This is a genomic window from Streptomyces changchenzhani, from assembly GCF_039766235.1.
GTDB lineage: Bacteria > Actinomycetota > Actinomycetes > Streptomycetales > Streptomycetaceae > Streptomyces.
Map to the genome: position 1 here is coordinate 286,106 of NZ_JBDHNH010000007.1, position 113,496 is coordinate 399,601.

General features: G+C 69.6%; 105 protein-coding genes and 1 pseudogene (2 of these 106 only partly in view). 58 read left to right on the forward strand and 48 right to left on the reverse strand.

Annotation, left to right across the window (positions count from 1 at the left end):
- From ABCR94_RS23075 to kilB, 7 genes are all read right to left on the reverse strand, one after another.
- A protein-coding gene (locus ABCR94_RS23075) for a class I SAM-dependent DNA methyltransferase (RefSeq protein WP_347121759.1) crosses the window boundary here: on the reverse strand, nt 1–1,696 show its 5' end (the start). Its footprint begins 3,395 nt before the window's first position; only the first 1,696 of its 5,091 coding nucleotides appear in the window; the start codon lies at nt 1,694–1,696; the stop codon falls past the left edge of the window.
- Nucleotides 1,697–1,709: 13 nt separating this feature from the next.
- A complete protein-coding gene (locus ABCR94_RS23080) occupies nt 1,710–4,520 on the reverse strand; it encodes a DEAD/DEAH box helicase (protein ID WP_347121761.1) in 2,811 nt (936 codons plus the stop codon).
- A 129-nt stretch (nt 4,521–4,649) separates the two neighbouring features.
- Nucleotides 4,650–5,801, reverse strand: coding sequence for a serine/threonine-protein kinase (locus ABCR94_RS23085; protein ID WP_347121762.1), 1,152 nt, complete (start codon nt 5,799–5,801; stop codon nt 4,650–4,652).
- A gap of 142 nt (nt 5,802–5,943) precedes the next feature.
- Nucleotides 5,944–8,352, reverse strand: a complete 2,409-nt coding sequence (locus ABCR94_RS23090; RefSeq protein ID WP_347121764.1) for a helicase C-terminal domain-containing protein — start codon at nt 8,350–8,352, stop codon at nt 5,944–5,946.
- 206 nt (nt 8,353–8,558) lie between these two features.
- Complete coding sequence (locus ABCR94_RS23095; RefSeq protein ID WP_347121765.1) at nt 8,559–9,092, reverse strand: HAD domain-containing protein; 534 nt, start codon at nt 9,090–9,092, stop codon at nt 8,559–8,561.
- Between the two features lie 70 nt (nt 9,093–9,162).
- Entirely contained in the window at nt 9,163–9,879 is a 717-nt protein-coding gene (locus ABCR94_RS23100) for a DUF2293 domain-containing protein (protein ID WP_347121767.1), read from the reverse strand.
- Between the two features lies 1 nt (nt 9,880).
- Nucleotides 9,881–10,339: a plasmid transfer protein KilB gene (gene kilB / locus ABCR94_RS23105; protein WP_347121769.1), complete on the reverse strand. Its 459-nt coding sequence runs from the start codon at nt 10,337–10,339 to the stop codon at nt 9,881–9,883.
- Between the two features lie 66 nt (nt 10,340–10,405).
- Between kilB and ABCR94_RS23110 the strand changes: the two genes are divergently transcribed.
- Complete coding sequence (locus ABCR94_RS23110; protein ID WP_347121770.1) at nt 10,406–11,137, forward strand: DUF7873 family protein; 732 nt, start codon at nt 10,406–10,408, stop codon at nt 11,135–11,137.
- A 431-nt stretch (nt 11,138–11,568) separates the two neighbouring features.
- Here the strand turns inward: ABCR94_RS23110 and ABCR94_RS23115 are convergent, their stop codons facing one another.
- Entirely contained in the window at nt 11,569–12,225 is a 657-nt protein-coding gene (locus tag ABCR94_RS23115) for a cysteine peptidase family C39 domain-containing protein (RefSeq protein ID WP_347122029.1), read from the reverse strand.
- A 214-nt stretch (nt 12,226–12,439) separates the two neighbouring features.
- On the opposite strand from ABCR94_RS23115, the gene ABCR94_RS23120 reads away from it, so the two are divergent.
- The 3 genes from ABCR94_RS23120 to ABCR94_RS23130 all read left to right on the forward strand — a co-directional run bounded on the left by ABCR94_RS23120 (nt 12,440) and on the right by ABCR94_RS23130 (nt 14,262).
- Nucleotides 12,440–12,937, forward strand: coding sequence for a cupin domain-containing protein (locus ABCR94_RS23120; protein WP_347121771.1), 498 nt, complete (start codon nt 12,440–12,442; stop codon nt 12,935–12,937).
- 193 nt (nt 12,938–13,130) lie between these two features.
- Complete coding sequence (locus ABCR94_RS23125) at nt 13,131–13,586, forward strand: hypothetical protein (RefSeq protein ID WP_347121773.1); 456 nt, start codon at nt 13,131–13,133, stop codon at nt 13,584–13,586.
- A 34-nt stretch (nt 13,587–13,620) separates the two neighbouring features.
- A complete protein-coding gene (locus tag ABCR94_RS23130; protein ID WP_347121775.1) occupies nt 13,621–14,262 on the forward strand; it encodes a nucleoside/nucleotide kinase family protein in 642 nt (213 codons plus the stop codon).
- A 379-nt stretch (nt 14,263–14,641) separates the two neighbouring features.
- Here the strand turns inward: ABCR94_RS23130 and ABCR94_RS23135 are convergent, their stop codons facing one another.
- The 4 genes from ABCR94_RS23135 to ABCR94_RS23150 all read right to left on the reverse strand — a co-directional run bounded on the left by ABCR94_RS23135 (nt 14,642) and on the right by ABCR94_RS23150 (nt 18,759).
- Nucleotides 14,642–15,604, reverse strand: coding sequence for a carbohydrate kinase family protein (locus ABCR94_RS23135; RefSeq protein WP_347122031.1), 963 nt, complete (start codon nt 15,602–15,604; stop codon nt 14,642–14,644).
- Nucleotides 15,605–15,759: 155 nt separating this feature from the next.
- Nucleotides 15,760–16,677: a pseudouridine-5'-phosphate glycosidase gene (locus ABCR94_RS23140; protein WP_347121776.1), complete on the reverse strand. Its 918-nt coding sequence runs from the start codon at nt 16,675–16,677 to the stop codon at nt 15,760–15,762.
- A gap of 120 nt (nt 16,678–16,797) precedes the next feature.
- Nucleotides 16,798–18,255, reverse strand: a complete 1,458-nt coding sequence (locus ABCR94_RS23145; RefSeq protein ID WP_347121778.1) for a WGR domain-containing protein — start codon at nt 18,253–18,255, stop codon at nt 16,798–16,800.
- Nucleotides 18,256–18,477: 222 nt separating this feature from the next.
- Entirely contained in the window at nt 18,478–18,759 is a 282-nt protein-coding gene (locus tag ABCR94_RS23150; protein WP_347121779.1) for a GlsB/YeaQ/YmgE family stress response membrane protein, read from the reverse strand.
- A 104-nt stretch (nt 18,760–18,863) separates the two neighbouring features.
- Here ABCR94_RS23150 and ABCR94_RS23155 point away from each other — a divergent pair, with 104 nt between their 5' ends.
- Entirely contained in the window at nt 18,864–19,226 is a 363-nt protein-coding gene (locus tag ABCR94_RS23155) for a cupin domain-containing protein (protein WP_347121781.1), read from the forward strand.
- Between the two features lie 2 nt (nt 19,227–19,228).
- Here ABCR94_RS23155 and ABCR94_RS23160 read toward each other — a convergent pair whose 3' ends face one another.
- The 3 genes from ABCR94_RS23160 to ABCR94_RS23170 form a co-directional block, all read right to left on the reverse strand.
- Entirely contained in the window at nt 19,229–20,488 is a 1,260-nt protein-coding gene (locus ABCR94_RS23160; protein WP_347122033.1) for an MFS transporter, read from the reverse strand.
- Nucleotides 20,489–20,659: 171 nt separating this feature from the next.
- Nucleotides 20,660–21,223, reverse strand: coding sequence for a methylated-DNA--[protein]-cysteine S-methyltransferase (locus ABCR94_RS23165; RefSeq protein WP_347121782.1), 564 nt, complete (start codon nt 21,221–21,223; stop codon nt 20,660–20,662).
- A 95-nt stretch (nt 21,224–21,318) separates the two neighbouring features.
- Entirely contained in the window at nt 21,319–22,200 is an 882-nt protein-coding gene (locus tag ABCR94_RS23170) for a glycerophosphodiester phosphodiesterase (RefSeq protein WP_347121784.1), read from the reverse strand.
- 253 nt (nt 22,201–22,453) lie between these two features.
- Here ABCR94_RS23170 and ABCR94_RS23175 point away from each other — a divergent pair, with 253 nt between their 5' ends.
- From ABCR94_RS23175 to ABCR94_RS23195, 5 genes are all read left to right on the forward strand, one after another.
- A complete protein-coding gene (locus ABCR94_RS23175; protein WP_347121785.1) occupies nt 22,454–23,254 on the forward strand; it encodes an MHYT domain-containing protein in 801 nt (266 codons plus the stop codon).
- 49 nt (nt 23,255–23,303) lie between these two features.
- Nucleotides 23,304–25,433: an excinuclease ABC subunit UvrB gene (gene uvrB, locus ABCR94_RS23180; RefSeq protein WP_347121787.1), complete on the forward strand. Its 2,130-nt coding sequence runs from the start codon at nt 23,304–23,306 to the stop codon at nt 25,431–25,433.
- Between the two features lie 223 nt (nt 25,434–25,656).
- Nucleotides 25,657–26,235: a TerD family protein gene (locus ABCR94_RS23185; RefSeq protein ID WP_347121789.1), complete on the forward strand. Its 579-nt coding sequence runs from the start codon at nt 25,657–25,659 to the stop codon at nt 26,233–26,235.
- Nucleotides 26,236–26,402: 167 nt separating this feature from the next.
- The gene (locus ABCR94_RS23190; RefSeq protein WP_347121791.1) at nt 26,403–28,412 is read left to right on the forward strand and encodes a TerD family protein; all 2,010 of its coding nucleotides are present in this window, start codon (nt 26,403–26,405) and stop codon (nt 28,410–28,412) included.
- Between the two features lie 240 nt (nt 28,413–28,652).
- The gene (locus tag ABCR94_RS23195) at nt 28,653–29,651 is read left to right on the forward strand and encodes a TerC family protein (RefSeq protein WP_347121793.1); all 999 of its coding nucleotides are present in this window, start codon (nt 28,653–28,655) and stop codon (nt 29,649–29,651) included.
- An 85-nt stretch (nt 29,652–29,736) separates the two neighbouring features.
- Here the strand turns inward: ABCR94_RS23195 and ABCR94_RS23200 are convergent, their stop codons facing one another.
- Nucleotides 29,737–30,393, reverse strand: coding sequence for an MBL fold metallo-hydrolase (locus ABCR94_RS23200; RefSeq protein WP_347121795.1), 657 nt, complete (start codon nt 30,391–30,393; stop codon nt 29,737–29,739).
- Nucleotides 30,394–30,402: 9 nt separating this feature from the next.
- Complete coding sequence (locus ABCR94_RS23205) at nt 30,403–31,089, reverse strand: maleylpyruvate isomerase family mycothiol-dependent enzyme (protein ID WP_347121796.1); 687 nt, start codon at nt 31,087–31,089, stop codon at nt 30,403–30,405.
- A gap of 211 nt (nt 31,090–31,300) precedes the next feature.
- Here ABCR94_RS23205 and uvrA point away from each other — a divergent pair, with 211 nt between their 5' ends.
- Nucleotides 31,301–34,303, forward strand: a complete 3,003-nt coding sequence (gene uvrA, locus ABCR94_RS23210) for an excinuclease ABC subunit UvrA (protein WP_347121797.1) — start codon at nt 31,301–31,303, stop codon at nt 34,301–34,303.
- Nucleotides 34,304–34,622: 319 nt separating this feature from the next.
- Here uvrA and ABCR94_RS23215 read toward each other — a convergent pair.
- A pseudogene (locus tag ABCR94_RS23215) lies at nt 34,623–34,895 on the reverse strand (PfkB family carbohydrate kinase); the annotation flags it as partial.
- Between the two features lie 141 nt (nt 34,896–35,036).
- Between ABCR94_RS23215 and ABCR94_RS23220 the strand changes: the two are divergent.
- From ABCR94_RS23220 to ABCR94_RS23285, 14 genes are all read left to right on the forward strand, one after another.
- Nucleotides 35,037–35,486, forward strand: a complete 450-nt coding sequence (locus ABCR94_RS23220) for a Rieske (2Fe-2S) protein (RefSeq protein WP_347121799.1) — start codon at nt 35,037–35,039, stop codon at nt 35,484–35,486.
- A 325-nt stretch (nt 35,487–35,811) separates the two neighbouring features.
- The gene (gene uvrC, locus ABCR94_RS23225; RefSeq protein ID WP_347121801.1) at nt 35,812–37,899 is read left to right on the forward strand and encodes an excinuclease ABC subunit UvrC; all 2,088 of its coding nucleotides are present in this window, start codon (nt 35,812–35,814) and stop codon (nt 37,897–37,899) included.
- Between the two features lie 14 nt (nt 37,900–37,913).
- The gene (gene rapZ, locus ABCR94_RS23230) at nt 37,914–38,849 is read left to right on the forward strand and encodes an RNase adapter RapZ (protein ID WP_347121803.1); all 936 of its coding nucleotides are present in this window, start codon (nt 37,914–37,916) and stop codon (nt 38,847–38,849) included.
- Nucleotides 38,850–39,151: 302 nt separating this feature from the next.
- Nucleotides 39,152–40,183, forward strand: a complete 1,032-nt coding sequence (locus ABCR94_RS23235) for a gluconeogenesis factor YvcK family protein (protein ID WP_521977655.1) — start codon at nt 39,152–39,154, stop codon at nt 40,181–40,183.
- Entirely contained in the window at nt 40,174–41,163 is a 990-nt protein-coding gene (gene whiA / locus ABCR94_RS23240) for a DNA-binding protein WhiA (protein ID WP_347121804.1), read from the forward strand. The genes ABCR94_RS23235 and whiA overlap by 10 nt, the downstream gene beginning before the upstream one ends.
- 163 nt (nt 41,164–41,326) lie before the next feature.
- A complete protein-coding gene (locus ABCR94_RS23245) occupies nt 41,327–44,293 on the forward strand; it encodes a M14 family metallopeptidase (protein ID WP_347121806.1) in 2,967 nt (988 codons plus the stop codon).
- A gap of 197 nt (nt 44,294–44,490) precedes the next feature.
- Entirely contained in the window at nt 44,491–45,495 is a 1,005-nt protein-coding gene (gene gap / locus ABCR94_RS23250; RefSeq protein ID WP_347121808.1) for a type I glyceraldehyde-3-phosphate dehydrogenase, read from the forward strand.
- 107 nt (nt 45,496–45,602) lie between these two features.
- Nucleotides 45,603–46,814, forward strand: coding sequence for a phosphoglycerate kinase (locus ABCR94_RS23255; RefSeq protein WP_347121810.1), 1,212 nt, complete (start codon nt 45,603–45,605; stop codon nt 46,812–46,814).
- Between the two features lie 6 nt (nt 46,815–46,820).
- Nucleotides 46,821–47,600, forward strand: a complete 780-nt coding sequence (gene tpiA, locus ABCR94_RS23260; protein ID WP_347121812.1) for a triose-phosphate isomerase — start codon at nt 46,821–46,823, stop codon at nt 47,598–47,600.
- A 142-nt stretch (nt 47,601–47,742) separates the two neighbouring features.
- Nucleotides 47,743–47,973: a preprotein translocase subunit SecG gene (secG, locus tag ABCR94_RS23265; RefSeq protein WP_283516792.1), complete on the forward strand. Its 231-nt coding sequence runs from the start codon at nt 47,743–47,745 to the stop codon at nt 47,971–47,973.
- Between the two features lie 177 nt (nt 47,974–48,150).
- Nucleotides 48,151–48,486 (forward strand): RNA polymerase-binding protein RbpA, encoded by a 336-nt coding sequence (locus ABCR94_RS23270; RefSeq protein WP_073790820.1) that lies wholly within the window; start codon nt 48,151–48,153, stop codon nt 48,484–48,486.
- Between the two features lie 165 nt (nt 48,487–48,651).
- On the forward strand, nt 48,652–50,334 hold the full coding sequence (gene pgi, locus ABCR94_RS23275; RefSeq protein WP_347122037.1) for a glucose-6-phosphate isomerase: 1,683 nt from the start codon (nt 48,652–48,654) through the stop codon (nt 50,332–50,334).
- Nucleotides 50,335–50,339: 5 nt separating this feature from the next.
- Nucleotides 50,340–50,834, forward strand: coding sequence for a PH domain-containing protein (locus ABCR94_RS23280; protein ID WP_521977657.1), 495 nt, complete (start codon nt 50,340–50,342; stop codon nt 50,832–50,834).
- 35 nt (nt 50,835–50,869) lie between these two features.
- Nucleotides 50,870–52,378, forward strand: coding sequence for a PH domain-containing protein (locus ABCR94_RS23285; RefSeq protein ID WP_347122039.1), 1,509 nt, complete (start codon nt 50,870–50,872; stop codon nt 52,376–52,378).
- Between the two features lie 296 nt (nt 52,379–52,674).
- Here the strand turns inward: ABCR94_RS23285 and pgl are convergent, their stop codons facing one another.
- From pgl to tkt, 5 genes are read right to left on the reverse strand one after another with little or no spacing between them, the layout of a single operon-like run.
- Nucleotides 52,675–53,460, reverse strand: a complete 786-nt coding sequence (pgl, locus tag ABCR94_RS23290; RefSeq protein WP_347121816.1) for a 6-phosphogluconolactonase — start codon at nt 53,458–53,460, stop codon at nt 52,675–52,677.
- On the reverse strand, nt 53,457–54,500 hold the full coding sequence (opcA, locus tag ABCR94_RS23295) for a glucose-6-phosphate dehydrogenase assembly protein OpcA (protein WP_347121818.1): 1,044 nt from the start codon (nt 54,498–54,500) through the stop codon (nt 53,457–53,459). The genes pgl and opcA overlap by 4 nt, the downstream gene beginning before the upstream one ends.
- Complete coding sequence (zwf, locus tag ABCR94_RS23300) at nt 54,497–56,029, reverse strand: glucose-6-phosphate dehydrogenase (protein ID WP_347121820.1); 1,533 nt, start codon at nt 56,027–56,029, stop codon at nt 54,497–54,499. The genes opcA and zwf overlap by 4 nt, the downstream gene beginning before the upstream one ends.
- Before the next feature lie 5 nt (nt 56,030–56,034).
- Nucleotides 56,035–57,153, reverse strand: coding sequence for a transaldolase (gene tal, locus ABCR94_RS23305; protein WP_347121822.1), 1,119 nt, complete (start codon nt 57,151–57,153; stop codon nt 56,035–56,037).
- Nucleotides 57,154–57,187: 34 nt separating this feature from the next.
- Nucleotides 57,188–59,293 (reverse strand): transketolase, encoded by a 2,106-nt coding sequence (tkt, locus tag ABCR94_RS23310; RefSeq protein WP_347121823.1) that lies wholly within the window; start codon nt 59,291–59,293, stop codon nt 57,188–57,190.
- 344 nt (nt 59,294–59,637) lie between these two features.
- On the opposite strand from tkt, the gene ABCR94_RS23315 reads away from it, so the two are divergent.
- The 3 genes from ABCR94_RS23315 to ABCR94_RS23325 all read left to right on the forward strand — a co-directional run bounded on the left by ABCR94_RS23315 (nt 59,638) and on the right by ABCR94_RS23325 (nt 62,198).
- Nucleotides 59,638–60,591, forward strand: a complete 954-nt coding sequence (locus tag ABCR94_RS23315) for a heme o synthase (protein WP_347121825.1) — start codon at nt 59,638–59,640, stop codon at nt 60,589–60,591.
- A gap of 72 nt (nt 60,592–60,663) precedes the next feature.
- Nucleotides 60,664–60,996, forward strand: coding sequence for a hypothetical protein (locus tag ABCR94_RS23320; RefSeq protein ID WP_347121827.1), 333 nt, complete (start codon nt 60,664–60,666; stop codon nt 60,994–60,996).
- Nucleotides 60,997–61,061: 65 nt separating this feature from the next.
- The gene (locus ABCR94_RS23325; RefSeq protein ID WP_347121828.1) at nt 61,062–62,198 is read left to right on the forward strand and encodes an amidohydrolase family protein; all 1,137 of its coding nucleotides are present in this window, start codon (nt 61,062–61,064) and stop codon (nt 62,196–62,198) included.
- Here ABCR94_RS23325 and ABCR94_RS23330 read toward each other — a convergent pair.
- The 3 genes from ABCR94_RS23330 to ABCR94_RS23340 form a co-directional block, all read right to left on the reverse strand.
- Nucleotides 62,175–63,146: a COX15/CtaA family protein gene (locus ABCR94_RS23330; RefSeq protein ID WP_347121830.1), complete on the reverse strand. Its 972-nt coding sequence runs from the start codon at nt 63,144–63,146 to the stop codon at nt 62,175–62,177. The two genes, ABCR94_RS23325 and ABCR94_RS23330, sit on opposite strands and share 24 nt — an antisense overlap.
- 169 nt (nt 63,147–63,315) lie before the next feature.
- Nucleotides 63,316–64,083, reverse strand: a complete 768-nt coding sequence (locus ABCR94_RS23335; protein ID WP_347121831.1) for an ABC transporter permease — start codon at nt 64,081–64,083, stop codon at nt 63,316–63,318.
- Entirely contained in the window at nt 64,080–65,006 is a 927-nt protein-coding gene (locus ABCR94_RS23340) for an ABC transporter ATP-binding protein (protein WP_347121832.1), read from the reverse strand. Before ABCR94_RS23340 ends, ABCR94_RS23335 begins: the two co-directional genes overlap by 4 nt.
- 145 nt (nt 65,007–65,151) lie before the next feature.
- Between ABCR94_RS23340 and ABCR94_RS23345 the strand changes: the two genes are divergently transcribed.
- The 8 genes from ABCR94_RS23345 to ABCR94_RS23380 all read left to right on the forward strand — a co-directional run bounded on the left by ABCR94_RS23345 (nt 65,152) and on the right by ABCR94_RS23380 (nt 71,749).
- Complete coding sequence (locus tag ABCR94_RS23345; RefSeq protein ID WP_347121833.1) at nt 65,152–65,910, forward strand: helix-turn-helix transcriptional regulator; 759 nt, start codon at nt 65,152–65,154, stop codon at nt 65,908–65,910.
- Nucleotides 65,907–67,328 carry a Fe-S cluster assembly protein SufB gene (gene sufB, locus ABCR94_RS23350; RefSeq protein WP_347121834.1) on the forward strand — a complete coding sequence of 474 codons (1,422 nt, stop codon included), beginning with the start codon at nt 65,907–65,909 and terminating at the stop codon, nt 67,326–67,328. The genes ABCR94_RS23345 and sufB overlap by 4 nt, the downstream gene beginning before the upstream one ends.
- Nucleotides 67,329–67,396: 68 nt before the next feature.
- The gene (gene sufD, locus ABCR94_RS23355; RefSeq protein ID WP_347121836.1) at nt 67,397–68,575 is read left to right on the forward strand and encodes a Fe-S cluster assembly protein SufD; all 1,179 of its coding nucleotides are present in this window, start codon (nt 67,397–67,399) and stop codon (nt 68,573–68,575) included.
- Nucleotides 68,575–68,892, forward strand: a complete 318-nt coding sequence (locus tag ABCR94_RS23360) for a bifunctional 3-phenylpropionate/cinnamic acid dioxygenase ferredoxin subunit (RefSeq protein ID WP_347121837.1) — start codon at nt 68,575–68,577, stop codon at nt 68,890–68,892. Before sufD ends, ABCR94_RS23360 begins: the two co-directional genes overlap by 1 nt.
- Nucleotides 68,893–68,899: 7 nt before the next feature.
- Nucleotides 68,900–69,664 (forward strand): Fe-S cluster assembly ATPase SufC, encoded by a 765-nt coding sequence (gene sufC / locus ABCR94_RS23365; protein ID WP_347121839.1) that lies wholly within the window; start codon nt 68,900–68,902, stop codon nt 69,662–69,664.
- A complete protein-coding gene (locus ABCR94_RS23370) occupies nt 69,661–70,917 on the forward strand; it encodes a cysteine desulfurase (protein ID WP_347121840.1) in 1,257 nt (418 codons plus the stop codon). The genes sufC and ABCR94_RS23370 overlap by 4 nt, the downstream gene beginning before the upstream one ends.
- Before the next feature lie 11 nt (nt 70,918–70,928).
- Nucleotides 70,929–71,393, forward strand: a complete 465-nt coding sequence (sufU, locus tag ABCR94_RS23375) for a Fe-S cluster assembly sulfur transfer protein SufU (protein ID WP_347121841.1) — start codon at nt 70,929–70,931, stop codon at nt 71,391–71,393.
- On the forward strand, nt 71,390–71,749 hold the full coding sequence (locus tag ABCR94_RS23380) for a metal-sulfur cluster assembly factor (RefSeq protein WP_347121843.1): 360 nt from the start codon (nt 71,390–71,392) through the stop codon (nt 71,747–71,749). The genes sufU and ABCR94_RS23380 overlap by 4 nt, the downstream gene beginning before the upstream one ends.
- A gap of 112 nt (nt 71,750–71,861) precedes the next feature.
- Here ABCR94_RS23380 and ABCR94_RS23385 read toward each other — a convergent pair whose 3' ends face one another.
- On the reverse strand, nt 71,862–73,043 hold the full coding sequence (locus ABCR94_RS23385; RefSeq protein ID WP_347121844.1) for a DUF7847 domain-containing protein: 1,182 nt from the start codon (nt 73,041–73,043) through the stop codon (nt 71,862–71,864).
- 159 nt (nt 73,044–73,202) lie between these two features.
- Here ABCR94_RS23385 and ABCR94_RS23390 point away from each other — a divergent pair, with 159 nt between their 5' ends.
- From ABCR94_RS23390 to dapD, 4 genes are all read left to right on the forward strand, one after another.
- Entirely contained in the window at nt 73,203–74,498 is a 1,296-nt protein-coding gene (locus tag ABCR94_RS23390) for a hypothetical protein (RefSeq protein WP_347121845.1), read from the forward strand.
- A gap of 87 nt (nt 74,499–74,585) precedes the next feature.
- Complete coding sequence (locus ABCR94_RS23395) at nt 74,586–74,906, forward strand: DMT family transporter (protein WP_347121847.1); 321 nt, start codon at nt 74,586–74,588, stop codon at nt 74,904–74,906.
- Entirely contained in the window at nt 74,906–75,487 is a 582-nt protein-coding gene (locus ABCR94_RS23400; RefSeq protein WP_347121848.1) for a TetR/AcrR family transcriptional regulator, read from the forward strand. The genes ABCR94_RS23395 and ABCR94_RS23400 overlap by 1 nt, the downstream gene beginning before the upstream one ends.
- A gap of 9 nt (nt 75,488–75,496) precedes the next feature.
- Nucleotides 75,497–76,486: a 2,3,4,5-tetrahydropyridine-2,6-dicarboxylate N-succinyltransferase gene (dapD, locus tag ABCR94_RS23405; RefSeq protein WP_347121850.1), complete on the forward strand. Its 990-nt coding sequence runs from the start codon at nt 75,497–75,499 to the stop codon at nt 76,484–76,486.
- Nucleotides 76,487–76,687: 201 nt separating this feature from the next.
- On the opposite strand, the gene ABCR94_RS23410 is transcribed toward dapD, so the two are convergent.
- Nucleotides 76,688–77,866, reverse strand: coding sequence for a helix-turn-helix domain-containing protein (locus ABCR94_RS23410; RefSeq protein ID WP_347121851.1), 1,179 nt, complete (start codon nt 77,864–77,866; stop codon nt 76,688–76,690).
- A 182-nt stretch (nt 77,867–78,048) separates the two neighbouring features.
- On the opposite strand from ABCR94_RS23410, the gene ABCR94_RS23415 reads away from it, so the two are divergent.
- From ABCR94_RS23415 to ABCR94_RS23425, 3 genes are all read left to right on the forward strand, one after another.
- Complete coding sequence (locus ABCR94_RS23415; protein ID WP_347121853.1) at nt 78,049–78,186, forward strand: hypothetical protein; 138 nt, start codon at nt 78,049–78,051, stop codon at nt 78,184–78,186.
- Between the two features lie 173 nt (nt 78,187–78,359).
- Nucleotides 78,360–79,370, forward strand: a complete 1,011-nt coding sequence (locus tag ABCR94_RS23420) for a methyltransferase domain-containing protein (protein ID WP_347121855.1) — start codon at nt 78,360–78,362, stop codon at nt 79,368–79,370.
- A 198-nt stretch (nt 79,371–79,568) separates the two neighbouring features.
- Nucleotides 79,569–80,009, forward strand: coding sequence for an ATP-binding protein (locus ABCR94_RS23425; protein ID WP_347121857.1), 441 nt, complete (start codon nt 79,569–79,571; stop codon nt 80,007–80,009).
- Nucleotides 80,010–80,108: 99 nt separating this feature from the next.
- On the opposite strand, the gene dapA is transcribed toward ABCR94_RS23425, so the two are convergent.
- Nucleotides 80,109–81,002 carry a 4-hydroxy-tetrahydrodipicolinate synthase gene (gene dapA / locus ABCR94_RS23430; protein WP_347121858.1) on the reverse strand — a complete coding sequence of 298 codons (894 nt, stop codon included), beginning with the start codon at nt 81,000–81,002 and terminating at the stop codon, nt 80,109–80,111.
- 316 nt (nt 81,003–81,318) lie between these two features.
- Here dapA and ABCR94_RS23435 point away from each other — a divergent pair, with 316 nt between their 5' ends.
- Nucleotides 81,319–82,026, forward strand: coding sequence for an antibiotic biosynthesis monooxygenase (locus tag ABCR94_RS23435; protein ID WP_347121859.1), 708 nt, complete (start codon nt 81,319–81,321; stop codon nt 82,024–82,026).
- Between the two features lie 16 nt (nt 82,027–82,042).
- Here ABCR94_RS23435 and ABCR94_RS23440 read toward each other — a convergent pair whose 3' ends face one another.
- Nucleotides 82,043–83,887 (reverse strand): DUF8508 domain-containing protein, encoded by a 1,845-nt coding sequence (locus ABCR94_RS23440; protein ID WP_347121860.1) that lies wholly within the window; start codon nt 83,885–83,887, stop codon nt 82,043–82,045.
- Between the two features lie 204 nt (nt 83,888–84,091).
- Between ABCR94_RS23440 and ABCR94_RS23445 the strand changes: the two genes are divergently transcribed.
- A complete protein-coding gene (locus ABCR94_RS23445; RefSeq protein ID WP_347121861.1) occupies nt 84,092–85,591 on the forward strand; it encodes a hypothetical protein in 1,500 nt (499 codons plus the stop codon).
- Nucleotides 85,592–85,754: 163 nt separating this feature from the next.
- Here ABCR94_RS23445 and ABCR94_RS23450 read toward each other — a convergent pair whose 3' ends face one another.
- The 5 genes from ABCR94_RS23450 to ABCR94_RS23470 all read right to left on the reverse strand — a co-directional run bounded on the left by ABCR94_RS23450 (nt 85,755) and on the right by ABCR94_RS23470 (nt 89,815).
- Nucleotides 85,755–86,201, reverse strand: coding sequence for a hypothetical protein (locus ABCR94_RS23450; RefSeq protein ID WP_347121863.1), 447 nt, complete (start codon nt 86,199–86,201; stop codon nt 85,755–85,757).
- Between the two features lie 15 nt (nt 86,202–86,216).
- Nucleotides 86,217–87,371 carry a chymotrypsin family serine protease gene (locus tag ABCR94_RS23455; RefSeq protein ID WP_347121864.1) on the reverse strand — a complete coding sequence of 385 codons (1,155 nt, stop codon included), beginning with the start codon at nt 87,369–87,371 and terminating at the stop codon, nt 86,217–86,219.
- 33 nt (nt 87,372–87,404) lie between these two features.
- On the reverse strand, nt 87,405–87,644 hold the full coding sequence (locus ABCR94_RS23460) for a hypothetical protein (RefSeq protein WP_347121866.1): 240 nt from the start codon (nt 87,642–87,644) through the stop codon (nt 87,405–87,407).
- 222 nt (nt 87,645–87,866) lie between these two features.
- On the reverse strand, nt 87,867–88,652 hold the full coding sequence (locus tag ABCR94_RS23465; RefSeq protein WP_347121868.1) for an SDR family NAD(P)-dependent oxidoreductase: 786 nt from the start codon (nt 88,650–88,652) through the stop codon (nt 87,867–87,869).
- Nucleotides 88,653–88,921: 269 nt separating this feature from the next.
- Complete coding sequence (locus tag ABCR94_RS23470; RefSeq protein ID WP_347121869.1) at nt 88,922–89,815, reverse strand: serine/threonine-protein kinase; 894 nt, start codon at nt 89,813–89,815, stop codon at nt 88,922–88,924.
- A gap of 548 nt (nt 89,816–90,363) precedes the next feature.
- On the opposite strand from ABCR94_RS23470, the gene ABCR94_RS23475 reads away from it, so the two are divergent.
- Entirely contained in the window at nt 90,364–90,591 is a 228-nt protein-coding gene (locus tag ABCR94_RS23475) for a hypothetical protein (RefSeq protein WP_283516675.1), read from the forward strand.
- Between the two features lie 19 nt (nt 90,592–90,610).
- Here the strand turns inward: ABCR94_RS23475 and ABCR94_RS23480 are convergent, their stop codons facing one another.
- The 3 genes from ABCR94_RS23480 to ABCR94_RS23490 form a co-directional block, all read right to left on the reverse strand.
- On the reverse strand, nt 90,611–91,837 hold the full coding sequence (locus tag ABCR94_RS23480; RefSeq protein WP_347121871.1) for a TerD family protein: 1,227 nt from the start codon (nt 91,835–91,837) through the stop codon (nt 90,611–90,613).
- Between the two features lie 58 nt (nt 91,838–91,895).
- Nucleotides 91,896–92,114 (reverse strand): hypothetical protein, encoded by a 219-nt coding sequence (locus tag ABCR94_RS23485; RefSeq protein ID WP_347121872.1) that lies wholly within the window; start codon nt 92,112–92,114, stop codon nt 91,896–91,898.
- A 177-nt stretch (nt 92,115–92,291) separates the two neighbouring features.
- Nucleotides 92,292–93,101, reverse strand: coding sequence for an NAD-dependent epimerase/dehydratase family protein (locus ABCR94_RS23490; protein WP_347121874.1), 810 nt, complete (start codon nt 93,099–93,101; stop codon nt 92,292–92,294).
- A gap of 260 nt (nt 93,102–93,361) precedes the next feature.
- On the opposite strand from ABCR94_RS23490, the gene ABCR94_RS23495 reads away from it, so the two are divergent.
- From ABCR94_RS23495 to ABCR94_RS23520, 6 genes are all read left to right on the forward strand, one after another.
- Complete coding sequence (locus tag ABCR94_RS23495; protein WP_347121875.1) at nt 93,362–94,297, forward strand: 5-dehydro-4-deoxyglucarate dehydratase; 936 nt, start codon at nt 93,362–93,364, stop codon at nt 94,295–94,297.
- The gene (locus ABCR94_RS23500) at nt 94,294–95,460 is read left to right on the forward strand and encodes a hypothetical protein (RefSeq protein WP_347121877.1); all 1,167 of its coding nucleotides are present in this window, start codon (nt 94,294–94,296) and stop codon (nt 95,458–95,460) included. Before ABCR94_RS23495 ends, ABCR94_RS23500 begins: the two co-directional genes overlap by 4 nt.
- A 206-nt stretch (nt 95,461–95,666) precedes the next feature.
- Nucleotides 95,667–96,257 (forward strand): TIGR03086 family metal-binding protein, encoded by a 591-nt coding sequence (locus ABCR94_RS23505; protein ID WP_347121879.1) that lies wholly within the window; start codon nt 95,667–95,669, stop codon nt 96,255–96,257.
- A gap of 36 nt (nt 96,258–96,293) precedes the next feature.
- Nucleotides 96,294–96,875 carry a TetR/AcrR family transcriptional regulator gene (locus ABCR94_RS23510; RefSeq protein WP_347121880.1) on the forward strand — a complete coding sequence of 194 codons (582 nt, stop codon included), beginning with the start codon at nt 96,294–96,296 and terminating at the stop codon, nt 96,873–96,875.
- A gap of 96 nt (nt 96,876–96,971) precedes the next feature.
- Nucleotides 96,972–98,207 (forward strand): Cmx/CmrA family chloramphenicol efflux MFS transporter, encoded by a 1,236-nt coding sequence (locus tag ABCR94_RS23515; protein WP_347121882.1) that lies wholly within the window; start codon nt 96,972–96,974, stop codon nt 98,205–98,207.
- A gap of 259 nt (nt 98,208–98,466) precedes the next feature.
- Entirely contained in the window at nt 98,467–99,798 is a 1,332-nt protein-coding gene (locus tag ABCR94_RS23520; protein WP_347121883.1) for a serine protease, read from the forward strand.
- A gap of 63 nt (nt 99,799–99,861) precedes the next feature.
- On the opposite strand, the gene ABCR94_RS23525 is transcribed toward ABCR94_RS23520, so the two are convergent.
- The 6 genes from ABCR94_RS23525 to ABCR94_RS23550 form a co-directional block, all read right to left on the reverse strand.
- Complete coding sequence (locus ABCR94_RS23525; protein WP_347121884.1) at nt 99,862–101,322, reverse strand: peptidoglycan D,D-transpeptidase FtsI family protein; 1,461 nt, start codon at nt 101,320–101,322, stop codon at nt 99,862–99,864.
- 84 nt (nt 101,323–101,406) lie between these two features.
- The gene (locus ABCR94_RS23530) at nt 101,407–102,054 is read right to left on the reverse strand and encodes a response regulator transcription factor (protein WP_347122041.1); all 648 of its coding nucleotides are present in this window, start codon (nt 102,052–102,054) and stop codon (nt 101,407–101,409) included.
- Nucleotides 102,055–102,113: 59 nt separating this feature from the next.
- Nucleotides 102,114–103,394, reverse strand: coding sequence for a sensor histidine kinase (locus ABCR94_RS23535; RefSeq protein WP_347121886.1), 1,281 nt, complete (start codon nt 103,392–103,394; stop codon nt 102,114–102,116).
- Nucleotides 103,391–104,401, reverse strand: coding sequence for a hypothetical protein (locus ABCR94_RS23540; RefSeq protein ID WP_347121887.1), 1,011 nt, complete (start codon nt 104,399–104,401; stop codon nt 103,391–103,393). Before ABCR94_RS23540 ends, ABCR94_RS23535 begins: the two co-directional genes overlap by 4 nt.
- Before the next feature lie 111 nt (nt 104,402–104,512).
- The gene (locus tag ABCR94_RS23545; protein ID WP_347121889.1) at nt 104,513–104,983 is read right to left on the reverse strand and encodes a GNAT family N-acetyltransferase; all 471 of its coding nucleotides are present in this window, start codon (nt 104,981–104,983) and stop codon (nt 104,513–104,515) included.
- 6 nt (nt 104,984–104,989) lie between these two features.
- A complete protein-coding gene (locus tag ABCR94_RS23550) occupies nt 104,990–105,760 on the reverse strand; it encodes an IclR family transcriptional regulator (RefSeq protein ID WP_347121891.1) in 771 nt (256 codons plus the stop codon).
- Between the two features lie 144 nt (nt 105,761–105,904).
- Between ABCR94_RS23550 and ABCR94_RS23555 the strand changes: the two genes are divergently transcribed.
- From ABCR94_RS23555 to ABCR94_RS23580, 6 genes are all read left to right on the forward strand, one after another.
- Nucleotides 105,905–107,452, forward strand: coding sequence for an aldehyde dehydrogenase (NADP(+)) (locus ABCR94_RS23555; RefSeq protein ID WP_347121893.1), 1,548 nt, complete (start codon nt 105,905–105,907; stop codon nt 107,450–107,452).
- Between the two features lie 41 nt (nt 107,453–107,493).
- Nucleotides 107,494–107,757, forward strand: a complete 264-nt coding sequence (locus ABCR94_RS23560; protein WP_347121894.1) for a type II toxin-antitoxin system Phd/YefM family antitoxin — start codon at nt 107,494–107,496, stop codon at nt 107,755–107,757.
- Nucleotides 107,754–108,005, forward strand: a complete 252-nt coding sequence (locus ABCR94_RS23565) for a type II toxin-antitoxin system RelE family toxin (RefSeq protein WP_347121896.1) — start codon at nt 107,754–107,756, stop codon at nt 108,003–108,005. Before ABCR94_RS23560 ends, ABCR94_RS23565 begins: the two co-directional genes overlap by 4 nt.
- Nucleotides 108,006–108,208: 203 nt before the next feature.
- Nucleotides 108,209–108,715, forward strand: coding sequence for a GNAT family N-acetyltransferase (locus ABCR94_RS23570; protein WP_347121898.1), 507 nt, complete (start codon nt 108,209–108,211; stop codon nt 108,713–108,715).
- Nucleotides 108,716–108,769: 54 nt separating this feature from the next.
- Nucleotides 108,770–109,495, forward strand: coding sequence for a DsbA family oxidoreductase (locus tag ABCR94_RS23575; protein WP_347121900.1), 726 nt, complete (start codon nt 108,770–108,772; stop codon nt 109,493–109,495).
- Between the two features lie 69 nt (nt 109,496–109,564).
- Nucleotides 109,565–110,632 carry an aminotransferase class V-fold PLP-dependent enzyme gene (locus ABCR94_RS23580; protein ID WP_347121901.1) on the forward strand — a complete coding sequence of 356 codons (1,068 nt, stop codon included), beginning with the start codon at nt 109,565–109,567 and terminating at the stop codon, nt 110,630–110,632.
- A gap of 134 nt (nt 110,633–110,766) precedes the next feature.
- Here the strand turns inward: ABCR94_RS23580 and thpD are convergent, their stop codons facing one another.
- The 4 genes in view from thpD to ectA are tightly spaced (at most 57 nt apart) and all read right to left on the reverse strand, a layout consistent with a single transcriptional unit that may run on beyond the window.
- Nucleotides 110,767–111,684, reverse strand: a complete 918-nt coding sequence (gene thpD / locus ABCR94_RS23585) for an ectoine hydroxylase (RefSeq protein ID WP_347121903.1) — start codon at nt 111,682–111,684, stop codon at nt 110,767–110,769.
- A 5-nt stretch (nt 111,685–111,689) separates the two neighbouring features.
- Nucleotides 111,690–112,088 carry an ectoine synthase gene (locus ABCR94_RS23590; RefSeq protein ID WP_347121905.1) on the reverse strand — a complete coding sequence of 133 codons (399 nt, stop codon included), beginning with the start codon at nt 112,086–112,088 and terminating at the stop codon, nt 111,690–111,692.
- A 57-nt stretch (nt 112,089–112,145) separates the two neighbouring features.
- The gene (ectB, locus tag ABCR94_RS23595; protein ID WP_347121906.1) at nt 112,146–113,414 is read right to left on the reverse strand and encodes a diaminobutyrate--2-oxoglutarate transaminase; all 1,269 of its coding nucleotides are present in this window, start codon (nt 113,412–113,414) and stop codon (nt 112,146–112,148) included.
- 26 nt (nt 113,415–113,440) lie between these two features.
- Nucleotides 113,441–113,496, reverse strand: partial view of a diaminobutyrate acetyltransferase gene (gene ectA, locus ABCR94_RS23600; protein WP_347121908.1) — the end only. It continues 478 nt past the right edge of the window; 56 of the gene's 534 nt are visible here — the last part of the coding sequence; the start codon falls outside the window, past its right edge — the gene reads right to left on this strand; its stop codon occupies nt 113,441–113,443.

The window sequence follows — 113,496 nt, forward strand, 5'->3', positions numbered from 1 at the left end:
CGAACGCACCCGGGCGATAGCGGACCCGTACATCGTCGCCGGTGTCCTCGTCGCGGTGGTGGACGAAGACCTTGTCCTCGTACTCCCCGATCTTGGAGGCCGGGACCAGCCACGAACCGTCCTTCGGGTCGCCGTTCTTCGCGACCTCGTACAGTTCTTCGTCCGCGATGGAGCCCGAGTACGACATCAGGCCCTCGTACACCGCGCCCAGCTGGTTGATGCCGAGCTGCGCGTATGAGATGAAGCCGCCGCGCTCGCCCTTCCTGCCCTTGGTGAGCATCAGCAGACGCAACACCTTGTAGAGGGTGGCGTTGCGCAGACGCGTGTCCAGGTAGCGGGGAGCGTCAGAGGCGTCCTCGTCATGACGGGGGTCGCGGACCGACTCCTTGCCGATGAGGCGGATGGATTCCGGCTCGAAGAGCTTCGAGTGGAGGGGTTCGAAGCGGAGGCCGATGTCCTCCGAGACGTCCGAGACCTCGGAAACAGCGGCGGCCGCGGACGCGCCGTGCGTTCGGCGCGGGCGGTAACCCTCCTGGACTTTCCCGAAGAGCAGGTCCAGGGACTCGTAGAGATACATTCCCTCGCGGGACTTCTCGCCCACCAGGTCCCGTTCCGCGACCAGCTCACCGAGGCGGCCCAGGCCGTACCCCTGGTGGTACTCCGGGTAGTCGGACGGGAGGATGCCCAGCTCCGGGCGGGCTTCCGCGTACAGCAGGAACAGGATGCGGTACAGGTAACGCAAGGACTCGCGCGTCAACTGCTCTGCCAGGTCCGGGAGTTCCCTGACATCGGTCAGTTGGACGCCCGACGCGCGGATGCGCTCCAGGACCTCGTTCGCGATCAGCTCGATCGACAGGCGCAGCCCGTCCCGCAGGTCCGACGACACCCCCACCGCGTGCTTCGTGGACTTGTCGACCAGGCCGGCCAGCGGGTTCTCGCCGCCCTCCTCCGGCGTACGAAGGGAGTCCGCGCCGAAGAGTGCCGCCAGGGTGTCGAGCTCCTGGCCGTCCTTGGTGTTGTTGCGCTCCAGCGCCGCGTCCAGGGAGGCTGCAAGGTACCGGCCCTCGCCCCATGCCGCGCGGTCCGCCAGCACGATGACGCCACCGGTCAGGAGGAGTACGTAGCGCGGCGCGTCCTGCGTCGCGAACAGGAACGAGGCCAGTTTGGAGCCGGTGAGCAGCGTGTTCTGGGCGTCGAGGCGGACCGGGTGGAGCAGACGGCCCGGGCCCTCGGGGTCCAGGGCCGCGTCCGGTTCGGCGGCCCAGCCGCAGTCCAGGGCCACCAGGCCCGGCTCGGCGTGGGCGACCTGGACCTCGTACGTGTGGTCCGCGCGTTCCACCGTCAGAGTCCGGGGCTTGGCGTCGTAGCCCAGGGCGCGCAGTGCGGAGGCGTTCAGACCGGCAGCCGCCTCGCGCCACGCCGGGGAGTCGTACGCCATGGCGTCGTCGAGAGCCGCTTCCGCGAAGAACGCCCGCGACTTGAAGTACTCGCGGCGCAGCACGCGCAGGCCCAGGCGCGGGGTGACGGGGAGGGCGTCCTCGGGCCGCTCCTCCTCGCGGGCGGCGGCCTCACGAGCGGCCTCCTCGCGGTCCTTCCAGGTGGCCAGAAGCCCGGACTTGAGGTCCTTGGGGAAGACCTCGGCCAGGTAGTGCGCGGAGAAGTAGTCACCGCGGTTGACCAGGGAGTCGTACGTCATGGTCGTGAATCTCCTAGACGCGGGCGGCGGCAGAATTGAGGACGGCCAGGACCCGGAGCATGGGGCGGCCCGTGGTCAGCAGGGAGTCGGCGAGGTCGGCGAGCTTCGCCCTGGTCTGCTCACCGGCGAGCGTCGGCTGTTCCCACTGGCTCAGGCGCTGCTTGTACTGCTCGATGGGTTCGATGAGGGCCTTGTCCCAGTCGGCGCTGCGCTCGGACAGGAACGTCTCCGCTGCCTCCAGGGCGGCCGGAATGCCGGCCTGCAGGCTGTTCAGGTTGTGGCGCCGCAAGGGGTTGGCCATCGTCGGGCCGACGCCTGCCCGGCGCAGTATGGCGACCATGTCGTCCGTGGCCTTGTCGCCTGTCACCGCCATCCACTTGACGACTGTCGGGCGGCCGACCGCGTTCGAGTAGATGCCCTGGATGAGATACGTCGGCGCCGGGACGTCGGCGGTGATGACCGGGGCCTCCTGGCGGCCGAGCCGTACGAGCACCTTGTCGGTCAGCCACTCCACCACCGGGTGGAGGTCGGTGAGCAGCGAGATCTCCGGCCAGCTGGACGTGGAGGACTCCCGGGCCCGTACGAGGGAGAGGTTGGCCAGCTTGCGGTTGAGGGTCACCAGCAGCCGCTCGCCGAGCCGTTGTTCGCGCCGGTAGTCCGGCGGCAGGGCCTTCATGCGGTGGATCAGATCCGGCGGGGGCTTGAAGGAGATGAGGCCTGTCTTGGTGTCGTGGTCCATGTCCAGCTGCTTCTGCGCGTCCGGGTAGACCTCCCGTACCGCCTCGTCGACGAACTCACGCGTGCCGGTGAAGAGGCGCGGTACGTCCGCCGCCGCCGTCGACTCCGCGGCTGCCTCTTCGCCGACCGAGCCGAAGAAATCCGCCAGGAAGTCGTCCGTGCCGCCCGCCTCCTCGGCGGTCTGCTGCAAGGACTCATCGACGGTACGGCCCCTCAGCAAGTCCTGGATCAGGGACTTCTCTTCGGCCTCGGCGCGGTAAAGGCCGGACACGGCCTCCGCGGTGCCCAGGTTGCGGTGGGCCTCGTCCTCACGCTCCAGCAGCCGCTCCGCGACCGTGCGGTCGTCCTTCGCGCCCTCGGCCCCGCTTGTGAGGATCAAGGCGCGGAACTGCGGGGGGTGAGCCTGCCCGTAACGGTCAATACGGCCATTTCGCTGCTCGATACGGATCAGCGACCACGGCACGTCGTAGTGGACGAGCTGGTGGCACTGGCGGTGCAGGTTGACGCCCTCGGACGCCACGTCGCCCGTGAACAACATGCGTACGGGAGCGTCCGCGAGGCCGAAGTCCTCTACGCACTGCATCTGCTGCTCGTCCGAGAGGCCGCCGTGCATGACGCGTGCGGCCTCCTGGAGCGCCTTGCCCTTGAAACCGAGGGCGACGGGGACGGCGGCACGCAGCCACTCCAGGGTCTGGACGCGCTCCGAGAAGACGACGACCCGCGTCTCGCTGCGCGGGCCGACCCCGATCGCCTTCAACTGGTGTACCAGTGCGGCGAACTTGGCCGATTCGGATTCGGACATGTCCGCCGTCAGTTCCCTGAGGCGGTGCAGGGCGGCGAGCTCGGCGGCCGTGGCGGTCGGCGCGTCCTTCTTCGTCAGGGTCTTGATGCGCGCTTCGACGGTCGCCTTGAGTGCGACATGCGAGGAGAGGAAGGATTTCAGCAGCGTGTAGGGGAAGAGCGGCACATCGCTCACCGACTTGCCCTCACCCGGCAGCCACACCTGCGCCAGTTCCTCGAAGACCTTCTCCTCGGCCGGTGTCGCCGCACAGTGCACCGACTCGGACGGGCCGCGGTCCGCCCACTGGCCCTTCATCTGGTCGCGGACCTCGGGGCTGACCTTCGTGCGGCGGATGAAGAGGTGCTCGATGTCCTTCGCCTCGTACCGCTCGGGATCGCGGATCGCTGCCGGGTCGAGCAGTGCGATGAGCTCGGCGAAGGACCGGGCGTTGCCGTTGTGCGGGGTCGCGCTGGCCAGGATGAGGGCGTCGGTGCGCGGGGCGAGGAGCTGGGCGAGCTGGTTGCGGAGCGAGCCGCGGTTGATGAGGTTGTGGGACTCGTCGATGACGACCGCGTCCCAGGCGATGCGCTCCAGGTGGTGCTTGTACTGGTCGGTGTTCTTGAGGGTGTCGATGGAGACGATGACCCGCTTGAAGTACGTGAAGGGGTTGCGGCCCGCCGGGATCTCGCGCTGCACCTTTTCGATGCCCGCCGAGTCGAGGCGGATCAGCGGGATCGCGAATCGGGTCCACAGCTCGTGCTGGAACTGCTCCAGTACATGCTGTGGGGTGACGACGAGGATGCGCTCGCCGCGGCCTCGGCGGATCAACTCGGCCAGCGTCAGGCCGATTTCCAGCGTCTTGCCCAGCCCGACGACATCGGCGATCAGCATGCGCGGGCGGAGATTCTTGCCGGAGAGTGCGAGCTGGGCCGGGCGCTGTTGATAGGGAAGGGGGTCGAGCAGGAAGCTGTCGGCCAGGGCCAGGCCGCGCTCTGACTGCGGGAGCGGCGTCTTGCGCAGGACGGCTTCCAGGAAGAGGCGGCTGCGACGGAAGTTCGGGGAGTCGTCGTCGATCAGTGTTGTCTTGCGGGGATCCATCAGCTCGACATCGTCCAGCTCGGTGAAGAAGACCGACTCCTGGTCGCGAACGAACTCGGAGATGCCGACCACCTCGATGCGGTCGCCGTCGTCCGTGGTGCGGGTGACGTTCTTGACCAGCCACTCCTCGTCGCGTACGACGATCTGCGCACCCGGCGGGTACGTGGACTCCTGCGCGAACTGCTGCGCCGGCTGCTGGTCGGTCACCCGATGTACCTCCTGCTGACTACTGAAAATGGATCAATGGATCAATGGATCAATGGGTCGCTGTGGATAATTTTGGCAGGGTTTGCCCTGGTCGAGAGGTAGTCGAGAGGTAAAGGTCCCGGGGGCGGGTTAGAAGGGTGCGCTCTGTGCGTACGCCTCACGCAGCTGCCCCGCAACCCTGCGCGCGGCGGCGGAGCGGATGGCGGGCCTAGGGGCGGCGGGCCTGGGCGTGGCGTCCCGTACGGGCAGCGCCGGTGCTGGGGCGTGCTCCTTCACCGTGGGGGTGTACGTGTACGTGGCCGTGGCCGGGAGTGGGGCGGTGGGCGCCTCGGAGGCGGCGGGCTTCGGAACGACCACGGTGGGGGCGAGTGGCGCGGGGCCGGGGGCCGGCGGGGCAGCATCCTCGGCGGCGATGAGGCGCGTCAGGCGTCGCCGGGCTTGGGCGACCGCGAGACCGTGGCCCTTGATGATCGCGACGCACTGTTGGACCACGCCGGCCAGTGTGGGGCGGTCCGCGGCCGACTGCGCCAGCATCGCTGCCAGCAGCGGCAGCAACTCATCCGGGGCACCGGAGAGATCGGGCTGCGTATCCGGGTCGGTGATCCCGTGGAAGACGGCGTGGATGCTGTCGGCCGGGTACGGATAGTGGTTGGTCGCGGCGTACAGCAGCACCGCGCCGAGCGCGTAGACGTCCACGGCGGGGGAGAGAGGTTTGACGCCGGTTGCCTGCTCCGGGGACATACAGGCAGGGGTGCCGACCACCATGTTCGGGGCGGTCAGTGAGGCACTCGACTCCGCGAAGACCGCGAGCCCGAAATCGATGATCTTCGGCCCATTGGGGCCGAGCAGGATGTTCGCCGGCTTGAGGTCCCTGTGCAACAGCCCTTGCTTGTGCACACCGGACAATGCCTCGGCGAGCGTCGCACCCAGGGATGCGGTGAGTTCGGCAGAAAGTGTGCCGTGCATGTCGACCTGGCGTCGCAGTTCCGGTCCTTCGACGTACTCGGTGGCGAGCCAGGGCCGCTCCGCCTCTGTGTCAGCGTCCATGAACGCGGCTATCCGAGGGCCCCACACCGTTTTGAGAACCTCGATCTCTTGCGCGAATCGCTGGCGGGTCTCGGAGTCCACCACCGACGGCTTGATCACCTTGACTGCTGCGGCCTCACCGGCGGGGGACTCGCCGAGGTAGACCTGGCCCATCCCGCCGTGCCCGATCCGGCCGGTCAACCGGAACCCGCCGAGCTCGGTCGGGTCCTCTGGACTCAGCGGCGTAGCGTTCACTTGGCTCCTGGCTCTGGGGCTGGTCGGTGGCCGTGCACTCGCCTCCAAGGCTATCGATGCCGCTGTCCCCCTGTGGTCGCACTGGCGACAGGGCCCGGCCCCCCTCGCCCTCGCCCGATTCCAGCGGTTGCCTGCCTCCGAGTCACTGCGCCGGCATGACCGCCTGGATGCGGGAGAGCGTGAAGACGCGGTCGTCCTCGCGCAGGTGGCAGTAGGCGTAGAGATACGGCGGGTCGAATTCCAGCTCGCTTACGGTGCGGATGGTGTGGCTGCCGGACTGGGCGACGTACTCGATCGTGAGGGGCTCCTGCTCGTGGATGGCGTGAGCGAGTTGGCGCCTGTCCGTGAGGGAGAGATCCTTCGCGTAGTGATCGAGGATCTCCTCCGTGTCGGTCGCGAAGGGCACACCGTTGTACGGATCCGGGTACGGCTCGCGGTCCGGGGCGGCCAGCAGGGTGCTCGCCAGCTTGAGTGGATCGGGTGGGGTGGAGTGGGGTGTGGTGGTGGTCGTGCGGCGGGGGTGTGGGAGCGGGAGGTGGGTGGCGCGGAGGTGTGGTGGCTTCTCGATGCGGACCGTGCCGTCGGCGGCCTCGGCCACCGGGGCGTAGCCCTCGGCGCGCAGTGCTTCGAGCGTCTTCGCCGGCGAGGTGCGGGACAGCAGGACGGTCGGGGCGAGTTGGCGCAGGCCCAGCTTCGAGAGTGTGCGGTGCGCGGCGATCTCGGCCAGCAGGGGTGGTTCCGTGCTGTGGATGACGCAGGCGGCGGAGGCCAGGCGGATTCGGCCGTGGCGGCGGGCTGTGTCGGTGATCAGGTACGACAGGGGCTGGGGGAGCGGGTTTTCTGCCACGGCGGTGAGGGCGGACTCGATGTCGTCGGCGGTTCGGCCTGCGTCCAGGGCGCGGCGCATCGAGGCAGGGGAGAACCGCCATACGGATGCTGTGCCACGCGCCTCCCGATTCGCCAATGTGTCGAGGAGCGTGGCCAGTTGAGCCGTCGGGGTGCCTGATACGACTGCGGTGAGGTCCGCGCCGATATGAGCCGTCGCGGTCGCCGAGGGGAGAAGACGCGTGGCGCAGGTGCGTACGGCCGAGGTGTCGTCCGACAGCAGTGCCTCGCCGAGCGGTGAGAGCGCACCGCGTGCGAGCACCCCGAGCAGCTCCGCCTCTCGGATGAGTGTGCTGAACGGGGTTGTGTCTTGCGGGAGTTGGTGCGTGAGTGGCCGGTGCCAGGTGATCAGCTCGCCGAGCGCGGCGGACTTCTGTACGCCCTGGCCGGAGGGGAGCCCGGCCGCCGCCGTGAGCAGGCCGTGACGGGCCTGCCGGCAGGAGGCGCACGATGGTGGGCGGTCCAGCGCGGGCAGGGCCTTGCCGTCCTCGTCGCGGGCGCTGGAGGGGGTGAGGCCCAGCATCCACCAGGCGTGGAGGAGTAGCGTCAGCCGCTCGGCCGGTTCCTGCTCGGACCAGGCGTCGTACGCCACGGTGACCGGGGTCCGGTCACCGTCGTGGGCCAGCAGCCCGGCTGCGTACGCGCACTCCAGTGCGAGGCGTACCACTGGCTCCTCGCACTGTGTCACCTTGCCGATACGAGCCAGCTCACGGGCGCCGACTCCGCCGGACTTCAGCCGGGCCGGGGGGCGTCCCGCGCACTCGGCGAGCAGCGTGGCGGCCTGCCCGGCAAAGGCGGTGGCAGCTGCGGTTGCCTCCCGCCCGACCTCGGCCGCGGTGAGCTCTGCGAGCGCCGGCTCGGGCGGGGCCGGGGCAAAGGGGGCGTGCCAGCCGGGGCCGCGCAGAGCCAGGGACACCTCGGCGGGCATCCGGGCAGGCTCGTACCCGTACCCGGGCTTGACCAGCAGGGCCCGGTCCAGAGCCCAGCGCTCGGCGGTGTCCGGTCGCGGGGATCCGTGCATGGTCGGCGCCGGTGGCTCCTGTGTGGGATCGGCGTGCTGCTCCAACAGGCGGCGGGCGCGCGCGGGTGCGGCGGCGAGCAGCGTTGCGAGCCGGTTCGCGTCGCTGTGGTGCTCCAGCAGGGCCGCGAGCCGCTGCGGCTTGGTGCCCGGCGGGTTGATGTTCAGGGTGGTCAGGATCGTGCGCAGTTCCTCGGAGGTTCTGTTCGTCAGTAGCTCGGCGAGTCCGGGATGCAGTCCGAGCGGTGACTCCCACGCGGTGCGCAGGGGCGTCACCATGCGCAGATCGCCCTGGCTGTCCCGCCACACCAGGGCAAGGTCTGTCAACTGTCGTAATGCAGAGTCGAGTTCGGGAGTCAGTGCGTCTGATGTTGCGTCGAGAAGTTCGGCGAGCTCCGTGCGGGACACGGGAGGAGGGAGCACGGCCAGCGCCTCGGCTGTCTGGAGAGCGGGCAGCGTCAGGCGCGGGAGCGCCAGCGCCACCGAGGCGGGGCGCTGCAGCCGGTCGGCGAGCTCGCCCAGCGTGCGCGGTTCGGGAGAGCGTACGGCGTCGGGGCGTGAGGCGAGTACGAGGCGGAGGCGGTTCGGGGTGAGAGTGCGCAGCCATGCTGTCAGCGGTGAGCCGTGGGACGTGTTGATGGAAATCACCTGACCGTGATGCGTCGCCCGACGTGCTGTGCGGGCGGGGCGAGTTGGCAGGAATCACGGTATCGGACCCGAGGGGGCCCCAGGATCGTGGCGGCTGATCGGCCCGAGGGCCCCAGGATCGTGTCGACTGGGTGGCTGGTGAAGTCGTCGTACCCCGCCCTGGTAGGGAAGTTCGACGGGTCGGGTCGCGCTCAAGGCCGGCATGGTCAGAGGTGTTCGGCCCAGCGCGTCAGCGTGGCGAAGTCCGCCTTCCGCAGGCCGTTTCGCGGATGGATGCGCAGCAGCAGCGCCGGAGCGTCATGGTGGGCTGCGACATACGCCGTGTCCAGGTCCGTGATCATGTCGTCCACCCAGACGAACGGGCGTCCCGCCGCCCACTTCAGGAGTGGGCGGGTCTTCCAGTACAGCCCGTCCGGGTCCTTCGCGAACAGCTCCGGCCACTCGATCACCGGGAGGGCGTCAGGCAGACCGATGACCGGGGCGATCATGTGATTCGCCTCGTGCATCCACGTGGTGGCCCAGACCAGCTCGTACGGGAGCGCCGAGAGGCGCGCCCCGTGTCCGGGGTGCAGGTAGATGCGCAGGCCGCGGCGGTGGGCGCGGGAGCCGGGGGTCTGGCGGGACAGCCAGTTGGCCGGGTGGAGGCGGTGGGTGGTGTAGCCGCGCAGACGGGGGAAGCGGGCGAAGTACGGGTTCAGCGGGCCGTCCACGTCCAGGAGCAGCAGGGGGCGATCTTTCATGACGGACATGCAGGAGAACTGCCCATTGTGGAGGCTGATCACGTGCCGATGAGGGGCTGTTCAGAGTTGGTCACACGTTGTGCCGGTCGGCGGATCCAGGGCTACGGCGGGGAGGGTTAGGCCGCCGCCAGGCGACCAGCACCGCCTCGATCGCCCTCGCCACTCGCCCCCGCGCCTCGTTGCGTCGTACGCCGCTCATCAGCAGCACGTCGTACGCCGTGTCGTCGTGCCGTACGGCCGCCCGCACCGCGGCCGTCACCGCGCCCTCGTCCAGTGAGCGGCCCGCCGCGCTGCGGCCCACCCGGCCGCTGCCCCGGAGCGAGGTGTGCGCGGCGACCGCCGCGGCACGGTCCTGCGGGCAGGACGGGAACAGGCGCAGGATCTCCGCGGTCAGGGCGGCGGTGAAGCGGACGTCCTCGGTCGCGCGGCGTGCCGCGTCCCGTTCGCGGCGGCGGGCGCGGGCGTCGGCGTCCGCCAGGCAGGCGGCCTCCGCCCGGAGCAGTGCCTGCTCCTCGACGAGGATGCCCTGGCGTTCGTAACGCGTACGACGGCTGTTGTGGCGCAGGACGACCGCCCACAGCGAACTGGCCTCCCTGGCCCGGCGCGTGAGGGCCGCGTTGCCGCGCGGGAGGTAGCTGAGGTGGCCGAGATCCGCGCAGTCCAGGCAGTACGGGGCGTTGTACTCCAGGACGAGGAGAAGAGGGAGCGGGCCGTCGTGGCACTCGGCGCAGTGCAGCCGGGGTTCGCGTGGCTGGATGACGACGACCGGTGGTTCGGCGCCAGCCATGTCAGCGCACCCCTGGCGCCGCCGCCTCGATGAACGCGCGCACCGCGTCGCGCGCCTCCTCCGAGCGCATCGCGCGCTCCGGCTCGTCCGTCGCGTCGTGCATGGAGTTCGTGGCCTCGAATGCCGAGGACGCCAGCCGTACGGCCACACCGTCGTCGCACACCAACTGGACGCGGAACAGCGCCTGGTGTGCGGAGGAACGTAATCGGTACGACTCCATGCGGCTCGTTTCCGCCTTCTCGCTGCCGGGCGCCTCCGACTTTCGGTGCCAGCGGTCGTTCTGGCCGCGGCGGTAGTCGACGACCGCTCCCGCGAACGCGCTGTACGCGGAGATCCGCTCCTGGCGGAGTTGCTCGACGCGGGCGAGAGTGGCGCCGCGCTCCGCTGTCTGACGTTGGAAGAAGTGCGTCGCCAGCGAACCGAGAAGAGTGCCTATGACTGCGATGAGTGCTGTCTCCACAGTGCTTACTCCCATTGAGTGCTTAATCGTTCGGAAGATGCGGGCGATCTTGCTAACGTCATGGCCGTGGCGAAACTTAATCAGATCATCGCGGTGGAGAAAGGCGTCAAGTCCAAGGCGCAGCAGGACCTGACGGCGGCCCATCATGGGCTCCAGAAGCCGGCGCTGCTCGCGGGCATCTCGCGTACGTACCAGCCGAAGGACGAAGAGGGCGAGCAGCTTCCGCCCGAGTCCACGCGGGTCCAGGTCAAGGCCGAGGATGTGCTGCGCGAAACCGCGAAGACGCTGACGAGGCTCTTCGATGTGACCGCCACCAAGGACTGGGCCAACTGCGAGGCCCGCGCCGATGTGACCGTCGACGGGCGGGTGCTCGTGAGCGCGGTCCCGGTGTCCTATCTCCTGTTTCTGGAGAAGCAGTTGACGGACATCTATGCCTTCGTGCGGAAGCTTCCCCTGCTCGACGCCTCCGAGGCGTGGGCGCTCGATCCGTCGACCGACGACTGGAAGACGGATGCGGTACGAACCCTTCGTACGAAGAAGGTGCCGCGCAACCACGTGAAGGCCGAGGCGACCGAGAAGCACCCGGCGCAGGTCGAGGTGTACTACGAGGACATCCCGGTCGGGTACTGGACGACCGTCAAGTTCTCCGGTGCGCTGACGGCCCGGCGCGTGAACGACGTGCTGGAGCGCGTGGAGAAGCTCCAGCAGGCCGTGAAGTTCGCCCGCGAGGAGGCGAACGGCGCCGAGGTCACCGACCAGCGGGTGGGCGATGCCGTCTTCGGCTACCTGTTCGGGTAGCCTCATCAACTCCCCGACCGCCATTGCGCGGTTGGGGTGCGCGAAGAGCGCAAGCTGAAACTGAAGTTCGTCGTGACTGCGCGGTACCGGCTTCGGGCCGCGTTCAATCTCAGACTCTTGCTCCAGACTCAGCATTCGCCGCCGATCGCCGTACCAACCGGGCCCGGGCCCATGCGCGTCGAGTTGCCGGTTCAATTCCGGCCCGCGGAGCTTCGATCCGCGGTGGTCCAAAGGCAGGACGCGGCGACATTACGACTGATCCGGTCCCTTCAACGGGCGGCGCATCAACCAGGTGGCATCAACAGGGCTCGGGGGCCGGCTACGCCCCCGGGCCCGCCTCCTTTCCCCACTGCCGTTCCCTGCTGCCGTCCCGTGCTGTCGTCCCGTGCTGTCGTTCCCTGCTGTCACGCCGGCGCGCTTCGTCCGTGCGTTCAGGCAGTGCGCTTCGCCGCTCCGGCGAAGGAGACTCCTCGGCCCGCGAAGAAGCGCTCGAAGGTGGCGAGAGGGAGATCCGCCGCCCGTGAATGAGGGGTCGTGCCCGAAGGGTTGTGGAGGTGGACGCCCTCTCCGTCCGGCGTACGGGCTGTGATCAGCACCAGATGGCCGCCCCGGCCGGGCGCGGGGCGGTCCGGGTTGCGGATTTCGTAGTGGACCGATGCCATCACCGTCCGGCCCTCGTCCAGTAGTTCAAGGATCTCCGCCGGGGCGAGACGGCGGTGGACGGTGGTCGGCAGCGCGTGCGCCTCTTCGGCGTACGTCGCGAGCGGGGCGTAGATCATGCCGTGGATCGCCCCATCCGCGTCCTCCGTGTACGCCCCGTACTTCAGCGCGCCGTCCCGCAGCTCGAAGAGCGAGGGGGCGGGAGTCGGCGACACCCTGCCGAGCGCCATCCGCAGGCACGTCATGCCGCACAGATGCCCGCACCACCGGCCGTAGTCCTCGACCGTCGCCGCGCCCGAGGACTCCCACGCCGGGTCGGCAGCCGGGTCCAGGCCGTCGTACACGATCTGCTCGATCAGGTGCGGGGAGGCGAACTGGGTGTGGATGGAGGTGTTGCAGGTAGTGCAGGTGTTGCAAGTGGAGTACATGGGGCCTGTGCGGCTGGTGAGGTGGTTGGGGCTGGTGAGATCGGCCATTCGCGGGTATCCACTCAGAAACGGTCGATACGACTGATCGCCGCATCCGGATCGTCAGGGTACGGTGAGGCGATTTTGGCGACAATGGGAGCAGCAAACGGTAGCCGCGGCAGCAGGGGGCGTGAACCGGGATCCCTTGCCCGCGCCGGGAGTTGAGGGGATTCCGATGAGGTTCACGGAACTTGTGGGACAGGGCGGGCGGCAGGGACCGATGCGCAAGGCCATGGTCCTGATCGGGGGCGTGGCCGCGCTCGGCATGGTGCCGTCAGCCGCGCTCGCGACACCCGGCAGCGGAGTGACCGGCACGGTCCTGGCCACCGGCACCTCCGCCGAGACGCTGAAGGTGAAGACCAAGGGGCCCGTCGATGTGGTCGTACGTACGATCACCATCGCGCCGGGCGGATCCACCGGCTGGCACCATCACACCGGGCAGCTGATCGCCGTCGTACAGCAGGGCACGCTCACCCGGACGCTCCAGAACTGCTCCGTGGAGAGGACCACCGCGGGTCAGTCCTTCATCGAGCCCTCCGGCGCCAAGCACCGGCACATCGGCCGCAACCTGGGGAGCACTCCGGTCGTGCTGTACGTGACCTACATGCTGCCCGCCGGCAGTCCGCTCTCCGTCGACTCGGACGCACCGGGCTGCGCGGCGGGGAAGAAGTAGAGCGGGGCTTGCGGGGCTTGCGGGAGCGGGACGCGCGGGCAGGTTAAGCGCGGGGAGTGGTGCGCGCGGGCGGTCGGGTGAGGCGGGCGGTCGGGTGAGGCGGGTGGAGGCGGGTGGAGGGGGGAGGTGGTCGGGCGGATGAGGTGGGTGGCGAGGTCCAGCGGTTTTGGGGGCTCCGGCTAGGGTCGGCTCCATGACTTCCGATCTCTGGGCCGCACTACCCGCCTCCGTACGCGAGCACGTCGACGAACTCGTCGTCCAGGGGCGATCGGTCCAGGCCGTCTTCGCCATCCGCTCCTCCGGGGTCGAACCCAGGCCCGGTCTTCGCGGCTGCCAGGCCCTGGTCGCCGAGCGGAGCGCCGCGCTCGCGGACCGCATCGGACCCCCGTCGCTGCGCGACGTGGACACGCTCGCAACCGAGGCCGCCGCACTGCCGGGACCCGTGGTGGCCGTCGAGGCGGACTGGCACAGTGACGACCAGGGGTGGTTCGTGCGGCTGTTCGCGGTCATGGCCGACCCGGCGGACACGCACTGCCTGGCGCACGTCCGGCACGACCTGGGGACCGAGCAGGCGGACGTGACGGCGGCCGGGCAGGAGCTCGCACAGCGGTTCGGGGTGCCGTTCCGCTTCGTGGGAGCGCCTGAATGACCGCGTTGTCCCGGGCGGCTCGGATGGTGTAGCCGTGCGGGTCGAAGCGATCACCTGGGAACGTCTGACCGACGCTCTCGCCGACCACCTCGCCGCACTGAAACCGGCGGACGGCGGCCCTTGGCTCAAGGCCGCCGTCGACGGCGCGCCCGCCGCCCGCACGGCGGAGACGGCCGAGCACCTTGCCGAGGCCCTGCGGCTGCGCGGCCACACCGTCCTCGTGGTCGATACGGAAAGCTTCCTGCGGCCCGCCTCGCTGCGTTTCGAGTACGGCAAGCAGAACCCGGACGCCTACTACAGCGGTTGGTTCGACACCGGCGCCCTGTGGCGCGAGGTCTTCGGCCCGCTCGAACCGGACGGCAGCGGGCGAGTCCTTCCCGATCTCTGGGACCCCGCCACCGACCGGGCGACGCGCAGTCCGTACGTACAGCTGCCGCCCGGCGGTGTGCTGTTGCTGCACGGACCGCTGCTCCTCGGGCACTGGTTCCCGTTCGACCTCACCGTGCACGTACGGCTGTCGCCCGGCGCACTCGTGCGGCGCAGCGGCGAGAGCGAACGCTGGACCCTGCCGGCCTTCGCCCGCTACGAGGAGGAAGTGGCCCCCTCGCAAGCGGCCGACGTCCTCGTCCGGGCCGACGACCCACGCCATCCCGCCTGGACGGGCCTCGACCGGTAGACGCACCAGTTGCACCCGGCCAACACACCGGTCACAGAAGGCTGTTCCCGCCTGCCTACTTGTTCGTGACCGGGTGATACCGCACGTTCACTGCGGCCGAGGGGTCGTCGCCGTTGACGGCGGCCTTCAGCCCGATCCGGACCGCCTCGGCCACATCGCAGGTCAGGAAGGTCACGCCCTCGGTGGGCGGCGCGTCTTCGGGGTGGTGCGTGAGGATGAATACCGGTCCGTCCCATGCGTCGACTTCGTTCGGTTCGACCGTGGTCAGGTCGCGGGTCGCGGGGCGTGAGTTGTGAGTCGTAGGCCGTAGGCGTGGGCCAACCTCCCGGCCGGGTACAACTAGCCGCAGTATCCGCAACGCAGGCCCGGCCGCCGTCGTTCAGCCGGACCCGGGCGGGTCGGTGTTCTCTCGGAAGGGTGGCCGTCCGCCGATCACTGTCACCGCGTGTGCCCCAGCCCGGCAGCCTGCCGCTGCGGCCATTTCGTCTCCCTTCGAGCCGCCCGCACCGCCGAGACGTGCGGCCAGAAACGCACCGGTGAACGCGTCGCCCGCGCCCGTCGAGTCCGCCGCCCTCGCCGGGACGGGCGGGATACGGGCCGTGACACCTCCGAACGACGCGAGCAGCGCCCCATCGGCGCCGAGGGTAACGGCCACGAGCGGGAAGTACCGGCTCAACTTCGCCGCCGCGTCGTGCGGTTCCGGTAGACCGGTGAGCAGGCAGGCCTCGTCGGCATTGGGCAGCAGTACGTCCGCCCCCGCCACCGCGTCCAGGAACCGGTCCACTCCCAGGCCGGAGATGAAGCCCACCGACGCCGGGTCCACACTCACCGTCACCCCGCGTTCCCGAGCCGCCCGCAGGGCCAGGCGAGCCGTCGCCCGGCTCGTGTCGGAGAAGAACAGATACCCGGAAAGGTGGAGATGGGTGATGCCGTCGAGAAGGGACGGGGACCAGTCGGCGGGGGAGAGGCGAAGGGCCGCGCCGTTGTCGGAGAGGAACGTGCGCTCGGCGGTGGCGTCGACGAGAGAGATGACGGTGCCGGTTGGCGCCTCGGCGTCGAGGACAAGATGGGGTCGCACGCCCGCGCGCCGGAGCCGCTCCTGGTGCCAGGCCGCCGAGTCCGTGCCGACCCGCGCGAGGATCCGTACGTACGCGAGGCCCGAATACGCAGCCCAGCACGCTGCGTTGGCGCCGGCTCCGCCCGGCAGGGTCCTGATCTCGGCCGCCGTGTCGGTCGCGGGCGCAAGAGGTCCGCGATGGCGAGCCACGACGTCGGTCACCACATCGCCAACCACCAACAGCCCGCGTTCCGCACCCGCGCCCTCCGCACCCGCGCCCTCCATTCCATGGATCTCCGCGCCGTCGCTCTCCGCACGGCGCCTCTCCATGCCGCCGCCCTCCATGCTGCTGCCCTCAAGGTCGCCTCCCTCAGGGCCGTCGCTGTCCTCGCAGCCGTACTCCGCTCCGCGTCCTTTCATGTGGGGGATCTCTACGCCGCTCACGCCGGTGACCACACGGCCGCGATCTCCGCCGCCAGTCGCACATTGCTCCGCACCGCCGCCAAGTTGGCCTCCAGCGAAGCTCCTTCGGTGTGCCGAGCCAGGTAGTCCAGCAGGAATGGGGTGACGGCCTGCCCAGCGATCCCGCGCTGACCGCACTCGGTCAGCGCGTCAGCCAGGACCCGGTCGTGCAGTGCCGGATCCAGTTGCTCGGACTCCGCCACGGGGTTGGCGACAAGCAGCGCGGCTTCCGGGCCGCCGAGTGCGTCCTGGGCCCGCATCACCGCCACCACCTCGCCGGGCGTACGCACCGTCCAGTCCACCGGCTCGCCCGAACTGCTCAGATAGAAGCCCGGAAAGTACTCCGTGCCGTATCCGAGGATGCCGACCCCGAGCGTCTCCAGCCGCTGCAACGTCGCCGGAACATCGAGGATGGACTTCACCCCCGCGCACACCACCGTGATCCGCGTCCGCGCGAGGAGTCCCAGATCCGCCGACTCGTCCTGGGTAGTGGTCCATTCGCGGTGCACGCCCCCGAGCCCGCCCGTCGCGAAGACCCGCAGACCTGCGCGTGCGGCCAGCAACGCCGTCGCCGACACGGTCGTCGCCCCGCTCGCGCCCGCCGCAACGGCCGGCGCGAGATCGCGGTGTCCCAGCTTGCGCACCGAGTCGTCGTTCGCCACCCGCTCCAGCTGGGCCTTGTCCAGCCCGATACGTGCCTTGCCGTCGAGGACGGCAATGGTGGCAGGAACAGCGCCTGCGGTACGTACCACCTCCTCCAGCTCTTCCGCGACGCGCAGATTGCGCGGGCGCGGCAGTCCGTGCGCGATGATCGTCGATTCCAGGGCGACCACGGGACGACGCTGCTCCAGCGCCTCCCGTACTTCCTCGGACAGCAGCAGCGTGGTGTCAGGCATGCTCCATCCTTGGCACACGCGTACGGCCCGCAAACCTCGCCACTAGAGCCTCGGCAGGCTCCCATCGGCTAACACGTCCCAAAATGAGGCGAGTTGACGATGGGCGGTGGTCCGACCGCCCTACACCAGGCGCCTTATCTCGCCCCGCACCCGGTAGAAGCCGCCCTGCGACGTGTGTAGCGCGTCGACGACGTATCGGGTGCCGAGCTGACGCATGGAGCGGGGGAACTGGACGTTCCAGGACGGCTCGTAACCCTCGGACACGACGTGGACCCGCATCCGGCCCCCCTCCTGGACGCATTCGACGACCACCCCGGCCCCCGGCGCGGGCACCACGCTGACCGTCGCGATGGACGCCGTCGGCATATAAGTGGGCAGCGCTGCCGCCTGCTTGATGTCCATGGCGACCGGCACCGAGCCGGACTGGGCGGCGGAGATCGCAGCCTCACTTGCGTCGATGCAGGCCAGCGAGCCGTCGGTGGTCACTATGTAGAGCTTCTCGTCGCGGTACTGCATGGACAGGGCCGAACCACCGCCCGTACCGAGCTTCCACAGCCGGGTCCCGTCCGCATCGAAGCAGTAGACGGAGGAGGACGAGTCGCCCGCGAAGACATAGCGGCCGCCGGGGGAGGTGGCGCAGGAGTACACCGACGAGTCGCACTGGTACCTGGCCTCGATACGACCTGAGGCCTTGGACAGCCGCTCGACGACCCGCCGACCGGTGCCCGCGTACACCGCGGCGTCCTCCTGCCAGCCGAACAGCACGTTCCCCGTAGTGGCTGTGTGCCACAACTCGCCGCTGCCGTCGGTCGCGTAGGCCGTCACTCCGCGCGTGTGCCCGTGGTAGACGGCTTCCTCGTCCGCCCGCACCATCCAGGCGCTGCCGCCCGTCGAGCGGCGCGACCACTGGAACTCGTCCTCGTGGTCGATCACGGTAAGTCCGCCGTTGCGGTCCGCGACATTCAGGACGCCCTCGTGGATGTCCAGCCAGAAGATGTCGACGTCTTCCGCGATCTCGTACGCCGCGAACGGCAGCTTCGACGACAGGTCGTACACCCTGCCGTCGTCACAGCCCGCGTAGATCCAGAAATCGTCCGCGACCAGGCACTTCACCCCGTCGGGCAGCTGATACCTGGCCAGCACCTCGCCGTCGTGACCCAGGGTGTAAACATCGCCGTTCTGATTGCCCACCCAACAACGGTCCTCCTCGATGTGGATTCCGAGGGCAGTGGCGCCGGTGCGGAACCGCCACAGCACCGGGGCCGTCGCGCGGGCCGTGGACGGCGCCGAAGCGACCTGGCGGCGCGACACGGCGCGGGCCGCCCGCTGCCCCTGTATCGCGGGCGCGTACCCCTTGCGCACCTTCTCGCCGACCTTCTTCGCCGCTGCGGCCTTCGCCTTCTCCGCGCTCGGGAACGTCGATGTCTGGTACTGGCCGTCCGCACCGATCCTTCCGTAACGCACCGACACCGTCAGCCCGTCAACGGTCACTTCATAGAACTTGTGCGCCCCGCCGTCGTCCTGCGACAGCTCCAGATACGTTGTCTCCCGCGCAACCCGCGTCCGAGCAGCAGACATGGCACACCCCTCCACAAGGACCGGCCGGTGCAGCCGATCTCGACTGATTCCAAGGTAGAGCCAGCCACTGACAATTGGTCTTGGAGCCAGCCGGAGCCGGTCGAGCCGTGTGTGCGGCGGCCGGGCAGGATGCCGCAACTGCTCACGATCCAAGGAGTGTTGGGCGCGCTGGAGGGGGAGGAGGGAGGCACGCAGGGCGCTGCGGCTCCCGCAGGGGCTTCTCTAACGGTGGTGGGTGCGCCTACTGCCCGACTTCGCCCGGTCCAGTACGGCCACACCGATCGCCGCGAGGCCGATCTGGATCAGCCACTCGACCCAGTCGACACCGTCCGTGTCGGACACGTCGAAGCCCTGGGCGATCGCCGTGCCGAGCAGCGCGGCCGCGATCCCCACCAGAATCGTCCACAGGACGCCGACATGCTGACGGCCGGGCAGGACGAGCCGGCCCAGGATTCCGATGATGACGCCGATCACGATCGCGCTGAAGATGCCCGAGATCTCCATGCTTCTCTCCTCGCAGAGGGGGTGTGCCGGGCCGAGTGCCCCGTATCGCGCGATGTACGCCTCGCTGCTGAGCGCCCGGCAGCGTCCGGCTAAGGTGTCGCGCCATGACGACAATCGATCAAGCTCCCGCATCCTTCACCGTGCACATCCCGGACGCCGAACTGGAGCCCGAACCGCTCGCCCCGGAGCAGATCGTCTCCGGCGAACCGGCGGTGACGGGCAAGTTGCTGTGGGAGTCCCCCGATGGCAAGCAGCTTCGCGGCATCTGGCAGATCACGCCCGGCGTGGTCACCGACATCGAGGCCAACGAGCTCTTCGTGGTGGTCAGCGGGCGCGCCACCGTGCAGGTGGAGGGCGGCGCGACCCTGGAGATCGGCCCGGGTGACGCATGTGTGCTGCGCGAGGGCGACCGTACGACGTGGACCGTGCACGAGACGCTGCGTAAGGCCTACCACATCAGTCTTTGACCTCAGTCTTTGACCTCAGTCTCGACCTCGGTCGTGACGGGACTCCTCGTCGAGCGGCGGGCGGCGAGCAGAGCGAGCGTGGCCATCGGCAGGAGCAGACAGGCGCCGATCGCGTTGAGCCAGCCGTAGCCCGCCTGCGAGACGATGAGGCCCGCGGCCGCGCCACCGATGCCCGCTGCCGTGTTCATCGTCAGGTCCGACAGTCCCTGGACCGCGGCGCGGGCCTGCTGCGGAACCGAGTCGGTGAGCAGTGCGGATCCCGAGACCAGGCCCGCGGACCAGCCGAGACCCAGCACGAACAGACCTGCGGCGGTCTGCGCGTGGCTCGGGCCCGCGGTGCCGGCCAGCAGCGCGGCGAAGCAGAGCAGCCCGGCCGCGAGGCCGATGACCGCGAGGCGGCCGACCCGGTCGGACAGCCAGCCCATGACCGGCGAGAACGCGTACATACCGGCGATGTGACCGCTGATGACGAGACCGACCAGTTCGAGTCCGGCCCCGTGGTGCCCCAGGTGCACGGGGGTCATCACCATGATCGAAACCATGACGGTGTGTGTGACGGCCACGGTCACCAGGGCGAGCCGGGCCTGCGGGGAGGCCTTGACCGCCGCGATGCCCGCGCGCAGCGAGCGGCCCTGTGCGGACTGGGACTCCGGCGGGGCCAGGGCCCGCGCGGTGAGGAGGGGGTCGGGGCGCAGCAGCACCGCGACCACCAGGCCCGTGATCAGGAAGATGCCGGCAGCCCACAGGAACGGCCCCGCCGTCTGCGGGATGGACGTTCCGGCGAAGCCGCGGCCCGCGGGGGCCGCGATGTTGGGGCCGAGGACGGCGCCGATCGTCGTCGCCCAGACGACCGTCGAGATCGCGCGGGCGCGCCGGTCCGGCGGGGCCAGGTCGGCGGCGGCGAACCGGGCCTGGAGGTTGGCCGAGGACGCGGCGCCGAAGCCCGCCATGCCGAGCAGCAGCAGTGGGAAGTTCTCGATGACGGCGGCGAGCACCACGAGCCCCGCGCCCAGTGCCCCGATCAGATAGGCCAGGACGAGCCCCGGACGCCGGCCGCGTGAGGTCATCAGGGCGGCCAGCGGTATGGAAAGCAGTGCCGTACCGGCCACGGAGGCGGTCGGCGCCAGCCCGGACAGAGCCTCGGTGCCGCTGATCTCCGTTGCCAGGACGGGGGCGAGCGCGATACCGATGGGGACGCCGAGGCCGCCCAGGATCTGGCTCACGATGAGCACGGCGGTGGTACGCCGCTGGAGCGTCCGCACAGCCTCGGGCCCGAGCGCGGCCGCTGCCGTGCCCGCCTTGCCGGCGGGGTCGCCGGTCGCCTTGTCGGTCGTAGTCACCGCCGAAGTGTGCCAGTCCCGTACGTACGCACGAAACTGGATATGGCCCGGCACTCGGAACAGAGATTTCTTCAGGTCGGAACGGAGATTTCCTCAGAACAGCGGGCGGGGCAGTACCCCTTCCAGAGCCAGCAGCACCCGCTTGGTCTCCAGGCCGCCCCCGAACCCGCCGAGACCGCCGTCGCTCTCCACCACACGGTGGCAGGGCACCACCACCGGCAGCGGGTTCGACCCCATCGCCGCTCCCACGGCCTGCGCCGCGCCAGGCTGTTCCACGCGCCTTGCCAGCTCTCCATAGCCGACCACCGCGCCGTACGGAACGCCGGTCGCCAGCTCCCTGAGAACCTGCCGGTTGAACCCAGAGGTCAGCGACCAGTCCAACGGCAGATCGAAGTCGCGCAGCTCGCCCGCGAAGTAGGCAGCGAGCTGCCGTATGGGCTCGGCCAGCCGGGCGGAGCCGGGTGCCTCGGCCACCTCGGCGCCCAGCTGTGCCCGCAACTGCGCGAGAGCCTTCCGTTGTACGGCGGGATCGGCGTGGAAGACCACGCTCACCAGTCCCTCGCCGGTGGCGGCGAGCAGCAGCGACCCGATGTCGGTGTCGCCGCTGCCGATCACGGCCCACTCCACGAACTGCCCGTCCTGCTCGTCGCTGCTCATGCGAACCACCGTACGACCGGGCACTGACATTGATACTCATAGCTGGGTTCCGGTGGCCGTGGACGGCGGGCCGTCCGCGACGAACAGGCAGACCGCTACGAACAGACCGCTTCCTGTACGACGTCCGGGGTGTTCGTGATGATCCCGTCGACACCGAAGTCGCGTACCCGTACCGCGCCCGCCGCGTCGTTTACCGTCCAGGTGTTGACCCGCAGTTTCCTGCCGTGCACGCCCTTCAGCTTGTGCACCGCGGTGACATAGTCGGCCGTGAGCGAGGTGTGCGTCGGATTGATCTGGTCCGTGAACGCCGCGTACTCGGGCAGGTCGGCGACGGCCGGTGTGCCCAGGAAGCCGGTCGTCAGGTCGGGCCGCTGCCGGTGCACCTCCTTGACGCTGTCGGCGCCGAAACCTTGAATGACCAGGCTGTGCTTGACGTGCCGGCGGTCCAGCCATCCTTCCTGGCGCAGTACGCGCAGGGTGTCCCTCTCGATGCCCGGGTAGAGCGCGGGCACCTTGATCTCCAGGAGCAGCTTCTGGTGGTTGCGGTCGACCCTGTTGAGGTACTGCTTGAGTGTCGGCACGCGCGCGCCCGCGTACGCGTGGCCGAACCAACTGCCCGCATCCAGCTTGGCGATCTCCGCCGCGGTGAAGTCCTTGATCTTCCACGGTGCCCGCCCCGGGAAGAGCTGCTCGACATCGGTGGTCCGCGCGAGGCTGTCGTCGTGGACGACCACCAACTCGCCGTCCCTGGTGCGCTGTACGTCGTTCTCCACCCAGTCGATGCCCAACCGGTCGGCCGCGTCGACCGCCGCCAGGGTGTTCTCCGGCGCGTACGCCGATGCGCCCCGGTGGGCGATGACTGCGGGGGCATCGTGCTGACCGGCCGGAGCGGTGGCCTGAGCGGCGGAGCCGGGCAGCAGCAGCGCGGTGGCACTCAGGAGCGCGACTGCCGAGGCCGGGACGGTGCGTGCGTACACAAGGACTCCTCGCGTCGAGTGATCACGGACGGTTAGAGAGTGACAGCAACCGGCCAACGAGCGACAGGCGAAGGATGGCCACGAAGTGAAGAATCTGCCTGGGCCGTGTCACGTGTCAGTGTCTGTGTCGATAAAATGCTGCAAAAACATGTTCGGATCACACGGATCGGCCTACTCTCGCCCCCAACCAGGGCCTCCGCACCACTCATCGGGCCTCTCTCCCAGCGGGCACGGTCGAAGGGGCGGTAAGGGCATGCAGGGCACTGTCGACGGATTCAGCTACGGTTTGATCACCCCTGTGACGGCGTACATCATGGCGTGTCTCGGTGGCGCTCTGGGGCTGCGCTGCACGGCGAGGTCGTTGATGAACGAACGCAGCTGGAAGGCGGGCTGGCTCGCCCTCGGGGCGACCGCCATAGGGTCGGGCATCTGGACCATGCACTTCATCGCGATGATGGGTTTCTCCGTCAAGGAGACCCCGCTGAACTACGACCCCTCCCTGACTTTCGCCAGCCTCGGCGTCGCCATCGTCATGGTCGGTGTCGGCATCTTCATCGTCGGATACCGCGGCGTCACGCCCATGGCCCTGGTCACCGGCGGCACGATCACCGGCCTGGGCATCGCCTCCATGCACTACCTCGGTATGGCCGGAATACGACTGCGCGGTCAGCTCCAGTACGAGACCTTCACCGTCGCGCTCTCCGTGGTGATCGCGGTCGTGGCCGCGACCGCCGCCCTGTGGGCGGCCGTATCGATCCGTGGCATTCTGTCCAGCCTGGGCGCCAGCCTCGTCATGGGCATAGCCGTGAGTGGCATGCACTACACGGGCATGGCCGCGCTCAGCGTTCACCTGCACGGAGTGGCGAGCGCCCCCGGCGGAGAGTCGCCCGCCATGCTCCTCGCGCCGATGCTGATCGGCCCCGTGGTCTTCCTGTTCATTGCGGGCGTAGTGGTGATGTTCGATCCGCTGCTGGTCATGGGCCAGCCGGACTGGCGGAGCCCGCGCAGGGCAGAGGCCCCGGGACCGGCCCTGCGGCCCACGCAGCGCCGGTGACCCGGGCGATCGCCACGTGAGTGTCAGTGGCGAGTCGTACGGTTGGTGCATGCGGCCCGTTTCCAAGATCGAACGTACGGTGGCGCCCTTCGAGGTCGTCAGTTCCTACCAGCCCAGCGGTGACCAGCCGGCGGCCATCGCCGAGCTGGAGCGGCGCATTCGTGCAGGTGAGAAGGATGTCGTCCTGCTCGGTGCGACAGGCACCGGCAAGTCGGCGACCACTGCCTGGATGATCGAGAAGCTCCAGCGCCCCACGCTCGTCATGGCGCCGAACAAGACCCTCGCCGCCCAGCTGGCGAACGAGTTCCGCGAGCTCCTGCCCAATAACGCCGTCGAGTACTTCGTCTCGTACTACGACTACTACCAGCCCGAGGCGTACGTCCCGCAGTCGGACACCTACATCGAGAAGGACTCCTCGGTCAATGAGGAGGTCGAGCGCCTGCGCCACTCCGCGACGAACTCGCTGCTGACCCGGCGCGACGTCATCGTGGTCGCCTCCGTCTCCTGCATCTACGGCCTCGGCACCCCCCAGGAATACGTGGACCGCATGGTGCCGCTGAAGGTCGGCGAGGAGATCGACCGGGACCAGCTGCTGCGCCGCTTCGTCGAGATCCAGTACACCCGCAACGACGTGGCCTTCGCGCGCGGCACTTTCCGGGTCCGCGGCGACACCATCGAGATCTTCCCGGTGTACGAGGAGCTGGCCGTCCGCATCGAGATGTTCGGCGACGAGATCGAGGCGCTCTCCACGCTCCACCCGCTCACCGGCGAGATCATCAGCGAGGACCGGGCGGTGTACGTCTTCCCGGCCAGCCACTACGTCGCCGGGCCCGAGCGCATGGAGAAGGCGGTCAGGGGCATCGAGAAGGAGCTGGAGGAGCGGCTCGCCGAGATGGAGAAGCAGGGCAAGATGCTGGAGGCCCAGCGACTGCGTATGCGCACCACCTACGACCTTGAGATGATGCGCCAGATCGGCAGTTGCTCGGGCATCGAGAACTATTCGATGCACATGGACGACCGCGACCCCGGCACCGCCCCGCACACCCTCATCGACTATTTCCCCGAAGACTTCCTGCTGGTCATCGACGAGTCGCATGTCACCGTGCCGCAGATCGGCGCGATGTACGAGGGCGACGCGTCCCGTAAGCGGACCCTGGTCGAGCACGGCTTCCGGCTGCCGTCCGCGATGGACAACCGGCCGCTGAAGTGGGAGGAGTTCCAAAAGCGCGTCGGCCAGGCGGTCTACCTCTCCGCGACCCCCGGTGCGTACGAGCTCTCCCGCTCCGACGGATTCGTGGAGCAGGTCATCCGGCCCACCGGCCTCATCGACCCCCAGGTGATCGTCAAGCCCACCGAGGGGCAGATCGACGACCTGGTGCACGAGATCAGGAAGCGCGCCGAGAAGGACGAGCGGGTCCTCGTCACCACGCTGACCAAGAAGATGTCCGAGGACCTCACCGAGTACTTCCTCGAACTGGGCATCCAGGTGCGCTACCTCCACAGTGATGTCGACACACTGCGCCGCATCGAGCTGCTGCGCGAGCTGCGGTCCGGCGAGTACGACGTTCTGGTCGGCATCAACCTGCTGCGTGAGGGTCTCGACCTCCCCGAGGTGTCGTTGGTGGCCATCCTCGACGCGGACAAGCAGGGCTTCCTGCGCTCAGGCACCTCCCTGATCCAGACCATCGGCCGCGCGGCGCGCAATGTCTCCGGCGAGGTCCACATGTACGCGGACAGGATCACCCCGGCGATGGAGAAGGCCATCGACGAGACCAACCGGCGCCGTGAGAAGCAGGTCGCGTACAACACCAAGCACGGGATCGATCCGCAGCCGCTGCGGAAGAAGATCAACGACATCGTCGCCACGATCGCGCGTGAGCAGGTCGACACCGAGCAGCTCCTCGGCTCCGGTTACCGGCAGGTGAAGGACGGCAAGGGCGCCAAGGCGCCGGTGCCCGCGCTCGGCGGCAAGGCGGCCAAGGCCGGTGCCGCGGGCAAGAAGGGTGAGGTCCTCACCGACCGCCCGGCTGCCGAACTGGCCCAGCTCATCGAGGAGATGACCGAGCGGATGCGCGGTGCGGCGGCCGAGCTGCAGTTCGAGGTCGCCGCGAGGCTGCGCGACGAGGTGGGCGAGCTCAAGAGGGAGCTGCGTCAGATGCGGGAGGCGGGGCAGGCCTGACGGCTGCGACCGGGCCCGGTGGAGCGGGGCGGGCCCGACGGCCGCAACGTCCGGACAGGGGCTGACGGGCCGGTATCCGACAGGTCCGCACAGGGCCGCACCTGGTGTGTTGCAAGACCGACACAAAATGCACCGAGGCTGTGGCTCGGTCGGCGTGACTGCGTAGGGTGCTGGTCAGCCGCACACACGGGCGGTGCAGGGCTTTGGGGAGAGGGGACAGCGCGTGACGGTCAACATGACCAAGGGCCAGGCCATCAGCCTGCAGAAGAGCGACGGGGCAACCCTGACCGCGGTGCGGATGGGGCTCGGCTGGCAGGCGGCGCCGCGTCGCGGCCTGTTCGGCTCTCGCACGCGGGAAGTCGACCTCGATGCCTCGGCGGTGCTGTTCGCGGACAAGCAGCCGGTGGACGTGGTCTTCTTCCGTCACCTCGTCAGCGACGACGGCTCGGTGAAGCACACCGGCGACAACCTGGTCGGCGGCGCCGGTCAGGGCGGCGACGACGAGGCGATCCTCGTGGACCTCCAGCGTGTTCCGGTGCACATCGACCAGATCGTCTTCACGGTGAACTCCTTCACCGGCCAGACGTTCCAGGAAGTGCAGAACGCGTTCTGTCGCATCGTCGATGAGACCAACGGCCAGGAAATGGCCCGCTACACGCTCGACGGCGGAGGCCAGTACACCGCCCAGATCATGGCGAAGGTGCACCGGGCGGGCGCGGGTTGGCAGATGACGGCCATTGGCAACCCGGCCAACGGCCGGACCTTCCAGGACCTGATGCCGTCGATCCTGCCGCACCTCTGAGCAGGGTCGTTCTCGGCACGCGCAGCTCCCGGAGGGCATGATGCCGCCGGGAGCTGCGCCAATTGCACTACGCGCACTGCTCGTTGCATCACATGCATCACATGCACCACCCGGCGCCGCTTGGCACCGACCGATCCAATTCGACTTCGACGTGGGGGAGACAGGCGATGACGGCCGAGCTGGTCCGGGGACAGAACCACCCATTGCCCCAGGCCCGTTTGGAGATCCGGGTGTCGGCCGACAAGCCGGTCGTGGCCGGTGCCACGCTCGGCGACGAGCAGGGCACCGTGCGCGGAACGGAGTGGGTCGCCCACCCCGGATCGCCCCATCTCCCCGGGCTCGAAGTCTCCAAGCAGGCCGCGGCCGACCACCGGCTGGCCGTCGACCTCGGGGCCCTGCCCGAGGCCGTGCACCGGGTGAGCGTCCTGCTCGCCCTCCCCCTGGGCGTCGGCGGCCCGAGCAGCTTCGGCGCGCTCGCCGCCCCCTTCGTCGCCGTCACCGGGCTCGACGGCTCCGAGGTCGCCAGCTACACGGTCACCGGCCTGGACAGCGAGTCGGCGGTCGTCGCCCTGGAGCTCTACCGCCGTCAGGGTGCCTGGAAAGTGCGCGCGATCGGCCAGGGGTACGCGGGCGGCCTCGCCGAGATGCTCGGTGACCAGGGCCTGCCACAGGCAGGCGAACTCGCCGCCGCCATCCAGGAGGCCGTGAGCAGCGGCCTGGCCCGTTCCGTGCAGGCACCCCCGCCCCGCTCCCAGGACGACGACCGGGCGCGGCACACCGCATCCCGGACGAGGAGCCGCCACGAGCAGGCAGGCAGCGGCGCCCCGGCCGACGCGACACCCGCCGCCACTCCCACGCCCGCATCACCCGAGCCCCCGCGCGGCTCCGTGACCGGCGCCCCGTCCGCCGCGGTTCCCGGCGGCCCCGAGACCGGCGCACCGCAGGCCTCCGGCGGCCCCATCGACTACGCGCACCCCCGCCGTCAGAACACCGCGCCACCGCCGCCGCCCCCCACCGCGCCGCCCGCCACGCCGGGGCAGCCCGCGCAGCCCGTCGCGGGCGACGCAACCGGCTGGTCCATGGAGGAGCGGCTGTACAACCAGGTGTGGGGCATGTTCGAGGACCTGGCCCGCACCACCGCGGCGTATCGCAGCGCCGTCGACTTCGCCGAGTCGAGGATGGACCAGGAGCTCGACAAGGTGCTCTCCGACCCGCGCAGCCGGATCGGGAGCGCCGGCGAAGCCGCCCGCCAGGCGGCCCGCACCAAGCACGACAACCTCGTCGAGCAGGCCCGCGTGGTGCTGGAGCGCGACCTGGTGCAGCTCGTCGCCGAGGCCGAAGTCGTCGAGCCCGCCCTGCCCCCGGCCTTCGCCTCCTGGCACAACCCCACCTGGCACGGCTACCGGGTCCCCATGGAGATCCCGATGGCGCTGCGCCTCGGCGATCTCCAGCTGCCCGAGCGCCCGGACCTGCGCATCCCGATGCTGGTACGGCTGCCGCTGGAGCGCGGCCTGTGGATCGACAGTGGCCGCTCCGGTTCCGAGGCCGCGCTGATGATGGACTCCCACCAGCTGCGCAGGGCCGCGATGGACACCGCTGTCGCGCACGCCGCACGGCTGTTGGCGGCCTACCCCGCGGGGGAGTTCACCGTCCATGTCATCGACCCGGCGGGCTCGGGCGCGCTCGCGCTGACCCCGCTGACCGGGTCCGGGGTGCTCGACGCACCGCCCGCGGCCGGCGCGCAGGGCGTCAGCGCGGTGCTGGCCAAGCTCACCCAGCGCGTGGACCTGGTGCAGATGGCAGTGCGGGGCCGCGCCGCCGACGCACTCCCGCCCGACCTGGACACGGCCGAGCAGCTGCTGATCGTCAACGACTTCCCGCACGGCTTCGACGACCGCGCCGTCACCCAGCTGAGGTACCTGGCCGACGAGGGCCCGGCCGTCGGCGTGCACCTGATGATGGTCGCCGACCGCGAGGACGCGAGTGAGTACGGGCCGGTGCTCGACCCGCTCTGGCGGTCTCTGCTGCGGGTCACCCCGGTGCCCGACGATCACCTGATCGACCCGTGGGTCGGCCATGTGTGGACGTACGAGCCGATGCTGCCGCCGGCCGGCAGCCAGATTCTGCAGGAGGTTCTCGCCCGGGTGGCGGCGGCGAGGCGCTCACTGCGCGGCTGACCACCCTGCGCTTGACCTGCTCTTTTGGGGCACGTTTACCATCCTCTTTACCTTCTCTTGGGTATTCATGTACTCTTCGAGCAGCGGAGGGGAGTACTCCCGGCTGCGACGTACCCGTCAATACGGACCGCCATCGGTCCCGGGGCGTCGGCCCGTAGCGCGTGAACAGCGCTCGGGTGGAAGAGACCTCCGGCAGCGACGACGCTGATTGAGTTGCCGTAGCTATCTGCCGGAGGCGCAGTGGACGTTTCATTGAGCATGTGGATCCTGACCATTCTCGGTCTGGCCGCCCTGATCGCTGTCGACTTCCTCATCGGGCGCAAGCCCCATGACGTGTCGATGAAGGAAGCCGGAATCTGGACGGTCGTCTGGATCGTCCTGGCCATCCTCTTCGGCCTCGGCCTGCTGGTGTTCGGCACCACCCAGGCATCCGGAGAGTTCTTCGCCGGCTTCATCACCGAGAAATCGCTCAGCGTGGACAACCTCTTTGTCTTCGTCCTGATCATGGCGAAGTTCTCGGTGCCGTCCCACCTCCAGCAGCGTGTGCTGCTCATCGGCGTGCTGATCGCGCTGGTGCTGCGTGCGATCTTCATCGCCGCCGGCGCCGCGGTCATCGCCAACTTCTCGTGGATCTTCTACATCTTCGGTGCGTTCCTGATCTACACCGCCTGGAAGCTCATCCAGGAAGCGCGCTCCGGCGACGAGGAGGACGAGTTCGAGGAGAACCGTCTCCTCAAGTCCATCGAGAACCGCTTCGGTGTGGCCGACAGCTATCACGGCACCAAGCTCTTCATCCAGAAGAACGGCAAGCGCATCATGACGCCGCTGATGGTCGTCATGCTGGCCATCGGCACCACCGATGTGCTGTTCGCGCTGGACTCGATCCCCGCGATCTTCGGTCTCACCCAGGACCCGTACATCGTCTTCACCGCCAACGCCTTCGCCCTCATGGGACTGCGTCAGCTGTACTTCCTCATCGGTGGCCTGCTCAAGAAGCTGGTCCACCTGAGTTACGGCCTGTCGGTCATCCTGGGCTTCATCGGCGTCAAGCTGGTGCTGCACGCTCTGCACGAGAACGGGGTGGACGTCCCCGTGATCTCGATTCCCTTCTCCCTGACGGTCATCTGCGGCGTGCTGATCATCACCACGATCACCAGCCTGATCGCCAACAAGAAGACCGAGCAGCGCGAAGCGGCCGAGGCGGCCGCGGCCGGCGACAAGGAAAGCATCGAGTCCTGACCCGGCACGCATGACCACCCCGCACACATGACTGGGGCGCGTACGCACCATGCGTACGGGCCCCAGTCATGCGTGCGGTCGCGGTCTACCAGCCGCGCTTGCGCCATTCCGGCAGCTGCGGGCGCTCGGCGCCGAGCGTGGTGTCGTCGCCGTGGCCCGGGTAGACCCAGGTCTCGTCCGGCAGCCTGCCGAAGAGCTTCTGCTCCACGTCGTCGAGCAGGCTGGTGAAGGCGGCCGCGTCCTGCCGGGTGTTGCCCACGCCGCCCGGGAAGAGACAGTCCCCGGTGAAGGCGTGCGGATGCCCGTGCGGGTCGTCGTACACGAGGGCGATGCTGCCGGGAGTGTGGCCGACCAGCCGGTGTGCGGTGAGCTCGACGCGGCCGACCCGGATCGTGTCGCCGTCCTCGACCGCGACATCGGTCGGGACGGGGATGCCCTCCGCGTCGTACCGGCCGGCGTATGTGCGCGCCCCGGTCGCCGCGACGACCTCGGCCAACGCCTGCCAGTGGTCGCCGTGCTGGTGGGTGGTGACGACGGACGCGATGCCGTCGTCACCGATCAGCCGGAGCAGGATGTCCGGCTCGGCCGCCGCGTCGATCAGCAGCTGCTCGCCGGTGGCGCGGCAGCGCAGCAGGTAGGAGTTGTTGTTCATCGCGCCGACCGCGACCTTCGAGATCATCAGGTCCGCGAGTTCGTGCACGTCCGCAGGACCGCCGACCTTGACCGTTCCGCTGTACGTCATGGGCTCAGCCTATAGCGGGGGCAGTGCGGGCAGCAGGGCCCCCGAGGTGTCGAGCGCGGCACCGTCGCGGCGGCCCGCGAGCCACCCCAGCAGGTCGGGAGCCGCTCCCGCGACGGGCACAGGGTCACCCTGAGCGCGGCCCGTGTGCCACTGCCGCCCGTCGGCCGCGGTCAGCAGTACCGCGGGCACCTCCGCGTTCCCGGCGAAACGCGCGGCAAGGAACGCGATTTCGCGCCCGGTGAACTCCTCCGGCAGATCCTCCAACTCGTAGCCGATGCCGAGGTCGACGTGGTGCAGCTCGATCTCGATCAGCCGGCGGAACGGGATGCGGGACGCGTCGTCGGTCACGCCATTGCGCAGGGCGACCGTGCGGGTCCAGTCGGCGGGGGCGGCGCCCGCCTCCTGGAAGCGGGCCGCGCTGTCGCGCACATCCTGAAGCTGTACGGACAGGGGGCGGGGCGCGCCACGCTCGATGTCGGCGTCGCGGGTCTCTGCGCTCGCGTACATGGGGCGGCCGGCCAGCACATTGATCAGGGCGTCCGCGTTACGGGCGACATGGGCCAGCACATGGCCGCGTGTCCAGCCGGGAAGCTGTGACGGTTGCGTCACTCCGGCGGTGTCCAGCTTGCCGGCCGCGGTGAGGAGCCGGTCGGTCGCTTCGCGTACAGAAGCCAGGTCGCGCACATGATCGTTCATGACGCCGACCATAGCTCCGCCACTCGATCGGGTGAAGCTGTTTGGTGACGGCCACAATTCGAATGCACGTGCTATAAGCTCGTCAGAGCCATCAGGCATCCTTGAAGTCGTTGCTCCTTAAGACATCGCTAAGACACCGCTGTGGCGACCCCCATAGTCTGGGATTGGGGGGCTCAGCCCCCTGCTTCTCTCAAGAAAGGTGCGGACCGGCGTGGCCGACCGTCTCATCGTCCGTGGCGCGCGCGAGCACAATCTCAAGAACGTCTCGCTCGACCTCCCCCGTGACTCCCTCATCGTGTTCACCGGGCTCTCCGGGTCGGGCAAGTCCTCCCTCGCGTTCGACACGATCTTCGCCGAGGGGCAGCGCCGCTACGTCGAGTCGCTCTCCTCCTACGCCCGGCAGTTCCTGGGCCAGATGGACAAGCCCGATGTGGACTTCATCGAGGGTCTGTCGCCCGCGGTCTCCATCGACCAGAAGTCGACCTCGCGGAACCCGCGCTCGACGGTCGGCACCATCACCGAGGTCTACGACTACCTCCGGCTGCTCTTCGCCCGTATCGGCAAGCCGCACTGCCCCGAGTGCGGCCGCCCCATCACGCGTCAGTCGCCGCAGGCCATTGTCGACAAGGTGCTTGAGCTGCCCGAGGGCAGCCGCTTCCAGGTGCTCTCCCCGCTGGTGCGCGAGCGCAAGGGCGAGTTCGTCGACCTCTTCGCCGACCTCCAGACCAAGGGGTACAGCCGGGCGCGGGTGGACGGCGAGACGATCCAGCTCTCCGAGCCGCCCACGCTCAAGAAGCAGGAGAAGCACACCATCGAGGTGGTCATCGACCGCCTGACGGTGAAGGACAGCGCCAAGCGCAGGCTCACCGACTCGGTGGAGACTGCGCTCGGGCTGGCCGGCGGCATGGTCATCCTCGACTTCGTCGACCTCCCGGCGGACGACCCCGAGCGTGAGCGGATGTACTCCGAGCACCTCTACTGCACGTACGACGACCTGTCCTTCGAAGAGCTTGAGCCCCGCTCCTTCTCCTTCAACTCGCCCTTCGGCGCCTGCCCCGACTGCACCGGCATCGGCACGCGCATGGAGGTCGACCCGGAGCTGATCGTCCCCGACGAGGACAAGTCCCTCGACGAGGGTGCGATCAATCCGTGGTCGCACGGACACACCAAGGACTACTTCGCGCGGCTCGTCGGAGCGCTCGCCGACGCGCTCGGCTTCCGTACGGACATCCCCTGGGCGGGGCTGCCGCAACGCGCCAAGAAGGCCCTGCTGCACGGCCACAAGACGCAGATCGAGGTCCGCTACCGCAACAGGTACGGGCGCGAGCGGGCGTATACCACCGCCTTCGAGGGCGCGGTGCCGTTCGTCAAGCGGCGGCACTCGGAGGCCGAGAGCGACAGCAGCCGGGAGCGCTTCGAGGGCTATATGCGCGAGGTGCACTGCCCGACCTGCAACGGCACGCGACTGAAGCCGCTCGTCCTCGCGGTCACGGTCATGGAGAAGTCCATTGCCGCGGTCGCCGCGATGTCGATCAGCGAGTGCGCGGACTTCCTGGGCCGGCTGAAGCTGAACGCCCGCGACAAGACGATCGCCGAGCGGGTCCTCAAGGAGGTCAACGAGCGGCTGAAGTTCCTGGTCGACGTGGGCCTGGACTACCTGTCGCTGAACCGCGCCGCGGGCACACTGTCCGGCGGCGAGGCGCAGCGCATCCGGCTCGCCACCCAGATCGGCTCCGGCCTGGTCGGCGTGCTGTACGTCCTGGACGAGCCGTCCATCGGCCTGCACCAGCGCGACAACCACCGGCTCATCGAGACGCTGGTGCGGCTGCGGGACATGGGCAACACCCTGATCGTCGTCGAGCACGACGAGGACACCATCAAGGTGGCCGACTGGGTGGTCGACATCGGCCCGGGAGCGGGCGAGCACGGCGGCAAGGTCGTGCACAGCGGCTCCCTCAAGGAGCTCCTCGACAACGAGGAGTCCATCACCGGCCAGTACCTGTCGGGCAAGAGGTCCATCGCCACGCCGGACATCCGCCGCCCGGTGGACCCCGCACGGCAGCTCACCGTCCACGGCGCCCGTGAGAACAACCTGCACGACATCGACGTGTCCTTCCCGCTCGGTGTGTTCACGGCGGTCACGGGTGTCTCGGGCTCGGGCAAGTCGACGCTGGTCAACGACATCCTCTACACCCACCTGGCCCGCGAGCTGAACGGCGCCCGCACGGTGCCCGGCCGCCACACGCGCGTGGACGGCGACGACCTCGTCGACAAGGTGGTCCACGTCGACCAGTCGCCGATCGGCCGCACCCCCCGGTCGAACCCGGCGACGTACACCGGCGTCTTCGACCATGTCCGCAAGCTGTTCGCGGAGACGATGGAGGCGAAGGTCCGCGGGTATCTGCCGGGCCGGTTCTCCTTCAACGTCAAGGGTGGTCGCTGTGAGAACTGCTCGGGCGACGGCACGATCAAGATCGAGATGAACTTCCTGCCGGACGTGTATGTCCCGTGCGAGGTCTGCCACGGGGCGCGCTACAACCGGGAGACCCTGGAGGTCCACTTCAAGGGCAAGTCCATCGCGGAGGTGCTGGACATGCCGATCGAGGAGGGCCTGGACTTCTTCGAGGCCGTCCCGACGATCTCCCGTCACCTCAGGACGCTCAACGAGGTCGGCCTCGGGTACGTCCGGCTGGGACAGTCGGCGCCCACGCTGTCGGGCGGTGAGGCGCAGCGCGTCAAGCTGGCATCCGAGCTGCAGAAGCGCTCCAGCGGGCGGACTGTGTACGTCCTGGACGAGCCGACCACCGGTCTGCACTTCGAGGACATCAGCAAGCTCATCAAGGTGCTGTCCGGCCTGGTCGACAAGGGCAATACGGTGATCGTCATCGAGCACAACCTCGACGTCATCAAGACGGCCGACTGGGTCATCGACATGGGCCCGGAGGGTGGCAACGGCGGCGGTCTGGTCATCGCCGAGGGGACACCGGAGCAGGTCGCTTCCGAACCGGCCAGCCACACGGGCAAGTTCCTGCGGGAGACCCTGGGCGACCGGGTCAGCGACGCGGCTCCCGCGAAGCGGATGGCGCTCGTGCGGAAGGCTGCTGCCAAGAAGGCGGTGGCGGCGGCTCCCGCGAAGAAGCCGGCGGTCACGGTGAAGACTGCTGCGGCGAAGACGGCCGTTGCGAAGAAGGCGGGCCGCGCGAAGAAGGCGTGACGGTGGGGTTGAGGGAGCGGCGGTGCGGGGTCGGCGGGTGCGGGTTGCCTGCGGCGCTGTTCCCCTACCCGCCCCTTCCCAGAACCGGGGCTCCGCCCCAGACCCCGGTCCTCAAACGCCGGACGGGCTGGAGTGGTCCAGGGTTTCAGCCCGTCGGGGACCCATGCCCTAAGTCAATGGGGGAGTTTGAGGACACGCCCGCCTTGGGGAAGTAGGCGTCTCAGCCCGGCAGTTCCTTCGCGTACGGCGGCTGCGCTCCCCGGCGGGAGCAGATGATCGCGGCTGCTCGCGCCGCGAAGCTCAGGGTGTCGGTCCAGGCGTCCTCGCCCAGCGTCGCCAGCGCCGGCGTGGTCGGCTCGGGTCCGCGCTGGACGAGCGCGGTGTCCACCCCGGCCGTCCGCAGTCCGTCGACAAGAGCCTCGCCGAAGCCGTCCGTCGAGATCCGGGAGCAGAAACCGGTACGCGCGCCGAGCCGGCCCGGCGCGACAGCGGTGTTGTACGGTCCGCCGCCGAGCCATGGCAGCAGAGGCGCCAGCGCACCCGCCTCCGTCGGCACCGGATCGATCAGGGACTCTCCGGCGACGATGATCACGCGCCAACGTAACCCGTCACCGCTCGGTACGGCAGCACCTGAGAGGGCGTGTGAGGCCTGTGCCCGGCCCGCGCGAGGGGCTCCCGATCTTCGCCGGTATCGTCGGTTCTGTCACCGATGCCTCTGACCAGTGGAGACCGCATGCTCGGCCAGCCCGCACCCCGTCGCACCGTGCTGAAGGGCGTCGCTCTCGCCGGCGCGGCCGGCCTGGGCGTGGCGGCCTGCTCCACCGAATCGAAGCTCGGGCACGCCGAGCCGCTGCCGACCGCGCCCGTGCACCTCGGCGCGGTTGACGAGGTTCCGGTCGGGGGTGCCAAGCTCTACCGCGAGCAGCGCATCCTCGTGAGCTGCCCGGCCAAGGGCGAGTTCAAGGCGTTCAGCGGCCAGTGCACGCACGCGGGCTGCGCGTTGGAGAAGATCGAGAAGGGCGCGGGTATCTGCCCCTGCCACGGCAGCCGTTTCGATGTGACCACCGGCAAGGTGCTGAAGGGCCCGGCGACCGTGCCGCTGTCCGTGATCCCGGTCAAGGTCGAGGGTGGCAAGCTCGTCGCGGGACCGGACGCGAGCCCCGGCGCGAGTCCGTCAGCCTGACGCCTTACGGCCGAGCCTCTGATGGCGCCGAGCATTCCGGTACCCCGGCCGCCTGACCGTGCCGCGGCTGAGCGGCACCGGACCGCGTCCGGACAGCTCCGCCGACCACTGACCGCCCGACCACCGCCCTACCACTGGCCGCCCGACCACTGGCCGCCCGACCGCGGACCGCCCGACCGCGGATCGGTCGGCGGATTCGGCAAGGGCCGCAGGTCGGGCAGCAGCCCTGGCACCGGATCGCATGGTGGGGGCGGGAAGCATCGAGTCCTCCCGCCCCCGGCCGGAGACAGCCGCACTGTCACTGGCCGCAAGTAGGGTGTCTGACATGGCCGACCCCTCCAGCTACCGCCCCAAGCCGGGACAGATCCCCGACTCGCCGGGGGTCTACAAATTCCGCGACGAGCACCGCCGGGTGATCTACGTCGGGAAGGCGAAGAGCCTGCGCCCGCGCCTCTCCTCGTACTTCCAGGACCTGGCGAATCTCCACCCGCGCACGCGCACGATGGTCACCACGGCCGCCTCCGTCGAGTGGACCGTCGTCTCCACCGAGGTCGAGGCGCTCCAGCTGGAGTACTCCTGGATCAAGGAGTACGACCCCCGGTTCAACGTCAAGTACCGCGACGACAAGAGCTATCCGTCGCTCGCCGTGACCCTGGGCGAGGAGTTCCCCAGGGTCCAGGTCATGCGCGGCCCCAAGAAGAAGGGCGTGCGTTACTTCGGTCCGTACGGACACGCGTGGGCCATCCGCGAGACCGTCGACCTGATGCTGCGTGTGTTTCCCGTACGCACCTGCTCGGCCGGAGTCTTCAAGAACGCCGCCAGGACCGGTCGCCCCTGTCTCCTCGGCTACATCGGCAAGTGCTCCGCGCCCTGCGTGGGCCGTGTCACCCCCGAGGAGCACCGCGAACTGGCCGACGAGTTCTGCGACTTCATGGCCGGCCGCACCGGCGCCTACCTGCGCCGCCTCGAACAGCAGATGCACGAGGCCGCCGAGGCGATGGAGTACGAGAAGGCGGGCCGCCTGCGCGACGACATAGAGGCACTGCGCCGCGCTCTGGAGAAGAACGCGGTGGTGTTCAACGACGCCACCGACGCCGACCTGATCGCCGTCGCCGAGGACGAGCTCGAAGCGGCGGTCCAGATCTTCCATGTGCGCGGCGGCCGGGTCCGCGGCCAGCGCGGCTGGGTCACCGACAAGGTCGAGGCCGTCGACACGGCAGGCCTCGTAGAGCACGCCCTTCAGCAGCTGTACGGCGAGGAGAAGGGCGATGCCGTCCCGAAGGAGGTGCTCGTCCCCGCCCTCCCGGAGGACGCCCCTGCCGTCTCGCAGTGGCTCGCCGAGCGCCGTGGGTCCAATGTGTCGCTGCGCATCCCGCAGCGCGGCGACAAGAAGGACCTGATGGCGACGGTCCAGCGCAACGCGCAGCAGACCCTCGTCCTGCACAAGACCAAGCGCGCCTCCGACCTGACGACCCGCTCCCGCGCCCTGGAGGAGATCGCGGAAGCGCTCGGTCTGGACTCCGCGCCGCTGCGCATCGAGTGCTTCGACATCTCCCACCTCCAGGGCGACGACGTGGTGGCCTCCATGGTCGTCTTCGAGGACGGTCTGCCCCGCAAGAGCGAGTACCGCCGCTTCCAGATCAAGACCTTCGAGGGCCAGGACGACGTCCGCTCCATGCACGAAGTGCTCACCCGGCGCTTCCGGCGCTATCTCCAGGAGAAGGAGAAGACGGGGGAGTGGACCGAGGCCGAGACCGGGGCGCCCCTCGATACGGCGGCCGAGACCTCCCACGAGGTGGCGGCGGACGCGGAGGACGACGGCAGGCCCAAGCGCTTCGCCTACCCGCCCCAGCTCGTCGTCGTCGACGGCGGGCAGCCGCAGGTGGCCGCCGCCCGGCGTGCTCTCGACGAGCTCGGCATCGACGACGTCGCGATCTGCGGCCTCGCCAAGCGCCTCGAAGAGGTCTGGCTGCCCGGCGAGGACGACCCGGTGGTGCTGCCCCGCAGCAGCGAGGGCCTCTACCTCCTCCAGCGGGTCCGTGACACCGCCCACGACTTCGCCATCCGCTACCAGCGGACCAAGCGCGCCAAGCGCTTCAAGGCCGGACCGCTGGACGCGGTCCCCGGCCTCGGCGACACGCGCAAGCAGGCACTGATCAAGCACTTCGGTTCGGTCAAGAAGCTGCGGTCCGCGACAATCGAGCAGATCTGCGAGGTCCCGGGGATAGGCCGCAAGACGGCCGAGACTGTCGCCGTGGTCCTCGCGCAGGCGGCTCCGGCCGCGCCTGCCGTGAATATGGCGACAGGAGAGATCATTGAAGACGACGAGGGTACTGCGGCGGCCGCACCCGCGGTCTCCCCGCCGGAGCGGGGACAGCAGGAACGCCCACCGGAACGGGGACAGCAGGAATGAGTGGGGGTAGCGAAATGACTGAGAACGACGGAGACGGAGCACAGGTGAGCACGGGCACGCCGCGGGAGACCGTGGAAGCAGCCGATCCACCCATCCCCGAGCTGGTGATCATCTCGGGCATGTCCGGGGCGGGCCGCAGCACCGCGGCGAAGTGCCTGGAAGACCTCGGCTGGTTCGTCGTCGACAACCTGCCGCCCGCCCTGATCCCCACCATGGTGGAGCTCGGTGCCCGCTCGCAGGGCAATGTGGCCCGCATCGCCGTGGTCGTGGACGTCCGTGGCCGGCGCTTCTTCGACAACCTCCGCGAATCCCTCGCCGACCTGGACGCCAAGCAGGTCACCCGGCGCGTGGTCTTCCTGGAGTCCTCCGACGACGCGCTGGTACGCCGCTTCGAGTCGGTACGCCGCCCGCACCCGCTGCAGGGCGACGGCCGGATCACCGACGGCATCGCGGCCGAGCGCGACCTGCTGCGCGAGCTGCGCGGCGACGCCGACCTGGTGATCGACACCTCCAGCCTCAACGTCCACGAGCTGCGCGCCAAGATGGATGCCCAGTTCGCGGGCGACGACGAGCCGAATCTGCGCGCCACGGTCATGTCGTTCGGTTACAAGTACGGCCTGCCGGTCGACGCCGACCTCGTCGTCGACTGCCGCTTCCTGCCCAACCCGCACTGGGTCCCGGAGCTGCGCCCCTTCACCGGGCTCAACGAGGAGGTCTCGGCGTACGTCTTCAACCAGCCGGGCGCCAAGGAGTTCCTCGACCAGTACACCGAGCTGCTCCAGCTGATCGCCGCGGGCTACTGCCGTGAGGGCAAGCGCTATGTGACCATCGCGGTGGGCTGTACGGGCGGCAAGCACCGCAGCGTCGCCATGTCGGAGAAGCTGGCGGCGCGCCTCTCCGCCGAAGGCGTCGAGACCGTCCTCGTACACCGGGACATGGGGCGCGAGTGAAGCTGCACCGGCCGGGCAGAGGCGGCGCAGGGACGCCGGGACTGCCTGCGGCCGCGCCCCGGGTGCCCGACCGCACTGTGCCCGCCCAGGCCCAGGCCGAGCCGCGGGCCCAGACGGACCCGCAGGCCCGGTCCCAGGCGGACCCGCAGGCCGAGCCGCAGCCCCAGACGGACCCCCAGCCCCAGCTCCGGCCCCCTGCCCGGGACCGGCTCCAGGACGGCACGCCCGCCACCGCCAAGGCGGGCACCTCGTCCCCCAGCCCGCCCCCGGACACCCCGGCGCCGTCCGTCCGCAACCTCCGGCTGCGGCGGCTGCGGCGACACACCCCGGAGCACGGCGAATCCGCCGCGCGCAGCAGCCGCAAGCGCGGCGCCCACCCCAAGGTCGTCGCCCTCGGCGGCGGCATGGGACTGTCCGCTTCGCTCACCGCGCTGCGCCGGATCACCGGCGACCTGACCGCCGTGGTCACCGTCGCCGACGACGGCGGCTCCAGCGGGCGCCTGCGCGACGAGCTCGGCGTCCTGCCCCCCGGCGACCTCCGCAAGGCGCTCGCCGCGCTGTGCGGCGACGACGACTGGGGCCAGACCTGGTCGCGCGTCATCCAGCACCGCTTCTCCAGCCGCGGCGACCTGCACGACCACGCCGTCGGCAATCTGCTGATCGTCGCCCTGTGGGAGCAGCTCGGCGACCACGTCCAGGCCCTTGACCTGGTCGGCAAGCTCCTCGGAGCACACGGCCGGGTTCTGCCCATGTCCGCAGTGCCGCTGGAGCTCCAGGCGCTCGTACGCGGCCATGACCCGCTGCGCCCCGACGCGGTCGATACGGTCCGCGGCCAGGCGACGGTGGCCCTGACCCCCGGCGAGGTGCAGTCCGTCCACCTGGTGCCGCACGACCCGCCCGCCGTCCCCGAGGCCGTCGCCGCGGTCCTCGACGCCGACTGGGTGGTGCTTGGCCCCGGGTCCTGGTTCTCGTCCGTGATTCCGCATCTTCTGGTGCCCGAACTGCTCGACGCTCTGGTCGAGACGAAGGCCCGCCGCGTCCTCTCGCTCAACCTCGCGCCGCAACCCGGAGAAACCGATGGCTTCTCTCCGCAGCGTCATTTGGAGGTTTTGGGACGACACGCCCCTAAACTCGCCTTGGACGTGGTGCTGGCCGACGAGGCTGCCGTGCCCGACCGCGATTCCCTGGCCGAAGCCGCAAGACGGTTCGGCGCCGCGGTCGAGCTGGCGCCGGTCGCCGCGCCCGACGGCTCCCCGACCCACGACCCGGAGCTGTTGGCCGCCGCGTACGACCGTATTTTTCGGATGCATGGAAGGATCGGCCCATGGCGATGACGGCAGCGGTGAAGGACGAAATTTCCCGGCTTCCCGTCACCCGGACCTGCTGCAGGAAGGCAGAGGTCTCGGCGATTCTTCGGTTCGCTGGCGGCCTGCACCTGGTGAGCGGCCGCATTGTGATCGAGGCGGAGCTGGACGTGAGTTTCGCGGCCCGCAGAATCAAAAAGGACATTCTTGAGATTTTCGGACACCATTCCGAGTTGGTGGTGATGGCCCCCAGCGGGCTGCGCCGCGGTTCGCGTTACCTCGTTCGAGTGGTTGCGGGCGGTGATCAGCTGGCTCGCCAGACCGGCTTGGTGGACGGCCGCGGCCGTCCCATCCGCGGACTGCCCCCACAGGTCGTCTCCGGCGCCACGTGTGACGCCGAGGCCGCCTGGCGCGGTGCGTTCCTCGCGCACGGTTCGCTCACCGAGCCGGGCCGCTCGTCCTCGCTGGAGGTGACCTGCCCGGGACCGGAGGCCGCCCTCGCCCTGGTCGGCGCCGCCCGCAGGCTCTCCATCGGGGCCAAGGCGCGCGAGGTGCGCGGAGTGGACCGCGTCGTCGTACGTGACGGGGACGCGATCGGCGCCCTGCTGACCCGGCTCGGCGCGCACGACTCGGTGCTGGCCTGGGAGGAGCGGCGGATGCGCCGCGAGGTCCGCGCCACCGCGAACCGGCTCGCCAACTTCGACGACGCCAACCTGCGCCGCTCCGCGCGGGCCGCGGTCGCCGCGGGCGCCCGGGTGGGGCGCGCGCTGGAGATCCTCGGCGATGAGGTGCCCGAGCACCTCGCCGCCGCGGGCCGGCTTCGCATGGACCACAAGCAGGCCTCCTTGGAGGAGCTGGGCGCGCTGGCCGATCCGGTGCTGACGAAGGACGCGGTCGCGGGCCGGATCCGTCGACTGCTGGCGATGGCCGACAAGCGGGCCCAGGACCTGGGCATTCCCGGTACGGAGTCCACGCTCACCGAGGAGATGGCGGACGGTCTCGTCGGCTGAGGCCGGACCGGCAACCCCGTAACGCTCAACCCACCGCTGCCGGCGTCCCCTCGGGGCGCCGGCAGCGGCATGTACTGCCACCCTGCGCCCTATTGACATGACCATGAACTGTCATGAGCCTGGCGTCTGTCCACTTAGTGGCAGACAACAGCAAGGGGGGCACATGAGACGCAGAGCGAGATCGATCCTCGCAGCGGGCGCATTGCTGATAGGCGGCATGGCGGCGGCACCCGCCGCGCAGGCCGAGGGGGCGGGCGCCGCGAAGGCGAGCACCGCGGACGCGGGCGCCGACGCGGTGAAGGTGTTCAACGCCGATGTCACCAAGGAACAGATACCGCTGGTCCTCGCGGCCGGCCAGGACGCCCATGAACTGGGCGAGCAGGTGCCGGACAAGGGCACCACGAAGGTCGAGCTCTTCCTGACCGACGCGCAGGCGCGTGACCTGGGGAAAAAGGGCGTCAAGGTCACGGAGCGCAAGGTCTCGGCCAAGAACGAGGCCCGGCTGCGGGCAGCGGGCGACGGGGTCTACCGTCCGTACAGCGGCCAGGGCAATCTCCAGGAAGAGATCGTGAAGACCGGGCAGGCGAACCCGGGCATCACCAAGGTCGTCTCCATCGGCAAAACCATCAAGGGCCAGGACATCCTCGCGCTCAAGCTCTCCAAGGGCGCGAAGAAGACCAAGGACGGCGCGAAGCCCTCCGTGCTCTACATGTCCAACCAGCACGCCCGTGAGTGGATCACCCCGGAGATGACCCGGCGGCTGATGCACCACTACGTCGACAGCTACGGCAAGGACCCACGGATCACGAAGATCGTGGACTCCACCGAGGTGTGGTTCGTGCTCTCCGCCAACCCGGACGGCTACGACTTCACCCACCAGGCCGGCGGTGAGCGCCTGTGGCGCAAGAACCTCCGTGACATCAACGGCGACGGCGCCATCACCACCGGCGACGGCGTCGACCTCAACCGGAACTTCTCCTACAAGTGGGGCTACGACAACGAGGGTTCCTCGCCGCGCCCCGTGAGTGAGACCTACCGCGGCACGGGTCCGGCCTCCGAGCCCGAGACCCAGGCCATCGACCGCTTCCAGAAGCGCATCGGCTTCGAGTACGGCATCAACTACCACTCCGCCGCCGAGCTGATCCTGTACGGCGTGGGCTGGCAGGTCGCCACCCCGACCCCCGACGACGTCCTCTACCGGGCGCTCGCCGGCACCCCGGAGAACTCCGCGGTCCCCGGCTACTACCCGCAGGTCTCCTCGGAGCTCTACACCACCAACGGTGAGGCCGACGGACACGCGGCGAACATCAACGGGACGATGATGTTCACCCCGGAGATGACCACCTGCCAGACGGCGTCGAACATCGACCCGAACGACCAGTGGCGGCCCGAGGACTGCCAGTCCGGCTTCAACTTCCCCGACGACGAGAAGCTGATCCAGGCGGAGTTCGCCAAGAACATCCCCTTCGCGCTCTCCGTCGCTGAGACGGCCTCCCACCCCGACCAGCCCTCCTCCGCGGTCGGCATGGCGGCCCCCGACTTCACCGTCGACGCCTTCAGCACCTCCTATGCGCGCTGGGACGACCAGGAAGTGGCCGTCACCGCCCGCAAGTCCGTACGCGACAAGGAACTGAAGTACCGCGTCAACGGCGGCCGTACGCACGACCAGGCGCTCAGGGCCTGGAAGGGCGGCGAGACGTACGGCGGCGAGGACAACCTCTACTTCGACGAGTACCGGGCGAAGGTCCAGGACGGCGACGTCGGCGACAAGGTCGAGGTCTGGTTCACCGGACGTACCAAGGCGGGCAAGCCCACCTCCAGTGAGCACTTCACCTACACACTGGCCGCGCGGCCCAAGGCCGAGACGCTGGTGATCGCCGAAGAGGGCGCAGCCGCCAAGGAGACCCAGAAGTACGTCGACGCGCTCAAGGCCAATGGCCGCAGCGCCGCCGTCTGGGACGTCGCCACACAGGGCGCCCCGCACGCACTGGGCGTCCTCAGCCACTTCTCCACCGCGGTCCACTACACCGGCGCCCAGGCCCCCGGCGGGCCCACGCAGCTGGCGGTCCGCGCCTTCCTCAACGAGGGCGGCAAGCTGATCGAGGCCGGTGAGCTGGCCGGCGGCAACGCCCAGGTCGGCCGCGCCGCGACCAACGACTTCAGCCAGTACTACCTCGGTGCGTACGGACGCACCTCGTCGCCCGGCGCCACCGGCTTCGCCGGAGCGGGCGGCCTGGCCGGCTTCACCGGACCGCTGGCCGGCACGGCGACCAATCCGCTGAACGCGGCGGGTGCGTACACCGTCACCTCCGACACCCTGCCCACCGGGGAGTTCCCGCAGTTCAAGAGCGCGCAGGCGGGCAAGTACACCGGGGTCACCAACCCGTACGCCCCCTACGAGGGCCAGTGGATGGCGGCCGCCACGCACGAGGACGGCGACTGGCGCAGGCTCGCCCGCACCGTCGACCTCACCGGGGTCGCCGCGGCCGACAAGCCCGCGCTGAAATTCGCGCTCAACTGGAACACCGAGGACGGCTACGACCACGCGGTCCTGGAGGCCCACACCGCGGGCGCCGAGGACTGGACCACGCTCCCGGAGGCCGGCGGCGCCACCTCGTCCACCGTTCCCGCGGAGTGCGAGGCCGGCTTCTTCATCAACGGCCACCCGTTCCTGCGCCACTACCTGACCCTGGACGCGGGCGGCTGCACGGCCACCGGCACCAGCGGCGCGTGGAACAGCTTCACCGGTGCGGCCAACGGCTGGCAGCAGGTCTCCTTCGACCTCAGCGCCTACGCGGGCAAGAAGGTCGAGCTGTCGCTGGGCTACATCACCGACCCGGGCAGCGGCGGCCGCGGCGTCTTCGCGGACAACGCCAAGCTGTTCGTGGGCGGCGCGGAGAAGGAGTCCGAGGGCTTCGAGACCTCGCTCGGCGCCTGGACGGTCCCCGGAGGCCCCGAGGGAAGTCCGGTTGTCGAGGGTGACTGGGTCCGCTCCCAGACGCTCTTCCAGTCCTACAGCGCCGTCACGACGCGTGACACCGTGCTGCTGGGCTTCGGCCTTGAGCACGTGCCGGCCGCCGCAGACCGCGCGGCACTGCTCGGAAAGGCGCTGCGCTCGCTGCGGAGCTGACTCCGAGTGACGAGGGCGCAAGCCCGTCGAAGGGCGGCGGCCCGTACTTCTACTGGGGAGTACGGGCCGCTGCGCGCCGTCCGGGACCACTCGATGTCACCCCGGCCTCCATGGAGAGGTAGGGTCGGAACCGGTCGGGGACATCCCATACATCTCGCCGGCGTCGAAACCCGGCGTACCAACGAGGAGATCGGTTCGTGACGATCCGCGTAGGCATCAACGGCTTCGGCCGCATCGGGCGCAACTACTTCCGGGCGCTGCTGGAGCAGGGTGCGGACATCGAGATCGTGGCAGTCAACGACCTGGGTGACACTGCGACAACTGCACACCTTCTGAAGTACGACACCATCATGGGCCGCCTCAAGGCCGAGGTGTCGCACACGGCGGACACCATCACCGTCGACGGCCACACCGTGAAGGTGCTGTCCGAGCGCAACCCGGCGGACATTCCGTGGGGCAAGCTCGGCGTCGACATCGTGATCGAGTCGACTGGCATCTTCACCAAGAAGGCGGACGCTGAGAAGCACATCGCCGGTGGCGCCAAGAAGGTCCTCATCTCGGCTCCGGCCAAGGACGAGGACATCACCATCGTGATGGGCGTCAACCAGGAAAAGTACGACGCGGCCAACCACCACGTCATCTCCAACGCCTCCTGCACCACCAACTGTGTGGCGCCGATGGCCAAGGTTCTCGACGAGAACTTCGGCATCGTCAAGGGCCTGATGACGACGGTGCACGCGTACACCAACGACCAGCGCATCCTGGACTTCCCGCACTCCGACCTTCGTCGGGCGCGCGCTGCCGCGGAGAACATCATTCCGACCACCACGGGTGCCGCCAAGGCCACCGCGCTGGTCCTCCCGCAGCTCAAGGGCAAGCTGGACGGCATCGCCATGCGCGTCCCGGTCCCGACCGGTTCGGTCACCGACCTGGTCATCACGCTGGAGCGCGACGTCACCCGCGACGAGGTCAACGCCGCGTTCCAGAAGGCCTCCCAGGGTGACCTCAAGGGCCAGCTGGTCTACACCGAGGACCCGATCGTGTCCTCGGACATCGTCGGCGACCCGGCCTCCTGCACCTTCGACTCTCTGCTGACCATGGCCGAGGGCAACCAGGTGAAGATCATCGGCTGGTACGACAACGAGTGGGGCTACTCCAACCGCCTCGTCGACCTCACGGTCTTCGTCGGCAACCAGCTCTGATCCGTACGGCAGGCACCTCGATGTGAGCACAGGGCCCGGGCGGCGCAATGAGGCGCTGCCCGGGCCCTGTCACGTGTTTTGTCTCCCAAGGAGTCCAGGAACAACAGATGAAGACCATCGACGAACTTCTCGCCGAAGGGGTCGCGGGCAAGCGGGTATTTGTCCGCGCCGACCTCAATGTGCCGCTCGACGGCACCACCATCACCGACGACGGCCGCATCCGGGCAGTCCAGCCGACGATCGAGAAGCTGGCCGCCGCGGGCGCCAAGGTTGTTGTCGCCTCGCACCTGGGCCGCCCCAAGGGCGTCCCGGACCCGGCCTTCTCGCTGGCCCCCGTCGCCGCACGCCTCGGTGAACTTCTCGCCACCGACGTCGCGTTCGCGACCGACACGATCGGCGAGTCCGCCACTGCCGTGGTCGCGGGCCTGGCCGACGGCCAGGTCGCCGTCATCGAGAACCTCCGCTTCAACGCCGGCGAGACCTCGAAGGACGACGCCGAGCGCGGCGCCTTCGCCGACCGGCTCGCCGAGCTCGCCGACGTATACGTTGGCGACGGTTTCGGCGCCGTGCACCGCAAGCACGCCTCCGTCGTCGACCTCCCGGCCCGTCTCCCGCACGCCGCGGGCGGTCTCATCGCCACCGAGGTCGGCGTACTGAAGAAGCTGACCGACGACGTCGAGCGCCCGTACGTCGTGGTCCTCGGCGGCGCCAAGGTCTCCGACAAGCTCGGCGTGATCGACCACCTGCTGGAGCGCGCCGACCGGATCCTCATCGGCGGCGGCATGATGTTCACCTTCCTCAAGGCCCAGGGCCACGAGGTCGGCACCTCGCTGCTCCAGGCGGACCAGGTCCCGAAAGTCCAGGAGTACCTGGAGCGCGCCAAGGCCAAGGGTGTGGAGTTCGTGCTGCCCGTCGACGTACTGGTCGCGCCCGCGTTCCCGGACCTCAAGACCAAGGCCCCGGCTCACCCGGCGACGGTCGCGGCGGACGCCATGCCGGCCGGTCAGATGGGCCTGGACATCGGCCCGGAGACCAGCAGGCTGTACGCATCGAAGCTCGCAGACGCGGCCACCGTCTTCTGGAACGGTCCGATGGGCGTCTTCGAGCACCCCGACTACGCCGACGGCACCAGGGCGCTCACCCAGGCCCTCATCGACAGCCCCGCCTTCACGGTGGTCGGCGGCGGCGACTCCGCCGCGGCCGTCCGCATCCTGGGCTTTGACGAAAACGCATTCGGCCACATCTCGACCGGTGGCGGCGCAAGCCTCGAATACCTCGAGGGCAAGACGCTTCCCGGCCTCGCCGCACTGGAGGACTGATCCCATATGAGCAGCACCCGCACCCCGCTGATGGCTGGCAACTGGAAGATGAACCTCAACCACCTTGAGGCCATCGCCCACGTCCAGAAGCTGTCTTTCGCGCTGGCCGACAAGGACTACGACGCCGTGGAGGTCGCGGTCCTGCCGCCCTTCACCGACCTGCGGTCCGTACAGACCCTGGTCGACGGCGACAAGCTCAAGATCAAGTACGGCGCCCAGGACATCTCGGCGCACGAGTCCGGTGCGTACACCGGTGAGATCTCGGGCCTCATGCTCGCCAAGTTCAGGTGTGCGTACGTCACGGTCGGGCACTCCGAGCGCCGCCAGTACCACGCGGAGACCGACGAGATCTGCAACGCCAAGGTGAAGGCCGCGTACAAGCACGACCTGACGCCCATCCTGTGCATCGGTGAGGGCCTGGACGTCCGCAAGGCCGGCAATCAGGTCGCGTACACGCTCGCCCAGCTCGACGGCGGACTGAAGGACATCCCGGCCGAGCAGGCCGAGTCCATCGTGATCGCGTACGAGCCGGTGTGGGCGATCGGCACCGGCGAGGTCGCCACCCCCGAGGACGCGCAGGAGGTCTGCGGAGCGATCCGCGGCCGGCTCGCTGAGCTGTACTCGCAGGAGCTGGCAGACAAGGTCCGTATCCAGTACGGCGGCTCGGTCAAGTCCGGGAACGTCGCCGCGATCATGGCGCAGCCGGATGTCGACGGTGCCCTGGTGGGCGGTGCGGCACTGGATGTCGACGAGTTCGTCAAGATCGTGCGGTTCCGTGACCAGTAGGGTGACCAGTGAGTAGGCCTTAGGGCCGATCCGTCGTAGTCTTGCGGGGGCCGGGGGCTGTGCAGACAGCCGTCCGGCCCCTGTCGTCGTATGTGAGTCCCGTCCGTTTGCGAAGTCCGAGGAAGTTGGTCCAGCCGTGGTTATGGGGTTCTCGATCGCCCTGATCGTCTTCAGCCTGCTGATGATGATGCTGGTTCTGATGCACAAGGGGAAAGGCGGCGGTCTCTCCGACATGTTCGGTGGCGGCATGCAGTCGTCCGTCGGAGGGTCCTCGGTCGCCGAGCGCAACCTCGACCGGATCACCGTGGTCATCGGTCTGTTGTGGTTCGCGTGCATTGTCGTTCTTGCATTGCTGATGAAGCTGGACAGCTGACCCGTCCTCCGATAAGGAGGCAGGGTGCGGCCTATCATGGGTCCAGCGTCTCCACGTGTCCTGGAGTGCGGATGTAACTCCAGTAGCGGGATGCGCGTTGGGCCCTCGATAGACCGGGGCGCAGCAGCCGAGCTGTTGACGACGCTTCGCAGCACCATCACGCAGGGAGTTACGACCGTGGCAAGTGGCAACGCGATCCGGGGAAGCCGGGTCGGAGCGGGGCCGATGGGTGAGGCTGAGCGCGGCGAGTCCGCGCCCCGTCTCCGCATCTCCTTCTGGTGCTCGAACGGGCACGAGACGCAGCCGAGCTTCGCCAGCGACGCGCAGGTCCCGGACAACTGGGACTGCCCGCGCTGCGGATTCCCGGCCGGCCAGGACCGCGACAATCCGCCGGCCCCACCACGCACCGAGCCGTACAAAACGCATCTCGCGTATGTACGGGAGCGGCGCAGCGACGCGGACGGCGAGGCGATCCTCGCCGAAGCGCTCGCGAAACTACGCGGCGAAATCTAGGAATTGTGTGGTCCGGCCGGATGCCCTCGGGTGTCCGGCCGGACCGCTTTGTCGGCCACCGCGTGCCACTGAGTGCTTCCGCATGCCGTCTGCCGCTCTGATCAATTAGGTTGGAGAGGCAGGCGGCATGGACGCAGGTACGAGAAGAATGGGCTGATGTCCGAGATGAACGCAGAGAGCCGCACCAGGCTGAACCGGACGACCGAGTGGACCGCTCTGGGCAAGCATCGTGAGCAGCTGGGCCGGACACATCTGCGCGAGCTGTTCGCGGACGATCCGCAGCGGGGCACCGGGTACACCCTCACGGTCGGCGATCTCCATCTCGACTACTCCAAGCACCTGGTGACCGACGAGACCCTGGGACTGCTGCGCGAGCTGGCCGCCGCCACCGGTGTCGCCGAACTGCGCGACGCCATGTTCCGCGGCGAGCGGATCAACATCACCGAGGACCGGGCGGTGCTGCACACCGCGCTGCGCGCCCCGCGGGACGCGTCGGTCGAAGCCGACGGCGAGAACGTCGTACCGGCCGTGCACGCCGTGCTCGACAAGATGGCGGGCTTCTCCGAGCGGGTCAGGTCGGGGGAGTGGACCGGTCACACCGGCAAGCGCATCAAGAACGTCGTGAACATCGGCATCGGCGGCTCCGACCTCGGACCGGCCATGGCGTACGAGGCGCTGCGCTCCTTCACCGACCGCGGCCTCACGGTCCGTTTCGTGTCCAACGTCGACGGGGCCGATCTGCACGAGGCCGTGCGGGACTTGGACCCGGCCGAGACGCTGTTCATCATCGCGTCCAAGACGTTCACCACGATCGAGACCATCACCAACGCCACGTCCGCGCGCGACTGGCTGCTGACGAACCTCCGCGCCGGTGACGAGAGTGCCGGTGGCGAGAGTGCCGGTGACGGAGCCGTCGCCAAGCACTTCGTGGCGCTGTCCACGAACGCCGAGAAGGTCGCCGACTTCGGCATCGACACGGCCAATATGTTCGAGTTCTGGGACTGGGTCGGCGGGCGCTACTCGTTCGACTCGGCCATCGGCCTGTCGCTGATGATCGCCATCGGCCCCGACCGCTTCCGCGAGATGCTCGCCGGTTTCCACCTCGTCGACGAGCACTTCCGCACCGCGCCCGCCGAGGAGAACGCGCCGCTGCTGCTGGGCCTGCTCGGTGTCTGGTACGGCGGGTTCTTCGACGCGCAGGCGCACGCCGTCCTCCCGTACAGCCACTACCTGTCGAGGTTCACGGCGTACCTCCAGCAGCTGGACATGGAGTCCAACGGCAAGTCCGTGGACCGGGACGGCAACGCCGTCGACTGGCAGACCGGACCCGTCGTCTGGGGCACGCCCGGCACCAACGGGCAGCACGCGTACTACCAGTTGCTGCACCAGGGGACCAAGGTCATCCCGGCGGACTTCATCGGCTTCGCCAAGCCGGTCGCCGACCTGGCCCCCGGCCTTGAGACCCAGCACGACCTGCTCATGGCGAACTTCTTCGCCCAGACCCAGGCGCTGGCCTTCGGCAGGACGCCGGACGAGGTACGGGCGGAGGGGGTGGCCGAGGAACTGGTGGCGCACAAGACCTTCCAGGGCAACCACCCGACAACGACGATCCTCGCCGAGGAGCTGACCCCGTCCGTGCTGGGCCAGTTGATCGCGCTGTACGAGCACAAGGTGTTCGTACAGGGGGCCGTCTGGAACATCGACTCGTTCGACCAGTGGGGCGTGGAGCTCGGCAAGGTCCTCGCGAAGAAGATCGAGCCCGTGCTGACCGAAGGCGTCCAGAGCGAGCAGCTGGACAGCTCGACTGCCGCACTCGTCGGCAAGTACCGCACGCTGCGCGGCCGTTGAACTCCATAGAGGCCACCGTCCGGCTGAGGCCGCCGAACAACACGCTGGACGGGCGGGTCGTCGGCTGGTGGCGCACGCAGTGGCTGCTGATTGTCCTGCCCGTCGTGGCCGTGTTGGTCGTGCTGGGCGTGCTCATCGCGCCCGCACGGCCGTGGCTGCTGCTGTCCGCCGCCTTGGTCGGGGTGCCGGGGCTCGCCTGCGCTTTGTTCCTGCCGCTGTGGTGGTTCCGGGTGCACCGCTGGGAGGTCACGGAGGAGGCGGTGTACGTCCGTACCGGCTTCTTCTGGCAGGAGTGGCGGATCGCGCCCATGTCCCGGATCCAGACCGTGGACACCGTGCGCGGGCCGCTGGAGCAGGCGTATCGGCTCTCCACCGTCATCGTCACCACCGCCTCCTCCAAGGGCGCGGTGAAGATCGAGGGGCTCGACCACGAGCTGGCCGCGTCGCTGGCCGAACAGCTGACACGGATCACCCGGGCGACGCCCGGGGACGCGACGTGACCGAGGTGAGGGCGGAAACGGGAGTGAAGGCGGGAGTGGAGGCGGGGGAGACGCCGGACGGGTGGCGGCGGCTGAGTGTGCGTACCGTGCTCGTCACCGCGCTGGTCATGGGCGGTGTGGTGGTCGGCGCCGGAGTGCCCGCCACCCTCGCCCTGGCGAACGGCCGGCCCCTGTGGGTCGCCCTCGGCTGGGTGCTGACCGCCGCCGTCCTGGTGATCGCGGGCGGCACCGCGGCCGACTATGTGCGGTGGCGCAGGACCCGCTACCGCATCGGTCCCGAGCGCGCCGAACTCCACACCGGGCTGCTGCTCGTCAAACGCCGCTCACTGGCCCGGGAGCGCATCCGCAGCGTCGACCTGACGGCCAGTGTGATGCTGCGGCTGCTCGGCCTGGTGAAGGTCCGTATCGGTACGGGCGAGAACACCGGCGAGTCCACCCTCGAACTCGACCCGGTCACCCGCGAGGAGGGCGAGCGGCTCCGCCGGGTACTGCTGGCGCGGGCGGCCTCCGGTGAACCCGGAGCACACCGCGAGGGCGAACTGGCCACGCTCGACCCCCGCTGGATCAGGTATGCACCGGTCTCCTTCGTCGCCCCGGCGCTGGGCGGTGCGGCGGTCGGGGCTCTGATGCAGGTCAGCGAATGGTTCGGCGCCCAGGGCAGGCTGATCCACTGGGTGGGCGACCGCTTCCAGGACACCTCGGTCGTTTGGATCGTCGTACTGCTCGTCGTCGGGGCCTGCGTGGCGGGCGCCGTCGGCGCGCTCGGGCTGTGGGTCGAGATGTGGTGGAACTACCGCCTGGAGCGGGAGCCCGGCGGCACCCTGCGGGTGCGTCGGGGGCTGTTCACCACCCGCTCGATCTCCATCGAGGAGCGCAGACTGCGCGGGGTGGAGCTGGTCGAGCCGCTCGGCGTACGGACCCTTGGCGCGGCCCGGGTGGACGCCGTCGCCACCGGGCTCGCCGAGGACGAGAACAGCCGCAACGCCGACCACAAGACGCTGCTGCCCGCCGCGCCTCGGGCTGTTGCGGAGGCGGTGGCCGCGCACGTCCTGCGCGAGCCCACGTCCCCGACGAGCACCGCCCGCCTCATTGCGCACCCCCGCGCCGCCCGCACCCGCCGGCTGCGCTGGGCTTTCGCGGCGGCGCTGCTGCCGGTGCTCGTCCTCGCCGTGCTCGGCGTCCTGCTGACCGATGTCCTGCTGTATGTGGCCGGGGCCTGCGCGGTGGCGGTGTTCCCGCTCGGGTACTTCCTGGCCGTCGACGCGTACCGGAGCCTGGGGCACGCGGTCAGTGGCGACTATCTGGTGGCCAGGTCGGGGACGGTGCGGCGTACGACGGTGGCGTTGCAGCGGGGCGGGGTCATCGGCTGGACGGTCAAGCAGTCCTTCTTCCAGCGCCGGGCGGGGCTGATCACGCTCACCGCGACGACCGCCGCGGGAGCGGGGGCGTACTCGGTCTACGACGCGGATCAGCCCGAGGGGCTGAAGTTCGCGGCGGACGCGGTGCCGGGGGTGCTGGCGCCGTTCCTGGAGCGGGGGGAGTAGGGGGTGCGGGTGGGCGCCTGCGGCAGGCTTGTCCCCTACCCGCACCTTCCCACAACTGGGGCTCCGCCCCAGACCCCGGTCCTCAAACGCCGGACGGGCTGAAAGAAATCATCTTTCAGCCCGTCCGGCGCTTGAGGACACGCCGGTAGGGCGTCCGGGGGGCCGGGGGGCCGGGGGTTTCCCCCGGCTTCGGGAAGGGGCGGGGTGGGGAACAGCGCCGCAGGCATCCCGTACCCACGTCGAAGGCCCGGCCCGCTGATGATCGCGGGCCGGGCCTTCGACACGACTCGGGTCGGTCAGGACGTGGCCGGAGGATACAGCGCGCGCGGCAGCTGCGAAGCCGCCGCGTCGTCCAGCAGCCACAGCGTCCGGCTGCGCCCGTACGCGCCCGCCGCCGGTGCCTGGATCTCCCCGGCGCCCGACAGTGCGATCGCCGCGGCCTTCGCCTTGTCCTCGCCCGCCGCGAGCAGCCACACCTCACGCGCCGCGCGGATCGCGGGCAGCGTGAGCGAGACCCGGGTCGGCGGCGGCTTGGGGGCGCCGTGGACGCCCACCACCGTGCGCTCGGTCTCCCGGACCGCGGGCAGCTCCGGGAACAGCGAAGCCACATGCGTGTCCGGGCCGACGCCCAGCATCAGGACGTCGAAGGAGGGCACCGGGCCGTGGTCCTCGGGCCGCGCGGCGGCGGCCAGTTCCGCGGCGTACCCCGCAGCCGCGGCGTCCGCGTCATTGCCGTACGGACCGTCCGAAGCCGGCATCGCGTGCACCCGGGCAGGGTCCAGCGGCACCAGGTCAAGCAGCGCCTCGCGGGCCTGCGTGACATTGCGTTCCGGGTCGCCGTCCGGCAGGAACCGCTCGTCGCCCCACCACAGGTCGAGGCGGCGCCAGTCGATGGCGTCCCGGGCCGGCGAGGAGGCCAGCGCGGCCAGCAGGCCGTTGCCGTTGCGCCCGCCTGTCAGCACCACCGACGCCGAACCGCGCGCGGCCTGCGCATCCACGATCTTCGTGATCAGCCGGGCCGCCGCGGCCTGCGCCATCAGCTCCTTGTCGTGATGCACGACAAGCTGAGGTGCACCACTCACTTCGCCGCCGCCTTCTTGGCCGGAGCCTTCTTCGCGGCGGCAGCGGCGGGCTTCGCCTTCGTGTCGTCGGCCGCGGTGCTCGCGCCCGACTCCGATGCCCGTGTCTGCCCCTCCGGCTCAGTGAGCCGGTCGACGCCGAACTTCAGCGCCGTCGCGTATGTGTCGTCCGGGTCGAGCCTGCGCAGCTCCTCGGCGATCAGCTCGGCGGTCTCCCGCCGCTTGAGCGCCACCGCGCGGTCCGGCTGTCCGTTGATGGACAGCGTTGCGAGCGAGCCGTCCGACCGGCCGAGTGAGATCGGCCCGAAGTCCGTCTCCATCCGCACGCCCGTCAGGCCGGGTCCCGCGGAGAAGGCGCGCTTGACCGGGACGGACAGCCGCCCCGCCAGCCACATGGCGAGCAGCTCGACGCTCGGGTTGAACTCCTCGCCCTCCACCTCCACCGAGGTGACCTCGCACTGCACCTGGTCCAGCGCGGCCGCGAGCATCGAGCGCCACGGCGTGATGCGCGTCCAGGACAGGTCGGTGTCGCCCGGGGTGTAGGTGTCGGCGCGCGCCGCCAGCTCCTGGATGGGCTGCTCGGCGGCGTAGGTGTCGGTGACGCGGCGCTGGGCCAGCGCACCGAGCGGGTCCTTCGCCGGGTCGAGCGGCGCGTTCACCGCCCACCACACGACGACCGGAGCGTCGGGCAGCAGCAGCGGCAGCACGACCGACTGCGCGTGGTTGATGACCTCGCCGTACAGCCGCAGTACGACCGTCTCACCGGTGCCCGCGTCCGCGCCCACCCGCACCTCGGCGTCGAGGCGCGCCTTGGCGCGGTCGCGCGGCGAGCGCGAGACCCGCTTGATGACGACGAGGGTGCGCGAAGGGTGCTCGCGGGAAGCCTCGTTGGCCGCCTTGAGCGCGTCGTACGCGTTCTCCTCGTCGGTGACGATGACCAGGGTCAGCACCATGCCGACGGCGGGCGTGCCGATGGCACGGCGCCCCTGGACCAGCGTCTTGTTGATCTTGCTGGCCGTGGTGTCCGTCAGATCGAATTTCATGGCCGACGCCAGCTCCGTCCGTCTCGTGCGAGCATTTCGTCCGCCTCGTCGGGGCCCCAGGTGCCGGCCACGTACTGCGCGGGCTTGCCGTGCTTGTCCCAGTACTCCTCGATCGGGTCGAGGATGCGCCAGGACTGCTCGACCTCTTCCAGCCGCGGGAAGAGGTTGGAGTCGCCGAGCAGGACGTCGAGGATCAGGCGCTCGTACGCCTCGGGGCTGGACTCCGTGAAGGACTCGCCGTATGCGAAGTCCATCGAGACGTCCCGCACCTCCATGGAGGTGCCCGGCACCTTCGAGCCGAACCTGACCGTCACGCCCTCGTCCGGCTGCACGCGGATGACCAGGGCGTTCTGCCCCAGCTCCTCCGTTGCCGTGTGGTCGAAGGGGGAGTGCGGGGCGCGCTGGAAGACCACCGCGATCTCGGTGACGCGGCGGCCGAGGCGCTTGCCCGTACGGAGATAGAACGGCACACCCGCCCAGCGGCGGTTGTCGATCTGCAGCTTCACCGCGGCGTAGGTGTCGGTCGTCGACTCGGGGTCGATGCCCTCTTCCTGCAGATAGCCGACGGCCTTCTCGCCGCCCTGCCAGCCCGCCGCGTACTGCCCGCGAACGGTCTCCTGACCAAGATCCCTGGGAAGCCGTACGGCACCGAGGACCTTGGTCTTCTCGGCGACCAGTGCGTCCGCCTCGAAGGAGGCGGGCTCCTCCATGGCGGTCAGCGCGAGCAGCTGCAGGAGGTGGTTCTGGATGACGTCGCGAGCGGCGCCGATGCCGTCGTAGTAGCCGGCGCGGCCTCCGATGCCGATGTCCTCGGCCATCGTGATCTGCACATGGTCGACATTCGACCGGTTCCAGAGGGGCTCGAACATCTGGTTGGCGAAGCGCAGCGCCAGGATGTTCTGGACCGTCTCCTTGCCCAGATAGTGGTCGATCCGGAAGACCTCGTTGGGCGGGAAGACCTCGTGCACGATCCGGTTGAGCTCCTGCGCGGAGGCCAGGTCGTGCCCGAAGGGCTTCTCGATGACGGCGCGCCGCCACGAACCTTCCTGCTGGTCGGCGAGCCCGTGCTTCTTGAGCTGCATGACGACCTTGGGAAAGAACTTGGGCGGGACGGAGAGGTAGAAGGCGAAGTTGCCGCCGGTGCCCTGCGCCTGGTCGAGCTCGGCGATCGTCGACTTGAGTGTCGCGAACGCCTTGTCGTCGTCGAAGTCGCCCTGGACGAAGCGCATGCCCTGGATCAGCTGCTGCCAGACTTCCTCACGGAAGGGCGTACGAGCGTGTTCCTTGACGGCGTCGTGGACAACCTGGGCGAAGTCTTCGGTCTCCCAGTCGCGGCGTGCGAAGCCGATGAGCGAGAAACCCGGCGGCAGCAGGCCGCGATTGGCCAGGTCGTAGACGGCGGGCATCAGCTTTTTGCGTGACAAATCGCCCGTGACGCCAAAAATGACCAGGCCGGACGGCCCCGCGATGCGCGGGAGCCGCCGGTCCTGAGCGTCACGGAGCGGGTTAGCTCCGCGTACAGCAGACAAGAGGGTCAGGCCTCCGAAGGGGAGAGGCGCTTGAGCTCCGCCTCGGTGGACTTGAGCAGGTCGTTCCAGGACGCCGCGAACTTCTCGACGCCCTCGTCCTCAAGGAGCTGCACCACGTCGTCGTAGGCGATGCCGAGCTTCTCGATGGCGTCGAGATCGGCACGCGCCTGCTCGTAGGTGCCGGCGATCGTGTTGCCGGTGATCTGCCCGTGGTCGGCAGTCGCTTCGAGCGTCGCCTCGGGCATGGTGTTGACCGTGCCGGGGGCGACCAGGTCGTCGACGTACAGGGTGTCCTTGTACGACGAGTCCTTGACGCCGGTCGAGGCCCACAGCGGACGCTGCTTGTTGGCACGGGCCTTGTCCAGCGGGGACCAGCGGTCGGAGGAGAAGACTTCCTCGTACGCCTCGTACGCGAGACGGGCGTTGGCCAGTGCGGCCTTGCCCTTGAGGTCCTTGGCCCCGGCGGTGCCCAGGGCGTCCAGGCGCTTGTCGATCTCGGTGTCCACGCGGGACACGAAGAACGACGCCACCGAGTGGATCTTCGCCAGGTCCAGGCCCGCGGCCTTCGCCTTCTCCAGACCCGCCAGGTAGGCGTCCATGACCTCGCGGTAGCGCTCCAGCGAGAAGATCAGCGTCACATTGACGCTGATCCCGAGACCGATGGTCTCGGTGATCGCCGGGAGACCCGCCTTGGTGGCCGGGATCTTGATCAGGGTGTTCGGCCGGTCCACCAGCCAGGCCAGCTGCCTGGCCTCGGCGGTCGTCGCCCTGGTGTTGTGCGCCAGGCGCGGGTCGACCTCGATGGAGACCCGGCCGTCTTGGCCGCCGGTCGCGTCGAAGACGGGCCGCAGGATGTCGGCGGCGTCGCGGACGTCGACCGTCGTGATCATGCGAATGGCTTCTTCGACGGTGACCTTGCGGGCGGCGAGGTCGGCGAGCTGCTGCTCGTAACCGTCGCCGGACGAGATCGCCTTCTGGAAGATCGACGGGTTGGTCGTGACGCCCACGACGTGCTGCTGGTCGATCAGCTCGGCGAGATTGCCGGACGTGATCCGCTTGCGCGAAAGGTCGTCAAGCCAGATCGCGACGCCTTCGTCGGAGAGGCGCTTGAGTGCGTCTGTCATGAGGTTTCCATCTCCTACTTGTCGTATACCGGCGTCAGCGCGCTGCGGCTGCGATCCCGGAAATAAATTCAAGCGAGTCCCGGGCGGCGGCAACGACTGCATCCGCAGTGAAGCCGAACTCGCGGAAGAGGACCTTGCCGTCGGCCGAAGCGCCGAAGTGCTCCAGCGAAACGATGCGGCCCGCGTCACCGACGAAGCGGTGCCAGGTCAGACCGATCCCGGCCTCGACGGCCACCCGCGCCTTGACGGAGGGCGGCAGCACCGAGTCCCGGTACGCCTGGTCCTGCTCCTCGAACCACTCGACCGAGGGCATCGAGACAACCCTGGTCGCGACCCCCGCGGCCTGGAGCTGCTCGCGCGCCTCGACGGCGAGTTGCACCTCGGAGCCGGTGCCGATGAGGACGACCTGGGGCTCGCCGCCCTCGGCCTCGAACAGGACGTAACCGCCGCGCGCGGCATCCTCGTTGGCGTCGTACGTCGGCACACCCTGGCGGGTCAGCGCGAGCCCGTGCGGGGCGCCCTTGCCGAACTCCTTGGTGTAGCGCTTGAGGATCTCGCGCCAGGCGATCGCCGTCTCGTTGGCGTCGGCGGGGCGCACCACGTTCAGACCCGGGATGGCGCGCAGCGTGGCCAGGTGCTCGACCGGCTGGTGCGTCGGACCGTCCTCGCCGAGGCCGACCGAGTCGTGCGTCCACACGTAGGTGACCGGCAGGTGCATCAGCGCCGAGAGCCGGACGGCGTTGCGCATGTAGTCGGAGAACACCAGGAAGGTGCCGCCGTAGATGCGGGTGCTGCCGTGCAGCGCGATGCCGTTCATGACCGCGGCCATGGCGTGCTCGCGGATGCCGAAGTGGATGGTGCGCCCGTACGGGTCCGCGCCCGGCAGCGGGTTGCCCACCGGGAGGAAGGAGGAGTTCTTGTCGATCGTCGTGTTGTTCGAGCCTGCGAGGTCGGCGGAGCCGCCCCACAGCTCGGGCACGACCTCGCCCAGCGCCTGGAGCACCTTGCCGGACGCGGCACGGGTGGCGACACCCTTGCCCGTCTCGAAGACCGGGAGCTTCTCCTCCCAGCCCGTGGGCAGCTCGCCCGTGGCGATGCGGTCGAATTCGGCGGCGCGCTGCGGGTTGGCGGTCCGCCAGGCGGCGAGCGACTTCTCCCACTCGGCCTTGGCGTCACGGCCACGGTCGAGGACCGCGCGGGTGTGCGCGATGACCTCATCGGAGACCTCGAAGGACTTCTCGGGGTCGAAGCCCAGGACGCGCTTGGTCGCCGCGACCTCCTCGTCGCCGAGCGCCGAGCCGTGCGCGGCCTCGGTGTTCTGCGCGTGCGGGGCCGGCCAGGCGATGATCGAGCGGGCCGCGATGAAGGACGGGCGGGTGGTCTCGGCCTGGGCCGCGAGCAGCGCCTTGTGCAGGCCGACCGGGTCGAGGTCGCCGTCGGGCAGCTGTGCGACGCGCTGGACGTGCCAGCCGTACGCCTCGTACCGCGCCAAGGTGTCCTCGGAGACCGCGGCCTCCGTGTCGCCCTCGATCGAGATGTGATTGTCGTCCCACAGCAGAACGAGGTTGCCCAGCTTCTGGTGCCCGGCCAGCGAGGACGCCTCCGCGGAGATGCCCTCCTGGAGGCAGCCGTCACCGGCGATCGCCCAGATGGTGTGGTCGAACGGGGAGGTGCCGGCGGCGGCGTGCGGGTCGAACAGGCCGCGCTCGTAGCGGGAGGCCATCGCCATGCCTACGGCGTTGGCGACACCCTGGCCCAGCGGGCCGGTGGTGGTCTCCACACCGGTCGTGTGCCCGTACTCGGGGTGCCCCGGGGTCTTCGAGCCCCAGGTGCGGAACGCCCTGAGGTCGTCCAGCTCCAGGCCGTACCCGGCCAGGTAGAGCTGGATGTACAGCGTCAGGCTGGAGTGACCCGCGGACAGGACGAACCGGTCACGGCCGGTCCATTCGGCGTCGGAAGGGTCGTGCCGCATCAGCTTCTGGAACAGCACATATGCGGCGGGGGCCAGGCTCATGGCCGTACCAGGGTGGCCGTTGCCGACCTTCTGTACGGAATCCATGGCCAGGACGCGGACGGTATCGACAGCCCGCTGGTCCAATTCGGTCCACTCGAGGTCTGTAGCGGTCGGCTTGGTGCTCACCCTGCGTCAGGGCTCCTCTCCAACATGTCGAATCCCGGCGACTGGCAGCCGCGCCGGGCGTTGTCGAGCCTACCCCCGCGAGAACACGCATCTTTTCGACTGCGTGACTTCGAAAAAAACAGCCACAGTCAGACTGCGGGGCGGTGTGCGAGTCCGCCTCCCGGTGAACGCATTTCACTGTGGTTCCTGGGTACGTGGCTGCGCGCCTCCCTGCTCATCACGACCCTCAACACGACCGCACCCCCGCGAAGAACGGCGTATGGGCAACGTCTACAGTGGCGTGGTACGCGCAAGCCTTTACCGGGCCTTCACGCCCGGAGCTTGCTGGAATTTCTCTGTCAGGGGTGTGCGTGACGGCCGTCGAGTCCCGACCCGCAGGGGTCGTCTTGACTCCGAGCCCGGGAGGCCATCGGCCATTCGGAGCACGGGTCAAGGCGTTCGTGGCACTGACAAAGCCTCGGATCATCGAACTGCTGCTGATCACCACCGTCCCGGTGATGTTCCTGGCGGAGCAGGGCGTGCCCGACCTGTGGCTGGTCCTGGTGACCTGCCTCGGTGGTTATCTTTCCGCAGGCGGCGCCAATGCGCTGAACATGTACATCGACCGTGACATCGACGCGCTGATGGACCGCACCGCGCAGCGCCCACTGGTCACCGGAATCGTGAGCCCGCGCGAATGCCTGGTTTTCGGCATCTCACTCGCGGTGATCTCCACGCTCTGGTTCGGGCTGCTCGTCAACTGGCTGTCCGCGGCGCTCTCGCTGGGCGCGCTGCTCTTCTACGTCATCGTCTACACGATGATCCTCAAGCGGCGCACCTCGCAGAACATCGTCTGGGGCGGCATCGCGGGCTGCATGCCGGTGCTCATCGGCTGGTCCGCGGTCACCGACTCGATGTCCTGGGCCGCGGTCATCCTCTTCCTGGTCATCTTCTTCTGGACGCCGCCGCACTACTGGCCGCTGTCGATGAAGGTCAAGGAGGACTACGCGCGGGTCGGCGTGCCGATGCTCCCCGTCGTTGCCTCCAATCAGGTGGTGGCCCGCCAGATCGTCGCCTACAGCTGGGTGATGGTGGCCGTCTCGCTGCTGCTGACCCCCCTGGGCTACACCGGCTGGTTCTACACGTCGGTCGCGGTCGTGGCCGGCGTGTGGTGGCTCAAGGAGGCGCACGGGCTGCGGTCCCGCGCCAAGTCCGGCGTGACGGGCGCGAAGCTCAAGGAGATGCGGCTGTTCCACTGGTCGATCACCTATGTCTCGCTGCTCTTCGTCGCGGTGGCGGTCGACCCCTTCCTCCGCTGACCCGGCCCCGTCCGCACGGCAGCCGCACCCCACCCCTCGCCCGTCGGTCTACTCGTCGGTAGCATCCTGCCCATGGCAGACACCAAGCAGGCGACGAAGCAGGCAGAGCGCAAGGCGTCGAAGCTCGCCAAGGAGATCGGCGCCTTCGCCAAGAAGCACGGCGGGGCCGAGGGCCAGCTCGCGTACATCGGACAGGCGGGCACCCGCATCGTGCTCGTCGGCGAGGACGGCGACTGGGGCGACCTGGTGGCGCCCGACCACGCCACCGCGCAGAGCGCCGCCGAGAAGGCCGGGATCACCCTCCATGAGTCCTTCGACGGCGAATTCGCGGCCAAGGTGCGCACCGGACCGTACGAGTGGAGCCGCATGGCGGGCATCCAGATCGGCGGTCCGTCCAACGGGTAGCAACACCCGGAGGCGGTTCACCCGTTAGAGCCTGTGGAAGGTACGTCCACCACAGGGAGCCCCGGATGATCGATACGCCCTCCCTGGTCGACCAGTACTGTCACGGAGTGCTCCGTACGGAGCTGGGCCTGGGCACCTTCGAGGCGCGTCTCGGCCGGACCTCCGCGCCGCCCGCCCCCGGCACGACCTTCTTCGACACTCAGACCGGCTTCGCGGTGCGCCGCTGGTGCCCGCCGCTGCTTGGGCTCGAACCGCACTGCACCCCCGCGCGCTATCTCGCCCGCCGCCGGGAACTGGGCGTGCTGGAGTCGGGCAGGCGGCTGCTGCGCGGCACCGGGATCTCCACCTATCTGGTGGACACCGGGCTGCCGGGTGACCTCACCGGGCCGACGGAGATCGCCGCGGCGGGCGCCGCCGAGGCCAGGGAGATCGTGCGCCTGGAGTTACTGGCCGAGCAGGTCGCCGACACCTCGGGCACCGTCGAGAGTCTGCTGGCCAACCTCGCCGAGGCCGTGCACGGCGCGGCCGGATCTGCCGTCGCCTTCACCTCGGTCGCGGGCGCACGGCACGGGCTCGCCCTGGCGCCGGATCCGCCGGGCCCCGGCGAGGTGCGCGGCGCCGCGGGGCGCTGGCTGGCCGGGCGCCGGGTCGGGGGCCGGCTCACCGACCCGGTACTCCTGCGGCACCTGCTGTGGATCGCCGTCGCCTCGGGCCTGCCCCTGCAACTGCACGCCGGCGCCGCCGACCCGCACCTGCGCATCGACCGTACGGACCCGATGCTGCTCACCGCCTTCGTGGCCGCCACGGCCGGCCTCGGCACCGATCTGGTGCTGCTGCACGGCTACCCGTACCACCGGCACGCCGCGCACCTGGCCAGCGTCTTCCCGCATGTGTACGCGGACCTCGGACCGGCCCTCGCTCATACGGGGGTGCGGGCCGCCGCCGTACTGGAGGAGATCCTGGAGCTCGCGCCCTTCGGGAAGCTGCTCTTCTCCAGCGGCGCCAGTGCCCTGCCCGAGCTGCATGTGGTGGGCGCTCGGGTATTCAGGGACGCGTTGGGGCGGGTGCTGGGCGGCTGGGTCGGCGACGGGGCATGGTCGCGGGCGGACGCGGAGCGCGTCGCCGGGATGATCGCGGCGGGCAACGCCCGCCGCGTCTACGGCCTTGCCGATCCGCCGTCAGACGGAGGCCGACACCGATGAGTCGGACTTCGCCGGCAGCGACGGGGCGACCGTCGGACGCTCGCGCAGGCTCAGGGCGACCCGCAGGACGGCGATCCACACCAGGCAGGACCCGAGCATGTGGATGGCGACGAGGATCTCGGGCAGGTCGGTGAAGAACTGCACATAGCCGACGGCGCCCTGGGCGAGAAGGACGAGCAGCAGGTCACGCGCGCGTGCCCTGGTGTCCTTGGGTGCGTCGACGACGCGCAGGGCCAGCCACATCGCGAGTGCCAGCGCGCACACGACCCAGGCCGCGATCGCGTGCACATGCGCGGTGGTCGCCCAGTCGAACGGCATCCGCGGTACGTCGCTGCCGTCGCCCGCGTGCGGTCCCGAGCCGGTCACCACGGTGCCCGCCGCGATCAGTACGGCGGAGGCGATGGTCAGGGCCCAGGACAGCCTGCGCAGGGGGCCGGGGACGCGGGGGCGCGGAGCGCTGTCGCCCTCGCGGGTGCGCTGCCAGGTGATCACGGCGACCGTGAGCAACGAGGTGGCGGCCAGGAAGTGGCCCGCCACGGTCCACGGGTTGAGGCCCGCCAGCACGGTGATGCCGCCGAGGACGGCGTTGAGCATGACGATCCAGAACTGGGCCCAGGCGAGCCGGCTCAGCCCGCGCCGCCGGGGCTTCGTCGCACGCGCCGAGATGATCACCCAGCCGACCGCCGCCGACAGCACGTACGTCAGCATGCGGTTGCCGAACTCGATCGCGCCGTGGATGCCCTCCTCGGGCGTCGCGAACAGGCTGTCGTCGGTGCACTTGGGCCAGGTGTCGCAGCCGAGGCCGGAGCTTGTCAGCCGTACCGCACCGCCGGTGACGACGATGAGCACGCTCATCACGACGGCGGCGAGCGCGGCGCGGCGCAGCGTACGGGTGGTGGGTGTCCAGCGCTGCGCGATGAAGGCGAGGGGGGTCAACACGGCAACCATCGTAGAGCGGGGCTTGTGCGGGAATTCACGAGGGGGTCCGGGGGGAGTCGTGTCCCCGGAAAATCGCGGTGCGAGTGCCCCTGGGAAGCGCGGCACGAGCTCCCCAGGGAAACGCGGTGCAAGGACCGGGCGTCCCCTCCCGGAGGGGCGGGTGTACTCTCCCCGCCCCTCACTCCCAGCGGAAGAAGCGCGCCGCCGCGCCAAGACCCAGCACCGCCCACACCGAGAGGATCCCCAGGCCGCCCCATGGGATGCCCGCGCCGTGCTGGAGTACGTCGCGCAGACCGTCCGACAGGGCGGAGATCGGCAGCAGCCCGAGCAGCGACTGGGCGGCGTCCGGGAACTTGTCGAGCGGCACGATCACGCCGCCGCCCACAAGCAGCAGCAGGAAGACCAGGTTGGCGGCGGCCAGTGTCGCCTCCGCCTTGAGCGTGCCGGCCATCAGCAGGCCCAGGCCGGAGAAGGCCGCCGTGCCGAGGACGAGCAGCAGGAGCACGGCGACCGGGTTGCCGTGCGGCGACCAGCCCAGGCCGAACGCGATCACCGTCAGCAGAACCACCTGGAGGACCTCGGTGACCAGCACCGACAGGGTCTTGGCGGTGAGCAGGGCCCAGCGCGGTAGCGGCGACGTACCCAGCCGCTTCAGCACGCCGTAGCGGCGCTCGAAGCCCGTCGCGATCGCCTGCCCGGTGAAGGCGGTGGACATGACGGCGAGCGCCAGGATGCCCGGCGCCAGGAAGTCGACGGCCTTGCCCGCTCCCGTGTCGATGATGTCCACCGACGAGAACAGCACCAGGAGCAGCGCGGGAATGATCACGGTCAGCAGCAGTTGCTCGCCGTTGCGCAGCAGCATCTTCGTTTCGAGCACGGCCTGCGCCGCGATCATCGTGGGCAGCGGAGCCGCGCCCGGCTTCGGGGTGTAGGTGCCGCTGCTCATGGACGCAGATCCTTACCGGTCAGCTCAAGAAAGACGTCCTCCAGGGTGTGCCGCTCGACGGCGATGCCCTCGGGCATCACGCCGTGCTGCGCGCACCAGGAGGTGACGGTGGCCAGCAGCTGCGGGTCGACCTGGCCGGTGATCCGGTAGGTGCCCGGGGTCAGCTCGACGGCCAGGGTGTCCACCGGGAGCGCCTTGAGCAGCGATACGACGTCAAGACCCGGGCGGCCGGTGAAGCGCAGGGTGTTCTCCGCGCCGCCGCGGCACAGCTCGTCGGGGCTGCCCTGGGCGATGGCCCGGCCCGCGTCGATGATCACGACATGGTCGGCGAGCTGCTCGGCCTCGTCCATGAAGTGCGTGGTCAGTACGGTGCTCACCCCGTCGGCGCGCAGCTCGCGCAGCAGGTCCCAGGTCGAGCGGCGGGCCTGTGGGTCCAGGCCCGCGGTCGGCTCGTCCAAAAAGACCAACTCGGGGCGGCCGACGACGGCCATCGCCAGGGCGAGCCGCTGCTGCTGACCGCCGGAGAGCCGGCGGTAGGTCGTACGGCCGCAGTCGCCGAGCCCCAGGCGCTTGGTCAGGGCGTCCACATCCAGCGGATGGGCGTGCAGCTTGGCCATGTGCCGGAGCATCTCGTCGGCCCTGGCCCCCGAGTACACGCCGCCGGACTGGAGCATCACGCCGATCCTGGGGCGCAGCTTCGCCGCGTCGGCGATGGGGTCGAGGCCCAGGACGCGCACGGTGCCCGCGTCTGGTCTGCGGTAGCCCTCGCAGGTTTCGACGGTGGTGGTCTTTCCGGCGCCGTTCGGGCCGAGGACGGCGGTGACGGTGCCCGCGCCGACCTCAAGATCGAGGCCGTCCACGGCGGTCCTGGTTCCGTACCGCTTGACCAGGCCGCGGACCTGGACGACGGGCTCGCTTCGCATGCTGGCGAGTGTAGGCAGGGAGGCGGGACAGCCGGGCCGCGGGGCCCGGACCCGGAAGATTAGGTGACCCTAAGTGATCGAGGCCACCGCCATCTGGTCGCGGCCCCGCTTGTCGGACGCCGGGGAATTACGCAACAATGGTGTTGTGAAATACATTGGCGAGGCTCCGCAGGAGGAACTCGCGACAGGTGAGCGGTCGACCCGCAACCGTGTCGCGCGCTCCATCCTGGACCACGGCCCCTCGACCGTGTCCGATCTGGCCAAGCGCCTCGGTCTCACTCAGGCCGCGGTCCGCCGCCACCTCGACACACTCGTCTCCGACGATGTGGTCGAGCCCCGTGAGCAGCGCGTCTACGGCGCACGTACCCGTGGCCGCCCCGCGAAGGTGTTCGTACTGACCGACTGCGGCCGGGACGCCTTCGACCAGTCCTACGACACGCTGGCAGCCGATGCCCTGCACTGGATCGCGCAGGCCGTCGGTGGCGGCGAGCAGGGCGAGGCGGCCATCACGGCGTTCGCCCGTGCTCGCTTCGCCGCACAGGCCGAGACGTACCGTGAGGCCGTCGAGGCCGCTCAGCCCGAAGCACGTACCGAGGCGCTCGCGAAGGCCTTGAGCGCCGACGGGTACGCTGCCATGGCGCGAATCGCGCCGAACGGGCAGGGCGAGCAGCTGTGCCAGCACCACTGCCCTGTCGCCCATGTCGCGGAGAAGTTCCCACAGCTGTGCGAGGCGGAGACCGAGATCTTCTCCACCCTGCTCGGGACCCACGTCCAGCGACTGGCCACCATCGCCCACGGCGACGGGGTGTGCACGACGTACATCCCGCACAGCACCACGAAGCACAGCACGACACAGACGACCCACTCAGCATCTGCAAGCACTGCCGGGAGGAACCCCGCATGACTCTCCCCATGGAGACTGCCCACCCCGAACTTGAGGGCCTGGGTACGTACGAATTCGGCTGGGCCGACTCCGACGCGGCAGGCGCCACGGCCAAGCGAGGCTTGTCCGAGGCTGTCGTCCGCGACATCTCGGCCAAGAAGAACGAGCCGGAGTGGATGCTGAAGCTGCGGCTCAAGGGCCTGAAGCTGTTCGGCAAGAAGCCCATGCCGAACTGGGGCTCCGACCTGTCGGGCATCGACTTCGACAACATCAAGTACTTCGTGCGGTCCACCGAGAAGCAGGCGCAGTCCTGGGAGGACCTGCCGGAGGACATCAAGAACACGTACGACAGGCTCGGCATCCCGGAGGCGGAGAAGCAGCGCCTCGTCGCGGGTGTCGCCGCTCAGTACGAGTCCGAGGTGGTCTACCACCAGATCAACGAGGAGCTCGAAGCGCAGGGTGTCATCTTCATGGACACCGACACCGCGCTGAAGGAGCACCCGGAGCTCTTCCAGGAGTACTTCGGGTCGATCATCCCGGTCGGCGACAACAAGTTCGCGTCGCTGAACTCGGCCGTGTGGTCCGGCGGCTCGTTCATCTACGTGCCCAAGGGTGTCCGCGTCGAGATCCCGCTCCAGGCCTACTTCCGTATCAACACGGAGAACATGGGCCAGTTCGAGCGGACGCTGATCATCGTCGACGAGGACGCGTACGTCCACTACGTCGAGGGTTGCACCGCCCCGATCTATTCCTCGGACTCGCTGCACAGCGCCGTGGTCGAGATCATCGTGAAGAAGGGCGGCCGCTGCCGCTACACGACCATCCAGAACTGGTCGAACAACGTCTACAACCTGGTCACCAAGCGCGCCGTGGCGTACGAGGGCGCGACGATGGAGTGGGTCGACGGCAACATCGGCTCCAAGGTCACCATGAAGTACCCGGCCGTCTACCTGATGGGCGAGCACGCCAAGGGCGAGACCCTGTCCATCGCCTTCGCGGGCGAGGGCCAGCACCAGGACGCCGGCGCGAAGATGGTGCACATGGCGCCGAACACCTCGTCGAACATCGTCTCCAAGTCGGTGGCGCGAGGCGGCGGCCGTACCTCGTACCGCGGTCTGATCGAGATCGGCGAGGGCGCACCGGGCTCGAAGTCCAACGTCCTCTGTGACGCGCTGCTCGTCGACACGATCTCCCGCTCCGACACGTACCCGTACGTGGACGTCCGCGAGGACGACGTGTCCATGGGCCACGAGGCGACCGTCTCCAAGGTCTCCGAGGACCAGCTCTTCTACCTGATGAGCCGCGGCATGACCGAGTTCGAAGCCATGGCGATGATCGTCCGTGGCTTCGTGGAGCCGATCGCCAAGGAGCTCCCCATGGAGTACGCCCTGGAGCTCAACCGGCTGATCGAGCTGCAGATGGAGGGCTCGGTCGGCTGACGCCGGTCCGACCTTCTCCATTCAGCAGCGACTGAATTCTCACCTAGGAAGAGAGCACAACGACAGCCATGGCTGAGGCTCAGAACATTCCGGCGGGCTCCACGACTGCCGGGTCCATCGCGGTGGCCGCAGAGTCCACCGTCGCCACGCGCATGAGCGCCCCGCCGTCCTTCGACGTGGCGGACTTCCCGGTGCCCCACGGCCGCGAGGAAGAGTGGCGCTTCACGCCGCTTGAGCGCCTGCGCGGTCTGCACGACGGGACCGCCGTGGCCGGCGGTGTCCTCAACGTCGAGGTGAACGCGCCCGAGGGCGTCGTCGTCGAGACGGTGGACCGCGGCGACAAGCGGCTCGGCAAGGCCGGCACGCCGGTCGACCGGGTCGCCGCCCAGGCGTACAGCTCCTTCGAGAAGGCCTCGGTCGTCTCGGTGCCCAAGGAGATGGTGCTGACCGAGCCGATCAGGATCTCCGTGCACGGCGAGGGCGGTACCGCCTACGGCCACCAGGTCGTGGAGCTCGGCGCCTTCGCCGAGGCCGTCGTCGTCATCGACCACACCGGTGACGCCGTGCTCGCGGCCAACGTCGACTTCGTCGTCGGCGACGGCGCGAAGCTGACCGTCGTGTCCGTCCAGGACTGGGACGACAAGGCCGTGCATGTCGCGCAGCACAACGCGCTGATCGGCCGGGACGCCTCGTTCAAGTCGGTCGTGGTGACCTTCGGCGGCAACCTGGTACGGCTGCACCCCCGCGTCACGTACGCGGGTACCGGCGGCGAGGCCCAGCTCTTCGGTCTGTACTTCACCGACCGGGGCCAGCACCAGGAGCACCGCCTCCTGGTCACCCACAATGTGCCGCACTGTAAGTCCAACGCCGTCTACAAGGGCGCGCTGCAGGGCGAGGGCGCCCACGCCGTGTGGATCGGTGACGTCCTCATCGAGGCCACCGCCGAGGGCACCGACACGTACGAGATGAACCGCAACCTCGTCCTCACTGACGGCGCGCGGGTCGACTCCGTGCCGAACCTGGAGATCGAGACCGGCGAGATCGTCGGAGCGGGCCACGCCTCGGCGACCGGCCGCTTCGACGACGAGCAGCTCTTCTACCTCATGTCGCGCGGTATCCCCGCCGACGAGGCCCGTCGCCTCGTCGTCCGCGGCTTCTTCGCCGAGCTCGTCCAGCAGATCGGTCTGCCGGATGTGGAGGAGCGCCTCCTCGCCAAGATCGACGCGGAGCTGGAGGCGTCTGTCTGATGGCCTTCGTCAAAGCCTGTGCGCTGAGCGAGCTGGAGGAGAACACCCCGAAGCGGGTGGAACTCGACGGCACGCCGGTGTCCGTCGTGCAAACCGAGGGGGAGGTGTTCGCGATCAATGACATCTGCTCGCACGCGAACGTGTCCCTCTCGGAGGGCGAGGTCGAGGACTGCATGATCGAGTGCTGGTTGCACGGCTCCAGCTTCGACCTCCGCACCGGCAAGCCGTCCGGCCTTCCCGCGACGCGCCCCGTCCCCGTTTACCCCGTAAAGATCGAAGGGGACGATGTGCTCGTCTCCGTCACACAGGAGTCCTGAGACAGTCATGGCAACGCTTGAAATCCGAGACCTGCACGTATCCGTCGAGGCCGAGAACGCCACGAAGGAGATCCTCAAGGGCGTCGACCTGACGGTCAAGCAGGGTGAGACCCACGCCATCATGGGGCCCAACGGCTCCGGCAAGTCCACCCTCGCCTATTCGATCGCGGGCCACCCCAAGTACACGATCACCAGCGGCACGGTGACCCTTGACGGCGAAAACGTCCTGGAGATGACCGTCGACGAGCGCGCCCGCGCCGGTCTGTTCCTGGCGATGCAGTACCCCGTTGAGATCCCCGGCGTCTCGGTCTCCAACTTCCTGCGTACGTCGGCGACGGCGATGCGCGGCGAGGCCCCCAAGCTGCGCACCTGGGTGAAGGAGGTCAAGACCGCGATGGAGACCCTCCAGATGGACCCGGCCTTCTCCGAGCGCAACGTCAACGAGGGCTTCTCCGGCGGCGAGAAGAAGCGCCACGAGATCCTTCAGCTGGAGCTCCTCAAGCCGAAGATCGCGATCCTCGACGAGACGGACTCCGGTCTGGACGTCGACGCGCTCCGCCAGGTCTCCGACGGCGTCAACCGCGTCCGCGCGTCCGGTGAGGTCGGCACGCTGCTGATCACCCACTACACGCGCATTCTGCGCTACATCAAGCCCGACTTCGTGCACGTGTTCGCGAACGGCCGCATCGCCGAGTCCGGCGGCGCCGAGCTCGCCGATAAGCTTGAGGCCGAGGGCTACGAGGCATACACGAAGGGTGGCGCGACGGCGTGACACAGTTGCCCGGCCTCCTCGACACCGAGGCGATCCGCAAGGACTTCCCCCTTCTGGATCGTATGGTCCACGACGGGAAGAAGATCGTTTACCTGGACAACGCGGCGACTTCGCAGAAGCCGCGCCAGGTCCTCGACGCGCTGAACGAGTACTACGAGCAGCACAACGCGAACGTCCACCGTGGCGTGCACGTGCTGGCCGAGGAGGCCACGGCGCTGTACGAGGGCGCTCGCGACAAGGTCGCCGCCTTCATCAACGCGCCGAGCCGCGACGAGGTGATCTTCACCAAGAACGCCTCGGAGTCGCTCAACCTCGTGGCCAACATGCTGGCCTGGGCCGACGAGCCGTACCGCGTCGACAACGAGACCGAGATCGTCATCACGGAGATGGAGCACCACTCCAACATCGTGCCGTGGCAGCTGCTCTCGCAGCGCACGGGCGCGCAGTTGAAGTGGTTCGGCATCACCGACGACGGCCGTCTCGACCTGTCGAACATCAACGAGATCATCAACGAGAAGACGAAGATCGTCTCCTTCACGCTGGTCTCCAACATCATGGGCACGATCAACCCGGTCGAGGCGATCATCCGCCGGGCGCAGCAGGTCGGCGCCCTGGTCTGCATCGACGCCTCGCAGGCCGCGCCGCACATGGTGCTCGACGTACAGGCACTCCAGGCCGACTTCGTGGCCTTCACCGGGCACAAGATGGTCGGCCCGACCGGCATCGGTGTGCTGTGGGGACGCCACGAGCTCCTGGAGGACCTGCCGCCGTTCCTCGGTGGCGGCGAGATGATCGAGACCGTGTCGATGCACTCGTCGACGTACGCGCCGGCTCCGCACAAGTTCGAGGCGGGTACGCCCCCGATCGCCCAGGCCGTCGGCCTCGGCGCGGCCGTGGACTACCTCTCCGCGATCGGCATGGACAAGATCGCCGCGCATGAGCACGCGATCACCGAGTACGCCATGGAGCGGCTGCGGAACGTCCCGGACCTGCGGTTCATCGGCCCGACGACGGCCGAGAACCGCGGTGCGACGATCTCCTTCACGCTCGGCGACATTCACCCGCACGACGTGGGTCAGGTCCTCGACGAGCAGGGCATCGCGGTCCGGGTCGGACACCACTGCGCACGGCCGGTCTGCCTGCGGTACGGAATTCCTGCGACCACGCGGGCGTCGTTCTATCTGTACTCCACGCCCGGCGAGGTCGATGCCCTGGTCGACGGCCTGGAGCACGTACGGAACTTCTTCGGTTAGGGCTGGGGATCGTGAAGCTGGATTCGATGTACCAGGAAGTCATCCTGGACCACTACAAGCACCCGCACGGGCGCGGTCTTAGAGACGGCGACGCCGAGGTGCACCATGTGAACCCGACGTGCGGCGACGAGATCACGCTCCGTGTGAAGTACGACGGCGACACCATCATGGACATCAGTTACGAGGGCCAGGGCTGCTCCATCAGCCAGGCCAGCGCGTCCGTGCTCAATGAGCTGCTGGTCGGCAAGGAGCTGGCCGAGGCGCAGAAGATCCAGGAGAACTTCCTGGTGCTGATGCAGTCCAAGGGCAAGCTGGAGCCCGACGACGCGATGGAAGAGGTACTGGAGGACGCGGTCGCGTTCGCCGGTGTCTCGAAGTACCCGGCGCGAGTGAAGTGTGCTCTGCTGAGCTGGATGGCATGGAAGGACGCGACGGCCCAGGCACTGGGCGAAGGCGCCGAGAGGAAGACCGTATGAGCGAGAACGCTGTGACCCCCGTCGAGACCGCGGGCCTGACGACCAAGCCGGCCTCCGAGGAGGAGGTCCGCGAGGCGCTGTACGACGTGGTCGACCCCGAGCTGGGCATCGACGTCGTCAACCTGGGCCTCATTTACGGCGTCCATGTCGACGATGCCAACATCGCCACCATCGACATGACGCTGACGTCCGCGGCCTGCCCGCTGACCGACGTCATCGAGGACCAGGCGAAGTCGGCGACCGAGGGCATCGTCAATGAGCTGAAGATCAACTGGGTCTGGATGCCGCCGTGGGGTCCGGACAAGATCACGGACGACGGTCGCGAGCAGCTGCGCGCGCTTGGCTTCAACGTCTGAGTTCGTCTGAGTTCGAACACCGGGGGCCTACGGCCCCGACAGCGATGCCCGCCGGTCATGACGACCGGCGGGCATCGCTGTTCGCGTGGGGCTGTCCGCGTGGAGGGCCCGCTCAGTGGCCGGCGGGCTGCGGGGGCACCGCGGCGCTCTCGGCGAGGACCGGCGCCAGGTTCTCCTTGCGGATGCGCTGGTCGACGTAGAGGAGGCCGGTCACCAGCTGGGGGAAGGTGGTGGCGAAGATCTGGCTGATCATCGCGCCCAGCATGATGAACACCACGTAGGTGCCCATAGCGACGACGATCTGCGCCGGACCGGGTTCCGACCCCAGGTCGGACATGGTGGGGAGCATCGACAGCATGCCGATCATGGTGAACGGAATCTGGATGAGATAGCCCGCGATCATGGCCATGAACCCGGCCAGCGTGGTGATGCCGAAGATCCGCCACCAGGAGCCGCGTACCAGCTCGATCGAGCGGCGCAGTGCGGCCACGGGGCGCTGGGACTCGAAGACCACCGCGGACGGGGCCAGGCTGAACAGCACCCAGGCCCAGGTGACCAGCGGGATCATCGCGAGGAAGCCGACGAAGCCCACGGCGGTCCAGACCGCCGATCCGGCGTCCGAGTCGCTGCTCACCAGGGCGATGAGCAGCGAGACGTAGCCGAGCGCGAAGAGTCCCGCGGCGACCGCCGCGGCGAGCCACGGCAGCAGCATCACGCCGATCACGGCGGGCACCCGGGGCCAGGCGCGGCGCCACACTGCGCCGATGGTCGTACGACGGCCCAGGACCGCGTCCTGGAGCACCGCGGGGCACGCGGCCTGGATGGTCGCGGTGGCGGCCACCATGGCCAGGATGGCGACGAGCCACACCGCGCCGAAGGCGATCCCCAGGGACCACCCGGTCTCGGAGGTGAAGTCGTCGTGGTTCGCGGCGGCGTCGAACACCAGGTCAAGATCGTCCTTCACCGCGGAGATCGCCACCGCCAGTGCCGCGCCCGACACCAGCAGCGCGGCGCCGTACATCAGCACGGCTATGCCGAACAGCTGCTTCCAGTAACGGCCCATGGCGGTGAAGCTGCCGCCCAGGATGTCGCTGAGGGCCAGCGGACCCAGCGGGATCACGCCGGGCTTGGGCGGCGGCGGTGTCCAGCCGGGCCAGCCGGGCGGCGGCGGCCCGGCGTACGGGCCGCCGTACTGGCCCTGGTGCGGACCACCGTCGTACGGGCCCCCGCCCTGCGGCCCGGTGTCGTACGGCCCCCCGTGGTGCGGCCCGTTCGGTCCTGAATCCTGCGTCACTGCTGCTCACTCCGTTGCTTTTCGTGCCTGACCAGGCGGTACACCGTAGCGGGTGGGCGTCGGGCGCGGAACGGACTCGGTGCCTGCGCAGACGTTCTGCTCATGGACGTACGGGCCTAGGTTTGAGGACCAACAGCCGCAGCGTCGAAGGGCATTGTCATGGCGTTCACTGCCCCGGTCATCTCGCTCTCCGCCGACCGCCTGTCCGGCGCGGTCGGCGCCACCGCCGACCCGGTGGTCACCGTCACCGTGTCCCAGCACGGGGCCGCGCCCGGAGACCTCTCCGTGGCCGCCGTCGGCTCCTCCGACACCTTCGTCGCCGGGGCCGGTGACGTCACTGTCGGCGGTCGGGGGGCCACCCGGCGGATCAGTGTCCGCGCGCGGGGCGTGGGCTACTGCGATCTCACCCTGCGGGTCACGGGGCTCGGCGGGCGGATGTCCGCGACGACCCTGCACTACGCGGCCTCCGGCCCCGTCCGGCACGCCGCCGACACCCGCTACTTCACGCACGCGTGCGACGCCTCGGCCGCGGTCGACGTCGGCGACGGTCATGTGGTCGTCGCCGACGACGAGACGAACGTGCTGCGCCTGTACCCGCGAGGGGCGTCCGGGGGACCCGTGAGGACCTGGGACTTCAGTGCGGCGCTCGGAGTCGGCAAGGAGGTCGACATCGAGGGCGCGGCGCGCGCCGGGGACGTCATCCACTGGACCGGCTCGATGAGCAACGCCAAGGACGGCAAGCTCAGGGCGGACCGCTCGAGCCTCTTCACGACGACGGTGAGAGGCTTCGGCGCCTCGACGGAGCTGGACTTCGAGGACTCGTACGGCGGACTGCGCGACGACCTGATCGCCTGGGACGAGCGCAATGGCGGCGAGCTCGGCTTCGCGGCCGGCGCGGCGAAGGGCCGCCCGCCCAAGCGGATCGACGGCTTCAACGTGGAGGGCTTCGAGTTCGCACCCGGCAACACCGGTACCGCCTATCTCGGCTTCCGTGCCCCGCTCGTGCCCGCCAAGCCGGGTGGCGGGGCGCTGCTGGTGCCCGTCACCAACGCGGACGTGCTCGCGGCGGGCGGCGGACCGGCGGAGTTCGGGGAGCGCATCGTCCTCGATCTGGGCGGGCTGAGCATCCGCGACCTGCGCAAGAACTCCGCCGACCAGTATCTGATCGTGGCCGGCTCCTGGGCGGCCGACGACAACACCGACCCGTACGCCCTCTACTCCTGGGACGGCGTCCCGGGCCACGCCCCGGTCCGGGTCATGGACCTGCCGACGTGCGACCCCGGCGGCTGGGAGTGCGTGGTGGACGTGCCGGACCTCGAAGTGCCGGGCGCGCGCGTGCAGTTGATCACGGACAGTGGCTCGGCGGACTGGTACGGCGACGGCACGGAGGCCAAGGATCTGCCCCACCCCGAGCTGAAGAAGACGCGGGCGGTCTGGTTCACCGTGACGGAGTGAGCGTGGCGGAGCCCGTGCTTCGTGCCCCGTGCCTTGTGCCTCGCGCTTTGTGTACGGCCGTACGCAACGATGTGTACACTCGTACGCATGCCTTATGCACTGCTGGCCGCGGCCATCGCGGCGGAGGTGGCCGGGACCACGGCCATGAAGTACAGCGAGGGCTTCAGCAAGCTGTGGCCCTCGCTCGCAACGGTCGCCGGTTACCTGCTCGCCTTCACCCTGCTCGCCCAGACCCTCAAGACGATGCCCGTCGGCACCGCCTACGCGATCTGGGCCGGCGTCGGCACGGCCGCCGTCGCCGCCATCGGCATGTTCTTCCTCGGCGAGTCGGCGAACGCCGTCAAGCTGGCGGGGATCGCGTTGGTCATCGGCGGCGTTGTCCTCCTCAACGTCGGGGGCGCGCACTGATGGCCCGCCGATACGACCCCGAGCGCCGCCAGCGCATCATCGACGCGGCGATCCGGGTGGTCGGCAGCAAGGGCATCGCGGGCCTGAGCCACCGGTCCGCCGCCGCCGAGGCCGATGTGCCGCTCGGCTCGACGACGTACCACTTCAAGACCCTCGACGAACTGATGGTCGCCGCACTGCGCCAGGCCAACGAGGGCTTCGCGAAGGCGGTCAGCACCCGCGGCGCGTTCGACGACCCGGGGGCGGATGTCGCGGCGGAGCTCGCAGGGCTGCTGGGGGAGTGGCTGTCCGGGGACCGCACCGGGGTGGAGCTGGAGTACGAGCTCTATCTGGCCGCGCTGCGCCGGCCCGCGCTGCGCCCGGTCGCCGCCGAGTGGGGCGAGGGGGTGGCCGACCGGCTGGCCCTGCGGACCGATCCGGTGACCGCCCGTGCGCTGGTCGCGCTGATGGACGGCATCTGCCTCCAGGTGCTGCTGACCGGCGCCCGGTACGACGAGGCGTACGCCCGCGAGATGCTCGCCCGGCTGATTCCGCGCCCGGCATCCGGGACCGGTTCGCCTCCGCGTACCCCTCCCGGTTAGCGTTCGACCATGACCGATACGACTGCTACTCGCACCACCGGCGCCGTCGCCGCCGGACTCGCCACCCTCACCGAAGACGGCACCGTCCTCGACACCTGGTTCCCCGCGCCCGAGCTCGTCGCCGAGCCGGGCCCCGCGGGCACCACGCGGCTCTCCGCCGAGCGGGCCGCCGAGCTGCTCGGCCAGGCCGCGCCCAAGGCCCTCGGCCCCGACGCCCGGCGTGGCGTCGAGGTCGTCGCCGTCGTCACGGTCATTGCCTCGCTCGACGACAAGCCGCTGGACGCGCATGACGCGTACCTGCGACTGCACCTGCTCTCCCACCGCCTGGTCCTGCCGCACGGCCAGAACCTGGACGGCGTCTTCGGGCTCCTCGCCAATGTCGCCTGGACCTCGCTGGGCCCGGTCGCCGTCGACGACGTCGAGAAGGTCCGGTTGAACGCCCGCGCCGAGGGCCTGCACCTCCAGGTCACCTCGATCGACAAGTTCCCCCGGATGACGGACTACGTCGCCCCCAAGGGCGTCCGGATCGCCGACGCCGACCGGGTCCGCCTCGGCGCGCACCTCGCCGCCGGCACCACCGTGATGCACGAGGGCTTCGTCAACTTCAACGCCGGCACGCTCGGCACCTCCATGGTCGAGGGCCGCATCTCCGCCGGTGTCATCGTCGGCGACGGCTCCGACATCGGCGGCGGCGCGTCCACCATGGGCACCCTGTCCGGCGGCGGCAAGGAGCGCATCACCATTGGTGAGCGCTGCCTGATCGGCGCCGAGGCGGGCGTCGGCATCGCCCTCGGTGACGAGTGCGTCGTCGAGGCGGGTCTCTATGTGACGGCGGGCACCCGCATCACACTGCCCGACGGCCAGATCGTCAAGGCGCGCGAGCTTTCCGGCGCGAGCAACATCCTCTTCCGCCGCAACTCGGTGTCCGGCACGGTCGAGGCCCGGCCCAACAACGCGGTCTGGGGCGGGCTCAACGACGTGCTGCACAGCCACAACTGATCGGTTGCGGCTACTACCTACGCCGAGTAGCCGATCAGCTCTCTGACCAGGCGTTGAGCTGCCACCAGTTGTCGGCGGTGGTCACCACTGAGCGCCCTCTCGCAGCCCTGGACGGCCGTGGGAGGGCGCTCAACTTGTGCCGGTGGCAATCGATGCCGGACTGCTGAGCGACGCTGCCGTTCATGCGGGGTGTTGCCATGCTCAGGAAGTAAGCCCTGATCGCTTTGCCATAGCCATGAGGTCTGGCCGACTCCTCTGGTGCATCACGAACAGAACTCGCAGAACCTCGCGGCTCATTGGATGGATTTCAGTCATCTGAGGGGAGACTGCGAATGCCTCCTTGAGCGCATCCTCGGTCCCTTGGAGGTCTTTGGTGGCCAATCGTGCTCGGGCAACGTCGATGTAGAGCCGTCCGACCCGGTTTGGCTTCAGCCCTATCGGCGGATTGCCCATCAGCGGACGGGACATCTCCGCTGCCTTGTCCGGCTGGCCCAACTCGATATAGGCCGCCAATTCGTACAACGCTGTGTTCCCCGCCCCGAAGGTCAAGTTGTGCCGAAGAAGGTCACGAGGAAAATCCTGAGCCAGTGCCTTGGCCCTGCGAAGGTGATCCGTGGTGGCGTGCTTGTCCTTGTGGCGAGAGGCCAGGACCACTCCGCGGAGGTGGAGAGACCCCAGGGCTATGGCCTTGTCGGCCCCGTTGCCTCCCGCCGACTCGAACTGGGAAATGGCCCGCTCGACGATCGACAATCCGTCGTCGTACTGGCCGGCGGACTGGTACGTGCCGGCCTCATTCCAGGCTGCCGCGGCCTCCGCCTCGGGGTTCCAGGTCTGCTGGGCAGCCCAGGTCTGCCTGGACACGATCATGTCTGCAAGATCCGGCTGGGCCAGGCGGTGAGCAAGGGCATAGGCGCAGCCGTATGCATCCGACACCTGAGCCCAGGCTCCAGCCTCCCCTCTGTTGGCCATGGCCGTTGCGGTGGCCTGGCCAAGCAGTTTCGGGAGCATCCGCAGGAGTTCGAGGTACTGCGTGTCCGCCCGAAGCCGCGCTGCCTTCTGGGCATCGGCGGCCAGCGCATCGGGGTCGGGCTGGTCTTCCTTGGGGAGGGTGTGCCGCCGGACCGCCCCCCGGAGCTCGTTGAGCAAGTCGGCCTGCTCGGAAGGACCGAGGAACGGCTGACCGTAGATGCGCGCGGTGGTGACGTGGAGAGCGTTGGCAATGGCCGCAACCACGGGCGGCGTAGCCGGGCGAAGCCCGGTCTCGATCTTGGTCAGGTAGGACATCGAGATCTGGGCTTGCCGGGCAAGTTTCGCCTGACCTACCCCGCGCGCCTTGCGCAGCACTGCGATGTTCTCTCCCGCGGCAGGTGTGCTCTCCATAGCATCACTCTTTCATGTCAAGGGCTTGCGCACCCTGGCTGGAGCTTGGCCACGACTCGTTGTGTACGTCTTGTGTTAACTGATCTCACTATTCCCGCAGTTGGCAAGTTACAGACAGCGAACCGGCGAGGCTCACGGCGACGCAAGCCTCGCCGGTCAGGATGAACGAGGAGGAATCGCAAATGCGTGCTTGGTGGATTCTGAAGACTGAAGGTGGAAACCCGCAGGACGACAGTGACTCGGGTAACAAGCACGGCGGCGGCGGTTCCGACGAGGGTGGCAATACCAACGACGGCCAGCGCCCGGCGGACGGCAAGTAGTGGCTCAGGAGATGGAGACGGAGGCCGGCCCTGACGGGCTGGCCTCCGGGCTCATGGAAAAGGGAGCGCTGACCTCTGACTGGCTGCCCGCTTTCAGGACTGTGCCGCGCGACCGGTTCGTTCCGGATGTGATCTGGCCGGGCCGCTCGGGGATGAACCGCCAGGATGACAGGGTGGTCCGATCCGAAAGCCCCGACCTGTGGTGGAAGGCGGTCTACGCGGACGCGCCGATCACAACGCAGTGGGACGATGGCGAGTACACAGGGGCAGGCAAGGGCCGTATGCCCACGTCCTCTTCCTCGATGCCCACCATGGTCTTCTCGATGCTCAGCGCCCTTGACGTCGAGGCCGGGAACCGGGTGCTGGAGATCGGCACGGGAACCGGGTGGAATGCCGCTCTCCTCTGCCGACGGCTCGGTGATCAGAACGTCGTTACTGTCGAGATTGACGCCGCCGTTGCCCAGGAGGCCCGCAGTCGGCTGCTCGCTGCCGACTTTGATCCGGAAGTCGTCGTAGGTGATGGCTCTGTGGGCTACGGCCTTCGAAGCCCGTACGACCGGATCATTGCGACGGCCTCGGTCGGCGCCATCCCCTCCCAATGGATCGGGCAGGCACATCCGGGCGCGGTCATCGTCGCTCCTTGGGGTCCCGTGTACGGAGGGGAGGCGGTCGCGCGTCTTGTCGTGGATGAAGACGGAGTGGCCCAGGGGCAGTTCATTGGGTCGTCCGCGTTCATGCGTCTGCGTCAACAGCGCAAACACCTGCCGCCCACAGGCCAGTTCCTGGCCCCGAAGAAGTGGCCCGCGGGAGCCGCCAAGTCCAAGACTGCTCTGTCACCGGACGACGTGGGCGACTGGATCTGCATGTTCGCCATCGGTGTGCAGGTGCCGGACCTCTTCTGTCGTGTCGACTGGGGCGAGGACGGTTCCTACCGCCTGTGGCTCTTCGACACGGGCGTGACGAGCTGGGCCACCGCGGACTACGTGAAGGGCCGAGCGGAATTCGAGGTCGCCCAGGCTGGGCCACGAAATCTCTGGGAGCAGCTCGAAGGCGCCTATGGATGGTGGCACCAACAAGGTCGCCCGGGCTTCGAACGCTTCGGCCTCACGACCCGCGGCGGACCCTTCCGCGAGGTGTGGCTCGACGACCCGAACAACCCTGTTCCCGTGCGCAAGGACAGGTGACCGAGACCCCCGTGCCGGCCGCTCCCCCTTGTACGGTCGAGTGGCCGGCACGGGTCAGCAAGTGCAAGGCACTGCCAACTCCATCATGCAGGAGGAGACCGCGCTATGAGTAACAGCAGGCCGGACACGGACCCGCGATCGGCGAAACATCCTCAGCGCGCTGAAGGAACGCGCTCCACACCTCCCGATGTCTGGCGCATGCAGTTCGCACCCCGGCCCGCCTGTGCACGGCTCGCCCGGAGCCAGGTGGGTCGGGCGCTCGCGGGGTGGGGCTTCTACCGCGAAGCGAGCGAGAACGCCCTGCTGATCGTCTCGGAGCTGGCGAACAACGCGATCCAGCATGCGAAGGTGCCCGGCCGCCTCTTTGAGGTGAAGGTCGCCGTGGACTCTTCGGGCACCTGCACCATCGAGGTGTCCGATCCGACCAAAGGGCTCCTCCTGCACACGAATCCGCTCCCGGAGGACGAGTTCGGACGCGGCTGCAGCTCGTCCGCGCGCTCGCCGACGAACTCGACGTACGCGACCGGGTGGTGGGCAAAACGGTTCGCGCCGTGCTCGCCGGTTGTCGGGAGCGGAGCGGTGGTTAGGGTGCCCGGCTCGGGCTTCGGGCGTGCGAACTCTTACTCGGTGCGCCACTGAGTAAGGGGGGCGATCGGGTGCCCGGAGCCGTCGCGCTCGGCGACGCGCGTGTCGTCGAGGTGGCTCGCGCCGGTGTTACTCCGGTGCGGGCCAAGGAAGTTACGGGCCGACCAGCTCCTCGTACGCTGCCAGCAAGCCGTCGACCGTCGCCGCGTCGGCGGGCAGCAGGGGCTCCCTGACCGGGCCCGCGGGCAGTCCGAGCGCGCCAAGCAGCCCCTTCGTGGTGACCGTGCCGGGCAGGCCGGACGCCATCATCAGCGTGACCAGGGGGAGCGTGCGCTGATGGGCGCGGGTGGCCCCGACGGTGTCCCCCGCGTCGTAGGCGTCGAGGATCGCCCGCATCGCGCGGGGCGCGACGTTGGCGACGGTGCTGACGCACCCCGCGCCGCCCACCGCGTAGAGCGGCAGGTTCAGTTCCTCGCAGCCCGAGTAGTACGCGAGGCCGGTGCGGGCGATCACGGTGGCGCTGGAGAGCAGGTCGTACGCGCAGTCCTTGACCGCGCTGATCCGCGGGTGCTCCGCGAGCCGCAGTAGCGTCTCGACCTCGATGCGGGTGCCGGTGCGGCCCGGGATGTCGTAGAGCATCAGCGGCACGCCGACCGCGTCCGCGACTCGGCGGAAGTGTGCCTCCACGGCGGCCTGAGGCGGGCGGCTGTAGTACGGCGTAACCACCAACAGGCCATCTGCGCCCGCCATTTCGGCGTCCCGGGCCAGCTCGACGGTGTGCCGGGTGTCGGCGCTGCCCACCCCGGCGAGGACGGCCGCCCGGCCGCCGACCGCCTCGGACACGGCCCGTACGAGCGCGCTCTTCTCGGCGTCGGTGGTGGTCGGGGACTCGCCGGTGGTGCCGTTCAGCACGAGGCCTTCGCAGCCGCCGTCGGCTACCAGGCGGTCGGCGAGCTTCTGGGCGCGGTCCAGGTCCAGCGTGCCCTCGGGGGTGAAGGGCGTGATCATCGCGCAGAGGGCGCGGCCGAAGGGGCGTGATGGCGTCATGTCGGCAGTCTTGGCCCATCAGACAGTGAAGGTCTACTTAGATTTTCTTGTGGTGAATGGCAAGCAGTGCTGAACGGTTGTGACCGGAGATGCTCCTGCTGCTGCCCTATCGACGGTGATGGACACAGGAACGCCCATGTGACCCGCGGGTCAGAGCGGTTCTGAGATCGCATTCCCTCCCGGCCTGAAGGCCGGGATTCCCCGCGAAGATGAGGGTGGGGATTGGGAGTGTTGACCTCAACCATGCTTTACGTTTCACGATGGTTCTCGTGACCCACCGCGGAGACGCGGAGACGTAAGGCCCGAGGAGACCACCATGTTCGTGCAGACCAACCCCCGCCCCAACCTCACCCGTTCCGGCGTCGGCGTCGTCAAGTCCTCCACCTGGGACGTTGGTACCCCCGAGCGGCAGCGTGCCGCCGTCGAGGTCATTGCCAAGGCCTGGGAGAGCCGGGACTGGCCGCACGAGGGGCTCCTCTCGTACAGCGTCTGCACCGGTGAGGACGGCCGGAGCTTGCTCCACTACTCGCAGTGGACCGACGCGGGGGCCTACCTCACCTTCGTGCGCGAGGGCCGGGACGACAGGAACGCAGAGATCGACGCCGGGGTGCCCGGGATCGAGCGGCTCGCGTTGCGGACGTACGAGCTCTACCGCAGTACGCCGCTGGGAGAGGGGGCCGGCCGGGTGCCCGGGTCCGTCGTGATCGTCGACGTGGAGTTCGACGGGCCCGACCCGGAGCGGCAGCGGGACTGGACCGACAGCGTCTTCGAGGCGCTCGGGACCGACCCGCACCCCCACCCCGGCGGAATCTCCGGGCACTTTCACGTGAGCACGGACGGCACCCGGGTGCTGAACTACGCGGAGTGGGAGAGCGCCGAGGCGCACATCGAGGCGCTCTCCGGGGCCGGCCAAGGGGTGGGCTCGCCGACGGCCCAGTGGCAGAAGGTGTGGGATTACCCGGGTGTGACCGGTGGTGGGGTGCAGCGGTACGCGCCCGCGCTGAGCTTCAGCGCGGGCGCGTAGAACTGTTGGTTGTTGGTTACGGGCGGAAGCGCAGCACCTGCGGGTCGTGGTCGCTGTTCTGGTCGGCGAACTCCGCGTTGATGTGCACGCTGTCGTAGGCGAAGTCGTCGATCGACGGGCTGGTCAGGATCTGGTCGAGCACCTGGCTGTTGCCCTGGTAGACGTAGCTGTAACGCTCGGACTTCGGCAGTGACTTGACGGCGGGGTACAGCGCCCCACCGTCCGTGAGCGCCTTGGTCGTCGCGGAGAACTCGAAGTCGTTGATGTCGCCCAGGACCAGGACGTCGGCGCCGCGCTGCGCCTTGAGGATGTCCTTGACGAAGGCGTTGACCGACTTCGCCTGCGCAAGACGCTTGACCTCAGACCCGCGCACCGGCGGCTGGTGGTGCGAGACCAGGCTCTCGTCGCCGCCCTTGGAACCGAAGTGGTTGGCGATCAGGAAGACCGTACGGCCGCGGAAGGTGAACTCGACGGCGAGCGGCTTGCGGCTGTCGGCCCAGGCGGCGTTCGCCGGGTCGATCCGGCCGGGGGAGAGCGTCAGGGCCGCGCGGCCCTTCTCCCGTACGACACCCGTCGGGGTCGTCGCGTCGCCGCCCGCGCGGTCGGTGAAGGAGACCCGCTCGGGGTTGAAGAGGAAGACCTGGCGGATGCTGCCGCCGGGCTCCCCGCCGTCCCGCTTGTCGACCGGGTCGATGCTCCGCCACTCGTACGCCGGACCGCCCGCCGCCGTGATCGCGGTGATGAACTTCCTCAGCGTCTCGTCGGCGGCCACGGTGCCGTCGTTCTTCGCGCCGTTGTTGTCCTGGATCTCCTCCAGGGCGAGGATGTCGGGCGAGGCCAGGTTGTCGACGACCGCGGCGGCGAGGGCGTCGAACTTCTCCTGCGGGTCGGTCGGGTCGAGGTTCTCGACGTTGTACGACGCCACCGACAGCTCGCCGCCGCGCTGCGCGCGGGTCTCCTCGCGCACCAAGCCGCGGTCGGTGACCGTGCCGAGGGTGCGGGCCGTCAGCGTGTAGCCGCCGAACTGGTTGAAGTCCAGGGGCCCTTCGGTCCTGCCGGACAGCACGTCACCCACATCGGCCTTGGGGAAGGGCTGCTGGGCGACCGGGGCGAGCTGCTGGATCTGGATCCGGCCGGTGTTCTGTGCGGTGTACGAGCCGTACACCGCGCCACCGCGCCGGCTCACGTTCTCGTGCGGCTTCACCGTGACCCACAGCTCGTTGTACGCGTCGGTCGCGCCGACCACCCGCGAGCTGCCGACGCGGACATTGCTGCCCTCCAGCGACTCGTAGAAGTCCAGGGCATACGTACGGGGCTGCAGCGGCAGCGCGTTGATGCTGCCGCCCGCCGCCGGGTCGCCTTCCGGGGCGTACGCCGAAGGGACGGACTTCGCGGAGAGGGTGACCGGCGCGGGCACCGCGTTGCCGGAGGACGTCACGATCACCGTGGGCTTCGCGATCTGGGTGAGCGCCTGGTTGCCGGAGTTGGCCCCGCCCGGGACGTACTCGCCGACCGTGCCCGTCACCTTCACCGCGTCGCCCACAGCGACCGTCGGCGCGGAGCTGGTGAAGACGAAGATGCCCTCGCTGGTGGCGGCGGAGCGGTCGGCCTGCGGGTCCTGGAACCAGAAGCCCTTCGAGCCGTACGTCCGCACGCCCGTGACGATGCCGGTGACGTCGGTGACCTGCTGCCCCACGAGCGGGGATATCCGGGTACTGCCCTGGATGTCGTGGATCCGCGTCCCGTCGGCGGCGTCGGACGCGGAGGCCGAGGTCGAGGCTGCGAGCAGGCCGCCGGTCAGCGCGGCGGCGACTACGGCCGCGACGGCGGCGGACCGGGGGAGGGAGGAACGGGCAGTCATCACGAGGCTCCGGGAGGGTGTGAGTGAGTGCGAGAAGGGTTGCGGAACAAGGGTCTACGCGCGTCAATCTCTTGTGTCGGCCCAGGGGTTGTCAAGGGTCACCGGGTGTACGGCTCCTGACCGGTACATGAACCAGGTGGCATGGGGGCAAATACGTCTACGCTGGGGGCCGCCCGAGCCGCATGCCCCGAGGAGAATCACCAGATGTCCGGAGACCGCCCGACCCTGCCGCCGGTCCAGCTGCACTCCGACGCCGAGCTGGCACGCGAGGCGCTCGCCTCCCCGCTGCTCGCGCGCGCCGCCCTGCTCGCCCGCTGGGCCGGGCCCGCGACCCGGGTCGGAGCGGGCGGCGAACTCGCCGACGAGCAACTGCCCGTTGCTGCCGCGCACCTCGGCCTCGCCGACGACGAGGACGGCGCCGCCGATGCGAGCGAGGCCTGGCGGATCGCCGTCGATACGGGCCTGGTCGACATCATGGACGCCGACGAAGACGGGGACGGGGGCGGGGGCGGGGGCGGGGGCGCCGTGGCGTCGGACGCGACCGGCACGGTCATGGCCGGCGAGAACCTGGCGACGCTCACCTCCGGAAGTCCGCAGGACATCCTCGCGATCTGGCTCGACGCCCTCGACGCCGTATTCGCCGACGCGACCGCGCCCGTCCTGGAGGACCTCGCCGAGGTCATCGACGAGGACGGCGAGATCGACTTCGGGGCGCTGCAGTGGGACCCGGAGGCGGAGGCCGAGTTCCTGGAGGGCGTCCTGGGTAATCTGTATCTGCTGACCGTGTCGTCCGGCGTGGCCGAGGGGCCGGTGCCGCTGCCCGCTCTCGCTGCGTCGATGATCGTGCCCGACGACATGGGCGAGCCCACCGACGATGTACTGGAGCAGGTGTCGGACGCGATGATGCGGCTCGACGACCAGTTCCGGGTACTGGAGCCGGTCGGGCTCGTCGTCTACCGGCCCGTCGACGAGGCGCTGATGGCGGAGGCGGGCGAGGACGGCGCGTCGGACGAACCTCAGCCGCCCGTCGACGAGGAGGACGTGACCCGGTACGGGATGGTCGGGCTCACACCGCTCGGCCTGTACGGGGTCAGGTCCCGGATGCTCGAAGCGGGCGTGGACGCGCCCGCCGTCGGTGACCTCGTGGACAAGGGCGCGGACACACTGCTCGACGGCATCGCGTACTTCCCCGAGATCTCGGCGCGGGGGGAGACCGTGCTCTGGCTCGCCCGCCGCGAACCGGCCACCGCCGCACGGGAGTTGCTCGCCGCCGCGCGCGGCGCCGACCGGGGTGCGCCGCTGCGCAGGCTCCGCAGCCAGCAGGCGCTGTCGCTGGTCGGTCCGGAGGCGGAGCCCGCCGTGCGCGAGGTGCTGGACGACGCGGAGCTGGGCGGCCTGGCCCGGGTCTGGCTCGCCGAGAGCGGCGCCTCCGACGTGCCGCCGCCGCCCGACACGATGATCTTCTGGCTGGCGATCGACACCATCGCGGCCCAGCTCGACGCGGACGGCGAACCGGCGGAGCTCCAGGACCTGGTGGCGGGGCTCACCGGACAGCACAGCGGGTTCTTCGACACGGCCTGGCGGGTGGAGCACCCGTCCACGGCGGACGTGCTGGAGGCGATGGGCCGGCTGCACCCGGACCGCAAGTCGGCCAAGGAGGCCCGCAAGGCGGCCTTCAAGGCCCGCTCGCGCAGCGGGAGTTGACCGCCACCCCCAGCTCGGCGGTGAGGTGTGGCTGCGCGGCTGCGGTGAAACGCGTGCGGGCATGCGTGCGGACGGGCGGCGGGTCCCCATGGATCCCGCCGCCCGCCGGTTCACGTTCTCGGTCACTCGGTGCTACTCGGTGCCAGTAGCGCGTACGTACGTGCTACTGGTACTTCGTCGTGTGCTTGAACGACGATGTCGCCCCGTCGAACCCGTACGTACCTCGGTACGACGACGGATTCTGGAACTCGCCCACGATCGTGATCGTGTTGGCGCAGGAGCCCTGCCCCGCACGCTTCGCGTCGAGCCTGATCTGCTCGCCGATGAAGCCGCCCGTGATGTTCCACGGGGCGCCGCAGATACCGGACGTGATCTGACCGCCCGTCACCGCATGCGGGTACGTGTTGGGGTTGTACTTCACCTCGATGGCGAAGGTGGTCTGGCCGTTGTGCAGTTCCAGCTTGTCGGCCGTTGATACGGCCTCGGCCGAAAGGTCCAACGGCGTCGCGAAGGCTTCCTCGCGCGACTTCACTTCCGCGCCCTGCGCGTTGAGGTAACGGTGCGCGGAGCGGTCCTGACCCTGCGATGATTTCCGTGCCTGGGTGGACATGGGTGTCTCCTCCCGTCAGGCCAGCTGCTCGGCGATTTCGACGCGCAGCAGTGCGCGGACGGTTTCGATGTGGTTGACCACGGTCACGACCTGGGAGCCCGCGAAGAGCAGGCCGAGGGCGACGTTGTCCTGCGAGGTGACCAGCGAACCGGAGTCGCCGCCCGCGGAGATGTTCGTCGTCAGGATCTGGTCCTTGAACCGCGCCGTCCCGGCGGTCCCGTAGTTCACGTCGATCGTCGCGTCGACCGCGATGATCCGGCCGAAGCTGATGTTGGTCGTACGACCGGTCTTCTTGACCAGGTCACCGACGGCCACGTTGGCCTTGCGCCGCCAGGCGCGCGGCGCGCCGCTGAAGTACTGATCACGGGTGGCGTCCTGGAAGTCCACCGTGCCCAGTGCGGCGTCGACGACGTTGTTGTGCCGGTCCAGCGGAATCTGCGGCGCGAACTGGATGGTGATGAACCGGTCCAGCGTCGCGATCCTGTCGGCCGGGTCCTGCCCGCCGTCGAACACGCCGGGCTGGACGATCGCGCTGCCCGCCGGAGCCCTGTTGGAGTCGGCGAGTACGTGGTTGTTGCTGAGGATGTAGAACTTCGCCGGGGTGCCGAGCCCCGACCCGGGCGGGTCGGTGGTCGCACCGGGCAGGAAGTCGTACACCACACTGCCGAGCGTGCCGGCCGTCACCCGTACGTTGCCCACCGAGATGCCGGAGGGGGCCGGACGCAGCCGGCGCTTGAGGAGCTGTGGTTCGAACGCGCCAAGTCCGCCGAGCTCTTGGAGCAGCGGCTGGGACAGCTGGGAGCGCTGCTCGCTCATGCCGCCGTCCGGCTGGTACTGGGTTTCCTGCTCGGCGCCGCGGCGCTGCTGACGCTGCTGGCGCTGGGCGGAGACATGGCCGACCGCGACCACGTCGGTCGGGGTGCCGTCCTCCATCCGGCGCGGGATCAGGTCCCGCTCCGGAAGCATGGATTCCGGAACCTTCTGGTTCACGAAGACGAGCAGGGCCGGCACGCCGGTGGGCTGCCCGTCGCTCCACTTCACGCCGTGGCCGAAGCCGACGACGTTGGTCAGCGGCTCCTGCGGGTTCATGAAGTCGTGCACTGCCTGCTGGCGGGAGCGGTCGCTTACCTGTCCGCCGGTCGGTCCACGCATCATCTCGGGCTGGCTCACGCCAGACCACCTCTTCCCCGGTTCTACGGTCCGTCAGGGCTCGTCGTCCTGTGCGTGGATGTCGCCGATCGCGACCACACGCACGGGTACGCCGTCGAGCTCCGGCGGCACCACATCTTCGGTCCGAAGCCGGTCACGGGGCACTTTGCGCGTAACGAACACAACGATCATGTCCGCGCTTGAGTGCTCGTCCTTCCCGATGCCGACTCCGGTCACATTGGCCAGCTGCATCAGCCGGCTCTCATGGAGGTCGCGGGCCTGCCTGGCATCCACAGGCTCGCCTCCCCCGCAGGTACGAATCCGCCCGAGTATTTCCCCCGGTCCCGGGCCGGTAGGGCATGTCTATATGCGGCCTTCGGCGGCGGTCAAGGCGTTCTGCACTGAATCTTGGGATTACGGGTGTTCCATGCCTGTTGACCTTCTTTACGAAGATTCTTCGAACCACTTGCCGGGCACGCCGACAGCCGCCCCGAGGGGGGTCCGGCGGCGCCGCGCTCAAGTACGCAAATGCGAAGCGCCGTTGAGGTCCAGCACCGCGCCCGACGACCATTCGGCGGCGGGCGAAGCGAGCCACAGCACCGCCGATGCGACCTCGTCCGCCGAAGCCACCTGGCCGAACGGGCTCTGCGCCCGGATCGCCTCGCCCTCCGCGCCGCTCAGCCGGTGCGCCACCCGCTCGGTCTCGAAGAACCCCGGTGCCACCGAGGCCACCCCGATTCCGTACGGGGCCAGCGAGACGGCCAGCGACTGGCCGAGCGCGTGCACGGCCGCTTTGGTCGCCCCGTAGGCGGGGTGGTCCGGCTCGCCGCGGAAGGCGCCGCGCGAACCGATGTTGACGATCCGGCCGCCGCCACCCTGGTCGATCATCCGGCGGGCGGCGAGATGGCTGAGATTGGCCGTGGCGAGGAGATTGACGGACACGTGCCGCTGCCATACGGCTGCCCAGTCCTCGTACGACGTCTCTGCGAGGGGGTGGCGCTCGTTGACGGCGGCGTTGTTCACCAGGACGTCGATGCCGCCGAGTCCGTCCGCAGCCAGGGCCGCGACTTCGGCCGCCCCGGCCGGGTCCGAGAGGTCGCCGCCGACCAGCACATGGCCTGCGCCGGGGAGCCCGTCGAAGGTGCGCTGCGCGTCCTCGCGCCGCGAGCCGTAGTGCACGGCGACGCGGTCGCCGTTGCCGGCGAAGGCCCGGGCGACGGCGCGGCCCAGGCCGCGCGAGGCGCCACTGACGAGGACACGGCGGGCGGTGCTTTCGGTACGTTCGGTGGCGGGCGCGTTCATCGTCGGTGGCCTCTCGGGACTCGGTGATGTTCAACCGTTGTTGGTGCGCCCGGACATGGAGTGTGAGCGCTCTTCGGGCTTCGGGGAATGCGCGGATTCGGAATTCGTCGAATCTCGGCGGAATTCGGCGAATTCACTCCTGCTGTCTCGGCCTGCTGTCTCGGCGCCCGCCGTCTCCGTCCCTGCCGTCTTCACGCCCGTAGGAAAGGCCAGCTGCGCGAAGATCGCCCGCTACGCGAATATCGGGGAGCCCGGCATCATGCCCGCCGTCATACCTGCCATTCCGGGTCCGTGGCCGCGTCGATTTCGGGGTCGGATTCGCCGAGACCGAGGAGTTCGGTCACTTCGTCCTCGTGTTCGCGGATCACCCCGAACATCGGCTCCTCCTCCCACCACGGCACGGGGGCGGCCTGGCCGGCGCACCAGGCCAGGGCCTCGGGGACGGTGGGGCGGTCCGCGGGGCTCTTGGCGAGGCAGTGCGCGATGAAGCCCGGCCACTGGGGGCCGGGGACACCGATCAGGTCGGGCGCTTCGTGCAGCGTGCGCCGGAGGACTTTCTCGGCGCCGCCCGAGCCGTGCGGGTTGCGCCCGGTGCTGGACAGGGCCAGCAGCACGCCGAGCCCGAACACATCGGCGGGCGGGCCCACTTGGGCGCCGGGCGTCAGCTGCTCCGGGGCGATGAAGCCGAGCGGTCCGGTGGCGTCCTCGGGGTATCCGGCGCCGAAGCCGATGAGCTTCGGGCCGCCGCGGGTGACGATCACATGGGCCGGTTTGAGTTCGCGGTGGACCAGTCCAGCGGCGTGCAGGGCCGACAGGGCGACGGTGAGCGCCGTACCGAGGGTGCCGAGGCTCGGCGGGTCCAGCGGGCCGAGCGTGGTGACCGTCTCCACGAGGGCGGGGCCCACACAGAACTCGGTGGCCAGCCAGGGCTGCCCGTCCTCGATCCCGCCGTCGACGACCGCCGCCGTGAACGGCCCGCCGACGGCGTGCGCGGCGGTCGCCTCACGGCGGAAGAGCTCGCGGAAGCTGCGCTCCGCCGCGAGGTGCTGGTGCACGGTCTTGAGGGCGACCAGCTGCCCGGACGCCGCCTGCGCCAGCTCGACGCGGCCCGTCGCGCCCTCGCCGAGCAGCGAGACGATGCGGTACTCCGCGCGCTCGGCCATGCCGTGATCCCCTCGCGTGATCCAGTTGATCCAGTGGTGCGGTTGCTGCCAGTGATCCAGTTTCCCGGACGCCATGAGCGACGCGCGCCGCGCCCCCTCGGTTGCGGGCGTCGCGCTGGGCCGGCGTCTGTTCGGAAGCGGCCCCCTTCGCAATCGAAAAGATCGAAAAGCGTGCCCGTATTACGCCGCGGAGAGGGTTTTCGGTCGAACAGCGAGGGCCGTCCGACGGGTGCCGCTCGGGTCGGAGTATTCGCGGAAGAATGAATTGCCCATACGCGCCACGGCAAACAGTTGGGACACCGATTGAAGGCCGTGTGACGACCTCCGTACGGAAACCGTCAACGGGGTGACTTGTCGAATCCCGCAGGGTGTCGGTGCGATCACGCTCCGTCCGGAATGCCTGGTCGGCGCACCCTTGGTGGGCTGACGGGTGAGGCGTTCCGGACGGTGGCGTCGGCCGAGGCGGGAAGGGGTGCGAACTGGGCCTGGGGCAAGTGATCAAGGACGGGCATGGCGTGGCGGGCGCGCGGGGCGCATACTCTCAAGCAATGACAAAGTCAGCCGGAGCCCGGCGTTACCTGCCGTCCAGTCCCTTCAACGTCCCGGCCGCGGCCGCCCCACCGATCGAGGTTTTCGATGTGGGCGACCGGGTCTCGCACGACCAGTTCGGACTTGGGAGGGTTGTCGCAGTCGAAGGAGATGCCGCAGTGCTCATCGACTTCGCGGGGCGACAGGGCCGCATCCTGAGTCCTTTCGTCAAGCTGACGAAGCTCTAGTCCCTCCGGCGCGCGAGCGCTAGAGGGCCTGGGCAGCCGGCTTGACCATGCCGCGAACGGTGCGACTCTTCGCGAAGTCGCCCATCGCGGTCATTTCCCATTCCCCCGAGAACTGCTTGATCAGCTTCGCCATCATCACGCCCGTCTGCGGCTCGGCGCCCGTCAGATCGAAGCGCACCAGCTCCTCGCCGGTCGCCGCGTCCAGCAGACGACAGTAGGCCTTGGCGACCTCGCTGAACTTCTGGCCGGAGAACGAGTTCACCGTGAAGACCAGGCCGGTCGCCTCCGGGGGGATGCGGCCGAGGTCGACGGTGATGACCTCGTCGTCGCCCGCGCCCTCACCGGTGAGGTTGTCTCCGGAGTGCTTCACGGAGCCGTTCAGGATCGTGAGCTTGCCGAAGTAGCAGCTGTCGAGGTGCTTACGGTTTCCGTCGTAGGCGATGACGGACGCGTCCAGGTCGATGTCCTTGCCCCGGAAGGCGGGCTCCCAGCCGAGCCCCATCTTGACCTGGGACAGCAGCGGACGGCCGTTCTTGACCAGGGAAACGGTCTGGTTCTTCTGGAGACTGACGCGCCCCTTGTCCAGGTTGATCTTTCCGGCCGCGGCAGGCGGCGCGGGGGGCGCAGGCGGCGCCTGAGGGGCCGCCGAGGCTGCCTGGGCGGCAACCCTGGGGTCGGCCACCGGAGGGGCCGAGGGGGCCACCGGAGCGGCCGGAGCAAGTGTCGGGGCGGCCGCGGCGGCGGGCTCGTCCACCGAGACGCCGAAGTCCGTGGCGATGCCCGCCAGCCCGTTCGCGTAACCCTGGCCGACGGCGCGCACCTTCCAGGCGCCGTTGCGCAGGTAGATCTCCACGATCACCAGCGCCGTTTCGGTGCCGAGCTGCGGCGGGGTGAAGGTGGCGATGGCGCTGCCGTCGTCGGCGTTGCGCACGGTGGCGGTGGGCTCGATGCCCTGGAAGGACTGGCCCGCGGCGTCGGGGCTCGCGGTGATCACGATCTTCTCGATGCCGGGCGGCACCGCGGCGGTGTCCACCACGATCGCGTCGGGCGCCGAGCCGCCGCCGGACCGGTGGACGACACCGGGTCCCGTAGGCTGGTTGAAGAAGATGAAGTCGTCGTCGGAGCGCACCTTGCCGTCGGCGGTGAGCAGCAGGCCCGATACGTCGAGCCGCACCGGAGCGGCGACGTCCACGGCCACGCGGGCGGTCGAAAGCGGGATGTTCGAGCCGGGTGTCATTGCGGTCATGCCAGGGCTAACGACCGACACCTCTTTGCCGTTCCCTTACCTGCGGCCGTCCGTGCCGCTATCTGTTGCGCGGGTGATTGCGGGCCGCCCGCTCGTTCCCGTGCTTGTACGCACCGGTCCAGCGGGCCATCACCAGCTGGCTGTCGCCGGCCTCCGCCTCGGCCAGGAACTTCGCCGCGCGGCCACCCCGCAGGGTTCCGGCCGCGCGCCCCTGGTGGGTGATGACGACGCTGCCGTCGCTGTGCGCTTCCCAACTAAATCCATGAGGTTTCGGCATGAGGGCATCGTGCCCGTCGGACGCGCTCCCGGCCACGTGTTTTCGGCATGACGGTGACATGCCGGTGAGATGACCGTGTCATGACGCTGAGCGAGGCGGCCTTACGGCGGCGCTTCACTCGTCCGGGTCGGTTCTCCGGTGTGCCTGGGCCCCTCGTGCGCGGTCCCACGCGGTCCCTCAGTACGGCCACTGCGGCGGGTCGGTGCAGAACGGGCCGCCCAGATTGGCGTGGGCCGGATTGGCCGGGTCGAGCTCTCCCTGCTCGGCGACGAGCTTCTCGGCGTACTGCTCCGAGTCGTCCTGCGGCTCGTAGCCGATGGCCCGCGCGGTCGACAGGTCCCACCACAGGCGGGTGTTCGCGGACGAGCCGTAGATGACGGTGTGGCCGACCTTCTCGGCGGTGAGCGCAGCGTGGAAGAGCCGCGCGCCGTCGCCCGGACTCATCCAGACCGAGAGCATCCGCACCGAGCTGGGCTCCATGAAGCAGGAGCCGATCCGCACCGAGACGGTCTCGACGCCGTGCAGGTCCCAGTACAGCTGCGCGAGGTCCTCGCCGAAGGCCTTGGAGAGCCCGTAGAAGGTGTCGGGGCGGTGCGGGGTGTTGATGGGGATGCGCGGTGCGCCGTCGGCGGGACGCGGGGTGAAGCCGACCGCGTGGTTCGACGAGGCGAAGACGACTCGGGCGATGCCCGCCTCGCGGGCCGACTCGTAGAGGTTGTACGTCCCCTCGATGTTGGCGCGCACGATCTTCTCGAAGGAGGCTTCCAGGGAGATGCCCGCGAGATGGATGATCGCGTCGACGCCCCGCACGGCCTCGCGCAGCGCCTCCTTGTCGGCCAGGTCCGCGGTGATCGCCCCGGGCTCGCCCTCGATCGGGGTCGCGTCGAAAAGCCGCAGCTCATAGCCGTACGCCGGGAGGATCCCGCGCATCAGGGTGCCGAGGCCGCCCGCGGCGCCGGTGAGCAGGACGGTGCGTGGAGCAGGCATCGGTTGGTCTCCTCGGTGCGCGGCAGGGCGGTACGTGAGAGCGGCGCGGTTCACACCGCACGGACGCGTCCATGAACACGATTCACATGCGTGGACACGCTACGGAGCGCCGCCGAACCACGTCAAGTGTTGCGCGGAGGCACTCAATCCGTCCGTCTCTTGCGGTTTCTCGCCTTGACCGGCCCCGTGGGCCTGCTTTAGCGTGACGGCGTTCAGGGATATAGACGCGGATCAGAATTGTGCACGCACAGGGAGCGCTCGTGACCTCAGCCCCGCTCGCCGACCGACTCGACGGTCTGCTCTTCTTTCCCGTCACCGCGTACGGACCGGACGGCGGTCTCGACCTCGACGTCTTCCGCGCCCACGTACGCGCCGGCATCGACTCCGGAGCCGCCGCCGTCTTCGCGTGCTGCGGAACGGGCGAGTTCCACGCCCTGACCCCGGAGGAATTCCGCGACTGCGTCGCCGCGGCCGTGCAGGAGGCCGCGGGCCGGGTGCCCGTCGTCGCCGGCGCGGGCTGCGGCACGGCTCTCGCCATCCAGTACGCGAAGGCGGCCGAGGAGGCGGGGGCGGACGGACTGCTCGCCATGCCCCCGTATCTCGTCGTCGCCGACCAGGAGGGGCTGCTGCGCCACTACACGGCGCTGGCCGCCGCGACCTCCCTCGACGTCATCGTCTACCAGCGCGACAACGCGATCTTCACCCCGGAGACCGCCGTCGAACTCGCCCAGGTGCCCCGGATCATCGGGCTCAAGGACGGCCACGGCGACATCGATCTGATGCAGCGCATCGTCAGCACTGTGCGCCGGGAACTCCCCGGCCACCCGTTCCTCTATTTCAACGGCCTGCCCACCGCGGAGCTCACCGGCCTCGCCTACCGAGGCATCGGCATCACCCTCTACTCCTCCGCCGTCTTCTGCTTCGCCCCCGACATCGCCCTCGCCTTCCACAAGGCGCTGAACAACGGCGACGACGTCACCGCCAACCGGCTGCTCGACCACTTCTTCGTGCCCCTGGTCGAACTGCGCAACGCGGGCCGCGGATACGCGGTATCGCTCGTCAAGGCAGGTGTACGGCTCGGCGGTCTGGACGTCGGCGAGGTCCGGCCGCCGCTCAATGAGCCCGACGCCTCGCACATCAAGGAGCTGGCCGAACTGATCGCGAGCGCGCGGAGTCTGCTGGGGGAGAAGGCGTGAAGGCCTCCGCCTTCGTCTACCCCTGGGACGTCGTGGGCGACCCGGATGCCGCCGCCCGCATCGCGGACCTCGGCGTCCGGCAGGTGACCCTCGCCTCCGCCTACCACTCGACGAGAGCCCTGACCCCGCGCCACCCCCGCCACCGCATCGTCACCGCCGAACACGCGTCGGTGCTCTACCCCGTGGACGAGGACCACTGGGCGGGGCGCGCGCTGCGGCCGTACGCCGCAGGGGCCTGGGCGCCGACCGCCGACCCCTACGGCGAGGCGGCGCACGCGCTCGCGGAGGCCGGGCTCGATGTGCACACCTGGGTCGTCCTCGCGCACAACTCCCGCCTCGGCGCCGAGCATCCGGACAGCAACGTCGTCAACGCCTACGGCGACCACTACCCCTGGGCGCCCTGCATCGCCCAGCCCGCCGTCCGCGCCTACCTCACCACCCTCGCGGCGGAGGCGGCCGTACGCCCCGGCGCGCGCGGCACCGAGCTGGAATCCTGCGGCTGGTACGGGCTGGCGCATCTGCACGCGCACGACAAGATCGCGGGCGTGGGGCTCGGGGACGCGGCGCAGTATCTGATGTCGCTCTGCTTCTGCCCGGCCTGCCGCTCCGGTTACGCCGAACTCGGCCTGGACGCGGACGAATTGAGCGAGGCCGTACGCCGCGCACTGGACCCCGTGTGGTCCGCCGGGTCCGCGCACGTGGGCTGGCCCGCGGTCGAGAAGCTCATCGGCGCGGACCTCGCGGCCACGTCCCTGGAGTGGCGCACCCGGGTCGCCCGTACGCTCCAGGAATCGGCCGTCGCCGCGGTACGGGCCGCCGCGCCCCCGGGCTTCCAGGTGCTGCTGCACGCCGATCCGACGGCGTACCACTGCGGTGCGAACGTCGGCGTCGACCCCGAGCACATCATGCGGGTCGCCGACGGTGTGGTTGTTCCTTGTGCGGCCGGTCCGCACCTGTTGGCTCCCTTCGCGGAGCAACGCACCGGGGGAGGCGTCGTCGCCGCGAACCTCACCGTGGTCTCCGGCATGGGTGGCCGACCCGCCACGCTCGCGGCGGACGCGGAGCGTGCGGCCGGGCTCGGGGCCACGGAACTGCGGCTGTACCACGCGGGTCTGGCGTCCGGGGCGGACCTGAGCCTGGTGCGCGCCGCCCTGCGGCCATGAGGGCAGCAGCGGTCAGCAGTACGGCGTGGGGCACGACGGCGATCAGTCCGGTGAGGACTTCGGGAAGGGGCGGGTAGGGGAACAGCGCCGCATGCACCGCCCCGCACGCTCGCACGCCAGCCCGCATCCCCGCGCCCCACACCGATGAGTTTCCGGGCCCTGCCCGGTCTGCACTGCAGACCTGTCGCCGACCCGGAGGACGCCCCATGAACACCATCCCCGACCTCGAATCCGCCACCCACCAGGTCACCCGGCTGGTCGCCGGCGTCACCGACGAGCAGCTCGCAGCCCCCACCCCCTGCCGGGACTACGCCGTACGCGACCTGTTGGCCCACTTCATCGGCCTGACCGCCGCCTTCCGCGACGCCGCGAAGAAGCAGCTCGGGCCCACGACCGACACCGACCCCCGGGCCGCCGGGCTCGCACTCGACGACGACTGGCGCAGCCGCCTGCCCGCGCAGCTCGACGAGCTCGTCGCCGCCTGGCGGAGCCCCGAAGCCTGGGAGGGCATGACACAGGCCGGCGGCGTCGCGCTGCCCGGCCCGATCGCCGGGCGGGTCGCCCTGAACGAGGTGGTGCTGCACGGCTGGGACCTGGCCCGCGCCACCGGGCAGCCGTACGACGTGGACCCGGCGAGCCTCCGGTCCTCGTACGAGTTGCTCGCCCCGTCGGGCGTCGCCCCGTCGGGGGGCGAGATGTTCGGGCCGCCCGTGCCGGTGCCGGCCGATGCCCCGCTCGTCGACCGCGTGGTCGCTCTCTCGGGCCGCAGTCCGTCCTGGTCGCCCCCGGCCGAGTAATGGACCGACCTGTTCAAAACATGCTAGCGTCCTCGCATGGCCCGCCCGAGGAAGTTCGACGAGGAGCAGGCGGTCGACGCCGCGATGGAGGCGTTCTGGACCACCGGCTACGAGGCGACGTCCACCCAGGATCTGTGCGAGGCCACCGGTCTGGGCCGCAGCAGCATCTACAACACCTTCAAGAGCAAGCGCGATCTCTTCGATCGGGCACTCGCCCGCTATATGGAGTTCAAGAACGCCGAGCTGATCGCCCTGATGGAGAGTGATCTGCCGGTGCGGGAGAAGTTCCGTACCCAGCTCCAGTCGGTCATCGACGAGGAGTTCGGCCGCGGTCGTGACGGCCGCGGCTGTCTGGTCGTCAATACGGCCGTCGAGGCGGCCACCCGCGAGCAGGGGCTCAAGGAGGATCTGGCGCGTGACTACCGGGTGCGGCTTTCGGTGATCCGTGCCGCGATCGAATCCGGACAGCGGGACGGCGACATCGCCCGCGACAAGGATGCCCTGGCCCTCGCGCACTTCGTGATCGCGACCGTCGCGGGACTGCGGGTCTCGGCGCGGGTCACTTCGGAGCGGTCCACCTTGGAGAGCATCGCGGACGCGGCCCTCGCCGCGTTGTGAGGAGTACCCGACCGCACGGTGAGAATGGCCCCCGTCGTCCGGGGGCTTCTTTATGGATTCGTTTTGAACTGCACGGTACAAAAAGGAGCCCCACTCATGCCGATCGCCGTCTACATACTGGGCCTGGGCATCTTCGCCCAGGGAACCTCCGAGTTCATGCTCTCCGGCCTGCTGCCCACCATGGCCGCCGACCTGGGCGTCTCCATCCCCGACGCGGGCCTGCTCATCTCCGCCTTCGCCGTCGGCATGGTCGTCGGCGCACCGGTGATGAGCGTGCTCACCCTGCGCGTGCCCCGGCGCACCGCCCTGGCCGCCTTCCAACTGGTGTTCATCGCCGGGCACATGGTGGCCGCTCTTGTCCCGGAGTACGGCGTGGTGTTCGCGACCCGCATCGTGACCGCGGTCGCGTACGCCGGGTTCTGGAGTGTGGCCGCCGCGGCGGCCGTCGGCCTGGTGCCCGCCGGCGCCAAGGGCAAGGCGCTCTCCGTCGTCGCCACCGGCCTCACGCTCGCCACGATCGTGGGTGTGCCCGCCGGGACGCTCCTGAGCCAGTACGTCGACTGGCGGGCCGCGTTCTGGGGCGTGGCCGCCTTCACCCTGGTGAGCCTGGTGGCGATGCTGGCCGTTCTGCCCGGCGGTCACGCTGCGGACCGGCAAATCCCTTCGGTGCGACGGGAGTTGAAGGGGATGGCACGACCGGAGCTGTGGGTGTCGTTCGCGGTCACCGTGCTGGCCTTCGGCTCGGCCATCGTCACCTTCAGCTATCTCGCGCCGCTGCTCACCGAGGTCAGCGGAGTGCCGGAAAGCTGGGTGCCCGCCGTGCTCTCCCTGTACGGAGTCGGCGCGCTGGTCGGGATGGCCCTCGGCGGGCGCGTCGCCGACGCTCATCCGATCCGTACGCTCTACTTCGGGGTCGGCGGACTCACGGTCCTGTCCGCCGCCCTCGCCCTGGCGGCGTCGAACGCGGCCGTCACGATCGGTCTGGTCCTCCTCCTCGGCGTGGCCGGCTATGTCACCAACCCCGTACTGCAGTCACGGGTGTTCACCATCGCCCCCGACGCACCGACGCTGGTCCCGGCCGTCAACACCTCGGCCTTCAACGTGGGCATCACGCTCACCCCGATGCTGGGCGGCATGGCCATCGACGCCGGGCTCGGCTACGCCTCGGTCGCCTCGGTCGCCTGGGTCGGCGCCGGTGTCGGCGCCCTCGGTGTCGCCGCCACGGCCTGGGCGGCCGCGCTCCAGAGGCGCGCACCCCGCGGGCGGGTGGTGGCGGGAAGCGAGCCCCGCGTATCGGCCGGTGAGGTCCCGCAGCGTCAGCCCGCCCAGTGACCGGACAGGAAGGCGACGGTGACGACCGTCGACAGTCGACAGGGGAGCGGCGACGTACAGGTACGCCCGGGAACACCCATCCGGTTGACACCGGAGCCGGAAGACCGGAGTGAGAGGCGTCACCGCGCGGCGTGGGGCGCGACACGCGCCGACGGAACCCTCCTGCGGAGTGATCACAGGGAAACGGAAAACGCATAACATGCGCGCGATGTATCCATCGATGTACCCATCGCAGCACTTCCGTCCGAGGGGACTCAGCGTGCGCAACAAGGTTCTGCCTTCCCTGTTCTGTGCCGGGCTCATAGTGGCCACCAGTGTGCTGGCCGGCACAGCGGCCACCGCCGCCGAAGCCGCGCCCGCGTCGCAGGCCGCCGCGGCCGGCATCCGCGAGAAGCTGGAGCGGATCCCCGGACTGACCGTCGTGTCCGAGGCGGACAAGGGCGGATTCCCTCTCTACACGCTGAGGTTGACCCAGCCCGTCGACCACAGCCGCCCCGGGCGTGGCTCCTTCGAGCAGACGTTCACGCTCTGGCACAAGGCCGAGAGCGCGCCGGTGGTGCACTACACCGGCGGCTACGGGCTGTCGTCGGGCACGCGTGAGATCACCACGCTGCTCGGCGCGAACCAGGTCAGCCTGGAGCACCGCTATTTCAACACCTCGCGCCCCGCCGACGTCGACTGGGACGACCTGAACGTCTGGCAGGAGGCGAGCGACGAGCACGCGATCGTCAAGGCGCTCAAGAGCATCTACCCCGCGAAGTGGCTGGGCACCGGCGCCAGCAAGGGCGGAATGACGCAGGTCTACCACGAGCGTTACTACCCGAAGGACCTCGACGCCGTCGTCGCGTATGTCGCGCCGAACGACGCGGACAACCGGGACGACAGCGTCTACGAGAAGTTCTTCAAGACCGTCGGCACCGCCGAGTGCCGCAGCGCGCTGGACGCCGTACAGCGCGAAATGCTGGTGCGGCGCGACGCGATGCTGCCGCGCTTCGAGGCCACCTCCGAGGAGCAGGGCCTCACCTTCAAGTACCTCGGCACACCCGACCGTGCCTTCGAGTTCTCGGTGCTCGACCAGGTGTGGAACTTCTGGCAGAGCGGTACGTACACCGACTGCCCGGCCGTCCCGGACGCCAAGAAGGCCACCGACGACGAGCTGTACACCTGGTCGCTGGACCACGGCCTGAGCATCTACTCGGACGACGGCAACGGCCCGGAGGGCACCGGCCCGTACTACCGGCAGGCGGCGAGCCAGCTGGGCTGGGCCGACCTGAAGTTCAAGCACCTGCGCGACGTCCGCAACTACCCGGGCATCTACCAGCCCAACTCGGTGCTGCCCGAGGAGATGCGCACCTCGTACAACGGCAGCGCCATCAAGGACGTCGACCGCTGGGTGGCCACGCAGGGCAAGCAGATGATGTTCGTGTACGGACAGAACGACCCGTGGAGCGCGGAGCGGTTCAGGCCGAGCCGGCGTGACTCGCACCTGTTCGTCGCTCCGGACACCAACCACGGCGCCCTGATCTCGAAGCTGATGCCCAAGGAGCGGGCGGAGGCCGAGGCGACGGTCAAGCGCTGGGCGGGCCAGTAGGAACAGCGGGAGCCCCGGACGGGCTTGAAGTGCTGCTTCAAGCCCGTCCGGAGCTGTCCTACCTCACTTGCTGAGGGCCGCCTTCATCATCTTCTGTGCGATCGGCGCCGCCAGCCCGTTGCCGCTGACCTCCGAGCGCGCCGCGCCCGAGTCCTCGACGAGAACCGCGACCGCCACCTCCTTGCCCGACGAGCTGTCCTTCGCGTACGACGTGAACCAGGCGTACGGCGTCTTGCTGTTCGCCACGCCGTGCTGCGCGGTGCCGGTCTTGCCGCCCACCTCGGCGCCGTTGATCTGCGCGTTCGTGCCCGTGCCGTCCTTGACGACCGTGACCATCGCGCTGCGCAACTGCTCGGCGGTCGACGATGAGACGACCCGCTCGCTGTCTGCGGCGTCTGCGCCGTCCGGGGCCACCAGGTCGTTGCCGTCGCCGTCCGTCACCTTGGCGACCATGTGGGGCGACGCCAGCTCACCGTCGTTGGCGAGGGCGGCGGTGACCATGGCCATCTGCAGCGGGGTGGCCGTCACATCGAACTGGCCGATGCCGGTGAGTGCCGTCTGCGGCTTGTCCATGCCGGAGGGATAGACACTCGCCGATGCCCTGACCGGCACATCCAGCTTCTCGGTGTTGAAGCCGAACTTCTCCGACATCGCCTTCACCTTGTCCTGGCCGAGGTCGACGGCCAGCTTCGCGAAGACGTTGTTACAGGAGAACTTGAGCGCGGTGCGCAGCGTCGCGTTCTCGCAAGGGGCGGCGGGGTTCTCGTTCTTGAGGACCGTCCGGGTGTTGGGCAGGGTGTACGGGTTCGGGCTGTCCGTCTTCTCGTCGACGCTCCCGTACGTCCCGTCCTCCAGCGCCGCCGCGGCGACCACCAGCTTGAACGTCGACCCCGGCGGCAGCGGCTGCCGCAGCGCCCGGTTGACCAACGGCTTGTCCGGGTCGTCGAGCAACTGCTGCCAGGCGTCGCCGTCCGTGGTCCCGCTGATCTTCGAGGGGTCGTACGACGGTGTGGAGACCATCCCCAGGATCCGCCCGGTCTCGGGATCGACAGCGACAGCTGCGCCCTTCTTCTTGCCCAGCGCCTCGTACGCCGCCTTCTGTACGGCGGGGTCGATGGTCGTCAGGACGTCGCTGGGCTCGGTCTGCTTGCCGGTGAGCAGATCCGCCGGGTTCTTCAGGCGGGTGTCGGTGCCGTCAAGGACATGGCTGTAGATGCCTTCGAGCTGGGTGGATCCGTACGCCTGGGAGCTGTAGCCGGTGACGGCCGAGTAGAGGTCACCGTTGGTGTAGGTGCGCTTGTACGCGAGATCGCCGACCTCCGTCTTCTTCGATCCGGTGACCGGCGAACCGGCCACGATGATGTTCCCGAGCGGCTGCGCGTACTGCGCGATGGTGTTCCGCCGGTTGTTCTTGTCCTCTGCGAGGGCCTTGCCCTGGTATGCCTGCACCCAGGTGACCCGCACCAGCAGGGCGAGCACCATCAGCAGGCAGAAGACCGAAGCGCGCCTGATTGTTTTGTTCATCCCGTAGGAAAGACGAGCGGGGCGGGCACCTGCGTTCCCATATGTCGGGCTTCTCAGGAAAGCTTCATCTGCGGGCGCGGGCCCTCAGCCGGGGGTGATGAAGCCCGACTCGTACGCCTTGATCACTGCCTGGGTGCGGTCCCGCGCCCCCGTCTTGGCCAGCACGGCCGCCACATGGCTCTTGGCCGTCGCCGGGCCGACCAGCAGCCTTCCGGCGATTTCCGCGTTCGTCAGGCCCGCCGCCAGCAGGCGCAGCACCTCCGACTCGCGGTCGGTGAGCCGCGCCACCCAGGGCGGCGGAGCGGCGGGCCGCCGTGCGGCGTGCTCGGCGGCGAGGCCGCGCAGCGCGGCCGGGAAGAGCAGGGAGTCGCTGCGTGCCACCAGCCGGACCGCCTGTACGAGATCCTCGGCGGCGGCGCGTTTGAGGAGGAAGCCCGAGGCGCCGGCGCGCAGGGCGTCGTACACATAGGAGTCGTTCTCGAACGTGGTGACGACGACGATGCGCGGCGGCTCGGAGAGGGTGGCCAGGATCTGCTCGGTGGCGCGGATGCCGTCGATCTCCGGCATCCGTACGTCCATCAGCACCACATCGGGCCGCAGCTCGCGCACCACCGACACGGCCTGCGCGCCCGTCGCCGCCTCGCCGACGACCTCCAGGTCGGGCTCGGCGTCCAGGATGACCCGCAGTGCGGTGCGGACCAGGCGCTCGTCGTCGGCGACCACGACACGGATCTTGCGCGAGGTGCCCGGTGCGTCCGGTGTAGTCGGGGTGTTCGGGGCATTCGGTGTGCTCATCGGGTGCCGCCGCCGGTCGGCAGGTGCGCCGTGAGCCGCCAGACGCCGCCGTGCGGGCCGGCTTCGGCGTGGCCACCGAGCAGCGTGGCCCGCTCCGCGATGCCGCGCAGACCCCGGCCGCCCCCTGGGCGCAGGACCGGGGCGCTGTCCGGCAGCGGGTTCTCCATCGCGATCTCCAACTCCTCGCCGCGCAGGGCGATCCGTAGCGATACCGGCACGGCGCCGCCGTGCCGCAGGGCGTTGCTCAGCCCTTCCTGGACGATGCGGTACGCCTCACGGGAGACCGGGTCCGGCACACCGTCCGCCAGGTCCGGGTCGGCCGTGCAGTCGACCCGCACGCCGCTGTGGGCCAGCAGGTCGCCGAGCCCGTCGAGGGTGGGGCCCGCGAGCCCCGCGGCCTCCTGATCGGCGCCCTCGCCCTGCCTCAGCAGGCCCAGCACGGCGTCGAGTTCGCCGACGGTGCGGCGCGTCGTCTCCTCGATTGCGGTGAGCGCCTCCCGTACGAACTCCACATCGCCCGGGGCGTCACTGTCCAGCACCCGCCGGGCCGCGCCCGCCTGGAGTGTCACCGCGCTGAGCGCGTGGCCCACCGAGTCGTGCAGCTCCCGGGCCAGCCGGTTGCGTACGGCCAGCTCCGCGGCCCGCCGCTCCGCGGCCGCCAGCCGGTCGGCCGGGGCCGGCCCGAGCAGGACGGACGCCGAGCGGGCCAGCAGCGCCCCGGCCCCCGCCGCGCACGCCGCCAGCGCCACCAGCATGGCGGCCCCGGCGACCGGGGCGAGCGCCAACGCCCAGGTGGTGTCGAGGGCTTCGGGGAGGCCGAGCCGGGAGTCGCGCAGCCCGGCGAAGAGCGGCAGGACGATCAGCACCACCGCGAACGGCGGCAGCGCGAGGCTCGCCCCGCTGACGAGACCGCCGAGGCCCACGTACAGCGTGTACCAGCTGGCGGTCCGTACCCGCGCCGCCCGGGACCGTGCGGGCCCCTCGGCCAGCGCGCCGTCCGGCACTCCGGCCAGCGGCCGGACAGCCGCCACCAACAGCGGCCTGGCCAGCGGGAACAGTCCGGTCAGGGCGGCGATCGGCAGGGCGACCGCGAAGGAGCCGAACTGCATCGGAAGGGAGGTGAAGACGTTCGTGTCGCCGGTGAACGGACCGATGATCACGCTGCCGAGGAGGAAGTACGGCATCAACAGCGCGCCGCCGAGAATGAGATGGAGCCAGCGCAGCCTGGCGCGCTGCCCGAACAGCTTCGCGAGCGGTCTCCCGAGCCGGAACCTCACGCGGCGCGGCGCCGCAGGAACGAGGCACCCGAGGCGAGGACGAGGAAACCGGCGGTCATCTGCACAGCGTAGGTCAGCAACATCCACTCCGTCGGCCCGTCGGTCCCTTCGGCCGTCGGCATCACGCCGGCCATCAGCAGCCAGCCGCCCCAGCAGCCCAGCGCACCCGAGCCCACCCAGGCCAGTGCCAGCGGCGCCTTCAGCGGCAGGCGCCCGCCCCGACGCAGGAGCAGCATCAGCACACCGGCCACCGCCGCGCACGCGAACAGGGCGTAGGCGCCTTCGATCAGGTAGAAGTCCGCCGTACGCTGCTCGATCCTCGCCCGGCCCAGTCCGGCGGTCGCGCCGAACGCCCACATCAGGTGCGGGACGGCGGAGAGCGCCGCCAGTGCGCAGCCGGCCGCGGCGGTCGTCCGCAGCACGGGCCCGTTGGCTCCGCGCGGCAGGGCGCGGACGCAGCCCTGCCACAGGTGACCCCATCGCTCGCGGGCGTACAGCACGAAGAGCGTGCCCAGGGTGAGGCCCTGGAGGATGAAGCCGGTGTAGACGACGGCGAAGACCCACTCGTCGAGGAAGGGTTCACTCGACGCCGGTGCGGCGGGCGAGCCGGTGACGAGCTTGACCACCAGCTGGAGCGGATACGCGGTCATGATCGGCGTCAGCAGTCCGCCCGCCACCCACATGGGCAACGCCAGGAGCCAGGCCGGGACGCGCCGCCCCCAGTTCTGGGTGAGCAGCAGCGCCAGCACGATGACGGCGCCGTCCATCAGGACCGTAACGCTGTTGGCGACGACCATCACACCCGGCTTTTCGAGCAGCACACTGCCCTCGGGGATGCCGACGCGGCTCCCGGCGATCCAGGAGACCTTCAGCGCGAGGTAGGCCAGGCAGGAGGCGATGGCGACGGCGCGCAGCGTCCGGCGCAGTGGCCCGGTGCGCGGCGGGTGGGCGGCAGGGCGGGCCGGCGACGGGCCGGCGGACGCGGGGGCGAGCGGTGGGTGTGTCATGGCTGCCACCCTTCCGGCCGCCGCCGCCGGGCACGTCCTGCGTGGCGACGATCCGCCTCCGCCGCACGGCGGAGACGGCCATCGACCGACCGGTCCGCGATCCGGCGGCAGTCACCCGCCGAGGGTGAGGACCAGCTCGTCGATCTCCGCGCCGCGCCCGTTGGCGTAGGTCCGGTCGAGGCCGACCACCGTGAAGCCGCACTTCTCCAGCACCCGGATCGAACCGGTGTTGTCGGCGGCGGCGCGGCCGAGCAAGGGCCGCTCCGGCACCAGCGCGAGCAGCGCTCGCAGCGCCGCGGTGGCCACCCCGCGTCCCCAGAACGCACGGTCGATCCAGTACGTCACTTCACGCTCGCCCAGTGGCCCGTACACCGCGGCGTTGCCCGCGACCGCACCGTCGGCCAGGATCGTGCGTACCACCACGTCGGAGTCGAGGATCCCTATCCAGTGTGTGTCGAAGCGGGCCCGGTCCGACGGGTCCTTGGAGGTGAACGCCGCCATCCGGACGGACTCCACGTCCTGCGCCTGCTCGAAGAACAGCGGCAGGTCGGACGGCTGTACTTCGCGCAGAGTGACGTCCATGAAGAGTCAGAGCCTCCGAGTGGCGAGCGTGAGCCGGTCGCGCGCGTCGAAGAGCGCGTCCTTGATGGTCTGTTCATGGCCGGGAGTGAGCCGGGCGACCGGGACCGAGCAGCTGATCGCGTCCCGCGCCGGTGTGCGGTACGGGATCGCGATGCCGAAGCAGCGCAGGCCCAGGGTGTTCTCCTCGCGATCCACCGCGTACCCCTGTTCGCGGATGAGATGCAGCTCCTCGATGAGCTTCTCGCGGTCGGTGATGGTGTGCTCGGTGAGCGGCGCCATCGTCTCCGGCAGCAGCTTGCGGACCTGCTCGTCGGTGTGGGTCGCGAGCAGCGCCTTGCCGAGGGAGGTGGAGTGCGCGGGCAGCCTGCGCCCGACGCGGGTGAAGGGGCGCAGGTAGTGCTGCGACTGGCGGGTGGCGAGGTAGACGACGTTCGTGCCGTCGAGACGGGCCAGGTGGATCGTCTCTGTGGTGTCGTCGGAGAGACGGTCCAGGGTGGGCCGGGCGGAGGTCACGACCTCGTCGCCGTCGATGTACGACGTACCGACGAGGAGGGCCCGTACGCCGATGCCGTAGCGCGTGCCCGTCGCGTCGGTCTCCACCCAGCCGAGCTCGACCAGGGTGCGCAGCAGCATGTAGAGACTGGACTTGGGGTAGCCGACGGCTTCCTGCACGGCGGCGAGGGAGTGCATACCGGGGCGTCCCGCGAAATATTCGAGCAATTCCACGGTCCGCACCGCGGACTTGACTTGTGCTCCACCTGAATCGGCAGCCGACATTGCTCTTCGCCCCTTCTTGACCACACAGATCTTGACCACACAGAACACCCGGAAATAAAGTCCCCATCATATTCATCATCAGGAACTGTGTTCAGAATACCGAACAACTTCTGATGGTCGGCAGTGAAGCTGGAAGGAATCTCGGTGGCAGCAGCACCAGTCTGGAGTGTCGACCCTCGAACCGGGAAGCCGCGCGAGCAGGTTGCGGTGGAGGCTACAGCGGCGGAGGTGGACGCGGCGGTGCGCGCGGCCCACGCCGCACGCGGGGCAATCGCCGACCGCGCCGTGCGTGCGGCCCTGCTGCGCACGGTGGCGGATCTTCTCGACGACACCGGCGAGCGCATCATCGAGGCCGCGGACGCCGAGACGGCGCTCGGCCCGGTGCGGCTCACCGGTGAACTCGCCCGCACCACGGCCCAGTTGAGGGCCTTCGCCGAGGTCGTCGACGAGGGCGCGTATCTCGACATCCGCATCGACCACGCCGACTCCGCGCAGACCCCGCCCTGGCCCGACCTGCGTCGCTGGAAGGTGCCGCTCGGCGTGGTCGCGGTGTACTCCGCGAGCAATTTCCCGCTGGCCTTCTCGGTGCCCGGCGGCGACACGGCCAGTGCGCTCGCCGCGGGCTGCCCGGTCGTCGTCAAGGCGCACCCCGACCACCCGGCGACCTCCGAGCTGTGCGCCGCGGTGGTGCACCGCGCCGCCGAGCGGCTCGGCCTCGACCAGAACATCCTCGTCCTGGTGCACGGCTTCGAAGCGGGCGTCGAGCTTGTCAAGCACCCGCTGGTGACCGCCGCGGGCTTCACCGGTTCGGTACGCGGAGGGCGCGCCCTCTTCGACGCGGCGGCGGCCCGGCCGACGCCGATCCCCTTCCACGGCGAACTCGGCAGCCTCAACCCGGTCGTGGTGACCGAGGCCGCCGCCGCCGAGCGGGCCGAGCAGATCGGCGCCGGACTCGCGACCTCGATGACGATGGGCGTCGGCCAGTTCTGCACCAAGCCGGGCTTCGTGCTGGCCCCCGTCGGCGCGGCCGGCGACCGGCTGCTCAAGTCCCTCACCGAAGCCGTCAGCGACACCGCGTCCGGCGTCCTGCTCGACCACCGGATGCGCGACAGCTTCGTCGCCGGCGTCCGGGAGCGGGCCGAACTGCCCGACGTGGAAGCCCCGGTGACGCCCGGCGCGGGCGGCGAGCACACGGTGAGCGCGGGATTCCTGACCGTACCGGCGCGCGTCCTGGCCACCGAAGGGCCGCACGACCTGCTGCTGGATGAGTGCTTCGGCCCGGTCACCGTCGTCGCCCGCTACGAGGACCCCGCCGAGATCACGGCGGTACTCGCCCGCCTCCCCGGCAACCTCACGGCCACCCTGCAGCTCTCCGCGGAGGAGAGCGCGGGCACCGAGGGCTCCGGCGCCGAGATGCTCGCGGAGCTCACCCCGCTGGCCGGACGCGTCCTGGTCAACGGCTGGCCGACCGGTGTCGCCGTGGCCCCGGCCCAGCACCACGGCGGTCCCTACCCGGCGACGACGTCCACCTCCACCTCGGTGGGCGCGACCGCGATCGAGCGCTGGCTGCGCCCGGTCTCGTACCAGTCGACGCCTGAGGCGTTGCTCCCGGCGGAGCTGCGCGACTCCAACCCGGGCGCTGTGCCGCGCCGCGTGGACGGCCGCCAGGAGAACGGCCGCCCGGAGAGCTGAGCGAATGACTGCAGAGTGTGAAGTCTGTACACTCTGCAGTCATGGAGATCACTCTGACGGAGGCACGCAAGGAGCTCGGCAGGCTGGTCAGCCGAGCTCATCACACTCACGAGCCGGTGATACTGACCGAGTACGGGCGACCGGTCGCGGCCCTGATCAGTGCGGCGGACCTGAGCCGCTATCAGCAGCTCCAGGACCAGGCGGACCTCGCCCTGGTGGCGAAGGTGAAGGCGGAAAGCCAGGGGGTGTACACCCAGGCGGAGTTCGACACTCTGGTCGAGTCCTGGGAGCGGGAAGACCGTTGACGTACAGCATGATCTACGAGGTGGCGTTTGCACGCTCGGTCCGCGGGCTGCGTGAGCGTGACCCGAGCGCCATGAATAACGTGGTGTCGGTGGTCCGCGCCCTCGCTCGCGAACCCCGCCCGCCCGAGGCCGTCCGGCTCGGGACGACAGACCTCTACCGGCTGCGCGTCGGCGACTTCCGTGTGCTGTACGAGATCCGGGAGCACACTGTCTCGGTCCTCGTGCTGCACCTCGGGCAAGTCACCTGATCACCGACTGCCTGCTCCCGGCAGCCGCAGCGTCGCCGACGCGGCGGCCGTCGGCGGGGCGGCGCTGATCGGCGGGCCGGTGTGCGGCCGATCCGCTCTGGCGGCACCTGCTGCGCAATGTCGGATACGCCCAGCGCGTACCGTGCATCGTTCAGCCGCGTCGCGGCTTCGCAACCGCACGCCGACAAGATCGCGTCCTCCTCATGATGATCCGAAACGCCACCCCCGCCGACCTGGGCGCCATCACCGTCCTGCACTCCGCCGCCCGTGCCACGTACTACCGCGGCCGCATCCCCGAGGACGACTTCGACGGGCCCATCGAACAGGCCAGGGTCCGCGGCGGCTGGACACGGGCGCTCGCCCGGGGCGGCGGTGTGCTGTGCGCCGAGGCCGCCGACGGGACGCTCATGGGCGTGGCCGCCTTCCACGAGGTCGACGGCGCCCTCACCCTCACGCAGCTCCATGTCGCCCCCGAGGAGTGGGGGCGCGGCATCGGCACCGCCCTGCACACCGTCTGCGTCACGTCCTGGCAGCGCTCCGGTGTCCGCGCCGCCTGCCTGGAGGTCTACGAGCACAACCTGCGCGCCCAGGGCTTCTACGCCCGCCACGGCTGGCGCCCCGACCCCGTGACGCCACGCTCCGGCGCGCATCTGGTGCTGTGGCTGGATGTGCGGTCCGCGGGGGAATGGGCAGGCCACCACCGGCGTTGAGGGGGGAGCGGAGGGTGCCTCCGCGTCCATCGGGCCCTGGAGAGAAGAAGCCACATGCGCGTCGAGATCTGGTCGGACATCGCCTGTCCCTGGTGCTACATCGGCAAGGCCCGCTTCGAGAAGGGCCTGGCCGCCTTCGCGCACCGCGACGAGATCGAGGTGGTGCACCGCTCCTTCGAGCTCGACCCGGGCCGCGCCAAGGGCGACACGGCGCCCGTGATCGACATGCTGGCCGAGAAGTACGGGCGCACCCGTGAGGAGGCCCGCGCCATGGAGGAGCACGTGGCCGGCAACGCGCAGGCCGAAGGCCTCGGCTACCTCACCGAGGGGCGCGAGCACGGCAGCACCTTCGACATCCACCGACTGCTGCACCTGGCCAAGGCGCGCGGCCGGCAGGACCAGCTGCTCGACCTCGCCTACCGCGCCAACTTCGCCGAGGAGCGCTCCGTCTACGACCCGCAGATCCTGGTGGACCTCGCCGTGGAGGCCGGACTCGACGCCGAGGAGGCGCGGGCGGTCCTGGCGGACGAGGGCGCGTACGCCGAGGCCGTACGGGCCGACGAGCGCGAGGCGGCCGAGCTGGGTGCGAGCGGTGTGCCCTTCTTCGTGCTCGACCGGCGCTTCGGGGTCTCCGGCGGCCAGCCCGCCGAGACCTTCACCCAGGCACTGGAGCAGGCGTGGCAGGGCCGGGTCCTCACCACGATCGGCGACAGCGCCGACGGCGAGGCGTGCGACGCGGACGGATCCTGCGGGATTCCGCAGGCCGGCGGGCATGTATAAGCATTGCTTGGAGGTACCCGGTAAACATTCGTAATAGACGGGGGGTTCGCGGGGCCGCAGAGTGGGGGCATGGAGCCTCTTTCTCTCACTGACCTGGCAGGCGCCGAGTTCGCGCCACAGACGACCTACCTGGACACCTCCACCGGCGGCCTGCTGCCGGCCCGCACCGTGGCGGCCGTCAAGCTCGCGGCCGATGAATTCGCCTCCGGCCGCCGGGATGTCGGCGATCCCTTCGAGGCCGTGGCCGCCGCCCGCGCCTCCTTCGCACGCCTCGTAGGGGTGGACACCGGACGGGTCGCCGTCGGCAGCGCGGTGGCCGTCCATGTCGGGCTGATCGCGACCTCGCTGCCCGCGGGCGCCGAAGTCCTCGTTCCCGAAGGGGACTTCAGCTCCCTCGTCAACCCCTTCGCGATCCGCGGCGACCTCAAACTGCGGTACGTGCCGCTGGACACCCTGGCCGATTCGGTGCGCCCCGGAACCGCCCTCGTCGCCTTCTCCGCGATGCAGTCCGCCGACGGCCGGATCGCCGACCTCGCCGCGATCCGGGCGGCGGCCACCGCCCACGGCGCCCGCACGCTGGTCGACGCGACGCAGGCGGCCGGCTGGCTGCCGTTCGACGCGGGGGACTACGACTACACCGTCACCGGTGGCTACAAGTACCTGTTGTGCCCGCGCGGTACGTCATTCCTCACGGTCACCGACCGGGCGCAGGAGACGCTCACGCCGTACCACGCGGGCTGGCTGTCCGGGGAGGACCCGTGGGGCAGCACCTACGGCCCCGTCGGGGAACTCGCCCACAGCGCACGCCGCTTCGACGAACCCCCGGCGTCCATCCCGTACCTGGGCGCCCAGCACTCGCTGGCGCTCATGGAGGAGGTCGGCACCGAGGCGATCCACGCCCACACCACGGCGCTCGCCGCCCGCCTGCGCGCGGGCATCGCGGACCTGGGACACACTCCGGTCCCCGGCGAGGGCCCCATCGTCGCCGCCCCCTCCCTGGCCGGCCGGCACGAGGCGCTGGAGGCGGCCGACATCGTCACCTCCGTCCGGGCAGGCAACCTGCGCGTCTCCTTCCACCTCTACAACTCCACCGCCGAGGTGGACCGGGTACTGGAGGTCCTCGGCGGCCGAGCGTAGGAAGGCAACACGCGATGGTGGAGCTCGTGGCGTCACTGGCCCGGCTCTCTGAGCGCGGTGCCCGGGCCCGTTGACGCGGCGTGGGGCCGGTCCGAACCCGGACCGGCCCCACCTCGTATGCCTCGCGTGCTGCCTCACTTCACCGGCGTGAAGTCCCTCGCCCCGATGAAGTCGGGCCGCGGGACCGGCGCCGCGAACGGCGCGACCGCCGTGTTCTCCACGCTGTTGAACACGATGAAGACATTGCTGCGCGGGTACGGCGTGATGTTGTCGCCCGAGCCGTGCATGCAGTTGCAGTCGAACCAGGTAGCCGAACCGGCGTTGCCTGTGAAGAGCTTGATGCCGTGCTCCTCGGAAATCCGGGTCAGCGCGGCGTCCGACGGTGTACCGGCGCCCTGCATCTGCAGCGACTGCCGGTAGTTGTCCCTCGGCGTCTCACCCGCGCAGCCGAGGAACTCCTGGTGCGACCCCGGCATGATCATCAAGCCGCCGTTGGTCGCCAGGTTCTCGGTCAGCGCGATCGACACGGACACGGTCCGCATGTTCGCCAGACCGTCCTCGGCGTGCCAGGTCTCGAAGTCCGAGTGCCAGTAGAAGCCCGAGGCCCCGAACCCCGGCTTGACGTTGATCCGCGACTGGTGGACGTACACGTCGGACCCGAGGATCTGGCGGGCCCGGCCCACCACCCGCGGGTCGCGCACCAGTTGGGCGAAGAGCTCACTGATCCGGTGGACCTCGAAGACCGACCGTACGTCCTGCGACTTGGGCTCGATGATCGAGCGCTCGTCGGCCCGGACCCCCGGGTCGTTGATCAGCCGGTCCAACTCGGCGCGGTGGAGCGCCACTTCGTCGGGGGTGATCAGCTGGTCGACCGTGAGGAAACCGTCCCGCTCGAAGCCCTGGAGCTCCGGGGCGCCGATCGGCCCCGGCGCGCCGGGCACGGACCAGACGACCGGGTCCTGGCGGGGGGTGGTCACCTCGGCCGTACCGCGCGTCGGGTAGCGGTCGGTCTTCGGTTCGCGGGCGGTCGTCGGGGTCAGTACGTCGGTCATGTGGATCAGCCCTCCTCTGTCAGCAGCGGGTATACGCCGTTCTTGTCATGGTCCTCCCGTCCGGTGACGGGGGGGTTGAACACGCACACGCAGCGGAAGTCAGTCTTGGGCCGCATGGTGTGCCGCTCGTGTCCGTCCAGCAGGTACATCGTGCCGGGCGAGATCCAGTGGGTCTCGCCCGTCTCGTCGTTGGTCAGCTCGGCCTCACCCTCCGTGCACAACACGGCCTCTATGTGGTTCGCGTACCACATAGACGTCTCCGTACCCGCGTACAGCACGGTTTCGTGGAGCGAGAAGCCCACCTTCTCCTTGGCGAGCACGATGCGCTTGCTCTCCCAGGTCCCGGAGGCAGCCTTCACATGCCGGTCGGTGTTCTCGATGTCCTTGAAAGATCGGACGATCACGGTGAGTCGTAGCCCTTCTCTATACGGTGACGCGTGGTGCGTAGTACGTGGTGCCGGTCAGGCGGTCTCGCGGACCGACCGGGCGAGGATGCGCAGGCCCTCGTCGAGCTCCTCGGCGGTGATGGTGAGCGCGGGGATGAGCTTCACGACCTCGCTCTGCGGGCCCGAGGTCTCCAGCAGCATCCCCAGCTCGAAGGCGCGGCGGCAGACCGCGCCGGCGCGCGGCTTGTCGGTGAACTCAAGGCCCCAGACCAGACCGCGGCCGCGGAAGCTCAGGCCGACCTGGTCGTTCTCCTCGATGATGGCCAGTAGCGCGCGCTCGACCTGCTCGCCGCGCAGCTCGGTCTGCTTCTCCATCTGGCCGTCGGTCCAGTAGGTGAGCAGCGCGGCGGACGCGGTGACGAACGCCGGGTTGTTGCCGCGGAAGGTGCCGTTGTGCTCGCCCGGCTCCCAGATGTCCAGCTCCGGCTTGAACAGGCAGAGCGACATGGGCATGCCGTAACCGCTGATCGACTTCGACAGGGTGACGATGTCCGGCGTGATGCCCGCCTCCTCGAAGGAGAAGAACTTGCCGGTACGGCCGCAGCCCATCTGGATGTCGTCGACGATCAGCAGCATGTCCTGGCGCTTGCACAGCGCGGACAGCGCGGACAGCCACTCGGCGCGGGCCACATTGATACCGCCCTCGCCCTGCACCGTCTCGACGATCACGGCGGCGGGCTTGTTGAGGCCGGAGCCCTGGTCGTCGAGCAGGCGCTCGAACCACAGGAAGTCTTGGACCGTGCCGTCGAAGTAGTTGTCGAACGGCATCGGCGTGCCGTGCACCAGCGGGATTCCGGCGCCGGCCCGCTTGAAGGCGTTGCCGGTGACGGCGAGCGCGCCCAGCGACATGCCGTGGAAGGCGTTGGTGAACGAGACGACGGACTCGCGGCCCTTCACCTTGCGGGCCAGCTTGAGCGCGGCCTCGACGGCGTTGGTGCCGGTCGGGCCCGGGAACATCACCTTGTACGGGAGATCACGCGGCCGCAGGATCACGTTCTGGAAGGTCTCCAGGAACGCCCGCTTGGCGGTCGTCGCCATGTCCAGGCCGTGGGTGATGCCGTCGCGTTCGATGTAGTCGATCAGCGCCCGTTTGAGTACCGGGTTGTTGTGTCCGTAGTTGAGTGACCCGGCGCCGGCGAAGAAGTCGAGGTAGGTATGGCCGTCCTCGTCATGGAGGTGACTGCCCTGCGCGCGGTCGAACACGGCCGGCCAGCCGCGGCAGTAGCTTCGTACTTCGGATTCGAGGGTCTCGAAGACGCTCAGGGCGGGAGGGGTAATGGTCATGGCGGGCTCCTGGTGAGTGGGGGGTGTCAGGAAGCGATCGGGCCGATGCGGTACAGCACTTCGGGCAGGTGTGATCCCTCGG

What these genes read in the sequence shown, in the direction of transcription:
- ABCR94_RS23095 (WP_347121765.1), bottom strand. Translation starts at nt 9,092, where the DNA reads ATGAAAGATCGCCCCCTGCTGCTCCTGGACGTGGACGGCCCGCTGAAC.
- ABCR94_RS23100 (WP_347121767.1), bottom strand. Translation starts at nt 9,879, where the DNA reads ATGGCTGGCGCCGAACCACCGGTCGTCGTCATCCAGCCACGCGAACCC.
- ABCR94_RS23115 (WP_347122029.1), bottom strand. Translation starts at nt 12,225, where the DNA reads ATGTACTCCACTTGCAACACCTGCACTACCTGCAACACCTCCATCCAC.
- ABCR94_RS23120 (WP_347121771.1), top strand. Translation starts at nt 12,440, where the DNA reads ATGAGGTTCACGGAACTTGTGGGACAGGGCGGGCGGCAGGGACCGATG.
- ABCR94_RS23125 (WP_347121773.1), top strand. Translation starts at nt 13,131, where the DNA reads ATGACTTCCGATCTCTGGGCCGCACTACCCGCCTCCGTACGCGAGCAC.
- ABCR94_RS23135 (WP_347122031.1), bottom strand. Translation starts at nt 15,604, where the DNA reads ATGGAGGGCGCGGGTGCGGAGGGCGCGGGTGCGGAACGCGGGCTGTTG.
- ABCR94_RS23140 (WP_347121776.1), bottom strand. Translation starts at nt 16,677, where the DNA reads ATGCCTGACACCACGCTGCTGCTGTCCGAGGAAGTACGGGAGGCGCTG.
- ABCR94_RS23145 (WP_347121778.1), bottom strand. Translation starts at nt 18,255, where the DNA reads ATGTCTGCTGCTCGGACGCGGGTTGCGCGGGAGACAACGTATCTGGAG.
- ABCR94_RS23150 (WP_347121779.1), bottom strand. Translation starts at nt 18,759, where the DNA reads ATGGAGATCTCGGGCATCTTCAGCGCGATCGTGATCGGCGTCATCATC.
- ABCR94_RS23155 (WP_347121781.1), top strand. Translation starts at nt 18,864, where the DNA reads ATGACGACAATCGATCAAGCTCCCGCATCCTTCACCGTGCACATCCCG.
- ABCR94_RS23165 (WP_347121782.1), bottom strand. Translation starts at nt 21,223, where the DNA reads ATGAGCAGCGACGAGCAGGACGGGCAGTTCGTGGAGTGGGCCGTGATC.
- ABCR94_RS23175 (WP_347121785.1), top strand. Translation starts at nt 22,454, where the DNA reads ATGCAGGGCACTGTCGACGGATTCAGCTACGGTTTGATCACCCCTGTG.
- uvrB (WP_347121787.1), top strand. Translation starts at nt 23,304, where the DNA reads ATGCGGCCCGTTTCCAAGATCGAACGTACGGTGGCGCCCTTCGAGGTC.
- ABCR94_RS23190 (WP_347121791.1), top strand. Translation starts at nt 26,403, where the DNA reads ATGACGGCCGAGCTGGTCCGGGGACAGAACCACCCATTGCCCCAGGCC.
- ABCR94_RS23200 (WP_347121795.1), bottom strand. Translation starts at nt 30,393, where the DNA reads ATGACGTACAGCGGAACGGTCAAGGTCGGCGGTCCTGCGGACGTGCAC.
- ABCR94_RS23205 (WP_347121796.1), bottom strand. Translation starts at nt 31,089, where the DNA reads ATGAACGATCATGTGCGCGACCTGGCTTCTGTACGCGAAGCGACCGAC.
- ABCR94_RS23220 (WP_347121799.1), top strand. Translation starts at nt 35,037, where the DNA reads ATGCTCGGCCAGCCCGCACCCCGTCGCACCGTGCTGAAGGGCGTCGCT.
- uvrC (WP_347121801.1), top strand. Translation starts at nt 35,812, where the DNA reads ATGGCCGACCCCTCCAGCTACCGCCCCAAGCCGGGACAGATCCCCGAC.
- rapZ (WP_347121803.1), top strand. Translation starts at nt 37,914, where the DNA reads ATGACTGAGAACGACGGAGACGGAGCACAGGTGAGCACGGGCACGCCG.
- whiA (WP_347121804.1), top strand. Translation starts at nt 40,174, where the DNA reads ATGGCGATGACGGCAGCGGTGAAGGACGAAATTTCCCGGCTTCCCGTC.
- ABCR94_RS23245 (WP_347121806.1), top strand. Translation starts at nt 41,327, where the DNA reads ATGAGACGCAGAGCGAGATCGATCCTCGCAGCGGGCGCATTGCTGATA.
- ABCR94_RS23255 (WP_347121810.1), top strand. Translation starts at nt 45,603, where the DNA reads ATGAAGACCATCGACGAACTTCTCGCCGAAGGGGTCGCGGGCAAGCGG.
- tpiA (WP_347121812.1), top strand. Translation starts at nt 46,821, where the DNA reads ATGAGCAGCACCCGCACCCCGCTGATGGCTGGCAACTGGAAGATGAAC.
- secG (WP_283516792.1), top strand. Translation starts at nt 47,743, where the DNA reads ATGGGGTTCTCGATCGCCCTGATCGTCTTCAGCCTGCTGATGATGATG.
- pgi (WP_347122037.1), top strand. Translation starts at nt 48,652, where the DNA reads ATGAACGCAGAGAGCCGCACCAGGCTGAACCGGACGACCGAGTGGACC.
- opcA (WP_347121818.1), bottom strand. Translation starts at nt 54,500, where the DNA reads ATGAAATTCGATCTGACGGACACCACGGCCAGCAAGATCAACAAGACG.
- tal (WP_347121822.1), bottom strand. Translation starts at nt 57,153, where the DNA reads ATGACAGACGCACTCAAGCGCCTCTCCGACGAAGGCGTCGCGATCTGG.
- ABCR94_RS23320 (WP_347121827.1), top strand. Translation starts at nt 60,664, where the DNA reads ATGGCAGACACCAAGCAGGCGACGAAGCAGGCAGAGCGCAAGGCGTCG.
- ABCR94_RS23325 (WP_347121828.1), top strand. Translation starts at nt 61,062, where the DNA reads ATGATCGATACGCCCTCCCTGGTCGACCAGTACTGTCACGGAGTGCTC.
- ABCR94_RS23330 (WP_347121830.1), bottom strand. Translation starts at nt 63,146, where the DNA reads ATGGTTGCCGTGTTGACCCCCCTCGCCTTCATCGCGCAGCGCTGGACA.
- ABCR94_RS23335 (WP_347121831.1), bottom strand. Translation starts at nt 64,083, where the DNA reads ATGAGCAGCGGCACCTACACCCCGAAGCCGGGCGCGGCTCCGCTGCCC.
- ABCR94_RS23340 (WP_347121832.1), bottom strand. Translation starts at nt 65,006, where the DNA reads ATGCGAAGCGAGCCCGTCGTCCAGGTCCGCGGCCTGGTCAAGCGGTAC.
- sufB (WP_347121834.1), top strand. Translation starts at nt 65,907, where the DNA reads ATGACTCTCCCCATGGAGACTGCCCACCCCGAACTTGAGGGCCTGGGT.
- sufD (WP_347121836.1), top strand. Translation starts at nt 67,397, where the DNA reads ATGGCTGAGGCTCAGAACATTCCGGCGGGCTCCACGACTGCCGGGTCC.
- ABCR94_RS23360 (WP_347121837.1), top strand. Translation starts at nt 68,575, where the DNA reads ATGGCCTTCGTCAAAGCCTGTGCGCTGAGCGAGCTGGAGGAGAACACC.
- sufC (WP_347121839.1), top strand. Translation starts at nt 68,900, where the DNA reads ATGGCAACGCTTGAAATCCGAGACCTGCACGTATCCGTCGAGGCCGAG.
- ABCR94_RS23380 (WP_347121843.1), top strand. Translation starts at nt 71,390, where the DNA reads ATGAGCGAGAACGCTGTGACCCCCGTCGAGACCGCGGGCCTGACGACC.
- ABCR94_RS23390 (WP_347121845.1), top strand. Translation starts at nt 73,203, where the DNA reads ATGGCGTTCACTGCCCCGGTCATCTCGCTCTCCGCCGACCGCCTGTCC.
- ABCR94_RS23395 (WP_347121847.1), top strand. Translation starts at nt 74,586, where the DNA reads ATGCCTTATGCACTGCTGGCCGCGGCCATCGCGGCGGAGGTGGCCGGG.
- ABCR94_RS23400 (WP_347121848.1), top strand. Translation starts at nt 74,906, where the DNA reads ATGGCCCGCCGATACGACCCCGAGCGCCGCCAGCGCATCATCGACGCG.
- dapD (WP_347121850.1), top strand. Translation starts at nt 75,497, where the DNA reads ATGACCGATACGACTGCTACTCGCACCACCGGCGCCGTCGCCGCCGGA.
- ABCR94_RS23410 (WP_347121851.1), bottom strand. Translation starts at nt 77,866, where the DNA reads ATGGAGAGCACACCTGCCGCGGGAGAGAACATCGCAGTGCTGCGCAAG.
- ABCR94_RS23415 (WP_347121853.1), top strand. Translation starts at nt 78,049, where the DNA reads ATGCGTGCTTGGTGGATTCTGAAGACTGAAGGTGGAAACCCGCAGGAC.
- ABCR94_RS23425 (WP_347121857.1), top strand. Translation starts at nt 79,569, where the DNA reads ATGCAGTTCGCACCCCGGCCCGCCTGTGCACGGCTCGCCCGGAGCCAG.
- dapA (WP_347121858.1), bottom strand. Translation starts at nt 81,002, where the DNA reads ATGACGCCATCACGCCCCTTCGGCCGCGCCCTCTGCGCGATGATCACG.
- ABCR94_RS23435 (WP_347121859.1), top strand. Translation starts at nt 81,319, where the DNA reads ATGTTCGTGCAGACCAACCCCCGCCCCAACCTCACCCGTTCCGGCGTC.
- ABCR94_RS23440 (WP_347121860.1), bottom strand. Translation starts at nt 83,887, where the DNA reads ATGACTGCCCGTTCCTCCCTCCCCCGGTCCGCCGCCGTCGCGGCCGTA.
- ABCR94_RS23445 (WP_347121861.1), top strand. Translation starts at nt 84,092, where the DNA reads ATGTCCGGAGACCGCCCGACCCTGCCGCCGGTCCAGCTGCACTCCGAC.
- ABCR94_RS23450 (WP_347121863.1), bottom strand. Translation starts at nt 86,201, where the DNA reads ATGTCCACCCAGGCACGGAAATCATCGCAGGGTCAGGACCGCTCCGCG.
- ABCR94_RS23465 (WP_347121868.1), bottom strand. Translation starts at nt 88,652, where the DNA reads ATGAACGCGCCCGCCACCGAACGTACCGAAAGCACCGCCCGCCGTGTC.
- ABCR94_RS23470 (WP_347121869.1), bottom strand. Translation starts at nt 89,815, where the DNA reads ATGGCCGAGCGCGCGGAGTACCGCATCGTCTCGCTGCTCGGCGAGGGC.
- ABCR94_RS23475 (WP_283516675.1), top strand. Translation starts at nt 90,364, where the DNA reads ATGACAAAGTCAGCCGGAGCCCGGCGTTACCTGCCGTCCAGTCCCTTC.
- ABCR94_RS23480 (WP_347121871.1), bottom strand. Translation starts at nt 91,837, where the DNA reads ATGACCGCAATGACACCCGGCTCGAACATCCCGCTTTCGACCGCCCGC.
- ABCR94_RS23485 (WP_347121872.1), bottom strand. Translation starts at nt 92,114, where the DNA reads ATGCCGAAACCTCATGGATTTAGTTGGGAAGCGCACAGCGACGGCAGC.
- ABCR94_RS23490 (WP_347121874.1), bottom strand. Translation starts at nt 93,101, where the DNA reads ATGCCTGCTCCACGCACCGTCCTGCTCACCGGCGCCGCGGGCGGCCTC.
- ABCR94_RS23505 (WP_347121879.1), top strand. Translation starts at nt 95,667, where the DNA reads ATGAACACCATCCCCGACCTCGAATCCGCCACCCACCAGGTCACCCGG.
- ABCR94_RS23510 (WP_347121880.1), top strand. Translation starts at nt 96,294, where the DNA reads ATGGCCCGCCCGAGGAAGTTCGACGAGGAGCAGGCGGTCGACGCCGCG.
- ABCR94_RS23515 (WP_347121882.1), top strand. Translation starts at nt 96,972, where the DNA reads ATGCCGATCGCCGTCTACATACTGGGCCTGGGCATCTTCGCCCAGGGA.
- ABCR94_RS23525 (WP_347121884.1), bottom strand. Translation starts at nt 101,322, where the DNA reads ATGAACAAAACAATCAGGCGCGCTTCGGTCTTCTGCCTGCTGATGGTG.
- ABCR94_RS23540 (WP_347121887.1), bottom strand. Translation starts at nt 104,401, where the DNA reads ATGACACACCCACCGCTCGCCCCCGCGTCCGCCGGCCCGTCGCCGGCC.
- ABCR94_RS23545 (WP_347121889.1), bottom strand. Translation starts at nt 104,983, where the DNA reads ATGGACGTCACTCTGCGCGAAGTACAGCCGTCCGACCTGCCGCTGTTC.
- ABCR94_RS23550 (WP_347121891.1), bottom strand. Translation starts at nt 105,760, where the DNA reads ATGTCGGCTGCCGATTCAGGTGGAGCACAAGTCAAGTCCGCGGTGCGG.
- ABCR94_RS23560 (WP_347121894.1), top strand. Translation starts at nt 107,494, where the DNA reads ATGGAGATCACTCTGACGGAGGCACGCAAGGAGCTCGGCAGGCTGGTC.
- ABCR94_RS23570 (WP_347121898.1), top strand. Translation starts at nt 108,209, where the DNA reads ATGATGATCCGAAACGCCACCCCCGCCGACCTGGGCGCCATCACCGTC.
- ABCR94_RS23575 (WP_347121900.1), top strand. Translation starts at nt 108,770, where the DNA reads ATGCGCGTCGAGATCTGGTCGGACATCGCCTGTCCCTGGTGCTACATC.
- ABCR94_RS23580 (WP_347121901.1), top strand. Translation starts at nt 109,565, where the DNA reads ATGGAGCCTCTTTCTCTCACTGACCTGGCAGGCGCCGAGTTCGCGCCA.
- thpD (WP_347121903.1), bottom strand. Translation starts at nt 111,684, where the DNA reads ATGACCGACGTACTGACCCCGACGACCGCCCGCGAACCGAAGACCGAC.
- ectB (WP_347121906.1), bottom strand. Translation starts at nt 113,414, where the DNA reads ATGACCATTACCCCTCCCGCCCTGAGCGTCTTCGAGACCCTCGAATCC.